This window comes from Rhizobium sp. BK529, from assembly GCF_014194105.1.
Classification (GTDB): domain Bacteria; phylum Pseudomonadota; class Alphaproteobacteria; order Rhizobiales; family Rhizobiaceae; genus Rhizobium.
Genome location: NZ_JACIAU010000002.1, coordinates 345,357 through 460,699, shown reverse-complemented (window position 1 = coordinate 460,699; position 115,343 = coordinate 345,357). Strand labels below are relative to the sequence as shown.

Sequence of the window (115,343 nt, the reverse complement as noted above, 5' to 3'; positions counted from 1 at the left end):
GGCGGTCGTGCCGGCGCTCCGAGCTTGGCTGGAGCGCCGGGAAAGCTCTGCGGGCGCGGGTTATTGTTCCAGTTCGAAAGCGTCCTGTATCATCTGGGCGCCGTCCTTGGAATTCATCTGTCCGGAGACGATTTCCACTGACACGTCGTTGACGACGCGACCGACGGCTGCACCGAGATCCTGGTCGAAGAAGTTCTGATGCCAAGTCGAACCCGCGAGCTGTTTTGCCGAGTCGGCTAGCAGCGGGTTGACGACGCCGTCATCCGCGCCGACCGCGACAGGCAGGAGCATACCGGCTTTAGCCATGGCGCGCTCATTGTCCGCATTCGTCAGGAAAGCAAGGAAATCGATCGCTTCCTTGGAGGCCTTTTTGGTGACGGCCCAGCCGTTCAGGCCGCCGAGCGTGTCTGTCGGCTTGCCGGCGCCACCTTCGACCGCCGGGAAGACGAAACGGCCGATATTGTCAGGTGCCAGCCCCTTACCGTCGCCGGCATTCTTACGCTGGTTCGCCTCAGTATTTTCAAAGCCGAGGATCATCGCGGCCTTGCCGTCACCAAACACGCCAAGCGTTTGCGGCCAGGTCGCGCCGAGATAGCCGGGCTGGAACGGTTCGAGCTTGCCGAGTTCGGCGAGGTCGTCGCCAGCCTTGATGATGGCAGGATCGAGGAAACCTTCGCCCTCGCCCTTCTTGGCGGCTTCAAACACCTTCTGACCGCCTTCGCGCATGACGAGGTAGCTCCAATAGAAGTGGATCGGCCATTTCTCGCCGCCGCCGCCCGCAATTGGCACGATTCCGGCCGCCTTGATCTTCTTCACAGCCTCAAGAAAATCGGTCCAGGTCTTGATGTCCTCAGCCTTGACGTTAGCCTTGGCAAACAGTGCCTTATTGTAGAAGAAGCTGACGAGCCCAACCTTGTAAGGGATCGCCCAGGTCTTGCCGTCGAAGGTCAGGCCGTTGACGGAAGCCGGGGTATAGGCGTTGCGCAGCTTGCCGCCATCGGCATCGAGGGCTGCCGTCACATCCTGCAGCGCGCCAGTCTCGGACTGCTGTTTCAAAACGCCGCCGCCCCAGCTGTAAAAGAAGTCCGGCACATCGTCCGATTGCAGCAATGTCGGCAGCTTAGCTTTGAAGGCTTCGTTTTCGAGGAACTGCATCTGGATATCGACATCGGGATGCTGGGCTTCGTATTTTTTGACGATATCCTCCCAGACCGCGACGAATTTCGGGTCGAGTTCGAGATGCAACCATTTGACCACGGTGGCCGCAGAAGCCGCACTTGCTCCTGCCAACAACATGCCGGCAGCAACAGCCATAGACGCGATGCGCCTGCCGCCAAAAACGGCGCTCTTGGACATAAAATTCATGATTTTCCTCCCAGGGGACCTATCCTCACAATTTTTCCCCTATGCGGATTAATTCAACGGAGCTTTTGTCGGATGTCAAGCCAACCGCTGTATTTTTCATCAAATTCGCTTGACAGCTCCGTGTGTTTACCTGCTATTTATTTCGTAACCCGTTAAAAATATTAGGCGGCTTGCCCCAACAGGCCGATTGCCTGGCTGATTTTCATGAAGACTGCAGATCCCGAATTGATGCGTGCGATCAACCGCTTGAACGTGCTCGATACGATCCGGCGCCATGGTCCGATCTCTCGTATCCAGATCAGCGAGCGCACGGAGCTTTCGACCACGACGGTTTCCGCCATCACCGCCTCGCTGCTCGACGACGGACTGATCCTGCCGCGTCATGAGGGCGATATCCGTAATGAGGCCGTGCGAGGAAGGCCTCGCGTGATGCTGGAACTCAACCCCGATGCCGCCCGCGTAGTCGGCGCCAAGATTGCCGCCAGCCGCATGGTTTTCGTCGTCACGAATTTCCGGGGAGACGTGCTCTCCAGGCTGACGCTGCCGATCCGCATCGATCGTCAGCCGATCGCCGTCATCGCCGATCTCGTCGAAGACGGCGTTCGACGTTGTGTCGTCGATATCGGCCTGTCGCTCGATGATATAGACAGCATCTGCCTGGCGCTTCCCGGCGTCATCGAGCACCGCACGGGCTATATCCGCTCAAGCCCGATATTCCGCGAAATCAACGTTGATTTTGCTAAAGAAATGTCTGCCCGCCTGTCCACACCAACGATCATTGAGAGCGATGCACATGCCATCACGCTCGGCCATCACTGGTTCGGCAAGGCCCGCGATCTGGAAGACATGGTGCTGATCTCACTGGAACAGACGCTGGGTCTCGGCGTGCTGCATGACAACCAGCTTTTCCGCGGCGCCGGCGGCCTCAGCCACAATCTCGGCGATCTCGTCCTCGGCATGGGACAACAGGGCGTGGTCCGGCTTTCCAGCCGTGCTGGGGAAAGCGCTATTCTCGGCGAGCGGCAAGCTGATGGACGTTTTGCCGAAGCGGTACGCCTCGGCCGCGGGATGACGCATGTGCAGGCAATGATCCAGGCCGATGACGACCAACTGATCGGTGCAGCAGCACGGGCCGGCGAGGCAGTGGGGCTGACCATCGCCAATATCGTTACCCTCTTTGCACCGCCGCGCGTCATTCTCGTCGGTTCCTCGCTTGCGCTTGGCGAGCCCTTCCTCAACAGTCTGCGAGATGCCTACGCCCTGGCCATCCCGCCATCCCTGCAAGGCGTCAGCGAGCTCGTCTTCGACGATTCCACCGACGACTTCTGGGCACAGGGCGCGGCCGCCGTTGCCCTCTACGAACTCTATGAATCGCCATGGAGCACCACGGGACCGGCGCTCTGAGGCGCAAAACCAGTATTATTGGAGGATATGATGGAAAAAGTCGGTATCGGCATCATTGGATGCGGCAATATTTCGGGCGCCTATCTCAAGGCGATGACATCGGCCTTCCCGATCCTAGATATCCGCGGGCTCGCTGACCTCAACCGCGAACTCGCCGAGGCAAAGGCCGCCGAATTCAACCTTCAGGCTAGGACTGTCGATGAACTTCTCGCCGATTCGAAGGTCGAGATCATCGTCAACCTGACCATTCCGAAGGCCCACGTCGCCGTTGGCCTGCAGGCGCTGGAGGCCGGCAAGCACACCTATTCGGAAAAACCGCTCGGGATTAATTTCGCGGAAGGGAAAAAACTGGCTGATGCCGCCAGGGCCAAGGGCTTGCGCATCGGTGCAGCCCCTGACACGTTCCTCGGCGGCGGTCATCAGACTGCCCGCGCCTTGATCGACGAGGGCGTCATCGGCATTCCAGTCGGCGGTACTGCGACCTTCATGTGCCCGGGGCACGAGCGCTGGCACCCCAACCCGGCTTTCTATTATGAAGTTGGCGGCGGCCCGATGCTCGATATGGGTCCCTACTACATCACCGACCTCGTCAATCTACTCGGGCCGGTCGCCAAGGTTGCAGGCTTCGCGGTCACGCCGCGCAATGAGCGCGTCATCACCAGCGAGCCGCGCAACGGCGAACGCATTCCCGTACATGTTCCGACCCACGTTGCCGGCGTCATGGCGTTTGCCAATGGCGCTGTCGTGCAGATCGGCATGAGCTTCGATGTCGCCGGCCACAAACATGTGCCGCTCGAAGTCTACGGCACCGAAGGCACGTTGATCGTGCCGGATCCCAACCGCTTTGCCGGCCCTGTCGAATACCTGAAGAAGGGCGGCCAGTTCGAGGACCAGCCCGTGACCCTGCCTTACGCCGACGGCAACTACCGCTCTCTTGGCGTCGCCGATCTCGCTCACGCCATCCGGTCGAACCGGCCGCACCGTGCGAACGGCGACTTGGCACTGCATGTGCTCGAAGTGATGGAAGCCTTCCAGAAGGCTTCCGACACCGGCACCACTGTGACACTGACCACAACAACGGAGCGCCCCGCTCCGCTCTCTCAATCCCTCGTCGACGGACTGCTCGGCAAGTAACATTCAGGAGGAATACAGGATGCGTGAAGCACTGATCGTCTGGGGCGGCTGGGCAGGCCATGAACCGGAACAATGCGCCGCAATCATCAAGGGCATACTCGAGGAAGACGGCTTCAAAGTCTATGTCGAACATAGCACGGAAGCCTTTGCCGACCCGTCGATCCACGATCTGAGCCTGATCGTCCCCGTGATCACCATGTCGAAGATTGAGAAGGAAGAGGTCAAGAACCTCGCGGCCGCCGTCGAAAGCGGCGTCGGCATTGCCGGCTATCACGGCGGCGCCGGCGACAGCTTCCGCGAATCGACCGACTATCAGTTCATCATCGGCGGCCAGTGGGTTGCCCATCCCGGCAACATCATCAACTATACGGTCAACATCACCCGGCCGGACGATCCGCTGATGGAGGGAATCTCCGATTTTCCCTATAATTCCGAACAGTATTACATGCATGTCGACCCCTCGAACGAGGTGCTGGCGACAACGACCTTCACCGGCGAACATGCTTATTGGATCGACGGTGTGACCATGCCGGTTGTCTGGAAGCGCAAATACGGCAAGGGCCGCGTGTTCTATTCTTCACTCGGCCATGTCGCCAAGGAATTCGACGTGCCGCAGATGCGCACGATTTTCCGCCGCGGCGCCAACTGGGCGGCTCGCTGATCCGGCTTGACCTAAAAGCTGCCGGTGCCCCGCCGGCAGCTTCGAATAAAAGCGCATATTCGCGCTGCATACGGGTGCCAAAACCCATCTTTATGCGTTACTGCTGTGGGAACAACGAACCGAACAGCAAGACAATGAGCGACAACGTTATCAAGTTTCGCAAGCCGAAGCCCCCGCCGAAAGCACCCAATCCCATGCTCCGCAAGCTGATGATCATCGCAGCCGTGATCATCGTCTTTGCCGCCGCCTGGGCCTATTTTCAGGTCACGGGCACGCCGGCGCCCTAACCAGCGAGGGACAGTCCGATGAGCGTTCGTTTACCGCAATCGTTCAGGCAGTCGTTTTCGCCCGAGGGTGGGGTGAATGCGCTCGAATACGAGATGATGTCGGAGCGCGCGAGCTCCCTCGGGCGCAACGGACTGAAAGTCGAATCGGCGCTGGCCGCTCTCAAAGCCTGGAATCCCGATCGCCATAGTGACGAGCAGCGCGAGACGCTGGTTAACGAGGCCTCCGATGCAGTCTGGGCGCTCTTCGTCCAGCGCGAGATCTGCGGGCTTCGCAACAACAAGGACATTGTCCAGCGCTACGCCATCCCGGGCGAAGTACTGGCAAGGGTCGGTATCATCAGGAAATAGCCGCTCGAGGCGACGCCTCCCGCTGCGCGGCTGACGCAGGATGCAAGGCGGCGAATTCGCGCGCTTCCCTCTCCAACCATTCGCAGAAGAGCGAAGATTTTCGATTTCGCCTCGCGCGACGCAGGGCCACATATTCATGGCCTCTGTCGAGAAAACCATGCGGAGCCATGAGCCGCCCGAAGCGGATATCGTCCGTCACATAGGGCCATGGCACCACACAGACACCAAGCCCGGCATTGGCGGCCTCGTCCTGAGCTGCGATCCCAACGATTTGAGCGCTCCTTGCTGTACGACTATGCGCCCGAGATGATTGCCGTCGAAGCAAGTCGCTATCCGTCCATGCAGACCATTGCCGATGATCTCGGTGGCACCGTCGAGATCTTGCCGGTGCCGATCCCGCTCACCTGTATCGACGGCTTCGGCGAGGCCTCTTACGGACGGCCGGAGCTCATGCTCGATCCAGGCGCTCGGCGCGCGAACTCGGCCTGGAGCTTCGTCGACCCGTCGATCGGCGAACGTTTCGCGGCCGAACTCGACCGAGATCTCCGGGACGGCACTTGGCATGCACGCTATCGGCATCTGCACACGCAAGCTTTCTTCGAAGGATCGCTCCGCCTGATCGTTACCCGGCCTAGCGCTCTGGGCTGAAGAAGCGGTTCTCCGGCCGCGGGAGGCCGAGATGGTCGCGCAACGTCGCGCCTTCGTACTCCCTGCGGAACAGACCACGACGCTGCAGTTCCGGAACCAGGCGCGTAGTGACGTCGTCGAGCCCCTGCGGCAGGTAGGGAAAGACGACGTTGAAGCCGTCGGATCCCTCTTCGTCCAGCCAGCGCTCCATCTCGTCGGCAATGCTTGCGGGCGTGCCGACGAAAGCCAGGCCGGAATAACCGCCGTAACGCTGGGCAAGTTGGCGCACAGTCAGGTTTTCCTCCTGCGCCAGCTTGATGACCTGGGCGCGGCCGGTCTTGCTGGCGTTGGTATCAGGAATATCCTCCGGCAGTGGCGCGTCCGGATCGAAGCCCGAGGCATCGTGGCCGAGCGCGATGGACAGCGAGGCGATGGCGCTGTCGTAATGAACAAGGCTGTCGAGCGCGAGGCGCTTGGCACGCGCCTCCTCGATGCTGTCTCCGATGACGACGAAGGCGGCGGGCAGCATTTTCAGATGGTCGCGATTGCGGCCGACGGCCTCCATCCGCCCCTTGATATCGGCGTACAGAACCTTGCCGCCGGCAAGATCACGCGGCGAACAGAAAACCACTTCCGCCGTTTCGGCAGCAAGTTGGCGGCCTGGATCCGATTGACCGGCCTGCACGATGACAGGCCAACCCTGGACCGGACGGGCGATATTCAACGGCCCGCGCACGCTCAGTTCCTCGCCCTTATGGTTCAGCACATGCATTTTGTCGGGATCGAAATAAATTCCGCTCTCGCGATCGCGGATGAAGGCATCGTCGGCAAAACTATCCCAGAGGCCAGTGACGACGTCGTAGAATTCGCGCGCCCGCTTGTAACGCTCGCCATGCTCGACATGCTCGTCGAGACCGAAATTGAGGGCGGCATCGGGATTGGACGTCGTCACGATGTTCCAGGCGGCACGGCCATTGCTGATATGGTCCAGCGACGCGAAGCGTCGGGCGATGTGATAGGGCTCGTCGAAAGTCGTCGAGGCTGTCGCCGCAAGCCCTATCCTCTCGGTGACGGCGGCAAGCGCCGAAAGCAGCGTGAAGGGCTCGAAAGAGGTCACCGTATGGCTGCGCTGCAGCGCCTCAACCGGCATGTTGAGCACCGCCAGATGATCCGCCATGAAGAAGGCGTCGAATTTCGCGGCCTCAAGCTTCTGCGCGAAGGACTTGAGATGGGCGAAATTGAAATTGGCGTCCGGATAGGAACCGGGATAACGCCATGCGCCGGTGTGCAGGCTGACGGGACGCATAAAAGCGCCGAGGCGCAACTGCCGTGAACGGGTCATGTTTTCCTCATGGATCGGGGCGAAGCGGCAGCCCGCCCTCTGCTGAACGCTGATGCCGGAATGACGTATCCGTCTTCGATTACGTAGGTGTTGACGCACGCCAATTCGAGATGGGCTGCGGCAATTCCGCCACGGAGCTGGTCAGGTCTGGGCGGTCCAATGGGCCGTGAGGTTAGCGGCTAGGCTGAGGCTTGGATAAGCAAGCACTTTTTATTTTCTATGGCATCTATAGAATTTATAATCTTACCTCTCGCTTCGATTTCTTTCACCCATAAACTCGTCAGAACCTGGAGAAATCGATGATAACAGTGCTTAGGCAACAAGACCCGATCCGGCCTGTGGCCGCCCGCATCGCCAGCGACGCGGAAGCGCTTGAAACCGCGCGCAGGCTTGCCGCTCAGTTTGCCGCCACAGCAGCCGCACGCGACGCAGAACGCAGATTGCCCTTTGCAGAACTTGATGAACTGGCGCAGTCGGGCCTGCTAGCGATTGCCGTCCCCGCACAATATGGCGGGCTCGATGTTTCGAATGCTATACTGGCCGAAGTAACGGCGATCCTGGCGGAAGCCGACGGCTCAATCGGCCAAATCCCGCAGAACCATTTCAATATTTTGGAAGCGCTGCGCACCGATGGCAGCGAGGAGCAGAAGCGGTATTTCTTCGGCCGGGCGCTCGTCGGAGACCGGTTCGGCAATGCGCTTTCCGAGCGCGGCACCAAGACGGTCGGCCATTACAATACCCGCATCGTCCGAGACGGCCCCGGCTATCGGATTAGCGGCACCAAATATTATTCAACCGGCGTGCTATTTGCCGATTGGGTCACTGTCTTCGCACTCGACGAAGAGGATCGGCTGGTCATGGCCTTTGTGCCGAAGGGTACCGAAGGCGTCGAGATCGTCGATGACTGGGATGGCTTTGGACAGCGAACGACGGGCAGTGGCACGACGATCCTCAACAATGTCTACGTCCATGCCGATTCCGTCGTCCACCATCACAAGGGCTTCGAGCGTCCAACCACGATCGGCTCTGTCGGGCAGATCGTCCATGCCGGCATCGATCTCGGCATTGCACGCGCCGCTTTCGCTGAGACGCTGGAATTCGTGCGCGCCAAGTCCCGTCCCTGGATGGACAGCGGTGTTGAACGCGCCACCGACGATCCGCTGACGATTTCGAAGGTCGGTCAGATTGCCATCCGGCTTCAGGCTGCGGCGGCACTGCTTGAGCGCGCCGGCGGCAAGGTCGACGCAGCACAGATCGAAACGACGGAAGCGACCGTGGTCGAGGCCACGCTTGCGGTCGCCGCCGCCAAGGTGCTGACGACAGAGATTGCGATCGAAGCGACCAATACCCTGTTCGAGCTTGCCGGAACATCCTCGGTCAAGGCCGGACTCAATCTCGACCGGCACTGGCGCAATGCACGCACCCATACGCTGCACGATCCCGTGCGCTGGAAATATCATGTTGTCGGCAACTACCACCTGAATCGGGTGATACCGCCGAAGAACGGCGCGCTCTGAATCCTCTCCTCAGAGCTAAGAACCCCCTTTCCGATGACGGAAATGGGGTTGCCTTTCGGGCAGATCTCAGCTGTAGAGGCTCACTTCAGGGATCGTGTCGTTCAGCACAAACTCCCCGACTTCCTTGGCCTTGTAAAAGACGGGGTCGTGCAGCGTGTGGGTGCGGACGTTGCGCCAGAAACGGTCGAAGCGATATTTCTCCGCCGTGGAGCGCGCGCCGGTCAGTTCGAAGACGCGGGAGGTGATATCGAGCGAGACATGGGTGGCGTGCACCTTGGCAGCATAGGCCTCCGCCGCTGCCTCGCCGCGCTCTCGGGCCGTGACAGCGTGACCTTTTGCAAGCCCGGCCTGAACAGCGGCGGCCGCGACATCTGCCAAGGCAGCGGAGGCTTTCAGCGCGGCGATGAACTCACCCACACGTTCGAGGATATAGGGATCATCGGCGGCGCGCTCGACACCTGATGTAACCCAGGGACGCGTCGTCGTGCGCACATAATCGACTGCGGCCTGGATCGCGCCCTCCGCCGAGCCGAGATAGAAATTGACGAAGACAAGCTGAATGAGCGGTGTATTGAAAGTGGAAAGCACCGGCGGGGCGGCATCTGGGGCAGCCGGGGCGCCGACGAAATCTTCTTCGTAGACAGGAAAATCATGAAACTCGACGCTGCCGCTGTCGGAGAGCCGCTGACCGAAATTATCCCAGTCGTCATTTGCCTGATAGCCCGGCCGATTGGTTGGCACGGCGAAACCGACAATCTTGTCGCCGAGCGTCGCATTGGCATTGATATAGTCGGAGACATGGGCGGCGGTGGAGAAAGACTTGCGTCCATTCAGCACATAGCCGTTACCACGACGGGTGAGAACAAGACCCGGATCGCGCGGATTGACGGCAGCGCCCCAATATAGGTTCCTGGAAACCGTATCTGAACCTAGCGCCTGGGCGCGGGTTTCATCGAGTGCCCAGTAGATGTACTGGCTGTTGACATAGTGATAGCCGAGAAGTTGACCGATAGAGCTTTCGCCGCGTGCCAGTATGCGCACCAGCCGCAAGCCATCGACCCAATCCAGCCCGCCACCGCCGATCTTTTGATCATGCAGGGCATTCAGCAGGCCGGCATTCTTCAGCTTGACGATCTCGGCAAGCGGCGGGCGGCCTTCGCGGTCGAGTTCGGCGGCACGCGTGAAAAGATCGGATGAGATTTCTTCGGCGCGGGCAAAGAGGTCCTCTCGCGTCGTGCTGCGATTGGTCGCGAAGACGACATTGGACTGACTCATGGGTCGAAACTCCGTTTTCCTGGAAAATGGGGCCGGCGGGGGCCGCACAACCCCCGCCGGAAGATCGAGGCAGGCAGCCTAGAAAAGCTTGTCCGGGATCCAGCTCGCGGTTGCCGCGTCGCTTGTGCTGAAGGCTGGGATTTTCTGCGCCAGTTCCTCGATCGTCTTCACGCCGGCAGCGCGCAGGCTTTCCTGCGTTAGCAGCGTCGGCTTGACCGTGATCTGATGGGGGATCTCCTCACCGCCAATCTGGAGAGCTGCAGCACGCACGGAAACCGCGCCGACGACGGCAGGATTGGTCGCGACGGTGGCGACCCAGGGGCTGCCCTCTTCGGTGATCTCCTGAATGTCAGCTGTCGAGACGTCAGCCGAATAGATCTTCAGCTTGCTCGCGATGCCAAGGTCGTTGGCGGCGAGCTTCACGCCGCGGGCAAATTCGTCGTAGGGGGCGAAGACGACGCTGATATCGGGATTGGCGGTCAGCGCGGCCTTGGCCTGATCAGCGGTCGACGTCGCGGTCGTATCGCTGACATTGCCGAAACGGGCCTTCTCGACGACGCCGGAATTCTCCGACTTGAACTTTTCCCAGACCTCGTTGCGGCGATCGAGCGGTGCAAAGCCTGCGACATAGACATAGCCGGAATTGAAGCTGTTGCCGTTATCCTTCACCACCTGCTCCAGCGCGCGCTCGGCAAGCTCGTGATCGCTCTGCTCCACCTGCGGCACTTTGGGATTGTTGAGATTGACGTCGAAAGCGACGACCTTGATGCCCTTGTCCAGTGCCTGTTGGACGACATCGCCGAGAGATTCCGGCAGACCATGATCAACAACGATACCGGCGACCCCGAGATTGATTGCCTGCAGGATCTGCTCGCGCTGTTCGGCGGCATCCTGCCGGCCGGGGAAGACACGCAGGTCGATATCCAGTGCCTTGGCCTGGGCTTCCGCACCGGCCTGATAGGCCTGGAAGAAGTCACCCGCAGAAATATAGCTGATCAGAGCCACTTTGACGCCGCCCTTGTCGAAGGGCGCGGGAGCGCCGTTGAGGCCGGCGGCAAAAGAAGGCTGATGAAGAAGAAAGGAGATTGCGGCTGCGGAGAGCGCCAAGCGTGCGAGGGATTTCATCGTCGCGATCCTCTAGTCAATCGGAAGCGTCGTCTGACAGGTTGGCAGTTCCTCGCGACGCATGACTATTAGATATAAAATCTACCTTTTTAGTAGATTAAATGATCCGATTTTTCTCGTTTGGAGAGATTCTTTATTCCCGACCTGCGTGCCATCGGCAAAGGCTTGCCTCGAAAATCGGCCAATCCGCGAGCCAATATGGCGGCTCCAACGCAGACCCGGATTTGCCTGATGCCGCTCCTTCAAGTCGAAAACATCACCCGCAGCTTCGGGTCGACGCGTGCGCTTTCGGGTGCGCATTTCACTGTGGAACGCGGCGAGATCGTCGCTTTGATGGGCGCCAATGGCGCGGGCAAATCGACGCTGGTGAAGATTCTGTCAGGCGCGCTTGCCGCCGATAGCGGCGCGATCAGGCTGAAAGGCCAGCCTTTCTCGCCGAAGACGCCATCCGAAGCAGCGAAGGCCGGCGTTGTCACTGTGCATCAATCGACCGATCTTGTCGCAGCGGCGGGACTGGCAGTGGCCGATGCGCTTCTTCTGCATCGCTTTGCCGAACGGAGCACACCCTTCTTCCTCTCGCGCGCAAGCGTGCGGCGTAAAGCGCGCGCCGTGCTCGATGCGGCCGGTTTCTCCCTACCACTCGACAGGGACTTCGGCGATCTGTCCGCAGCCGACCGCCAACTTGTGGCGATCGCCCGCGCGCTGGCGAACAAGGCTGAACTGCTGATCCTCGACGAACCGACTGCAAGCCTTTCGGCTGAAGAGAGCCGACGTCTGTTCAACATCCTGCTCGCCCTTCGGGCTCAAGGCCTTGCGATCCTCTATATCTCCCACAGGACTGGCGATCTCGAAGCGATCGCCGACAAGGCGCTTGTCATGCGCGGTGGTCGTGTCGTCGGCAGCTTCACCCGGCCCATCGATTTTTCCAGCGCCATCGAAACGATGATCGGCCGCAGGCTGGAGGCGGCAAGGCCCGACACACGCCCGGTGACCGGCCCTGCCGTTTTCGAGATGCGAGGCATCCGCCTTCGGCCCGCAAGCCCGTCCTTCGATCTGACACTGCACGAGGGCGAAGTCGTCGCCATCACCGGAGTGCTCGGCGCCGGCAAGAGCCGCCTCCTCTCGGCGATCTTCGGCGTCAGGAACCTTGTTGCCGGCGAAATGCTGCTCGACGGCAAGCCGTATCGGCCGAAATCGCCGGCCGAGGCGATTGCCGCCGGTGTCGCCATGGCCGCGGAGGATCGTCACCGCTCTTCCCTGATGCCGCCTGCCTGGCCCGGCAACTCACTGGCCGCCGCCATCAGCCTGCCGCATCTTGCCAAATGGTATCCGCACGGCTTCCTTTTCGGTGACAGAGAGCGACGTGAAGCCGAGGAGGCCATTACCCGCCTGGGCATCAAGGCATCCGGTCCATTCGCCTCCGTCTGGACATTGTCGGGCGGCAACCAGCAGAAGGCGGTGATCGCCCGCTGGGAATCGGAGCCCAGCCGACTGCTACTGCTCGACGAACCCTTCCAGGGCGTCGACGTCGGTGCCCGCCACGATATCATCCGCGCAATCCGCGCTCGTCCTGACCGGGCCGCGCTGATTGCCACCTCCGATCCCGAAGAGGCCTACGAGGTCGCCGACCGTATTCTGACCATCGACCACCACACGCTACGGCCCGACGTCATCGACATCACCTCTTCCTCCGCCCCACAGGGAACTTCCGTATGACGACCATCGATGACGAGGCGCTGCCAAAGCCAGGTGCCGCGCCGGAAAGCCAAGGCCTCGACAATCGCACCCTGGCCATTGGCAGATTCCTGCGCGCTGGTGCAGTCTTCATCCTGCTCGGCCTCATGATCATCGGTTTCACGGTTGCCGAACCGGCCTTCATCAATATCGGCAACCTGATGAGCATTCTGCAGGCTGTCTCTGTCGTCGCCATACTCGGTGCCGGCATCACCGTGACGCTTGCCGTCGGCGGCTTCGACCTGTCGATCGGTGCGGTCGCCGCCTCCAGCGTGATGGCTGCAAGCTATGCCATGATCGTCTGGCACTTCGATGCTTTCGCCACCGTACCACTGGTGCTCGCTTTCGGCGCCGCCATTGGGCTCGTCAATGCCTTCCTGATCGTGCGCCTGCGTGTGCCTGATCTGCTCGCCACGCTCGCCATGATGTTCCTGCTATCAGGCCTGCAGCTCATTCCTACCGCCGGGCGCTCTATTTCGTCGGGCTTGGTGCTGCCCGACGGCTTCAAGGCGACCGGCGCCTATGACCCGGCCTTCCTGCTGATCGGCCGCTACAGCCTGTTCGCCACCCTGCCCGTTTCTGTCGTCCTGATGGCAGTCGTCGCCATCGTCCTCTTCGTTCTGACCGAGCGCACCCGTATCGGTCGGCTGCTCTTTTCGACCGGCGGCAACGAAGTGGCAACGCGGCTTGCCGGCGCGTCTACGACACGGCTGAAGACGCTCGCCTATGTCATCTCGGGGACCCTGGCCGCCCTTGGCGGTATCGTCATCGCCGCCCGCGTCGGACGTGGCGATGTCTCCTCCGGCGGTTCTCTGCTGATGGATTCGGTTGCTGCAGCGCTGATTGGCTTTGCCGTCCTTAACCTACGCCGGCCGAATGTGCTCGGCACGGTGGCCGGCGCCGTCTTCGTCGGTGTCCTGCTCAACGGCCTGACCATGCTGAATGCGCCTTATTACACACAGGATTTCGTCAAGGGCGCCGTGCTCGTCGGAGCGCTGGCGCTAACCTACGGCCTCGGCCGCAACGTCGATCGCTAGTTCTCAAGGAAAACAATATGACCCGTGAAATCAGGCTCAACGCCTTCGACATGAATTGCGTCGGACACCAGTCGCCGGGGCTATGGCGACATCCGCGCGATAAATCCTGGACATATAAGGATCTGGATTACTGGGTGCATTTGGCAAAGACGCTGGAACGCGGCAAGTTCGACGGTCTCTTCATCGCCGACGTGCTTGGTGTCTATGATGTGCTGTACGGCAGTGTCGATGCGGCGCTGCGCCATTCGGCACAAGTGCCAGTCAACGACCCGCTGCAGCTGATCCCGACCATGGCCTATGAGACCGAGCATCTCGGTTTCGGGCTGACGGCCTCGCTCTCCTTCGAGCATCCCTATACGTTTGCACGGCGCATCTCGACGCTCGATCACCTGACCAAGGGCCGCGTCGGCTGGAATATCGTCACCTCCTACCTCAACAGCGGCGCGCTCAATATCGGTCAGGCCGCACAAACCAACCATGACGACCGCTATGATCTCGCCGATGAATATCTCGAGGTCTGCTACAAGCTCTGGGAAGGAAGCTGGGAGGACGATGCCGTCGTCCGCGACCGAGAAACAGGCATCTTCACGCATCCGGAAAAGGTTCATCCGATCAATCATTCCGGCAAATATTTCACGGTTCCCGGCATTCACCTGAGCGAGCCCTCGCCGCAGCGCACCCCGGTGCTCTACCAGGCCGGCGCCTCCAGCCGCGGCAAGGACTTTGCCGGTGCGCATGCCGAATGCATCTTTGTGGCAGCACCTTCCAAGGCTGTATTGAAGCGCTATGTCGCGAATGTTCGCCAGGCCGCCGAACGGCTCGGCCGCAATCCGCGGGAAATCCTCGCCTTCAACCTGCAAACCGTCGTGCTCGGCGAGACCGATACCGAGGCGCAGCGCAAGTTCAACGAATATCGCGAGTACGCGTCCTTCGAAGGTGCGCTGACGCTGATCTCCGGCTGGACGGGCATCGACTTCGGCCAGTTCGGCCCCGACGAAGTCTTGCGCCATCGTTATACGAATGCGGTGCAATCGGCCGTCGAAACCTTCACGACCATCGATCCGGGCAAGGAATGGACGGTGCGCGAAATGGCGGACTGGGTGGGCGTCGGCGGCTTCGGCCCGGTCTTTGTCGGCTCGCCGTCGACGGTCGCCGACCTGATGCAGGAATGGGTCGAGGATACCGATGTCGACGGCTTCAATCTTGCCTATGCGGTGACGCCCGAGAGCTTCGAAGATACCGTCGATTTGCTCGTGCCGGAACTGCAGAAGCGCGGCGTCTATAAGACCGAATACCGGGAAGGCACGCTGCGCGAAAAACTCGGTAGTGCAGGACCGCGACTCGTTGCGCCGCATCCGGGAGCGGCCTATCGCAATCTCGGCGCCGACGTGCCCCGGCTCGCCATCGGCGGCCGCTGAAAAATAATGGCTGGGTGACAAGAAATATCTCGCCCGGCCATCCTGTTCGAATTTAATTCCTGTCACAATTACCGTTTCAACTCGAATATGGGCTATTGAATTTTCAAGGATTGGAGGGGGTATGACTTTCACAGATATCTCTCGGCGCAGCCTGCTGAAGAGCACGGCACTGCTGCTTGGCTCAACCGCACTGTCGCGCATTACTCTGGCCCAGGACGTGCCGGCCGGCGGGCGCCTGATCGTCGCGGCCGACTCCGAGCCGAAGAATCTTAACCCCGCCATTGTTGCCTCGAACGGTGTCTTCTTCGTCTCGAGCAAGGTCATCGAACCGCTCGCCGAAGCCTCCTATGAAGGCGCGGACGGACTGGCACCGCGTCTTGCCACGTCTTGGGAAGGCTCACCCGACGGACTCTCGGTCACCTTCAAACTGCGCGAAAACGCCACCTGGCATGACGGCAAGCCCTTCACCTCCGCCGACGTCGCCTTCTCCGCACTCAACGTCTGGAAGCCGCTTCAGAATCTCGGCCGGCTCGTTTTCGCTAATCTGCAAGCGGTCGATACGCCCGATGACCACACGGCGATCTTCCGCTTTTCGAAGCCGACGCCCTTCCAGCTCATCCGCAATGCGCTTCCCGCCGTCACGAGCGTCGTCGCCAAACATATTTTCGAGGGCACCGACATCGCCAAGAACCCGGCCAATAATACACTCATCGGCACCGGGCCCTTCAAGTTCGCCGAATACAAGCCGGGCGAATACTACCGGCTGACGCGCAACGAAAATTACTGGCACAAGGGTGAGCCGAAGCTTAACGAAATCGTCTACCGTGTGCTGCCGGATCGTGAATCGGCGGGTGCCGCCCTCGAAGCCGAGGAGATCCATCTCGCCGCCTTCTCGGCAGTGCCGCTTGCCGATCTCGACCGGATTTCCAAGGTCAACGGCATCAAGGTGATCTCCAAGGGCTATGAAGCTCTGACCTATCAGCTCATCATTGAGATCAATCATCGCCGCAAGGAACTCTCGGATTTGAGAGTCCGTCAGGCCCTCGCGCATGCCATCGACAAGAAATTCGTCGTCGACACGATCTTCCTCGGTTACGCAACGGAATCGACCGGCCCAATCCCCAAGAATTCCAAGGAATTCTACACGGCGGACGTCGCGAATTATAATTTCGACGTGCAGGCAGCAAACGATCTCCTGGACCAGGGCGGTTATACGAGAGGACCCGACGGCAATCGTTTTCAGCTCAAGCTGCGGCCGGCGCCTTATTTCAACGAAACACGCCAGTTCGGCGATTATCTGCGCCAGGCGCTTGCCGTCGTCGGTATCGATGCCGTCATCGTCAATGCCGATGCGGCTGCGCACCAAAAGGCGGTCTATACCGACCATGATTTCGACATTGCGGTGGGTCCTCCAGTCTTCCGTGGCGATCCGGCGATCTCAACCACCATCTTGGTTCAGTCCGGAACGCCCGACGGCGTGCCTTTCTCAAACCAGGGTGGTTATGTCAGCGCCGAACTCGACAAGATCATAGAGCAGGCTTCTGAAACGGTGGATACGGCTGCGCGCACCGATCTGTATTACAAGTTCCAGGAGCTCGTGGTGGCCGAACTGCCTCTGATCAATGTCGCTGAATGGGGCTTCATCACGGTCGCCCGCGACACCGTGCTGAACGTCTCCGACAATCCGCGCTGGGCGGTCTCGAACTGGGGCGATACTGCGCTGCAATCGTGATAGGCTCGAAGGCGGATTTCCCTCAGAGGCCTTGTCCGGCGTGAAACGTGCACTCATCCTCCTGAGACGCAGGATCATCAGCAGCATTCCGGTGCTGATGATCGTTGTCATCTTCAGCTTCTTCCTGCTGGAATCCGCCTCCGGCGATGCCGTCGACGCCTATATCGGCGCGATCGGCGGCGGCGATGCAGCTCTCATCAAATCGCTACGGGAGAGTTACGGCCTCGATCAATCCGTCTTTGCCCGTCTGTGGCTTTATCTTTCGGCGCTCGTTCATCTCGACCTCGGCTGGTCGGTGGCATTCAACCGGCCAGTGCGGGATCTCATCGCCGAGCGGCTGCCGAACACGCTGCTTCTGATGGGAAGTGCAACGGCGCTCGCCTTCGGGCTCGGCTCGGCGCTCGGCATCCTCGCCGGTGCAAGGCCAGGAAGTCTGCGCGACCGTATTCTCTCGATCGGGTCGCTGATCATCTATGCCGTTCCGAGCTTTTGGCTGGGACTGGTGCTCAGTATCCTTTTCTCGGTCAAGCTGCGCTGGCTGCCGATCGCCGGCATCGAGACCATTGCTTCCGGCAAATCAGGGCTTTCGCGCGTTCTCGACATCGTAGAACATCTTGTCCTACCGGTCGGGGCGCTGGCCTTCATCTATCTGGCCCTGTTTCTGCGTGTCATGCGCTCCGGCATGGCGGAAGCCTGGAAGCTCGATTTCGTGCTGTTTGCTCGGGCGAAGGGCCTGTCGCGCAGCCGCATCGTGCTTCGCCATGTGGCGCGCAATGCGCTCTTACCGCTCGTCACCATGCTGGGCCTGCAGTCCGCAGCCATGCTCGGCGGCAGCGTGGTGATCGAGAGCGTCTTTGCCATTCCTGGTTTCGGCAGGCTGGCGCAAGAGGCCGTTAACGGCCGTGATGCGCCGCTCTTGATGGGCATCATCGTCACGAGCGCCGTTCTCGTCATCTGTGTCAATTTCATCGTCGACCTCGTTTACGCGGCGCTTGATCCGCGCATTGGCGCGTCGGAGGGCCGCGCATGACCTGGCTCAGGCGTCTCCTTTGCACCCCTGAGGGGACGATCGGCCTGGTCATTCTGGCGGTTCTACTTATTGTCGGCCTGCTCGCCCCCATAATATCGCCGGGAGATCCGCTGCGGATTGCCGGCCGGGCGTTGCTTTCGCCCTTCTCCGATCGCAGCCTGCCGCTCGGCACGGACCGGCTTGGTCGCGATGTACTCGCCGGCCTGCTCTATGGCGCGCGGACTTCGCTTGCCGTCGGCATTGCCGCGGCTCTCTCCGCCATGGTGCTTGGCCTCTGTGTCGGCATGGCCGCGGGTTTTGCCGGCGGGGCGGTCGACGAGGCACTGATGCGAGTGGTCGACGCCTTTCAAATCGTTCCGGGCTTTCTGCTGGCGCTCGCCTTCGTCAGCATCATCGGCGTATCGACGCCGGTCGTCGTTTTCGCCATTGCGCTCGGCAGCTGGGCCGATCCGGCACGCCTGACGCGGGCGCAGGTCTTGTCGATCCGCGAGCGGGATTATGTCGCGGCCGCGCGCGTGATCGGCATGCATCCGGCCGAGATCGCCTTTAAGGAAATCCTGCCGAACGCCCTGCCGCCGGTCCTGGCGCTATCGGCCACCATCGTCGCCGGCGCGATCCTCACAGAAGCTGCCCTTTCCTTTCTCGGCCTCGGCAATCCCAACCTTGCCACTTGGGGCTCGATGATTGCCGAGGGCCGTAGCGTGTTGCGTTCCGCCGCCTATCTTTCGGTTCTGCCTGGCCTGGCGCTGGCGGCCACCGTGCTCGGCGTCCACCTCTTCAGCGAAGGCCTGACTAAGTCACTTGGTTCCGAAGGAGGCGCGCGATGAGCCCGCCATTTTGCAGCGTGAGAAACCTTTCGGTCCGCTACGGACGGGAGGCTGCTCTGAAAGCCATCGACCTCGATATTATCAGGGGTGAGAGGCTGGCGATCATAGGCGAGAGCGGTTCGGGCAAAAGCACGCTTGCCCAGGCCCTTGCCAGCCTTTTGCCGGAGCAGGCCCAGGTCGAAGGCGAAATAGCATGGCCGGTACTCGGCCATGCTCCGCTCCCCGGCCGCGATTTCGGCTTTATTTTTCAGGATCCCGGCACCAGCCTCAATCCGGTGCTGACCATTGGTGAACAGGTTGCCGAAGTCGCCAAAAGACATCTCCGCCTCGACTGGCGGCAAGCCTACGCCCATGCCGAAGAACTTCTGGGCCGGGTGCGACTACCACAGCCCGCAAGCGCCATGCGCGCTTTCCCCCATCAACTGTCGGGCGGCCAGCGACAGCGTGTGGCGATTGCAGCTGCTGTTGCGGCAAGGCCCGCTTTCCTGATCGCCGACGAGGCGACTAGTGCACTCGACGTGGTGGTCCAGGCCGAAATCGTCCATTTACTTGATGGGTTGGTGCGTGAAGAAGGCATGACACTGCTCTTCATCACCCATGATATCGCGCTCGCCTCCGGTTTCGTCGATCGCATCGCGGTCTTCCACAATGGAGAACGGATCGAGACGGGTCCCGTCCGGTCGGTTCTGTCGTCACCGGTGGAGAACTATACCGCCGCCCTTATTGCCAGCCATCGCGATCTTTCCACGCCGCCGCTGATCGCGCAGGTGGCCTCATGAGCGAGCTTCTGACTATCGACGGATTGTCGAAAGCCTATTTCACCGCCGGTCGGCAGGTTGCCGCTCTCGACAATGTTTCACTAGGAATTGCAGCAGGCGAGACGTTGGGACTGGTCGGCGCTTCGGGCAGCGGAAAATCGACTTTGTCGCGCGTGCTCCTGCGCTTGATGCAGCCTGATTCCGGTTGCATCCGCTTTGAAGGGGAAGATTGGCTCTCACTTCGCGGCGCCGAACTGCGGCGCCGACGAGCGCGCATGCAGTTGGTGTTTCAGGATACACTCGGCGCTTTCAATCCTCTCGCCACTGTGGCCTCGGGTCTGAGCGACCCGCTACGCATCCACGGCATTGCCGACCGCAAGCAACGGCAAGCAGAAATCATCACGCTGCTCGAACGTGTCGGTCTCCCCGCCGCCTTTGCTTCACGCCCCGTTCACACGCTTTCGGGAGGGCAGCGCCAGCGCGTTGCCATTGCCCGAGCCGTTGCCACAAGGCCATCGCTGCTGGTGCTCGATGAGGCCGTTTCCGCGCTTGACGTCACCATTCGCGGCCGCATTCTCGAACTGCTGGTCGCGCTGCAGCGAGAGCGCGGCCTTGCCTATCTCTTCATATCCCACGACCTCGCCGTGGTGCGGGCGATCTCGCATCGCATCGCCATCATGGATGCCGGCCGCGTTGTCGAGGAAGGACCGGCAGCCGATGTGGTCACGGCACCGCGATCCGATGCGGCCCGCCGGCTCATCGCAGCCGTGCCGCGTCTCGTGACCGAACCCGTTTGAAGGAACCCGCCCATGACCGAGGTCTGGAACCCGCTTTATGGTGCGCCGGTCTATCCGGCCAAACGTTACGCCACCCTCGCCCGCCGTATCGGCGCCGCCCTAAAGACGGACAACGACGTGCTGCTGGTGCAAGCCGAAGCCGTCGTAGCGCTTGAAGCGGTCGCGACTAGCCTTGCCAGGCCCGGCCTTTCGGCGCTGAACATCGTTACCAGCCCCTATGGCGGCTGGTTCGGGCAATGGCTGCGGCGGGGCGGCGCTAACGTCATCGATGTCACCGCCCAACCAGGCCTGCCGATAGAGGCCGAGACGATTGCAGCAGCGCTGGATGCCAATCCCGGTATCCATGTACTGGCGCTCGTTCACGCGGAATCGGCAAGCGGCATCCTCAATCCCCTGCCTGAGATTATCACCCTGGCACGGGGGCGGGGCATTGTAACGGTGGTCGATGCGGTGGCGTCCGTCGGCGGTCATCGACTCGATGTCGATGGATTGGGCATCGATATAGCCGTCATCGGCCCTCAGAAGGCGCTTGGAGGACCCGCCGGTGTCTCCGCCTTGTCGGTCAGCCCGTGCGCCTGGGGGCTGATCCTGCGTGACGACGCCCCGCGCGATTCAATCCTGTCGCTCGCCGACCTGAAAGCCTGGCTGGATGGCGGCCGCGGCGCCCTTCCCGGAACGCCCGCGCCGCTGGAATTCTTCGCACTCGAGGCAGCACTCGACCGGGTCGAGGCGGAGAATATCGAACAGACCATCGCGCGTCACGAGAAGGCCGCTTCCGCGAGCCGGGCCGGTTTGTTGGCGCTGGGAGCAAGCCTTTGGGTACCCGCCGAACAGGCTTCAAACCTGGTGACCACCGTCTCCGTACCGGCAGGCATGGAACCCGCTTTCATCATCCGCTTTGCAGCGGGGCTGGGCGTTGAGTTGACAGCCGGTGTCGGCACCGAGCTGTCGCATCTCATCCGATTGAATCATACGGGCCAACGAGCGACGTTCCAGATCGTCCTCGCAGGTGTCGTGGCCTACGGCGAGGCCTGCGGCAGGCCGGTTTGCCTGCGGATATCGGCGCCGCCTCGGAGGCGGTCGCCAAGGCTTATAACGGCTAAACTCAATACCAGGAGAGTGGCGTCGGCTGCCAGAAGAACAGTTCTTCTTCCCGCAGACTGCGCATTCGGCTTTCGGAATCCTCTGCCATTACGCGGGCAGATGTATCAAACACCGGCTGCTCGTGGCCTCGGAAGAACCTGACAAGGAACGTTTTGAATGCCGCAAACATACGCCGCCTCCTGGAAAACCGCGTGGTCATTTTCGCATGGATCGCGCACCCAGGATATATTGTCTACAAAAATAGTATTCTAAATTACGCGCCTGCACTGCATCAAGATGCCGCCGGAAGAACGACCTGTGAAAAGGCTTCATCTGGGCTTGGACCAGGTTTGCGAACTCCTCTTGAGAATCAAGCATTTTCCAATGCACGAAGGGTCCAACACAAATATGCCGAGGATGACGAAATGTCGGATGCACGCGGACTTCAGATCGTGCTCGAGGGTCATGCAACCCTGCTGAAATGGCACCGGCTGCGCCGACGCATGGCCGATCCGCTGTTTTCGGCGGAGGTAATGGCGGAAGGCTTCAAGGCCGGCGCCTCGATGGAGCTGGACCTCAGGGTGCGCGCCGATGGTGGTTTCGTCGTGCTGCATGACGAGGAGCTGGAAGGCGAGACGACGGGGCATGGCCTCATTGCCGAAAAGAGCCTTGCTGAGCTGCGCGGCCTGCGCATGAAGGACGGCGATCGTCCCCTCCTCTACAGCGAAGATCTGGCCGCCATGCTGCAATCGGCCCATCCGGACGCGTTGCTGCAGTTCGATATGAAGGACGATTACGAAGCAATCGGTCAAAAAGGCATCGCTCATCTGGCCGAACACCTGCAGCGGATTTCCGCTTCCGTCATCGTTAGCGCCGGCAGTCTGGAGCTGATCCTGGCTGTCAAGGAGAAGCTGCCGCATCTGCGCCGCGGCATCGACCCCACCGACAAGCTCGGCAATATCTATAGGGCCGAAGGCTGGAAAGCGGTCGAAAGGGAACTGCTTGCCGATCTGCGCGGCCCGACAGAACCGGAAACCATCTACCTCTACTGGCCGATGCTGCGTGACGCCGCAAAGGCAGGTTTCGACATGATTGCGCTTTGCCACAGCGAAGGCAAACAGGTCGATGCCTGGACCTTCACGTTGAAGGATCCCGACGGCGGTTTCAGCGATGCCGAATGGGCGAATTTCTCGGCGCTTATGGCGTTGAAACCCGATCAGGTCACCACGGACGAAGCCCCTGCAACCGAGCAGGCATGGCTAAAACGCATGGCGGGCTGATCAACCCGCCAATCCCTCGAATTCGATGAGGAAGGCGAATTCCTCGGCCAAGCCTGGCGAATAGGCGATAACGGGACCACCATTCTCCAGCAGCCTTGCGACAGGCGGTATGGCGACCTTGGCACCGGCCTCGGCAGCGATCAGCGCGCCCGCCAGCATATCCCAGGCATTGAGATGCCGTTCGTAGAAAAGATCGGAAACACCTTCCGCCACACGCACGAGATCGATTGCTGCCGCACCCATGCGGCGATAATCCATTCCGCGCTCATAAAGCCGCTTGGACAGCGCCGCATAGTCGTCAAAACTCGTCTTGCGCGAATGGCCAAGCACGACAATCGCATTGGAGGGATCAGTGGTCGGAGCAGCCTGGATCGCCTGGCTCTCCTTGAAGGCGCCCTTGCCGCGGATCGCGGAAAAGACCTGATCGTTGGCCGCGTCATAGACCACGCCAATCTCCACCTTGCCATCAACGACCAATGCGATGGAGACGCCCCAGTGGCGGAAGCCCCTGATATAATTGGTCGTGCCGTCGATGGGATCAACGACCCATGTGCCAGCCGAGCCGGACTGTCCGCCGGTTTCCTCGCCCATGAACGTATCATCGGGAAAGCGCGCCAGCAGTGCTTCACGGATCGCCTGTTCTGCCTGCTTGTCCGCAATAGTAACGAAATCCTGCAACCCCTTGTTTTCGACGCGCAGCGCGCCCGGATTTCCTTCACGTCTGAAACGCGCGGCCTCGCGTCCAACCCTGCGGGCCACGTCGATTGCGACTTCCGCCCGTGCGGTCAAGGCGGAGGCGTCGAATGCGGAATTCATCAAGTAGTCCTTCTTTTTATCAGCGTCACGGGGGTAAATTCGACGCGGGCCGTCATATCCGGTTCGGCCATCCTGCTCATCAGCAGATCGACCGCCTGTTCGGCCTGGAAATCGCACGGCTGACGAATGGTCGTGATGTCGTAAGCGGCCCAGCCTGCCTGAGGGATGTCATCATGGCCGACGATGCGCAGCGGCGGCTGATCCGCGCGACCGAGCCCCTTCATGATGCGGTCGATTACGCCACAGGCCATATAGTCGTTGGCACAGAACAGGCCGTCGATACCGAGGGAGGTAAGCCCGGCGGCTGCGTCGTAGCCGCTCTGATAGTCGTTGATTTTCACCTCGATCATACGTGGTTCGAGCCCGAGCTGCCGACAGGCCGTCATGAATGCCTCGCTTCGTCGCCTTGCCGTGTAGGAAATGGCGGGCGCTGCCATGACCGCCGGCGCCTTGACGCCGCTTTCGATCAGATGCGTGGCGGCGAGGTGACCGGCCATCCGATCGTCGGAGATGATGCGGTCGACGAAGGGAATATCATCGCCCTTGTTGATCAGGACGATCGGTACCCCCTCGGCCGCACATTGCTCGCAGATTTCCGTTGGCGGAGCGTCCGACGTCACGATGACACCGGAGACAGCGTAATGCAGCAACTGGCCAATGACGGTCGAGGTGTCGGCTTCTTTCGAGGTTGGCAGCAGGATCGGACGGAAGTTGCGGGCAATCAGCACGCGCGCCAGATTCTCGATCTGCAGCGTACGGAACGGGTTGTCGAGACCGGCGGCGACAAGGCCGACGAGATCGGAGCGCTTGTTGGTAAGGCTGCGGGCTAGATAGTTCACCCGGTAGCCGAGTTCCTTGGCCGCCTGATAGACCTTTTCGCGCGTCTTTGGCGAAACGCTGGCATCCGGCGTGAAGGCGCGCGAGACCGCTGCACGCGAAACGCCTGCGACACGCGCCACGTCGAAGGACGTAACCTTTCTCGGCCCCTTGTTATCCTTGTCTGCCATGACCTTCATCTCCCGCGGCCGGGCGCATCAGATCGGGCAGGTCCGTACAGATGCCAAGTACCGGAAGTTTCATAATGCCGGAAAGGATAGCCGGCCGCTCCTCGTGCCACAGGACGATCTCGCGGCCCCCGTCGAAAGTGCGCTGCATCAGCTCTTCGCTTACAAGATCCTGCGGCCGTTCGCCGGCTCGTTCCCAGCAGAGATGCAGGATGTCGGCTCCAGCCTCGTCACCCGCCGCATGGGGATCATGTCCGACGCGGATCAGGACCGAGAGCGGATAGTCGCAGCCAGCTTCGCGAAGCTCACGCACCTGTGCAGTATCGAAGGAGCCGAGGCAGGCAAAGCGCTGATTCTTTTCAGCTAAGTGCTGCCAGCACAGCAGCCCGGTACCTGGTGCCTTGAGCTCGATGTAGAGTCCCGTATTGGTCCGCCTCCCGAGCGCCGCGACCGCCTCGAAGGTCGGAACATTGACGCCTTCCAGGACAGCAAGCTCAGCCGCCGTCATCTCCGAAATACGGCAGTCGATGCCGAAGACTCGCTCGAGGTGATCATCGTGCGAGACCACGACCACGCCATCTTTGGTGAGCTGGGTATCAAGCTCCCACATTTCCGTGCCGAGCTCGGCGGCACGCTGGAAGGCTTCGAGCGTGTTTTCCCGCTCATGACCGCTTGCGCCGCGATGGCCGATGCAGAAAGGCAACGTTCCCTTGCCGGAGGGCCAGCCATACCGTTCGAAGAAAGACGAAAAATCACGCATCGTTCAAAGCCTCCGGCCCTCTTCGTCGAAGACGAACACGCCCTTACTGTCGATCGCCCACTGCACCTCGTCCCCAATGGTGATGTCATTGCGGACCGGTTGGATGGAGCGCAGCAGCGAACCACCCGAGAGCTGCACGTCGTAGAGGTTTTCGCGACCCTGCGTTTCGGCGAAGGTGACCTTGCCGGAAACGGCGATATCGCCAGCAGGATTGAAATGCTCGGGGCGCACGCCGAGCGTCAGCTTGGTGCCCTCGGCAGCCGTGACCGATATCGGCACACGGATCTCGCTTTCCGGCATGGCAAAAGCACCGTCCTTCATGACGCCGCGCAGGAACGTGATCGGCGGATTGCCGAGAAAGCCGGCGACAAAGGAGGTTCGCGGGTCGTTGTACATTTCGGCCGGCGTAGCGATCTGCACGATCTCGCCTTCCTTCATGATAGCGATACGGTCGCACATGCTCATTGCTTCCACCTGATCGTGGGTGACGAGGATGGCGGTGATGCCGGTCTCACGCTGGATACGGCGAATTTCCGAACGCATTTCGAGGCGAAGCTTCGCGTCGAGATTGGCGAGCGGCTCGTCGAGCAGCAACACGTCCGGCTTGCGGATGAGCGCGCGAGCAAGGGCCACACGCTGCTGCTGACCGCCTGAAAGCTGCGCTGGCCGGCGCTCCATCAGGTTGCCGATCTGCACGAGACGGGAAATGCGCTCGACCTCCTTGCGGATCTCGGCTGCATTGACACCCTTCACCTTTAGGGGAAAGCCGATATTCTCGGCCACCGTCATATGCGGATAGAGCGCGTAGGACTGGAAGACGACGCCGACATTGCGCATCTGGCTCGGCAGGTCGGTGACATCGCGCTCGCCGAACAGGATGCGACCGCCCGTCGGCCGGTGGATACCGCAGATGGCAAAAAGCGTTGTCGACTTGCCGCAGCCGGAAGGGCCAAGCAGCGCCAGCATCTCGCCGCTGCCGACTTCGAGCTTCATGTTCTCGATGACCTTGGTGGAGCCGAAGCTCTTCGAAAAATTGTCGAGGAGGATGCGCATCAGCCTTTGCTCCCGCCGCCATAGATGTTCATGAGATATTTGTGGAAGAGTGCATAGACGATCAGAACCGGGATGACATAGAACACCCCGACCGCCTTGAACATGTTGAAATCGTAGTTGTTATCGTCGCCGAGGAAGCCGGCGAGATAGACTGATAGCACCTGGACCTGATTGCCGGGAGCGAGAACCTGCGGCAGGATAAATTCACCCCAGCCCGACAGGAACGAGAAGAGTGCAAGCGCCATTATGCCGGGGCCGACCTGTGGCAGCACGAGGCTGCGCCAGACACGAAAGCGAGAAGCGCCATCGACGACACCGGCCATTTCGATTTCCCAGGGTACGGTGTCGTAAAAACCCTTCATCAGCCAGATGCCGAGCGGCAGATCAATCGCCGCTTTCACCAGGATCACGCCGATCAGCGAATTGTAGAGGCCGATCATCTGCAACACGATGAAAATTGAGATGATGAGCGTCACCGACGGAAAGGCATGCAGCACCATGACGCCGGCGAGGAAAAATCCCCGCGCCGGGACGTTGAGCCGCGACAGCACATAGCCTGCCATCGACGAGACGATGACGACGACGCTCGTGGTGCTGGCGGCGAAAAGCAGCGTGTTGAGCGTCACGACCCAGATATTCGGCTTCCCCTCGGTCGTCTGCCAGAGGAAGCGCCACGGCTGGAGGGTGAAGCCTGACGGCAAGAGCGAGCCCACCTGCTTCACCGTTACCGTGTCGACGAAGAAATACGCATACATCAGGAGCAGTGGCAGGCTGAGGACCGCCAGCGTGGCAATGACCGGCCAACTGCTGAAATTCGCGGAAGGTTGCGCTTTCTCGGTCATGGTCAGTCCTCAATCAGCGGCTTGGCGACAAGCGTGCCGTAGTTGAAGATGCGCAGATAGATCAGCGACAACGTCACGCCGATGACGACCAGCACGAGGGCCATGGCCGCACCCAGCCCATATTCGAGGTTGCCGGCATAGTTGTTGAGCGCCGTATGATAGGCCGCGAGTGCCCAGATCTCCGTCGCCCTGCCGGGTCCGCCATTCGTCGAAAGCAGGATTTCGTTGAACGAGGCAAGAAGCGAGAGCGTCTGGTAGCAGGTGACGAAGAGGATCGGCCAGCGCATCTGCGGCAGGACGATGTAGCGGATTTGCTGCCAGCGTGATGCGCCGTCGACTTCGCTTGCGTAGAACTGGCTCTTCGGAATGGCCTTCATCGCCGACGAGAAGACCAGCATGCCCATGGAGGCGCCGATGAAGCCATTGATCATGACAACGAAGACCCAGGCATTGAAGGCGTTGTCGAGCAGGTAATTCTTCGGTGGATAGCCGAATTTGCCCATCAACGTGGAAATGAAGCCGGTATCCCAGGCCAGCCACTTCCAGAGCATCACATAGATGACGACGGGCGTGATGCGCGGCAGCAGCCAGACGCCACGGAAAAAGGACGCGGTTGCGGCCGGCATATAATGGGTCCAGATGGCAAGCAGCAGCGCGTAACCGACGTTGAAGATCATCAGCACCAGCGCGACATAGAGCACGGTGTTGAGAAGAACGCGGGCCATATCCGGTGAGGAGGCCATGCGCGAGAAATTATCCGTCGTCCAAGTCCAGCCGGTATATGTTGCCTTCGCCACGGTATCCTTCTGCTCCGGCGTCAGCTTGAAGCCGAGCGCATCGAGCGCGGAGAAAAGCTGGTCCCTGCTGTCGAAGCGCGCATTGACGACCGAGCGGTTGAACTGGTCAGAGATCTGTTTGACATCACGCGTCGAGGGACGGTCCTTCAGGTCCTTGATCATGCGCTCGATTTCGCGGCGCGACGGGAAGACCTCACCCATATGTTTTTCGCGCAATTCCGAGACGATGCCGGAGGAAAGATTGAGACCCTCGACCGCCTTGAGCCCGCCCTCGTCGATCGTATATCGCGGTTCACCGAGCAAATCGGCAATATCGGGCATGGTGGATCTGAGCGTGATCAGCGAATTCGGCGCGACCTGATAGACGCCGCCGGAAATACTGGTTGCGGTCGTCATGTTCGTCATCGAGAAGACGGCCGTCAGAACGACCGGCAAAAGGAAGAACAGGATGATCATGATCGCCGCAGGCGAAATCATCACCAGCCCGAGCGTTCTGGACGATCTCATGGAAGTCCCCTCTTGGACGACGGACCGGGAGGCAGCGCATGGCCGCCCCCCGGCAGGTACGTCGATCTTAGCGGATGACGATCTTGTCGCCGAGCGTGCTCTTCAGCTCGCTCTCGGCATCGTTTACGGCAGCGTCGACAGCCTTGGCGCCCGTCCAGGACGCTTCAAGGTTCTTCCACATGATGTTCCAGTAGGTGCCGAAGTCGGAATTGTTCGGCATCGCATTGGCGTAGGGCAGCAGGCGTTCGGTTGCTTCGCGAGCCCAGCGGTCGGCGGCGTAGAAATCGACAGCCGCTTCGGACTTGGAGACGCCGAGGTGAGCCGACTTGATCGCATGCAGCGCGTTGATGCGCGGCTCGGAAGCAATCGTGATCAGCTGGGCGGCGATCTGAGTGTCTTCATCGCTGTGGCCAGCCGTCAGCAGGTAGACGAGCGGGTGCGTCAGCGTGTTGGCCTTGCCGCCTTCGCCGGCCGGGATTAGCGTGAAGACGATGTTGCCGAAGAAGTCCTTCAGACCTTCCTGATTGACCATGCGGGCATAGTGCCAGGTGCCGGCGTCCCAGATACCGGCCTTGCCGGAGGAGACTTCCTTCCACCACTGGTCGCCCGGCATGCCGATATGGTTCTTCTTGGTGACGCCCGATGCAACGGCGTCTGCGAAGAACTGATAGGTGCGCTTCATGGAAGCCTTGTCGAAAACGAGCTTGCCGTTTTCTTCCATGACGCCGCCGAAGGAGGTGTAGAACTGCCAGTAATCAGGACCGTTGCTGGTACGCGGATAGAAGCCGTAGCCGGGCTGCACGAGGCCCTTGTCCTGCATCTTCTTGGCGTCTTCGAGCAGGTTCTTCATCGTGTACTTGCCGTCCTTGACGTTCTGCGGCAGCGCGTCAAGGTCAGCATCGCTGTAGCCGATCGCCTTCATATGCGGCTTCCAGAACAGCATCGGGCGGGATTCGGCGTCCTGCGGGATACCGTAGACCGAACCATTGTAGGAGGCGATCTGCATCAGGTTTTCGTAGATGTCGTTCAATGGCCAGGAATCGAGGTCGACATAGTCTTCGACCGGAACGATAAGGCCGGCCTGCGACCAGGGAGCGATATCTTCATGGCCGCTGACGACGATGTTCGGAGCCTTCTTAGCTTCGGCGGCAAGCGTCAGAGCCTGCTTGAAATCGTCCCAGCCGGAATAAGGGGTCTTTTCTACAATGATCTTCAGATCTTCGCCCTTCAGCGCAGCTTCGCGCTGAAGCTGCTGGGCAGCGATCTCAATGGCATCGAGGCGATAAACGTCGTTCGGACCGGTGCCGCCGGCCCAGACGCTGATGTGAACGTCCTTGGCAAGTGCGAATGCGGAGGTCGAGGCCAGAATAGCGGCCGCTATGGTAAGCGATTTCAGTGTCGGCAAAATGGTCATCTTCTTCGTCTCCCCAAAGAGCAGTGTGAGGCCTCTTGACGGGTCATCACTGGTGTTGATGGCCGTTCCGCAAGCCCCACGAAAAACGTGGCGTATCTCGCTCTAGGGGGCGAACGTAACGACCGAATGACAAAATTGAGCACGTGTGCAAAATTATTATGACAATGTTCTCGGCGCGGTCAATTGCCAACGGAAAAGTGCAGGAGATATCTGCGAATGTCCCAAATATTGCAAAACGGCCGAGATCAATAAGGGAATATTTTCCCAATCTAAATCAATGCATCATATAAAGTTAATATTATTTCGCGTTTAACACGAGATTTTATTCATTGAAGAACAACGCATATTTTCGAGCGACAAATATGAGTGTGAAGTCTCTTCATTCGTCTGGAATGCTTGGATTATATTTGAATCATCTTTCTGGTGGCGCCGAAATGCCCATCTTAACTGGAGGCGCCGCACCTGGAAGAAAGCGATCATGATCCTTGGTCGGGTTTCCGACACTGAATTTCTATCAGCGGCGGTGGTAGCTGTCGGGTGTTTTCCGTCGCCGATACTCGGTCGAGCCGTGGATCTCGCTGTCGATGATCGTCGCGAGTTCGTCCAAGGCACCCGGCCGCGCATCCAGGCGTGTGGGCGCGACCGGCGACGTAACGACTTTCTCGATCCAGACATTCCCGATGACCGCGCCGTGCGTCTCGAGCTCGGTGCGAGAAGGTCGGCGTCTCGCCGGATGCGCCATGCGAGTTCGGCGGCCCCGCTTACGGCCAACTAGATGGTCGGCGGACACTACGGAAGAAAGGCGCTCCAATGAGCTTTTGGCCTCGAGGACCACATCGATTGGCGGAGGTCGGACGCTTGCGGCTTGGCAAAACTCAGCCGTGTATGGCGACGGGGAATCCACCGGGAGCGCGGTCGATGGCAATGGTTTCAGCTAAGGAACCGAACACTTTGACGGAGTCCGGCATGACTAGCTCGGCGGTGATTTTGGAAAGCGCATCATGGTTGCCGCGTATTATAAACGCCCTGATACCTGCCTCGTGCAAACGCGCACGCTGCTCGGCTAGGAACCTCGCGCTCTTCATCGACGTCTGATCGCCATCGTAGAGATCGCCGGCGATGACCGACCCGCCCACCTGTTCTTCAAGACACAGATCGATGATGCGTACTACGACTGTCGGGTCGCCGATCCGATCAGCTCGAAAAGATCTTCGTAACGCTTACAAATTGGCGAGCCAGTCCTTATTCTCGTTTTGTTCCAGGAATCCCCAAGAAGTTGGACGGTAATGAATGCAGGCAAGGGCTTCGCGGTCTGGTGCTTTGCCCCTGCTCGATATTATTTGTTCGACAACTCTATGCTGATGGCGCTTGAGCATTCTTGACGAGCTCGGCTTTGAGCCGCGCGGTTTCCAAGCCGAGTTCAATGAACTGGCGTGCATGCCGAGCCAACGCAACATTATCGTCCCAGAGATTTCGCCAGATCGCCGTCTTCAACGACAAGTCTTTGTCAACGATAGCCGTTGAGAAGGATTCGAACGTGACGTAGTCGTCCCATCCGATGGCGATCAAAGCATCGAAGATCGCGGCAAAATCGATGTTGCCGGTCCCAAGAAATCCGCGATGGCTTTCACCGATGTGGACATAGCCGATTTTATCGGCGGCATTGCGTATTGCCAATCCGACGTCAGCTTCCTCAATGTTCATGTGGAAGGTGTCGAGATGCAGAAAGACGTTCGAAGCACCTGTGTCGTTGATGTAGGCCAGACCTTGGGCTGCCGTATTGAGCATATTGCTTTCGAAACGGTTGACGATCTCGAGATTGAGGGTCACGCCTGCTTCCCTTGCGCGATCGGCGACGCGTGAAAGCGTGCTGACGCTGGTATCCCATGCCTTGCGAGATAATGCGCGCTCCTGTTTTCCGTGCGAGGAACTCAAGATGCCGGCGAGTTTTGTGCCACCAAGATCGCGGACGAGCGCAACCGCTCTGTCCAATATGGCCTCACCGTTGGCGACCACCGCCGGATTATTGCTGGAGATGTCGCCATCAGCCGGCAGGCCCATGCTCACTGCGACATCGAGATCCAGTTCCCGGATGCGAGACGAGAGCCACTTCACGTCGACCAGCTTGGGATCGAGATATGAAAACTCCACGAGCTTGAAGCCGAGTTCATGCGATCTCGCAAGCGTGCGCTCAAGCTCGTCGCGAGACGAGCCAGCGCTCCAAACGAAAGAGTGGACGCCGATTTTGGACATGGCTCTAAATCCTATTCCATTGAAGAAAGGGCTCGCCGAGCCTGACAGCACCGGCGAGCTCCCGGGAGGAAACGTTAGCGAGCTGCGGTCCAGCCCTTGTAGTCCTTGACGTTGTCAGCCGTGATGAGCTTCGGGTCGAGAAGCACGGTGTTTTCCGCCGGTTTCTTGCCGTTCAGAACGTCGACAGCCATCTTGAGCGCGTCGCCGGCCATGACGTAGGGGTCTTGGGAAGCTGATGCCTTGATCATCGAATTGCCGCTTGCGAGCGACTTTTCAATGTCCGGAGCACCGTCGACGGCGGTGATGAAGAACTCGTTGCGGTTCAGCTGCTTGGCGGCAAGTTCCGCACCGATGCCAGTCGGGTCGTTGATGGCGAAGACGGCGTCAATCTTGTCGAAGCGCGTCAGCAGGCCCTGCATGACGGCAAGACCGCCATCGCGCGAACCCTGACCGTTCTGGTCGTCGGACAGGATCTTGATGTCCGGGCTCTTCGCCAGCACGTTCTTGCAACCCTGGACGCGGTCGAGGATCGATGAAGAAGCAGGCCCGTTGATGATGACGACGTTACCCTTACCCTTGAGCTGATCGACGATGTACTGGCACGCCTCTTCACCAGCCTTGATGTTGTTCGTCATGACGGTGACGTCAGCGCCAGGGGCCGAAACGTCGAAGGCGGCGACGATAACGCCGGCAGCCTGGGCCTTCTTGACGGCAGGGGCGATTGCCTTGGCATCGACGGCGTTCAACATGATGATGTCAACGCCAGCAGCGATGAAGCTGTCGATCTGCGAAACCTGCTTATTGAGGTCGTAGTCGGCCGAGACCGAGGTGACCTGAACGTTCGGATTGATTTCCTTGGCGCGATCCTCGATGCCCTTGATGGTCGCAACGAAGAACGGGTTGCCAAGCAGACCGACGGAAATGCCGATCTTCTGAAGGTCCTTGGCGGCTGCCGGCATTGCAATTGCTGCGGCCAGAGCAGTCGCTGCGAGCAGTTTCGAAATCATGCGCATATTTTCCTCCTTATGGCGCTTCCTGCGCCTGTTATCCGGCAACCCGGTTCCTCCAGCCACACTTTAGGTGCGGCTAAGTCCTTTCAGCCTGTAGCGGTCGAGCGCCACGGCAACGATGATGACAAGTCCCTTGATGATGTACTGCCAGATGTCCGAAACACCGACGAGGATGAGGCCGTTGGACAGCACCGCGATGATGAGGGCTCCGATGAGGGTGCCCCAGATCGAACCGACACCGCCGACAAAGCTGGTGCCGCCCAGAATAACAGCGGCGATGGCATCAAGTTCGTACGATTGGCCAAGCTGCAGGCCGTTTGCGGCATACAGGCGAGCCGCCGACATCACGCCCCCAAGCCCTGAGAGCAGACCCGACATCGAGTAGACGAAGAGCAGCACCAGCGGAACCTTGATGCCCGTAAGGCGCGCTGCCTCCACGTTTCCGCCGACAGCATAGATCCAAGTCCCCAATACCGTGCGCTTCAGGATGAACCACGAGATCAGGATTGTCGCCAGAGCGATGATCGCGAGCCATGGGACGCCGAAGAAACTGCCATTTCCGATGAAGTCGAACGGCAGGTCGGGATTGAAAACCGTCGTGTCATTGCCAAGCAGTCGGGCGATGCCGCGCATCGCGGTCAGTGAGCCGAGCGTGACGATGAAGGGCGGAAGCTTGAGCGCAGAAATGATTGTTCCGTTGACAACACCGCAAGCGAGACCGACGCCGATCGCAGCCGGAATGCCCAGCATGCCGATGTCCGGCCAGAGAGACACGATCACGCCCACCATAGCCGAGGCAGCAAGGATGGAGCCTACCGAGAGATCGATGCCGCCCGTCAGGATGACGAACGTCATTCCGGCGGCCAGGACAGTGTTGATCGATGCCTGCTGCATGACGATCGACAGGTTGTTGACGCTTAAAAAGCGACCGCTCAACAGGTGAAAGCCGATGGCCAGTATGACGAGCACGGGCAACATACCGAGCGCGGTGAGCGTCGATCTGAATTTTGCCTTGCCCGCGTTCGGCTGGTCGGTTGATGTCGAGGTCATATCTTTAATCCCGTCGTCTTTGTTATCCGGCTTCAGGCGACTTTCGATGCCGATCCGGTGGAGAAGGCCATGATGGCTTCCTGGCTGATTGGCTGATTGGGCGTCGCCAGCACTTCGCCCGCGATCCGGCCTTCGCGCATGACGAGGACGCGATCGGCGATGCCGATGATCTCCGGCAAGTCGCTCGAGATCACCACGATCGCTATGCCTGCCTGAGCGAGTTCGTCGATTATCCGGTAAATCTCGGACTTCGCCCCCACGTCGACGCCGCGTGTCGGTTCGTCGAAAATGATGACCTTGGGCTTCGTTTCGAGGAGACGAGCGATCAGTGCCTTCTGCTGGTTTCCACCCGACAGCGCGCCGACATTGATGCTTGCGCTCAATGTGCGAATGGAAAGTGATTTTATGGCACGGGCCGCACGCTCCCGGGCGGCGGCGAAATTGAGGATACCGCCGGGGCCGGCGTCTTTGCCGATAACGCCGATGTTGATGTTCTCGTTGATCGTCATATCGAGGAAAAGTCCGAGACCTTTCCTGTCTTCGGTGAGATACGCGATCCCGGCTTCCATCGCGTCGCGAGGACCACTGATGGCGAGCTCTTTGCCTTCGAGGGACACAGTGCCGGTCGTTTTATGGTCCGCACCGAAAATAAGACGCGCCAGCTCCGTCCGTCCGGATCCGACCAGACCGGCGATACCAAGGACTTCACCTGCCTTTGCATCGAATGAACACCCGAGAACCCGGCGACCGTCACCGATATCTGTCACGGAGAGGACGGTTTTGGCCCCGTGAAGCGCCGTACGGTGTTCCTTCTTGTAGAAGGTCGAGAGATCGCGACCGACCATCATGGAGACCAGTCGGTCGGCCGATAGCTGTTCACGCTCGAGCGTGCCCACGTAAGCACTGTCCCGCAGGACGCTGACGCGATCTGCGAGCGCGTAGATTTCCTCCATCCTGTGACTGATATAGATGACGGCGATGCCCCGTGCCTTGAGGCCCGCGATGACCTCGAACAGGCGCTCCGTCTCCCTTGAAGTCAGTGAAGTGGTCGGCTCGTCCATGACGATGATCTTCGCATTGGTGGTGAGTGCTCGGGCAATTTCCACCATCTGACGTTCGCCCAGCGAGAGCGTCGCCACGAGCTGCGCCGGACCGAACGTCGTGCCCAGTTGCTTGAGGATTGGCTCGGCACGGGCGCGTGCCGCAGCCTTGTCGACGACGCCATAGCGTGATGGCTCGGCACCCAGGAACATGTTCTGGGCAACCGTCAGGTTTGGGGCGAGCGACAGTTCCTGGTAAATGACCGATATGCCGTTTGCCTTGGCCTTGATCGGATCTCCCGCCACGATGGGCGTTCCCTCAACGAGTACGGCGCCGCCAGGATCCGCGACATAGGCCCCGGACAAAACCTTCATCAGGGTCGATTTGCCAGCCCCGTTCTCTCCCATCAACGCGTGGACTTCTCCCGGATAGACCGTCAGCGAAACATTGGTGAGCGCCTTTGTGCTCGCGAACGTCTTGCTGATATTACGCATCTCCAGAACGGGTACGCGCATTTCGGTGTTTGCCGCGCTCATGCGTGGAACTCCTTCCTTGGCTGCGTCGCTTCCGGTTCGTCAATCTCAGCCATCGCCTTCCACGCGTCGCGGTAGGCCTCGAGGCCAAAGAGCCCAGACGGCGCAACTTGTCTTGTTTCATTCGCGAAGGTTTTTTGACCAAGGGTGTCGAGAACAAGTGCCGCAGCCCCAAATGCACTGCCTTCAGCGGTCGGGCTGGTGAAGACCGGCTGTTCAGGACGCAGCTGTGCAAGTATCTCGGCAAAAAAGCCTGTCTTAACCAGGCCCCCGTCTATGACGATCGCGTTCTCGGATCGAATGAGATCGAGAGACAGACTGGTCATGAGAACCACGTAGAGAAGCGCAACTGCCGCCCTCTCCTCGCCTTCGACCTCCGGTCCCACGAACCGGCCTTCGAAGCCCTGCATCGGCCCGCCCGGCGCGAACGACGGCAATGCGAACACGCCTTTTGCCATCACGCGTGATAGTGCTTCGAGGCTGATCGGCTTGTTCCAGCCGCCGCTTGCAATATCGTACTCTCTGCCGCCCATGAACCGGATTGTCGGCGCTGGCCTGCCGTCGACCGTTACGTTCGCCAGCATGTCCCGATGCTCGTCCAGCGCATCGAAGGGGCACGCCGAATTGAAAATCACCACCCAAGTGCCGGTCGATACAAGGGTGAAATCCTCGAAGCCGACAGAACGATAATAGTAGAGCGCCGAATTGCTGTCGTGCACACCATTGTGGACCACGACCGAGAGTGCAGCCCCCTCGTCCGAAACGCCCTCCCAGCGGCCCAAGGCAGCCCCCGCTTTTTCGAAATCGGGCATCTTCTCACGCCATCCTCGGCTGTCGACAAGACTGCTGAAATCGCCGAGCAGGGGTGCCCACAAGTGAGAGTGGCAGCCGATATAGGAGACTTCCGAGACCTTGCGACCAGAGAATTTCCACGACCAGAACTGCGGATAGGAAAGAACAGCATCGGCGCAGTTTAGCGCCTCGGGCTTGACGGCCTCCAGCCACAGCATGTGCCGCCCGTAGTTGAAACCCAGCGGCAGCTTTGGAGAGTATGTCTCTAAGAAGGGAGGGATAGATAGCTCGATCCGATCTGCCAGCGACGGAGGAGGTTCCTGTTCATAGTCGAGGATCGGATGGACGAGGTGATCCTGCTCGACGAGCGCAAATGTGCAGCCATGACCGGAGAAGATGACGTGTCCGACCGAATGGTTTTCGACCGCACGCGTGAGCGAGGTCTTCATCCATTCGTAGAGAGCCTCGTCGTCGAGTACGCGAAAACCCTCGTACTCGACCCACAACGGCTTTGTTCGCGTTTCCGAGAGTACGGACCCGTCTGTATCGAAGATAAATAGTTTCGAATTGGTCTTGCCGAGATCGAAGACCGCGATCGCGTTTGATGGCGTCATGCCTGACCTCCCACCGTCGCGATCATTATCGTAACACCCGCATCCTCAAGCATCTTTGCTCCGACATCCGAGAGTCCGTCGTCGATGACGATCGTGCCGATACGCGAAAGCGGGAGGACGACATTGCGCGGTTGGATCGAGAGCTTGCGGCTATCTGCCAGAACGACGATTTCGTCTGCACAACTGCTCAACTCCCCAATCGCTTTCGTCAACAACGGGTGCGATTCAAGAAGCCCCTCGCTGCTGATACCCTGGGTCCCTACGAAAAATCGTGAGGCGAAGAAGTCGGGCGCGCCCGCTGACGCGTCGTGGATAATTCCCGGCTCGCGGTACAGCACCCCGCCCGCCAAAGTCAGATGGCAAGTCCCATGCTCGCCGACATATGCGGCCAGGGGCATGGAATTTGTGTAGAGGCGGACGTTGCGGCGAGCCAATTTCAGACCGAGTTGATAGCAGGTCGATCCGGCGTGCACGATAATCGAATCTCCATCCCGCACCAGCCCCGCGGCGGTTTCGGCGATCGCACGCTTGGCATCGACCGCTATGTCGCGGTTCTCGTCATAGGGACGAGCGGAAAGGCGCGCCGTGGTCGACGGCTCGTTCGCGGAAATCCCGCCGTAAACCTTCCGGGCGACCCCAATCTCGTGAAGCTTGTCGATATCCCTCCGTATCGTCGCAGGAGAGACCCCAAGTCGCTCCTGCAAATCGCGAACCGACGCAAAGGGCCGTTCGCGAAGCATCTCGGCGATCAGACGGTGGCGATCGGAATCGTTCAAAGCGGGCCTCCAACGACGCTTCTCCCTCAGCGTCTATGACGAACTATAATCATATCAGCGGAAAGATCGCAACACTAGATGAAGGGAAATCTTCATCATTGACGATCTGCAATCACATTTATAGGATCGCGCAAAAGTTCGCTCACGCCTTCACCCCGGACAAGGAGGCGACCGTCAGGGCAACAGGAGGGAGACGACATGACCAAACCGGACCTCAGGGACACCGAGCTATTCAGAGACTTCCTCCGGCTCTCCAGTCAGATCGGCAGCGATATCCTCAAGACGCAGGGCGCAGGCGGTAATACGTCCATCAAGAGCGACGGCGTCATGTGGGTAAAGGCATCGGGCACGTGGCTTTCCAGGGCGGGTGCTGAAGACATCATGGTCCCGGTTGTGGTTGATCCGCTGATCGCGGCCCTGCGCGAAGGCGATCCGCGGGCCGAGAAATCCACCGATTTCGTCGTTTCCGAATTGAATTCCAGTGGACTTCGGCCATCGATCGAGACCAGCTTTCACGCGGCGCTCAAAAATCGAGTCGTCGCACACTATCATTGCGTCAATGCGATCGCTCTGGCTGTCCTTGAGGACCGCGAGGCAGAGTTGTCTGCGCGCATGAGCGCTGTTTCCGACCTCACCTGGGCGACAATACCGTACAGGCGTCCGGGGACGCCGCTCGCCAGGGAAATCGAGAAAGCGGCCGCATCGATGCCCGATATCCTGATCCTGTTCAATCACGGCATCATCGTGTGCGGCAGCACGGTGGAGGAAGTAGCCGATCGGATCCACCGTGTCACGAAGGCGCTTTCATGTCCCTCGCGGAATAATGGTTCCCCCGACATCGATGCGCTGGAGCGGATCGCGAAGAATTCCGGTTATCACCCGGCCCGCGAATGGGAAAGCCATGCCGTGGCACTTTCGGAGGCCAATCGGAGGATCGCACTCGGCGGATCACTCTATCCGGACCACGTCATTTTCCTTGGAACCGAGATCGGTGTGCTCTCGGAGGGGCAAAGTGCTGCCGACCTCGAAGCTACGTCGCATCGGGAAGGTCGCGAAGCGCCGAAAATGCTAATCGTCCAAGACAAGGGAATACTCTTGTCGAGCACGCTCACTGCGGGTGGCGAGGTTATGGCCCGCTGCCTGGCGGAGGTAGTGAGCCGAATCCCGGAAGAGGCTTCGGTCGTGTATCTCTCGAACGACGACGAATACCAATTGACGCACTGGGAAGCGGAGCAATATCGACAGGCGCTAGACCGAGGCTCGGAAAGGCGGAACGCGTGAGCGCGGAAAAAAGTCAGGCCGCTGCAATCGGAATCGATATCGGAACGTCCGGCGCTCGGGCCTCGGCTATCGACCGTGCGGGCAACCCAGTCGGCTTCGCCTCCGCACCGTTCGCGTCGCCCGACGAGATGCGTCAGCCTGTATGCTGGTGGAACAGGGTAGAAGAGGCAGTCGAGCGTCTCGCCAAAACAACGGAGCTCAGCTCAATCGAAGGCGTCGCCGTCGACGGGACCTCCGGAACAGTTCTCTCGCTTGATCGTGCCGGCGAGCCGACGGGCCAGGCCCTCATGTACAATGATCCCTGCCCGGATGCTGCAATCGTCGACAGCATAGCAAAGGAGGCCCCGGCGGGCAGCGCGGCGGTCGGGGCAAACTCGGGACTGGCCCGGGCAATCTATTTGTCGCGCCTCGACGGCGCTCACTCAGTCGTCCATCAAGCCGACTGGATCTTGATGAAATTGGGCTGTCCAGGGCGCGTCAGCGACGAAAACAACGCGCTTAAGACTGGTTTCGATCTGGAAGTGGAACGCTGGCCGGATTGGATCGAAGTGGCGGGAATGGACGTATCCAGGTTGCCTCTCGTCTATCGCGCAGGCGAGAGGATAACACCGGTAGGAGGATTCCTCCGGAAGGTGGGCCTGCCCAGTTCAGCCTGGTTTCACGCGGGCACGACTGACGGGTGCGCTTCGTTTCTGGCTACGGGAGCGTCGACCATAGGCGACGCTGTGACTGCATTGGGGTCGACGATCGTTCTCAAATTGGCGTCGCACGCTCCTATCAACGCGCCGGAGTACGGCATATATTCGCATCGCGTCGGCCGGTTCTGGCTTGCTGGCGGCGCTTCCAACAGCGGTGGAAACGTCGTGCGCGCCTTGATCGGTGACGACCGGCTGGACGAACTCACAAAGAAGATCGATCCAGGCCGCAAACTGGGTCTCGATTTCTATCCTCTCCTCCGCCCGGGTGAACGTTTCCCGATCAACGATCCGCAATATCCACCCCGGCTTACGCCGCGACCCGCCGACGACAGTGATTTCTTTCAGGCTATCCTCGAGGGCATGACGGAGATTGAACGACTGGGATACCAGCGATTGCGCGAACTGGGGGCGCCAGCGCTCGCGAGCCTTCGAACGGTAGGCGGGGGAGCGCGCAATCAAGTGTGGACCGCAATGAGGGCCCGAGCCATGGGTATCGAGACTCTGGCCGCGAGATCGGTGGAGGCGGCTGTTGGTACGGCCGCTTTGGTTCTCTCTAGGTTGGGCAACGCCAATGCCTAAGGTCATGCCGATCACGCTGTCTCGGTTGATTCAGGGATACGACATCTTCTTCGTCGATCAATTCGGAGTTCTAAGGGATGACGCCGGCCCATACGAGGGCGCTATCGCGGCCTTGGCCGAAGTCGCGTCGGCAGGCAAAAAAATGGTCATCCTGTCGAACTCCGGCCGAAGCGGCGAATACAACGCCGAGCGCCTCGTCAAGCTCGGCTTCTCGCCGGGAAGCTTCGACTTCTTTGTCACATCCGGAGACGTGGCGTTCGACGTTCTGTCGCGGCCCGAAAACGCCCCCAGGAAAAAAGCGAGATGCCTGACGATCTCCAGTGGTGGGGACAGCAATCTTGCCGATCGTCTAGGACTGGTTCCCACGCACACCGCGTTCGACGCCGACATTGTCATTATCTCCGGCAGCGAAGCCGAACGTATACCTATGGACGACTACCGCGAAATATTGCGTCCAGCGGCGGGACGAGGCGTCCCCTGCTACTGCACCAACCCCGACATCCATAAATTGAACAATGGTTCCATTGCTCCGGGAGCAGGAAGTATTGCCAAGCTCTACGAGAGCATGGGTGGGCCGGTAACCTGGCTCGGAAAACCCTATCCAGAAATCTACGAACATGCATTGAGGCTCGTAGGCATCACCGACCGTCGCCGGGTCGTCTGCATCGGCGACAGCATCGATCACGATATTTTGGGTGCAAAGTCAGCTGGCCTGGATTCGGTTCTCGTGCGCACAGGGATTCTTGCCGACGTCAACGAAGAGCAACTTGAAGATCTCTGCGAACGGGCGCGTGCCTACCCAACGCATATCCTGCAACGATTTGGATTGCAGGCTAGCTGCGACATCTAGAGGCAACCGGATACTAACCGATTGACCCGTGTCGGGCGCCTGGATCGGCACACGGCCAATCGGCCGGTTGCATACGCTAAGGAAATGCCGTGCTGCCCGCAACAGCAATCCGTCAAACCGGATTGCACCAAAGGGTGCCCGCTGGCCTTGGTTTGCACGACCTCGATATTCGCATACGCCCCTGACAGCCATGGCTGGTCTTTCGCGAGCTCCTGGCTCTCCCATCGCTACGACCTGATGCCGGCGTCGCAACTGACGTCGGGATTCGTCTTCACCCTTCCGTTGAACTTCGTAAGGGATGATGACCCGCCCGGCGGCCATAACATCGACCTAAAGAAGTCGCGCAACCAAATCCGTTTTGGCAGACGATCTTTTGTTTTTGGAGGAATAGCTCTTAGCGGACATCCGCCAATGTCTGACGGAAACGGACGAGGGCTATCGTGAAGAAAAGCATACCGATCATCCCGAGAACGACAGCCTGTTGCCAGACCGAATCCCAACCGGCGCCGCGATAAAGGATTGCCTGCGACAACGAAACGAAATGCGGTGTGGGTGAGATTATCATCACGTATTGCAGCCAGAGCGGCATGCTGTCCATCGGGGTCGTGCTGCCGGAAAGCAGATTCATCGTGATGAGAATCGGCATCGAAATAAGGCCAAACTGCGCCATGGAACTCGAGGCTGTCGCAATCAGGATGCCGAGCCAGGTGACGGAGAACTGGTAAAGCAGTGCGCAGAAGACGAAGAGGCCGATCGAACCGGCGATCGGCACCGAAAGCAGCCGCTCGACTACGACTGTGAGCGACAACACCGCTGCGAGGACGATGACCAGGCCGTTCGCCCAGACTTTCGACATCATGATCTCCGCCGGTGTGACAGGCATGACGAGTAGGTGTTCGATCGTGCCATGCTCCCGCTCGCGGATCAGCGCCGCACCGGTCAGGATAACCGATAGCATCGTCACATTGTTGATGACCTGCATAACCGCCGTGAACCACGTCGACTGAAGATTGGGATTGAAGCGTGCGCTGACGACGAGGTTGATCGACGCCGCGGCTACTCTGTTCGGCAGCGCCGTTTCCACCTCTCGCAAGATGATATTCTGGATATAGGAGGCGCCGTTGCCGGCCTGGGACATAGCTGTCGCGTCGATATCGAGCTGCAGCGATGGCCGACGGCCGCCAATCGCGTCCTCCTCGAATTTCGGGGGGATTTCGAGGACGAAGACGAAGTGGCCCGCATTCATCGCCGCATCCACCTCATCGGCGCCGATCAGCACTGGCTCCTTGAAAAAGGGCTTCAGCATCGCATCCCGCAGCCGCATAGACAGCATCGAGCGGTCCTCGTCGATGACGGCGACCGAGGCATTCTCGACCTCCAGCTTGGCACCGGTCGAGACCGTGTAGACGGCAATCGTGAACGTGTAGACGATGAGGACCATCATCACGGGATCGGCCTTCAGGCTATAGAGTTCCTTGATACCGAGACGGAAGATCCGGTTGAGCTTGCCCCACATGTCAGGCACTCCTTTTCCTGAGTGCGACAAGCGCCGCGCCGACGTATGCGACACCGAAGCCGGCAAGGGCAACCAGGTTTGGCCAGAGTTCGGCAATGCCGAGCCCCTTAGTGATGATGCCGACGCTCAAAGGTTGATACCAGGCCGAGGGAAAGAGCAGCCCCATGAACCGCCCGCCGCCGGAGAGTGATGAAACCGGCACCATCAACCCGGAAAAATTCACTGCCGGGATGGTGGCAACAATCGCCGTCGCGAAGATCGCCGCCACCTGGCTGCGCACAAAACTCGACACGACGAGGCCGAAAGCCGTGGTTGAAAGGATATAGAGGATCGAACCGGCTGCGAGCAGGCCAACAGAGCCCTTGACGGGCACGCCAAAGACGAACCGCATCATCAGCAGGAGCATCAGGAAGCTGACGAAGGCTATCGCCACATAGGGAAGCTGCTTGCCGAGCAAGAACTCGATGCGGGTGACAGGCGTCGCCTGAAAATTGGCGATCGAGCCGGTCTCCTTCTCCTTGACGATACCGAGCGCCGTCATGATCGCCGGGATCAAGACGAGCATAAGCATGATGACGCTCGGGACGACCGCATTTGCACTCTTGAAATCCTGATTATAGCGGAAGCGGCTTTCGATATCGACGGGATAGGATGAAACGGACCGGCCGGTCCGCCGTGCCGAGGCATCGGCAAGATAGGAAGAGACGAGACCATTGACATAACCTCGCGCCGTCTCGGCACGGAACGGCATGGCCCCGTCGAGCCATACGGAGACTTCCGGCGTCTCCTGCCGCATCAGGTCGCGGCCGAAATCGGGCGGGATCTCGATCGCCACCATCAGCTCGCCGCTTTGCAACCGGTCCTGAAGTTCCCCGGATGAGGTGATCAGCGGCCGCTCCTGGAAGTAGCGCGAGCCCTGCAGGCTCTCTACCAGCTGCCGGCTTTCCGCCGACTGGTCCTGGTCGTAGACGGCAAAAGGCAAATGCTCGACATCGAAGGAAATGCCATATCCAAAAGTGATCATCAGCAGGGCTGGCCCGAGCAGTGCAAAAATGAGCCGCGCCCGGTCGCGCAGGATCTCCAGCGTCTCACGCCGCGCATAGGCCCACAGCCGGCGGAGATCGAAGCGCCGGGCGGGCCGGGCGGTCTCTCCGGCAAGCGCCATATCCCCGGCGCCGGCATCGGTGCCCTCGCCCATTCCAGCTTCGGTCAGTACCTCGATGAAGGTTTCCTCCAACGTCGCCTTGCCGCGCTCGGCGCAGAGTTCTGCCGGGCTGCCGATCGCCAGCACTTTGCCGGCATGCATCAGCGAAATGCGGTCACAGCGCTCGGCCTCATTCATGAAATGCGTCGACAGAAAAATGGTCACACCGTCGAACCGTGACAGCGTGATCAGCGAACGCCAGAAAACATCTCGAGCCACCGGATCGACGCCGGACGTCGGCTCGTCCAGGATCAGAATCTCCGGTTTGTGGATGACGGCCGCTGCGAGCTGCAGGCGCTGGCGCATGCCGAGCGGCAGATCCTCCGGCCGCTGGTCGGCGACGTCTGCAAGATCGTATTCGGCAAGCATCTCGGCAACCCGCGGCCCGATCTCACTGGGAGGCAGGGCGAAAAGACGGGCATGCAGCATCAGGTTCTGGCGTACCGTCAGCTCGCCATAGAGAGAAAAAGCCTGCGACATGTAACCGACGCGCTTGCGGGTGTCGATATCGGCGGCCTTCAGCTGTTGGCCGAACAGCCTCGCCTTGCCCTCGCTTGGCGGCAACAGCCCCGTCAACATCTTCATCGTCGTGCTCTTGCCGCTGCCGTTGGAGCCGAGAAAACCGAAAATCTCGCCTTTTGGAATCCGAAAGCTGACATGATCGACGGCAACGAAATCGCCGAAGCGGCAGGTCAGCCCTTCCGCCTCAATCGCGGGCGGCTCGTCGACGATGACGGGTGGCGTCACGGTTAGCGGGCTCAGGTTCGTCCTGCTGGCATTCGGCATCAGCACTGTGAAAGCTGCTTCGAGGGTCTTTTGACCTGCGTGCCGCATGATCTCCATGGGACTTCCGGTGGCAATCAGCTTGCCTGCGTGCAACGCGGCAAGCCAGTCGAAGCGCTTGGCCTCTTCCATGTAGGCGGTGGCGACGATGACGCTCATCTGCGGCCGCCGCTCGCGGATGCGATCGATAAGTTCCCAGAACTGGCGGCGCGAGAGCGGATCGATGCCGGTCGTCGGCTCGTCGAGGATCAGGAGATCGGGATCGTGCAGCAGCGAGGCGCAGATGCCGAGTTTCTGCTTCATGCCACCTGAGAGTTTGCCGGCCGGTCTGTCGCGGAACGGCAGGAGCCCGGTCATGCGCAGCAGCTCGTCCATGCGCTGCCGGCGCTGCTGCCCGCCCTGCCCGAAGAGGCGACCGAAGAAATCGAGGTTTTCGGCAACGCTGAGCGTCGGGTAGAGGTTGCGCCCAAGGCCCTGCGGCATGAAAGCGATGCGGCCGCAGACGGCGCGGCGATGGCGCGCTGCGGCCATCTCGGCGCCAAGCACCTCGATCTTCCCTTGCTGGATGCGGGTGATGCCCGCTGCAAGGCCGAGCAGGGTTGACTTGCCGACGCCGTCGGGTCCGATCAATCCGGCCATACAGCCGGCGGGGATGGTAAGATCGACGGCATCGAGCGCGACCTGATGACCGTAATGGTGCGTCACCGCCGTAAGGCGAACGGCGGGCTCCTTCATTGCGGCAGCTTCACTTGCAGCTCGGGCGGCCAACCTGCCGCGGAGTCAGTGCGGACATAGCCAATCCCCCTCACACCGGTCTTGACGCGCGATTCATACCCCTTGAGCAGGTCCGGCGAGATCCTGAGCTTCACCCGGAAAACCAGCTTTTCGCGCTCGTCCTGCGTCTCGACCGTCTTCGGCGTGAATTGCGCCTCCGACGCGACGAAGGAAACGGTTGCGGGGACGACATATTGCGGCGCCGGATCGAAGATGATCCGGGCTTCGTCGCCAATCGCCAGACGGCCGGCAGCACTTGCCGGCAGGAAGATTGTCATGGAAACGTCAGAGAGGTCGAGCAGCGTCGCTACCGGCGCACCGGCTGCGACCACCTCCCCGGTCTGCGCCAGCTTGTACTCGACACGGCCGCGGCGTGGTGCCTTTAGCACGGCATCATCGAGCAGCGACTGAATTCGCACGACCTCGGCTCTCGCAGCCTCGGTCGCAGCTTCCGCCTCGTCGCGGCTCGCCACTGCCGCCCGCTCGGCAGCTTCTGCGACATTGAGCTGGCTGCGCCGCAACTCGAACTGTTGCTTGGTGCCGCTGCCCGTATCGCTCATCGACTGCGCGCGCTGGAGCTCCTGGCGAGCAAGCGTCAACTCGCTCTCACGTTGTGCAATCGAGGCCGCGGCTTCGACCTGGCTCGTCTCGCTGCGGCGTACCTGTGCCTTGGCACCTGCAAGCTGGGCATCGAGATCGGCTGTATCGAGCCGGGCGATTGGGGCGCCGGCATCGATAATATCACCCTCATTGACGAGGACCTCGGCGAGGCGGCCGGCGAACTTTGCCGAAATCAGGATCTGCTGGGCTTCGATGCGGCCGTTGGACATGGAAACGTTTGCCGGCAGGCGCTGGCCCGTCATCTTGTTCCACAAGGCCTCAAAGCGGCTGGCAACGGCCGGAGCGCCATCTTGAGCCAGGAGGGGCGGACTGGAGCCGAGAACGATCGCGGCCGAAATCAAAATAGCAAGCTGTTGCCTTCTCAAGACTGGGCCTCCGATCGAATATTGCGGCTCTTGTCCATGCCGCCCTTTTACCGGCAGTTCCCGTGTCCATCCTTGACTTACGTCATGTTCGAGTATCCGCATTAGCCCGTCCCTGCGACCACATCTGCGGTGTTCGGCATTCGACCCGATGCTCGAAATCTCGTTGAACAGCTTGCCGCCAGGCGGCCTCAGGTTCGGACCATCATGGCCGATATCCGGCAACGCATCCTGCGATCCGGCAGCAAGCAGAGTGCTGGGAATTGCGGTTCATTACGATGGGTCAATGCACGCCAATGCACCATGATCAGGATCCCGTCGAACGCCGACGTTTGCGAAGAGGCCGGAGCAATCATGCCGCAGCATATATTGATCATCGACGCTCATCCTGACGGCCATAAGCGCCATTTCTGCGGCGCACTGGCCGATGCCTATGCCAAGAGTGCTGCGGATGCCGGCTATATTCTGCGCCGGCTCGATATCTCGAAACTCGATTTTCCCGTTCTGCGCTCGCGGGAAGCCTTCGAGAGCCCCAGCCCGCCCGAAGGGCTGATCGCTGCGGCGGAGGCGGTGGCATGGGCATAACACATTGTCATCGTCTTTCCGCCCCGGCTCGGCACCATGCCGGCTCTGCTCAAAGCCTTTCTCGAACAGGTCATCCGCCCTGGCATCGCCTTCGAATATCTGGCAAACGGCGGAACGAAGATGCTGCTTTCCGGCTGTTCGGCCCGCATCATCGTAACCATGAGCATGCCGACGCTTGTCTATCGCGTCTGGTTCGGTACCCATGGCGTGAAGTGCCTGAGCCAAAGCATTCTGAATTTTGCCGGCATCCGCCCCGTGCGTTACAGTTTCTCCGGCCTCATCCAGCGGACGGATGACGCGAGGCGCAGGCGCTTTCTCACGGAAGTCGAAACGTTGGGGCGTAAGGGGATTTGAGGGAGGGATGCGAAGCGCGCGCGACAACCGGCGCGTCTTCGCTCCGCTGATCGGGCCCGTTTGACGAAAATCAAGGTGGGCTGAACCGACATGCCGCCCTTATGGGGCATGAATGAGGTGGTCAAATCCACCACGACCCGGCGGGCCTCTCGCAACCCGAGGCGGAGGCGCTGTTGCGCCTGCATGATCGCAACGAATTGCCGAAACCGACGGCGCCCGGCTTCCTCGTCGTCTTCGCTTACCAGTTCCTCAGTCCGCTGATCTAAATCCTCGTCTGCGCTGCAGTCGTATCCGCCTTTGTCAGCGGTGTGAAGGACGCGGTCTTCATCACCGTCGTTCTCGTCCTCAACGGCGTGATGGGCGCTTTCCAGGAATATTCGGCCGGCAAGGCAGCCGCTGTCCTGCGCGACCTCGAACAGCCGGTCGCACAGGTGATCCGCGATGGCGCGTAGCAGGCGGTTGCCGCAGCCGCGCTCGTGCCCGGCGATCTTGTCGTACTGGGGTCCGGTGGACGCGCGCCAGCCGATCTCAAGCTTCTTGCGACTTGCAATGTGGCGAATCCTAGTGACCGGCGAATCCGCACCGGTTCACAAATCGGCAAACGGCAACGGCGCCTCACAAGTCTTTGCCGCAAGCATGATCGTGCGCGGGCGCGGTCGAGGGCTCGTCACGGCGACTGGCTCGGCCACCGAGCTGGGCACCCCGAAAGAGCCGAAGGTGACGAGTTCCGCCGTCCGCCCCGAAAACCCTGCGAGCCGATCCTCGACGCTTTGATGCTGCGGCGCGTGCTGGTTTCGACCCTTGTCATGGGACTTGGCGGCTTTTCCGTCTTCTATTGGCTGCTGCAGAACGGCTATTCCGACGCAGCCGCGCGTAACCCGCTGCTCCTGCTCTTCGTGCTGTTCGAGAACGTCCAGACCTGCAACAGCCGCTCAGAGCGCCAATCGCTGTTCAAGCAGGGGTTCGGCGGCAATCTGCCGCTTCTCATGGCCGTGCTTGCTGCACAGGCGATCCATATTTTGGCCATGCACATGCCGATCCTCAGCGGCATCCTCCTTTTACAACCTGTTTCCTTCAACGAATGGATGGCGCTTCTGACATTGGCATGCATGCTCCTCGTCGTTTCGGAGACCGACAAGTGGTGGAACGCGCGCAGGACGAGATTGCAGGCTTCGCCACCCTAAATTGACGTCGGTCAATGTCGCAGTCTCTCGGCAAAGCAAGCTGTTCTGGCGATCCAGGGAGTATCGACATGGACAATTTCGCTGAATCCGGCACTGCATCCACTAGTCAGGAGGCAAGCACTCGGCGACCTTACTGGGCTCGGTCGCCTGAGGAGCTTTTCGAGGAGCTCAAGTCGCAATCCTCCGGACTGACATCGGCGGAAACGGGAGCACGGCTGCAGGTATACGGGACAAATACCGTCAATGCCGCAAGCGGTGCCGGTGCGTTCCGCACACTGCTCAAACAATTCGTCAGTCCCCTCGTCCTGATCCTGATCTTTGCCGCCGTGGTTGCTGCAGGTGTCGGGGAGATGCATGATGCACTGATCATCAGCTGCATCGTGCTTGCAAGCAGTCTGCTCGGCTTCACCCAGGAGTATGGAGCAAGTCGCGCCGTCGAATCTCTGCGAAAAAGCATATCGCTCTCGGCGAACGTATTGCGAAACGGCGCCGAAGAGGCGGTACCCGCCGAAGCGCTCGTGCCCGGCGACGTCATTCGTCTTTCGGCAGGCAGTCTCGTCCCGGCCGATGCGGTGATTCTGACCTCCCGCGATCTGAATGTCAGCGAGGCGGCGCTGACCGGCGAAACCTTTCCGGTCGCAAAGGCGCCTGGCATCTCGCCGCCGGACGCACCGATCGGCGCCCGTCTGAACTGCGTTTTCACCGGCACGTCCGTGCGCAGCGGCACGACGACGGCTCTTGTAACGGCTACCGGAAGCCGGACCGAATTTGCGGCGATTGCCGATGCGGTCACGCGCCAATTGCCGGAGACAGAATTCTCCCGCGGCATTCGCCGCTTCGGCTATTTGATGACACGGATCATGGTGGTGATCGTCCTCGTCGTTTTCGTTGCCAATCTCCTTCTGCAGCGGCCGCTGGTCGACTCGCTGCTGTTTTCGCTGGCGCTCGCCGTCGGCCTGACGCCGGAGCTGCTGCCGGCAATCATCAGTGTCACGCTGGCGCGAGGTGCCCGGGTGATGGCTAGGCAAGGCGTCATCATTCGCCGCCTGGAGGCGATGGAAAATCTCGGCAGTATGGACCTGCTTTGCACCGACAAGACAGGGACGCTGACGGAAGGAACAATCCAGCTCAGCGGGTGCGTCGACATTGACGGGGAGGCGTCCGGCCGGGTGCGGCTGCTCGCGTCCCTCAATGCCCGCCTGCAGACTGGCCTGAAAAACCCTCTCGACGATGCGATCCTTGCATCGGGTCATGCCACGGACGAGATGGCGCACTATCGCAAGGTAGACGAAATTCCCTACGACTTTGCCCGCAAGCGACTTTCCGTCGTCACTGAAGGGGAAGAAGGGACCGACCTCATCTGCAAGGGCGCCGTCACCAATGTCCTCGCCGCCTGCACATTGGCCAAGGCCGGCGCAATGACACGACCGCTTGACGCGCCGTTGCGCGACGCCATCGACAAACGGTACCAAAAATGGAGCGAGGACGGCATCCGGGTGATCGCCATCGCCACCCGCCGTTTCCCATCAAAAAAAACAGGGTTCGGTAAGAAGGACGAGGTCGGACTTTGCCTGGAGGGTTTCCTGTTGTTCCTCGATCCGCCAAAAGCTGGCGTTGAGGAGATTCTTACAGGCTTGAAGCGCCGCGGCATCCACATCAAGATCGTTTCCGGCGACAATCGTTACGTCGTCCGGCATCTGGCTGAGACCATCGGCCTGAAATCGACCCATCTCCTGACCGGGAGCGAAATCGCCACCATGAGCACTGATGCGCTTTTTGCCCGGGCGCAGAAGACCGATCTTTTCGTCGAGATCGATCCCAATCAGAAGGAGCGCATCATAAAGGCGCTGCGGCGCGCTCGCCATGTGGTCGGCTATCTCGGCGATGGCATCAATGATGCACCGGCGCTGCACGAGGCCGATGTCGGCATATCCGTCGACAGCGCCGTCGATGTCGCCCGCGAGGCGGCCGATATCGTGCTCTTGCGCCGTGACCTGGACGTGTTGGCGCGCGGTATTGACGACGGCAGACGTACTTTCGCCAATACCCTGAAATACATCTCGATCGCCACCAGTGCCAATTTCGGCAACATGACGAGCATGGCGGTCGCCTCTCTTTTCTTGCCCTTCCTGCCGCTGCTCGCCAAACAGATCCTGCTCAACAATCTTCTGGCCGACGTGCCCTCCATGGCAATTGCCACGGACCGCGTCGAACATGCCGACGTGCTGCGCCCGCAGCGATGGAATATTGCCGCTATCGAGCGCTTCATGCTCTGCTTCGGCCCGATCAGCTCGCTCTTCGATTTCCTGACCATCGGTTTTCTGATGCTCCTCATGAGGGCGACGACCGACGAGTTTCGCACCGGCTGGTTCGTGGAATCCTTGATCACGCAACTTGCAACCATGCTGATCGTGCGCACCGCTGCCGCAAGCTGGAAGAGCCGGCCAAGCCGGCTGCTCTTTGGCACGACGATATCCGTCGGCATTGTTGCCATTGCCCTGCCTTACCTGCCATTCGCCGGTGCTTTCGGGTTCGTACCCCTTCCGCCGCTCCTGCTCAGCGGCCTCATCGGCATTTCACTCGCCTTCGCCGTCATCCTCGAAATTGCCAAGCGCTTTTTCTTCCACCGGCGCAGCGACAAACAGGCCTCGGCGCGACGGGCCAGTGGCCATAGGTCACCGACAGCATGAAGCCGATCCCTGCAGGTATCCATTGCAGCCACTCAAAGATCAGCATTTGGATGGCTTGGAGAAGCTGGCTAGGCCCGCCATCCGCAAGGACGGAATCCTGATCTCGTGGCGTTGGGTGCCCGCCGCAATGCGCTGTTGACTGGCCTGTCGAAGACCACATCGTCACTCCTCTTCTGCTCAAGAGAAATCCGGCGGAGCGAATCCTAAAGACTGGTACTGGTATGAACAAGCCTCGAACAACGGCGGCCAAGCCCGAGATCGCCGGCCGCGCAGGACTGACAACGGTGTCATGGAAACCCGTCGCATCGACCGACAATCAAGCCTAGGCAATCCTCGTTCAGGTGGATTGCGCGGCACGCCTGTTCAATTCGCTTGACCGATCCCCTTTCTTGAACGTGATCTCGATCCCGAGCGCTTCATCGTCGAGTGGGCGTTGGAGGCTCCTCGCAGGGCTCCCTTGGAGAGCGCAATTCAAATCTCCGGTTGACGGACCGGGCCATTAAAAAAGCAGGAATTGTGTCAGGCCATTCGGCACGATTCGAGGAGCGCGTCGCTCAATCAGCACGAGTGTTGCGCGAACTGTTGCGGGAAGGCCGACGCCAGTTCCCTGTGGGCGCCCCGGTGCTCGGTCTTAGCATCACCGCAAGCCAAGTGCTCATCAATACACTCGGCCAAATCGGATGCGCTTTGCGCGCAAGTTATCGGAAGACGGTTGCTGGCGCGCGGCCAAGGAAGCGTTAGGCCCGGCCGAGGCCAAGGGCGAGGAGGGAAAGATTGCGGTAATCGGCCCGGCACAAGACCCGCAACTCATGTGCACACGGCGAGCGCTACTATTGCTCAACGGAGCGATCGTCGGAACGGCACTTTCGCAGTTTCATACGCGGTGCAGGCAACAAGTATTGCCAGTTTGCCCACAACGTCGGCCGATTTGTGTCGGCGGCGCAGAGGGTGCTAGGTCAACCCTGCAAAAGAGGGTCTCGCCGCGATAATTAAGCGAATGTGAACGACTTTCTGACCCAGAGACCATTACTTCTTGATTTAGCTCAAGGCGAGGCATTTGCACCGGATCATCATCATGTTTCCGTTTGATGGTGCTTTGGACCGAGCTATGCCTAGAAGAGAGACCAACCGGCTGGGCGGGCCATCCGCCTATGCGATCCCGTCCTTGAATGAAGTTGACGGGAGATTGCTTGTTACTCGCGTTGTGGCAGCCGTGTCGCTTGAGAGGCTTCTCAGGCAATATGACGCACGGCGCCGGGCTCTTTATCTGGCAGCGCTGCGACGAGCAATCGAAAGAAAAGCTAGACACGCAAAGTTCACAGATGCTGAAGCCGCGGCGACATCGAAATACGCTGATTGTCTCCTGGAGGAAACGATTGCGCGGACCAGCAGAAACTCTTCCACCGGCGACAACCGCTAATGGGGTAACAGGGACGTCGGGTTAGATGCAGATCTTCGGTTAGAGCATCAAGGGCGAACATCCAGCTGATCGATTGCCGAGAAATATAAGGTGATTTAGATGAACGTTGAACGAATGTCCTACCAAGAGTGTATCGCCCTCGTAAAACGGCAATGGCTTGCACGTCTCGCCTGTTCGGACGACAACATCCCGTATGTCATCCCCGTCCAGTATTCCTACTTTGACGACAGGCTTTATGTTTTCACTCTGCCGGGTAAGAAGCTGGAGATCATGAGACGTAACCCTAATGTCTGCCTTGAGGTCGATCAACTGAAAAGCAGGCATTCCTGGAGTAGCGTCGTTATCGACTCGCGTTTCACAGATCTCAGCGGGGAGGCGTCAAGTGAAGAAAAGGATCGAGCGTGGGCATTGCTTTCAAAGCGCAGCGATTGGTGGCAGCCGGGCGCCCTGAAACCAGGCGGCAAGTCTGCAGGCGACAACCCGAATACGCACATCTTCTTCGCGCTGGAAATTATTGATCTGAGCGGACGAAAGGCTCAAGGCTAGCGTGTCAACCTGGCGCAAATGGCAAAGCAGTGATCATATGGAGTTCAGCCGTGTCGAAAGCAAAGAGTCCCAGATCTACTCAGCTCACAGAGGTGAAAGAGCCATCAACCGTAGAAATTCTTGGTCAGCTCCTGATCCTTGAGACAGTGGCAGCGAGCGCAACGACCAGACTGCTGCGCTTCCACGACAGCGATGAAAAGCCACAACTGATCCGTCAAATTCTCGACGAAATCGACGACAATTGCCGCAGGAAAGGGCTTCGTCTTCGCGATGTATTGGACGCGCAAGAGTTTGCCAAGAACTTAATTTGCGACGCCCAAGCCGAAGCAGATCGTCTCGACAGTATAAAACACGCGCACCTCAAGCGCAGCCAACATTAGAATTATCAAAAGGTTAAGCCAAAGCGAATAGGTCCCATGACAGAGCCCGCTGTTGTAAAGGAGCGGCGAGACGGTCGGCGTCACCCATAAAGCACGACGAAAGGCGGAGCTCAGCACTTTCGGATTGGCAGTCTCAGAAGGTCGCGTCGAACCGCGCCGCGATTTGAAAGACATCCATCAGAAGCGTTTGCGATCCCCGGATGGACAGCATGCCGCTACGGCTGCAATACGCGATGGTAATCTCACCCACACCGCATTTCGTTTCATTCTCGGAGGCAAAGTTCTATCACGGCGCCGGTTGGGATGCGGTCTGGCAACAGACTGTCGTTCTCGGGATGATCGGCATGCTTTTCTTCATGATAGCTCTTGTTCCGGTTCCGCCGCGCGCTGACTGATGCCCGAAAGGTGCCACTGCGCAGATAAAAGATCGCCGGCCGACACGGATTTGGCGGCCGACTTGCTCTAGGTCAATGTTCTGGCCGCCCGGCGCGTCATCATCCCTACCAAGTTCAACTGAAGGGGTGAAGATCATGACGGGCAAGATGATGAAGGCGGCGGTCGTGCGCGAATTCGGTCGGCCGCTGGCGATCGAGTGCGTGCCGGTGCCGGTTCCCGGTCCAGGCGAAATCCTGGTGAAGGTCGTGGCCTGCGGCGTCTGCCACACGGACCTGCACGCGGCGGACGGTGACTGGCCGGTGAAGCCCAAACCGCCGTTTATTCCCGGACACGAAGCTGCCGGTATCGTCGCAGCGCTTGGTCCCGGCGTCACTGAATTCAAGGAAGGCGATCCCGTCGGCGTCGCATGGCTGCATGACGCCTGCCTTCGGTGTGAATACTGCGAGACCGGATGGGAGACCCTTTGCGAGCATCAGCATAACACCGGTTACAGCTGCAACGGCGGCTTTGCCGAATATGTGATCGCATCCGCGGCCTTCGCTGCCCGACTGCCGAACAGAACTGATTTTGCGGAGATTGCACCAATTCTCTGCGCAGGCGTGACGACCTACAAAGGCTTGAGAGAAACAGAGGCACGTCCAGGCGAATGGGTGGCTGTGTCGGGGGTTGGCGGCCTCGGTCACGTCGCGATCCAGTATGCAAAGGCTATGGGATTTAAGGTTGTCGCCCTCGACATTTCGGCTGCCAAGCTCGATCTTGCTCGCCAGGTCGGCGCCGATCTCGCGCTCAACGCTTTGGCCGAAGAGACGGTCGAAAAGGTTGTGAAGACCACAAGCGGCGGAGCACACGGCGTCCTGGTCACGGCCGTTTCGCCGCCCGCCTTTTCACAAGCGTTGCGCCTGGTTCGGAGAAAGGGCACCATAAGTCTTGTCGGCCTGCCGCCGGGCGATTTTGCAACGCCGATATTCGAGGTCGTGCTGAAGCGGATCACAGTGCGCGGCTCCATCGTCGGAACTCGTCGGGATCTGGACGAGGCGCTTGCCTTCGCAGCCGACGGCAGGGTGCGAGCCGACATCAGGAAAGCACCGCTTGATGACATCAACACCATCTTCGCTGCTCTGAAAGAGGGGGCAATCGAGGGCCGAATGGTTCTCGACATTGGCGGCGCAGCCCCGGCAGAGACGAAGCGACGGGATGAAGGCGCTACCGTTTGACCCAGGCCGCGGGGACTTGCCACATCTTGTCTAAAGGAGACAAGCCGATGAATGTTCGATCCGTCATGACCTCCGCGCCAATCATGGTTGCGCCCTCTACCTCGGTTCTGGACGCCGCGAAGCTCATGCTGGACAACCGCATCAGCGGCCTTCCGGTAGTTGATGAGAAGGGCGGGGTCGTCGGCGTCGTCAGCGACGGGGATTTCCTGCGCCGCGGCGAACTCGAGACTGAGCGCAGCCGCCCCTGGCTGCTCGACTGGCTGACAAGCCCCCGTAAATTGGCCGATGAATATGTTCATGCGCACGGTCGGTGCATTGAAGAGGTCATGTCGTCAACCCCCGTGACGATTCCGCCGGAGGCTACAATTTCCGACGCCGTTTCATTGATGGAAAAGCACGATATCAAAAGGCTCCCTGTGATCTCGGGCGGCCATCTTGTCGGGATCCTGTCCCGTTCGGATTTGTTGCGGGCGCTTTCGCAGTTGCTGCCGAAGACATTCGTCGACTTCGGCGATACGGAACTTCAGGCGGCCGTCGAGGCGGCTCTCTCAAGTCGGAGCTGGACCGCCAATGGCTTCATCCGCTGTCACGTGAAGGACGGGGTTGCGCAATTGTCTGGTACGATTTTCGATGAGCGCGAACGCCTCGCAGCCAAGGTTCTTATCGAGAATATCAAAGGCATCAAATGGTCGACGTTTTGTCGTGGATCGAGCCGCACCTCGGGATGTTATTCCTCCGCCTGGCCGTCGATCCGAAGATACGTGAGGTGATCACGATGACAGGCGCCGAAATGGAGACTGCGTAGCCGGCGGCATCAAAACGGACGCGCGCTTACGAGAGCAACGAGCGATCGCGCGTACCGCCTCTTTTTCTCCGACAGCTTGCAGTGCCGGTCGGAACGAGGAGGCGCAGAAGGTTCGGCACCGCAACCCCGAAGCGGCATTCGTCCTAGCGCAGGCCCATTCTTCCCGGAGGAACTATTGCGACGGCTCCTATTAATCATTCTGTTTTTGATGACGGCCAGTGTGCTCGGTATCCTCTGGGTCAAGAACTTCGTCGACCGAACCCGGCCGCCAGCGCTACACGTGTCGCGCTTGGAAATGGAAGATCGACGAAACCGGGGCTCAATCCATCACTTCGCAACGAATGGCTGCTTGGACAATGCCTCGTAACCTCTTCGGTTTCGTGTTTCTCATCGGCCGCCGACACCAGCTTGCGTTGGCTGGGCTCTCGGCATTGCTGTTTCTTGCTGGAACCGCGCCACTGGAAATCCAGCGGCGTGTCATCAACGCCGCGACAGAGGGAGCCAGGTTCGAAACGATCACGCTTCTTGTCGTCTCCTATCTCGGCATCGTACTGCTTGAAGGAATGACCAAGCTCGGTCTCAACCTTTATCGCGGCTGGATAGGTGAGGTGGCAATTCGATGGCTGCGTATGTCGGTGCTCTTGGCCTCGGAGGGGTCGCGTCAGCTTCGCGCAGACGCGCTCGCCGAAGGGGTGCAGCTTTCGATCGTTCTTGCCGAAGCTGAACCGGTCGGCGGTTTCGTCGGCACAAGCATTTCGGAACCATTGCTGCAGACAGGGATTCTCGCAGCGGTCGGTGGCTACATGATCTTCCTCCAGCCCCCGATGGCGCTTGCCGTGGCCGCCGTCTTCCTGCCGCAGGTTGGCTTTGTGCCTCTCATGCAGTCGGCAATCAACCGGTTGGTCGCAAACAAGATCACAGTCATGCGGCATGTCAGCGAGGGGATGATCGAACATGTTTCAACCCCTGCGATCGAGGATCAAGCCGAGCGCGTGCAGTCGTTGTTTTCCACCAATATGAATATCTACATGTTCAAGTTCGCGATGAACTTTCTGATGAATTTGATGACGCAATTTGGCTATGCGGGGATTTTTGCTCTCGGCAGCTATTACGTGATCACCGGAAAGACCGAGGTGGGCACCATCGTCGCCTTCGTCTCAGGCCTTTCGAAGATAACCGATCCCTGGGGCGCTTTGGTGGACTGGTATCGCGACCTCAAAGTTACACAGGTCAAGTATGCAATGATCCGCGACGCCAGCGACAAGATTGAAGCGTCGCAGGATGCCGCATGAAGCCGGCCGGCTGACTTTAGCCGTCGGCCGGCAACATGCGTCCGTTTACCCGCAGATTGTCCTGCCATGCCAGCGCCTCCTCGATCAGATGCGGAGTATGACCGCCCCGAAGCATCGCGCGTCTGAGGTAGTCCGCCAAGACGTCCCGGTATTTTGGATGAACGCAGTTGTCGATAACGACCCGTGCCCTTTCCCGCGGTGCGAGGCCCCTGATGTCGGCAAGACCGATTTCGGTGACAAGAACATCGACATCGTGCTCGGTGTGATCGACATGACTGACCATCGGCACGACGCGCGATATCGCGCCACCCTTGGCAAGCGACTTCGTTACGAAGATCGACATGTAGGCGTTACGAGCGAAGTCACCCGATCCGCCTATGCCGTTCATTATATGCGTGCCGCCGACGTGGGTTGAGTTCACGTTGCCGTAGATGTCGAACTCCAAAGCAGTATTGATGGCGATGATCCCGAGCCGGCGAATGACTTCCGGATGATTACTGATCTCCTGTGGGCGGAGTATGAGGCGAGATTTGTACTTCTCAATATCGTCGAGAACCCGCCGGTGCTTGTCCGTCGACAGCGTCATGGACGATCCGGAGGCGAAATTCAGCCTGCCGGCGTCCATAAGGTCGAATGTCGAGTCCTGGAGGACCTCGGAATACATGGTGAGATCATGAAACGGCGAGTTCGCGAAACCTTGCAGCACCGCATTTGCGATCGTGCCGATGCCTGCCTGGAGGGGCAAAAGCCTCTCTGTCAGCCGACCCCGCCGCACCTCGTTTGTCAGGAACTCGGTGAGATGTCCGGCGATGGCATTTGTGTCCGCATCAGCCGGTTCCACTGCAGAGGGGCTGTCGCTGTTTTCCGTCGCCACGATCGCAGCAATCTTCTCGGGAGGGATGGGAATGAAAGGCGAGCCGATCCTGCTTTCGGGAGCGACGACCGGAATAGCTTCTCGGGTCGGCCTCTTGGTGGGAATGTATATATCGTGGAGCCCTTCGAGGGCTTCCGGCTGCGACAGGTTGATCTCGACGATCACCTTCGGCGCAAGGATGGCGAAGCTCGCGGAGTTGCCGACCGATGTCGTTGGAACGATGCAGCCGTTTTCCGTAATGGCTGTCGCCTCGACGACCGCGACATCGACGGGCGGTAGCTGACCGCTGCGCAGGAACTCGACGGTTTCCGACAGGTGCTGGTCGATGAACATGACCTCACCGGTATTGATCGCTTTGCGCATGACGGGGTCCGATTGGAATGGCATCCTGCGCGCGACTGCATGTGCCTCGACCAACGTCTTGTCGAGATTGTTGCCGAGCGAGGCGCCGGTAATCAGGGTGATCTTCAACGGATCACGTCGTGCGCGCTCGGCCAATGCCAAGGGGACAGCCTTTGCTTCCCCCGCGCGCGTGAAGCCACTCATCCCCACGGTCATGCCGTCATGAATTAAGGCCGCGGCGTCATCGGCATTCACGATCCGGTCCCAGAGCTCAGGGTTCCGAAGTCGATCTTTGAACATGTATGTACCTTCAGTGCGATAGGAAGACGGGAAGAAGAACGTTCGTCAGCACCGATTTCGTCGCTCCACCGAGCACGAATTCGCGCAGCCGCGAGTGGCCGAACCCACCCATCACGAGGAGATCGGCACGTAGCTCGAACGCCTTTGCCTGCAGTACGTCTCCGACCGGTTGGCCGTCAGCCCGGGCGTGTATTATCTCCGCTTTGACGCCGCTTCTGTGCATGTTTTCAACGAGATGATTTCCGGTCTCGTCGTCAACGGCCTTCTCGTCGGTTACGCAGACAAGATAGACTTTCGAGGCGTACTCGATAAAAGGCTCGGCATCGTGTACCGCGCTGGCAGCAGAGGCGCTGCCGTCCCACGCGACGGCCACGCTGTCCATTCTACCATTGAAACTCTGACGAGGATAAAGCATGAGCGGCCGGCCGGATTCAAACAGGACGGCCTCAACGACTGCACGGTGCAAGCCGGCTGCTTCGAGCAGAACGAGGTCGTAGGCGCGTGCGGCTTCTGCAAGCATGCCGGGGACGAATGGTTCGCCGACCCTCATCTTCCTCGTCCGGATTTCCACGGAGGCGGCCTTTGCTTCGTCGATCGCCTTCTGCACCAGAAACGCGCCTCGCTGCCGGCTCAACGCTTCAGCCTCCTGCGCCAGTTTGACAGGATCCAGGATCAGCGAGCCAAGCGCCGCTGAAACATGCGGGATCACAATCTCAACGACAGAGGTCGTCAAGCTAGCATTCATATGCCGTGCGAGGGACACGGCGTTGGCTATCATGAACTCCAATGTGGGGTCCGGATAGGTGAGAAGTGGCAGGAAGATATGTCTTTGCATCGAGTGTCGCGGCCTTGTCTTACTCGTTCCATTTTCAACGAAGATGTCACTTTCCCATTCTCGTGCATTGACTTGCCGCAAACGAGCGCCAGAGCGCCATGTGTCGTCGGGCACAGGCGCGACAGCGACGTTGCGACTATCCTTACCGGGATTATTGCATGGCTTAGCTTGCAATATCGGGGAAAGACCGAAATTGGCGCATCAATGCGCTCGCGTTTCACCCGCAGACCGCTCGCTGGCCGGAAAGCATTCTATGACTGGCTCGCCAGGACGATCACGATCGACGGCATCCAGAAGATCGAGCGCGATACCGAGTTCGACAATGAAAGTTATCGCCGCAGCGGCATCCGCCTCTACTACCCGAGACAACCGGAACGAAATCGGACCTCAAGGAGGGCGTGTTACCCGAAGCCGGATTCGACACTGTGGCGCCCAATATCAACAAGAATATCAACTCGTGGGCTTTCGATTACGCGTCATCGCGCGTCGAGCTGATCGATAATCGCGCGCTAGCCGTGCCCTGCTACGAGTCCGCTACACACTTGTCGAGAAGCTCCAGGCCATTTCCACCAAATATCGCAAGCAGCAGGAAACTGGACAGTTCCCGGCCAATTTTCTCCGGCATTACTACGACGTCTACTGCCTGCTCGACCAACCGGACGTGCGAGCTTTTATCGGCACGAAGTCGTATATTGCGCACAAGCAGAAGCGCTTCCCGAAGGCTGACAATCAGGACATTAACAGTAATCCCGCGTTCAGTCTTTCCGACCCCGAGACGTTCCGGCTCTACGAACGCTCATATGAGCGGACTTCGGCGCTCTATTTTCATGGCAGGCCCAGCCTGAAGGCGATCCTTGTCCGCATCATTTCCTACGCAGATCGTCTTTGACGACTCCGTTGAAAGACAATGTGCTTCACGATGGTCTTTTGGCGTCGACTGGCAGCGGCGCCACACGGCCGACTCCGGCCAGGCCTTCATGATCCCAACCATTGAGCCTGGACCTGACATCGCGCCTTACCATGATCGTCATCCTCCGACTGGTATCTTTTACTACCCAAGCGCGGATATTTCCAAACCAGTCGGGGAGTTTCAACTATTAGCAATTCCAAATGTTCCTGGACTGCATGCATCAGGGTTAATTTTTCGGTAACTCCCGTCGGCGTGTTTTCGATGCATGGCAGGTAGGCATCAACGAGCCGCACCTGTCTTCCTTCCTGGGCGAGGTGAGCCTGCGGCGCCTGCAAATCACCAATGGTTCGGTCGACGTCGCCATCAGCCGGTCGGGTCGCCATGTTGTGCTCGACGTTATTGATCGGCGAAGCAATGTTCGGATGCTCACGACAGCGTAGGCGAAGCAGCGTGCGAAAGGAAATCCCGGATATGGACGCTCAGGCCTCTGAGCCGATCGCGTCGGCGGTCACGCGAGCTCCGGCTGTCTTGGCGGCAATTGCCAAGGTCAAGCGACGGTAGTGCGCCATCTGCCCGGCCACCCAGGTCGCGAACTGAAGGAGGGTATCGTCGGGCATGAGCGCCAGTTCGCCACCTGCAGAAACGCAGTACCAGCCTTTCTCCGCCGCCTCGTCGAGGATGTTGCTGATATGCTGGCGCGATACGTCGAAGCGCTCGGCAAGCGCCCGATAGGATAGGCCTCCGGAGGCCTTGCGGATTGCGGCCGGCTGGCGCAACGCCTCCACCATGACGGCACAAAGGACGAGATGACCTGCATCTCTTTCGCTGTGTCGCACGATGATCGGAAAAGGACCAAACAGATCGTCCTTTCGCGCATAACGTTCGGCAGAGAGAGCTAGCCAGAACGCAAGCAGATTTTCATCCATGCCCAGGTCTTGCGGCCGGATCGGAACCTGGGGCGCGCATAATTCGGAAGCTGTCAGAATGGCGAGCGGTGAATGGGCGATCTCGCGCATCAATAACAGGCTGGGCTTGAGGATTTGCGTGCGACGGTCCGTTTCGAGCGACGTCGCAATAATAAGGCCGCGGTCACGCAATCCGGTGATGAAGTCGGAAATCTGGCGCGGGCTGCCCGGGGCCGACCGCTGGAGAAGGGCAAGCGCTGGTGCCGGGCCGCGTCCTTCGAGCCATTGCACATAAAGACAAATCAGTACGAAGCAGACGAGATAGCGTTGCTTCCGAGCAAACAGCTTGTTGGCCGGCAATAGTCTTGGCACTCGGGCCGTCACTGCCTCGCAATAGGACACGAGCGCGCTCGCATAGGATGGCTGCTGCATCAAGGCCGCCGCCTCGACCCACAGACTGTCCGCTGCGAACTCATCTACTCCGGCAAAGAGGCCTGTCTCGTTCAAGTTCATTCGTCTGCTCACATAATACATGCAATGTTTTGACTCTGCCGCACAACGGGACGCTTTATACAGCTTTTGCGATCAAATTTTCGGTAAAGCTGATTCTGATGAAAACACACGGCCGTTTTTCATTCCATTCCGTCACTGCCGGTACGGCCGTTGTCACCTTCTTTCTCTCAGCGGTTGCTGCCCGAGCCGATTCCTCGCTCAATTCTTATGTTGAGATCAGCAATGGCTCCGAGCTGGGAACGGATCAGGTCGACATGTCGACAGGGGGATGGATCAGGTCCGTGGCGGCCGGAACCGTCGATCTCGTTCCGGAAATCGATATCTTGAGCGGTGCCACGGTGCGTTTCTCCGCCATCCCCGGAAGCAACCTCAATCTAGACCTGTTTTGGCTCCGCGGGGGCGCGGAAGTTCATTTCGGCGGCGGCGCCGACAGCGGCACCGTCACGCTTGCAGATATATTCTTTTCCGACGGAGACAAAGACGTTTTTGTCGATTCCGGTACATTGGTGGTTCCAGGCCAAGGCCAAGGCGCGATTTTACGGTCCAGCGCGATAACCGTCGCATCCGGCGCAACCATCGATCTGGGGACACACAGCGATTGGATCGCCTCCCTTGCCGGCAACGGCACGATCCGTCTCAGCAACGCTGATCTGGAGATTCGGGACTTCACCTTCAATGGCACGATCGACGGCGCAAACCGCGTGATCTTCAGCCGGGGCGGAGATTGGCAGGGCAGGTTTGTCGATGTCGGCGGCGTCGTGCTATCGGCCAATCGGACGCTCAACATTCTCGATGCGGGTACCGCTGCAAATCTCTCCGCGCTGGATTCGGTTCAGCTCTCATCCGGCTCGGTCCTCGACTTGAGGACCTATGACGCGTCGCTCAACAGCCTCTACGGCGCTGGGTTCATCGGCACTACGGGAACGCTTTCGATCGGATCGGGCGACTATTCCGGCGCGATCGTTGCGAGCGGCGGGCTGACCATTGCCGGCGATTTTCGGTGGTCGGGACAGTCACAGGGAGCTTTGTCAATCAACGTCCTCTCGGGCGCGACCCTGACTGCGGACGGCGGCAACGTGTTCGCAGGCTCGGCCGACATCCGCCTCGACGGCGCGCTCGGCATAAATGCCAGCGAAGCTGTAGACGCGTTGACCGGCAGCGGCACCGTCGAGGTCGCCAGCAATGCCGTTCTGTCAGTCGGCGCCGGTGACAGTTCCGCGACCTTTAACGGCGAAATATCTGGTGATGGCGGTCTGACCAAAGCCGGCACCGGCACCTTCACTCTGGCCAACCGCCAGTCCTACACGGGCGCGACGACCGTATCGGCAGGTGAATTGCAATTGATGGCCGCCAACGCGCTTTCCGCCTCATCTCAGCTTGAGATACGCACCGGCGCGCAAGTGAACATGGCCGGTTTCAATCAGGCTGTCGCCAGCCTCTCGGGTAACGGTAACGTCCTGCTCGGCAGCGCGAGCCTATCGGTCGGCAGTTCCGGCGCAAGCGGATCATTCAGCGGCGTCCTATCCGGGAGCGGGTCGATCACGAAACTGGGTGCGGGCACTGTCGGTCTTTTTGGCAACAACAGTTTCTCGGGCGCAATGAATGTGCTCGGAGGAACGCTTTCCATCTCGTCCTCCGCCTCTCTCGGCGACGGGAGCGCCACCAACATCCTGACCCTCGATGGCGCGACGCTGCAAACATTCGGTACCGTGGCCTCTCCCGCAGCCAGAGGCGTTGTCATCGGAAGCGCCGGTGGAACGATCGATACGAGCGGTAATACGGTGACATTTGCCGGGACAGTCTCCGGGACGGGCCGTCTGACGAAGACCGGGGCAGGCACGCTCACGCTTTCGGGCAACAACACGCGTTCCGGCGACATCGAAATCGCACAGGGGCGGCTGGCGGTGCAGAATGGCAATGCCTTGGCCGACGACGCCCGCGTGAACCTTGCAGATCGTGCCGGCTCCGGGCTCGATGTCGCCGCCTCAGAAACAATAGGCTCTCTTTCCGGCGCCGGGTCTTCCGGAGGAAATGTCAATTTTTCCAATGGCGCGATCTTGACCGTCGGCGGCGACGACAGCTCTTCCATTTTTGGCGGCTCTATCACCGGAGACGGTGGTCTCGTCAAGACCGGGACGGGCCTGTTTCGGCTGAACGGCAGCAGCAGCTACGCCGGGGACACCGACGTGCTCGGCGGAACGCTTTCCGTCAACGGCAGCCTGAGTGGCGCCGTCAACATCGCGTCCGGAGCAAGGCTTCAAGGCACGGGAACTGTCGGGGCCACGTCGCTTGCTGCAGACAGCGTTCTTGCTCCCGGCAATTCGATCGGGACTTTGACCGTCGCAGGCGATCTGACCTTGGATCCGAGCAGCCTCTTCGAAATTGAAATCGGTAGCACTGGTCTCAGCGACAGCGTCGTCGTCAGCGGCACCGCGTTCCTGAAGGGTGCCAGCATGCAGACGATCCTGTGGGATCCGGCAGTCAGCTACGTCAACGGCCAGTCCTACAAGATCCTGTCGGCCGGTACCGTCTCAGGCGCGTTCGGGAATTTGGAGATCGATTCGGCATTTCTGAAGTCTTTCCTCAGCTATTCGGCCACTGACGTCACATTGACTCTTCGCACTGCTCTTAGCCCTGGCTCCCTGTTTCCGAGTGCGGCGCTGACGGAAAATCAGCAGCAATCCGCCTTGGGCCTCGACTTTCTCGATCAGACGAGCGGCTCAAGCAGCCTCGCGCTCTACAACGCCATCCTCTACACCGACAGGGGCGAAGCACGATACGCTTTCGACCAGCTTTCGGGTGAAATCCACGCCTCGCTTCAAAGCAGCCTTTTTGGCGAGGCGGACGACGTTCGCAATGCCGTTTACGACCGGCTGGACGAGGTGTTTGGAAACAGTGCCAGAGTGTGGACAACCGCCTACGGCAATTTTTCCGAGATGGGATCGGATGGAAACGCCTCCAGTACAACGAGCGCGCGGGGCGGGATGCTTTATGGTGCAGATTGGATGATCGACGATATGTCGGCAGGAATCTTTGCCGGTTTCGGACAATCCTCTTTCCGCATATCCGACCTCGGCTCGACCGCGAACATCGACAGCGTCCACCTTGGCGTCTACGCCGTCCATAAAATCGGCAATCTGCAGGTGAAGCTTGGTGCGTCGAACAGCTGGCATGATATCGAAACGCGCCGGAATATTGCCTTTGACGGTTTTTCCGATACGCAAGAGGCGAGCTACCACGGCAACACGGCACAGGTCTTCTCGGAGGCATCCTATGATTTCGCGGTCCCCCATGATCTGACGCTTTCGCCTTTTGGGAGGCTCGATCTTGCGATCGGCCGACGCGACAGCTTCCGGGAAACAGGCGGGGCGGCGTCGCTTTATGGTGACGGCGCACTGGAAGACATCTTTGCAACCACGATCGGCCTGCGGGCTGAGCGACAGGCAATGATCGCTGGCAAGCCCGCGACCGCCGGTCTTGGCGTCGCCTGGAGAACGATCATCGACCAGGACGTGCCGCGCTCCGATCTGACATTCGAAAACGGCGGCAGCTTTACGATAAAAGGACTGCGTGACATTGAAAACACGGTCTTGGCGGGCGGGTCAGTGGCGCTTCAGCTAGCAAATCAAGCAACCCTGTCCGTGTCCTACCGCGGAGAATTCGGCGATGGTCTCAACCGCCACAGCGCCAGCGCAGCGCTGAAGCTGCAGTTCTAAACGATCGCAGCATGCTCGATCGCAAGGGCGATCCGAAAGGACGGCCGGTTTCCTGACCGGCGAGGACAATCGCGCTTGGTCATTGGATCAGGCTCGACAAGGGGCCGCGGCGCATGCTCGTGCGCTTGATCTGACCCCTCGTGACGGGCAAATATGCTCGAGTTTCAGAGCATTTGATCGCCTACTTCACGACGGTGGCGCCCGATTACGATCTACCCGGGAGTGACCATCGCACGGACTCAGTATGTCTCGTTCGGCAGTGGTTGCTCGCCGACATTGAGCGGCAACAATATCTCAGCGATCAGGTTTCGAATCCAACGATGGGCGGGGTTGCCAGTCGCGCGCTTGTGCCACGCGCCGACAATGAGTGCCGGCGGAAGCGGCATGGGCGGGATATAAAGGGAGAGCCCGAAAAGATCGGCCAAACGTTCGGCCATTTGACGAGGGACGAGTGCAATATGATCGCTCTCGCTCACAGCTCGGCAGACGCCGAAGAAAACGGGAACCGTCATGACGACCTTCCGGGATCGTCCGATCTTGGCCAGTGCTGCATCACCCATGGCTTTTGTTTTTCCTTCGGGCGAGAAGAGGATGTGTCCGAGGGCGCAAAACAGGTCGATCGGCAAGGCTGCGCCAGCCTCTATTCCGGCTGCTTCGATCGCGGCGTTTCCTCTGCGGGCAATCGTTGTGAAGGACGATCGGAATAGCGGACGTCGGTCGATCCAGTCTGGAAATTCTGCATCAGGGATGAGAACCATGTCGGCTTCATACCGTTCAAGCGAGTCGATATAGCTGTTTGGCACGAGGTCGACCAATTGCACCCGAACACCCGGTGCACGCTGATGAATCTCTCGTGCCAGCCGCGGCATCAGCATCTCCGCAAAGAAATCGCTGCCTGCCAGCTTGAAGGTGAGGTTGGCGCTAACAGGATCGAAAGAGGTGCCGCTCAACAGCGCCTCCACCCTGTCCAGCGTCTCGCGAAGAGGCAGGGCCAAACCTCTTGCGTAATCCGTCGGGCGCAAACCTTGGCCATGACGGACGAACAACTGATCATCGAGCGCATGACGCAGCCTGGAAAGTGCGCCGGAAACCGCTGACTGGGACATTCCCAGTTTCTCACCCGCCTTCACTGTCGAGCCTTCTCGCAACAGTGCGTCGAGCACACGCAGAAGATTGAGATCAAAGGTCACGAAATTCATTTCACCGATAGCTTCTATATCATCAAACGATTTTTTTGAATAATGGACGTGATGGTAGAAACTACAAGACGAAAGCGCTTTCGTTTCATTCTCACAAGGAGGAAACGATGATTGACCTACTTCAATGCCCAGACACGATTGAATGGCTGGGAGTTACCTATCGAACTATTCTCACAGCTGCAGCAACTGGCGGGGCGATGTCGATCGTCGACAGCCTCTCGCCCCTTGGAAGCGGACCGCCACGTCACATCCATGAGCGAGAGGACGAAACCTTCGTTCTTCTTTCGGGCTTGTGCGAATTCTGGTTGGAAGGCGAGACTGTTACCAAAAAGGCGGGCGAAACGGTCTTTGTACCGAGGGGAGTGGAGCACACCTTCAGGGTTATCGGTGACAGGCCCTCGCGGCACCTTGTCATCCTTACGCCGGGTGGCTTCGAAGGCTTTTTCGCTGAAATGGCCGAAGCCCAGTTCCAGATCCCCCGGGATATGGATCGCATCGCAGAATCTGCCGGCAGGCACCGCCTTCGATTCACTGGACCGCCGCTTGGCGTAGCCTAGTCAGTGCGGCTGGGGGCTCGATCGCCCCCTGCCTAATCGAGAAAAAGCGAAGCGAGCCGATATGGTATTGTCCACCGGCCGAATGAAGCTGCCGACGGACCATTTCACTACCTCTCGTTTCAGCTCTGCCTATCCATCGCGGCTAAGGAAAGGCTCAGTAATCATCTCACAGCAAGTCTCTGCAGAAGCTCGGCTACTTCGCCTTGTTCAAAAAGCACGAAGGCTCCGCCGTCTCGCAGATATCGACGCTTTGCACGTCCAAGCCCCGAACCGTCGAGGTTTGTTTCCTCGGCAGCAGCATGGCGGATGAGCGGCGCCGGGCCAAACGGCGAGGTCATCCGCAAGGCAGGCATCACGACGATCGTTTTGAAGGGCGGTGACGTCATCGAGCAGAGACTACCCGCCCCGCCTTTCCTGCCATTGGAACGGGTCTGAAAGGCTCGCACAGGCTTTGCCTGGATCGAGGCTATCGGACATGTCGCCGAACTGGTGCGGCGACCGCCGATCCAGCTGTCATCGTGAGCGCAATGCCGCCTTTCACTTTTTCCCTGTGATAGAGCCGGTAGCGATCCGTCGGCATGCCATTTTCGGAGTAGGCCGGCTCATGAGCGGTGACATGACGCGGTTTTTCAGCGTCAGATGCTTGAGTTGAAACGACTGCAGAAGGGGGTCTTTGGAGGACATGTCCGCACTCGTGCTTGGGTAGGAGTGGCAATCGAACCACATTCTGACCCATGCCGCCTGAAATGACGATCAGATCGGCGTCGCTTTCTAGCCGACGTGCGCCCGTCGGCTACAGCTGAGGTCGACGGCTGTATGCCAGAGAACGGCTGCGAAGATGATGGCGCCGCCGAAGAAGGTGGCGATAGGCGGTTGCTCGGAGAACAGAAGCCAGACCCAAAACGGGGTCAGCACGATCTCCATCGTCCCGATCAGGGCGGCTTCGGCCGGCGGCATTCGCTTGGCTCCGGCCAGGAAAAGCACAAGCGCCAGCGAAAAATTGGTCGCACCGAAAGCAGCCAGCACGATCCAGTTGTGAAGATCAAGCGAGCCGACCGAGCCGAATGGAGCGAAGATGGCGAGCGTCAGGAAGGCACTGACGACTGTCGGCGGCAGGCTCGGCACCTCGGGATCGATGCGCGGGATGATGATGACGAGCGCGAAGGAAACCGTCATCCCAAGCGCCAGCAGGTCGCCGACCCCGGTGCCACCGCCGATCGACGAGGCAACGATAACCACGACACCCAGAAGGGAAATGGCTCCGGCAATCAGCGTGCGCCTTCCGACACCCTCTTTCAAAATGATCCATCCAAACAGGGCGGCGATGAAGGGTGCGGTCGAATAGATCATCGTCACATTCGCGACGCTGGTCATATAGAGCGCCCCGATGAAGCAGCCCTGGCTGACCGTCTGGCAGACAATCATCGCCAGACCGGACGGATGCAGGACCGAACGCCACTGCTTTCGTGATATCCCGCCTTCGAGGAACAGGCAGGGGATCAGCAGGAAAAGCCCCCCGAACAGCGATCGCCAGGCGATCGCCGTCCAGACATCTGTCGTCAGGAGCCGCGAGTAGACCCCGCTGGCACTCCAGGCAAGTGTCGCCCCGATGACGAGAAGGATGCCCTTCTCGCGCTCGCCGGCACCGAGGTGCCTGGCCGGATGGTCAATGGTCACGCAAGTTAGTCTCGAAGGAGGAAAAGTCGAACGCACCTCCTTTCTGCACCCGCTATTGACATCAGACAAACGAATAGTAGAGATGGATGTCATCGATTTTTTCTATGGCTGTCCATGCGCGAGCCCATCGAGAGCGATCTTCTCCGGACCTTCCTCGTCGTCGTCGAGACCACCAATTTCTCGGCGGCTGCACAGCGCGTCGGCAGAACGCAGTCTGCGATCAGCGCGGCGATCAAGAAGCTGGAAGACACGATCGGCGAAACACTGTTCGAACGCGGCGCCCGAGGGGTGGTGCTGACACGTCAGGGCGTCCAGCTCGTCCCCTATGCCCGCCGTGTCATCGATCTTCTGAGCGAGGCGGCCGCAACGATCCGCAGCAAACCGCTCGGCGGACCGGTTCGCATCGGCATTCCCGAGGAATATAGCCAGACCGTGCTGCCCGCAGCGCTTGCGGCCTTCGCCGTGCGTCATCCGGCTGTCGAGGTCACGATCTCCTGCGATTATACTGTCCGCAATATCGCCGCCCTCGAACGCGACGAACTCGATCTCGCCGTCGTCTTCGATTGGAGCGATCAGATGAGTGGTGAAGTGCTCTGCATCGACCCGACCGTCTGGGTGACCTCGATCGTCCACCGGCTGCACGACATCGACCCGTTGCCGATCGCAACCTATCGGGACTCGAGTTGGTGTCGCGACTTCGCATTGAAGTCGCTGCACCAGCTCGGGCGCAATTACCGGGTCGCCTTCATTGCCGATACCAGCTCCGGACTGAAGAACGCCGTGACTGCCGGTCTTGCCGTCACCACGCTATCGCGCAGCAACATCCCACCCGGCTGCCGGGAACTGACGACCGAAGACGGCTTCCCGCCGGTCGATTCCTCAAGAGTCGTGCTTCGTCGCAACACCTTCAGGTCCAGCGAAGCGGTTCGCGAGCTTGCCGAGATGGTGCGCGATGCCTTCCAGCCTATGGCTGGACCTCCGATGGTCTGACCGGACGCCGCAGCCTTCGCCGCGTTTGCGAGGGGCTTTCGGAATAGCTTGCCCGATAGCTTCGCGCGAAGGCGGAAGCTGAATTGAAGCCGGTCGCGGCTGCAATGTCGGCGAAGGACGCCGTCGTCTCTACTACCTTGCGCCGCGCCGCGTTCAATCTAAGGGCGAGATAATGGATATGGGGCGGCGCACCGATCGAGGCCTGGAAGAGATCCTGCAAGTGTCGGGCGCTGATCCCCACCCTCCGGGCAAGGCGCGCCAGCGCGATCGGCTGCTCGATATTGTCCTCCATCAGCCGCACGGCGTGGGCCACCCGCGGATCATTCATGCGCAAGCCTGCCGACAGCGCCTCGTCTGGATGAAAGGATGGCTGCTCGTAGCGGAACAGCCGGCTGACCTCGAGCGCCAGCGAATAGCTCTGGCGCCGCCGGATGACCTCCAACATCAGGTCCACGGTCGGTAGCGAGCCTGACGTCGTCAGCCGTTTGCCGTCGATGACGAACCGATCCTTGACCGCCGACACCTGCGGATACGCGAGCGCGAAATCCTCGTAATCCTCCCAATGCACGGTCGCCGACAGGTCGTCGAGCAGGCAGGCTTCCGCAAGCAGCCAGGTGCCGGATTCGATGCCGGCGATCATCGTCCGGTGGCGCGCCGCTTGCGATAGCTGCATCTTCAGGCCCGCTGTCGCGCTCTGCCGCCAGTTGTAGCTCGCCAGCACGAAGAGCGGCGTGTCCGATGCCGTCGTCTGGAACCTTCCTTGAGCTGGTATGGCAATGTGGCTGGTTGTCGGTATGGCTTCGCCGTCAGGCGTGAAAATGCGCCAACGGTACAGTTCACTGCCGGAGATGCGGTTTGCTGCGCGCAGCGGTTCGATGACGGAGGCAATGAGAATGAGATTGGTGTCCGGCAGGACAAGAAGATCGATATCGAGGCGTTCCGTCGATCGCTCCAGCATAATCCCCTCCCTGGTGTTCCGATAATGTATCGATCGATTCCGAAATTGCAAAGCATCGTCTCTGATCCTGGCGCGTAATGCCCTCAAGACGAGGGAGAACAACAAACATGCCTCTTGCGATGAACCGCGATGTTTTCATCACCTGCGCCGTCACTGGTGCCGGCGATACGGTTTCGAAATCCAGCCACGTTCCCATTACTCCCAAGCAGATCGCGGACTCCGCGATCGATGCCGCCAAGGCTGGGGCGGCAGTCGTTCACTGCCATGTCCGCGATCCTCAAACCGGTGCCGCAAGCCGCCGCAACGACCTCTACAGGGAGGTGACCGACCGCATCCGTTCGGCCGATGTCGATGTGGTGCTGAACCTGACGGCCGGCATGGGTGGAGATCTGATTTTCGGTGATGTCGAAAGCCCGCTTCCCTTGAAGACGGCAGGGACGGACATGGCAGGAGCAACCGAGCGCGTCAGCCATGTCGCCGAATGCCTGCCGGAAATCTGCACGCTCGACTGCGGCACGATGAACTTCAATCTCGGCGATTACGTCATGACCAACACGCCCGCCATGCTGCGGGCGATGGCCAGGAAAATGACCGATCTCGGCGTGCGTCCCGAGATCGAGGCCTTCGACACCGGTCATCTGTGGTTCGCCAAGCAGCTCGCCGAAGAAGGCCTGATAGAAGATCCGGTACTGATTCAGCTCTGCATGGGCATTCCATGGGGCGCCCCTGACGATCTCAACACCTTCATGGCAATGGTCAACAACGTGCCCGATAGCTGGACATTTTCGGCCTTTTCGATCGGCCGCAACGCCATGGCTTATCCGGCTGCCGCGGTTCTGGCGGGCGGCAATGTTCGCGTTGGCCTGGAAGATAACCTCTATATCGGCAAGGGCGCTCTCGCCACGAATGCGCAGCTCGTCGAAAAGGCCGTGCAGGTGGTCGAAGGCATGGGTGCCAGGATCATCGGTCCTGAAGACGTCCGCAAGAAACTGAACCTGACGAAGCGCTGAGGACGACATGACAGGGATCACCAAAGCGGCCTGTATCGGCGGCGGCGTCATCGGCGGCGGATGGATTGCACGTTTTCTGCTTGCCGGCATTGATGTGAGCGTCTTCGATCCGCATCCCGAAGCAAGCCGCATCGTAGGCGAGGTCCTTGCCAATGCGGAAAAAGCCTATGCAATGCTGACCGGCGCACCGCTGCCGCCGCGCGGCCGGCTTACCTTCGAAACGTCGCTGCAGGAGGCTGTCTCCGGTGCGGACTGGATCCAGGAAAGCGTGCCGGAACGGCTCGACCTCAAGCGCCGCGTATTGACGGAGATCGATGCTGCCGCACGACCGGACGCGCTGATCGGCTCGTCCACCTCCGGCCTGCTGCCGAGCGACCTGCAGCGCGACATGAAGCATCCCGAACGCCTCTTCGTCGCCCATCCCTATAATCCCGTCTATCTGCTTCCGCTGGTCGAAATCGTCGGCGGCGAAAAGACCTCGAAAGCGACCGTCGAGGCAGCGATGGCACGCCTTGCCCCGATCGGCATGAAGGGCGTCCATATCGCCAAGGAGATCGAGGCCTTCGTCGGCGACCGGCTGCTCGAAGCGCTCTGGCGCGAGGCGCTCTGGCTTATTCACGACGATATCTGCACGGTCGAGACACTCGACGACGTCATCCGCTATTCCTTCGGACTGCGCTGGGCACAGATGGGTCTGTTCCAGACCTATCGCATAGCCGGCGGCGAGGCCGGGATGCGCCATTTCCTCGCGCAGTTCGGGCCTTGCCTTGCCTGGCCCTGGACGAAGCTGACCGATGTTGTCGATCTCGATGAGGCGCTGATCGAAAAGATCGGAAGACAGTCAGACGAACAGGCGGCAGGTCTTTCGATCCGTGCACTCGAGCGCATCCGCGACGAAAATCTCGTCGGCATCCTGCAGGCGCTGAAGGCCGGAAACGGCGGCAAGGGCTGGGGCGCCGGCGAGTTGCTGAAGGATTTCGAACGGTCCCTGTGGGCCGCAGGCGACGGGAAAACCGCTGCTGCTGATCCTGAAGGCCCCCTCAAGCTCGTCGAGACCAAGGTGAGCCCGGCCTGGGTCGATTATAACGGCCATATGACTGAGCATCGCTACCTGCAAGTCTTCGGCGATACGTCCGACGCGCTTCTGCGCCTGATCGGGGTCGATCTTGCCTATGTCGAGGCCGGGCAGAGCTACTATACGGTCGAGACTCATATCCGCCATCTTGGCGAGGCAAAACTCGGGCAGGCGATCCATTCGACCTGCCAGATCCTCGCACTCGACGACAAGCGGCTGCACCTCTTCCACACGATCTGCGACAGCGAGAGCGGCGGCGTGCTCGCCACTGCCGAGCAAATGCTGCTGCATGTCGATACCGAAGCCGGCAAGGCGACACCGGCGCCAGGCGCAGTCCTTGACAAGGCAAATCTGATCGCAGCTGCCCATGCAAAGCTGCCTCCCCCCGATGGGGTTGGCCGCCATGTCGGCCAGAAACGATAGGAAGATCGACATGGATTTCGGCCTCAGCGAAGAACAGGAAATGATCGTCGAGACGGTCCGCGGCTTCGTCGAAACCGAAATTCATCCGCATGAGAACGAAGTCGAGCGCACGGGTTTCGTTCCGCCGGATCTTGCGGCTGATATCCGGCGCAAATGCATCGATCTCGGCTTCTACGCCTGCAATTTTCCCGAGGAGGCGGGCGGCGCCGGCCTCGACCATGTCACCTTCACGCTGGTCGAGCGGGAACTCGGCCGCGGCTCAATGGCACTGACGGTCTTTTTCGGCCGTCCCTCCGGCATCCTGATGGCCTGCGAAGGCGAGCAACGTGAACGGTATCTGCTTCCTGCCGTCCGCGGAGAAAAGATCGACGCGCTGGCGATCACCGAGCCCGATGCCGGTTCTGACATGCGCGGTATGAAATGCGCCGCTCGCAGCGACGGCAGCGACTTCGTCCTCAATGGCACCAAGCATTTCATCTCGCATGCCGATGTCGCCGATTTCATCATCGTCTTTGCCGCGACCGGCGAAGAGGAAACGCCGAGAGGCCTCAAGAAGAAGATCACTGCATTCCTCGTCGATCGCGGCACGCCAGGCTTCGAAATCCTAAAAGGCTATGATTCCGTCTCCCACCGCGGCTATCACAATTGCACCTTGAGCTTTGCCGATTGCCGGATTCCGGCAACCCAAGTGCTCGGCGAGGTGCATCATGGTTTCGAACTCGCCAATCAATGGCTCTACGGCACGCGACTGACAGTCGCCGCCACCTGCGTTGGCCGGGCGCGGCGCGTCTTCGACATGGCTTTATCCTATGCCGCCGAGCGCAAGCAGTTCGGCAGGCCGATCGGCGCCAATCAGGGCGTCTCCTTCAAGCTTGCTGACATGATCACCGAGATCGACGCGGCCGACTGGTTGACGCTTTCGGCAGCGTGGCGTCTGGATGCAGGCTTGAGTTCCGATCGCGAAATCGCCTCGGCCAAGCTTTACGCCTCAGAAATGCTTGCCCGCGTCACGGATGAGGCGATCCAGATCTACGGCGGCATGGGCCTGATGGACGATCTGCCGCTTGCCCGCTTCTGGCGGGATGCGCGGGTCGAACGTATATGGGACGGCACGTCGGAAATCCAGCGCCACATCATCAGCCGCGATCTGCTGCGGCCTCTGGGAGCGTAGCCGATGACAGCACGCGCGCTCGACCGCCTGTTCAGACCGCAAACGATCGCCGTCTTTGGCGGCCGCGAAGCGCGTCGGGTGATGGAGCAGTGCGACAGGATGGGGTTTGCAGGAGAAATCTGGCCCGTTCACCCGACGCTCGACGAGCTCCTCGGGAGGCAGTGTTACAGAAGCGTTTCCGAACTGCCGTCGCCGCCGGACGCCGCCTTCGTAGGGGTCAACCGGATATCGACCGTCGAAATCGTGCGCAGCCTGTCGGCGGCGGGTGCCGGCGGTGCGGTCTGTTATGCCTCCGGCTTCAGCGAGGCCGTGGCGGAACTTGCCGATGGCTGCCAGCTGCAACAGGCATTGGTTGGCGCTGCAGCTGACATGCCGATCCTTGGACCAAACTGCTACGGCTTCATCAACGGCCTCGACGGCGCGCTGCTCTGGCCCGATCAGCATGGCATGAAGCGCGTCGAAGGTGGTGTGGCGATCCTGACCCAATCGTCGAATATAGCGCTCAACCTGACCATGCAGACACGCGGCCTGCCGATCGCCTATGTCGTGACGTCAGGCAACCAGGCGCAAACCTCGCTATGCGATCTCGCCTGCGGCCTGCTTGCCGACCCACGCGTGACGGCGCTTGGCCTCCATGTCGAGGGCTTTGGCGACAAAGCTGCGCTCGAGCGCCTTGCCGCCACAGCCCGCCTGACGAAAAAGCCCGTCGTTGTTTTGAAAGTCGGCAAGTCCGAACAGGCAAGACAGGCAACGCTCTCCCATACCGCATCCCTTGCCGGCGGCGACGCCGTGGCCGATGCAGTGCTTACCCGCCTCGGCATCGGACGCGTCGAAACGCTGCCGGCGCTGCTTGAAACGCTGAAACTCCTGCATGTGGCAGGCCCGCTGCAAGGTGCCACTATCTCCTCGATGAGTTGTTCGGGCGGCGAAGCCTCGCTGATGGCGGATGCTGCAGTCGGGCGCTCCGTCACGTTCCGAGATCTCGAACCAAAGCAACTGCCGCGCCTGAGAAATATTCTCGGCGACATGGTGACGCTCTCCAATCCGCTCGATTACCACACGTTCGTGTGGGGCGATCTTGCTGGTCAGACGGAGGCTTTCGCGGCCATGTTCGAAGGCAGCTATGACCTCAATCTCATCGTCCTCGATTTTCCGCGCGGTGATCGATGCGAGGCGACAGATTGGATGACGGCGGCTGACGCGGTCACCGTTGCGGCGTCTACGACAGGCGCGCTTACCGGGATTCTGGCGACCCTTTCCGAAAACATGCCGGAAGCTGTCGCCGACCGTCTGATCGCCGAAGGCGTCGTCCCCTTCTGCGGTATTGATGAAACCCTGATCGCCGCGGAAGTCGCAGCCGGAATCGGCCATGCCTGGCGCAAACCCCCTTCCCTGCCGCTTCTCAACGTGGTGTCTGTCGAAGGCGCAATCGAAACGCTGAGCGAGGCCGATGCGAAGACGGAACTCGATATCGCCGGCCTTCGTATCCCCAAAGGCCGGGTTGCAACTTCGCCGCTTCAGGCGGCGGATTGTGCCGAGCGGCTTGGCTTTCCTGTTGTCCTGAAAGCCCTTGGCGTCGCGCACAAGACCGAAGCGGGCGCCGTCGCACTCAACCTGAAGGATGCTAAGGCCGTATTGGATGCCGCATCAAAGATGGCTGCGACAGACGGTTTTCTGATCGAGAAGATGATCGACCGGCCCGTCGCGGAGCTGATCGTCGGCGCTTCCCGCGACCCCGTTTTCGGATTATCGCTAACGCTGGGTGCCGGCGGAATTTTCGTCGAATTGCTGGAGGATTCCGTCATTTTGCCGCTGCCGACGACGAGATTGGAAATTTCGGAGGCAATATCGCGTCTTAAGATCGCAAAATTGATCGAGGGATATCGCGGGCGTCCGAAGGGAGATCTTGAAGCGACCGTGACGGCTGTCGCGCGGGCGGCAGATTATGTCGTAATGAATGCGGCACGGCTGGAGGAACTGGACATTAATCCATTGATGGTTCTTCCCGAGGGGCACGGCGTGGCCGCAGTCGATGCCCTGATCCGGCGGAGGAGGTAGCATAGGTTGAGCGAGCCCATTCGGACCCGACGGGTCGGCGCAGTGCTGGAAGTCATCCTCGAGCGGCCGAAGGCGAACGCCATCGACCTTGCCACCAGCCGCGCCATGGGACTGATATTCCGCGATTTCCGGGACGACACCGCGCTCCGGGTTGCAATCATCTCCGGCGCGGGTGAGAAATTCTTCTGCGCCGGATGGGATCTGAAGGCTGCCGCGGCAGGCGACGCGGTCGACGGGGACTATGGCGTTGGCGGTTTCGGCGGGCTGCAGGAACTGCGCGATCTCAACAAGCCGGTCATCTGTGCCGTCAACGGCATCTGTTGTGGAGGCGGACTGGAGATCGCACTTTCCGCCGATCTGATTCTTGCCGCCGAGCACGCGACCTTCGCCCTTCCGGAAATCCGCTCCGGCACGGTTGCCGATGCCGCCTCGGTGAAGCTGCCGAAGCGCATCCCCTATCATATCGCCATGGACATGCTTTTGACCGGCCGCTGGCTTGACGTCCATGAGGCGCATCGCTGGGGCTTCGTCAATGAGATATTGCCCGCGGACGGGCTGATGGAGCGGGCTTGGGATCTCGCCCGCCTGCTCGAAAGCGGGCCGCCGCTCGTCTACGCCGCAATCAAGGAAATCGTCCGTGAATCGGAGGGTTCGACCTTTCAGACTGCCATGAACAAAATCACCAAACGGCAGTTTGCGACGGTGGACCGGCTTTATTCGAGCGAGGACCAATTGGAAGGCGCACGGGCTTTCGCCGAAAAACGAAGCCCTAACTGGAAAGGACGGTAACAAGGCGGCGGCAACCGCATCATCTTCCCGCAAGCGTGCGGGCACCTGGGACGGAAGAGGAAACCGTTCGGGAATCTGCCCAAAAATCGAAGTCAACGCACCATAAGAAGGAGAAGGGGAATGAACGACTACACTAAATATCTCGCAAGCCGGGTGACCGCCGGTGGCCTCAGCCGCCGCGAATTCCTGGGACGCGCCATGGCGGCCGGCCTGACGCTTACTGTTGCCGACAAGCTCTTTACCGAAAGTGCCGAGGCCGCCGAGCCGAAGCGTGGCGGTCATTTGAAACTTGGGCTGGAGGGCGGGGCTGCAACCGACTCCAAGGACCCGGCGAAATTTCTGTCGCAATTCATGTTCTGCGTCGGTCGCTGCTGGGGCGACATGCTGGTTGAATCCGACCCGCTGACGGGCGCTGCCGTACCGGCGCTTGCCGAATCCTGGGAACCGTCGAAGGATGCGGCAACCTGGACCTTCAAGATCCGCAAGGGCGTCAAGTTCCACAATGGCAAGGAACTGACGATCGACGACGTAGTCGCCACACTCAAGCGCCATACCGACAAGAAATCGGAATCCGGCGCGCTCGGCGTCCTCGGCTCGATCAAGGAAATCAAGGCCGACGGCGGCAACCTCGTCCTGACGCTTTCGGAAGGCAATGCCGACATGCCGCTGCTATTGACCGATTATCATCTGGTCATTCAGCCGAATGGCGGTGTCGACGATCCGCTCGCCTCGATCGGTACTGGCCCGTACAAGCTCATGAGCTTCGAGCCTGGCGTGCGCGCCACTTTCGAAAAGAACAAGGACGACTGGCGCACCGATCGCGGTTATGTCGATTCCATCGAAATCATCGGCATGAACGATGCCACGGCGCGCATCGCCGCGCTTTCGTCCGGCCAGGTGCACTACATCAACCGTGTCGATCCGAAGACCGTCAACCTCTTGAAGCGCGCTCCGAATGTCGAGATCCTTTCGACTGCCGGGCGCGGCCACTATGTCTTCATCATGCATTGCGACAAGGCGCCGTTCGACAATAACGACCTGCGCCTCGCGCTCAAATACGCCATGGACCGCGAAACCATGGTTCAGAAGATCCTCGGCGGCTACGGCAAGGTCGGCAACGACTTCCCGATCAACAGCACCTACGCGCTCTTTCCCGAGGGGATCGAACAGCGTGCCTACGATCCGGACAAGGCGGCCTTCCACTACAAGAAATCCGGCCATAGCGGCTCGGTTCTGCTGCGCACTTCGGAGGTCGCCTTCCCCGGTGCCGTCGATGCGGCCGTCCTTTATCAGGAAAGCTGCAAGAAGGCAGGTATCGAGATAGAGCTCAAGCGCGAGCCCGGCGACGGATATTGGACCAACGTCTGGAATGTCCAACCTTTCTCGACCTCCTATTGGGGCGGCCGCCCGACGCAAGATCAGATGTATTCCACCGCCTATCTCTCGACGGCCGACTGGAACGATACCCGCTTCAAACGTCCGGATTTCGATAGGCTGCTTCTCCAGGCGCGTTCCGAACTCGACGATGCCAAGCGCAAGGAACTTTACCGCGCCATGGCAATGATGGTGCGCGACGAGGGCGGTGTGATCCTTCCGATGTTCAACGACTTCGTGAACGCCTCCACCAAGCAGGTGAAGGGTTATGTCCACGACATCGGCAACGACATGTCGAACGGCTACGTCGCGACCCGCGTCTGGCTGGAGGCCTGAAGCCGGGACATCTAAGTCCGATCTCCAGCGAAGCCGGGACCGCGGGACAAAACCCGCGGTCCTCCTGACGTTTCAGCGCGAGGCCTTCACCATGTCCAGTCCGACCTCAGGCAATATCCTGCCCGGCCTTAGGTTCCGGCAGCGTTTTCCGCTGCTTGCCCTCATTCTCGAGCGCTTCGTGCTCAGCATCATACTGCTCTTTGCCGTCTCCATCCTGATCTTCGGCGGTCTGGAAGCGCTTCCAGGCGATTTCGCCACGACCTATCTCGGTCAATCGGCAACGCCGCAGGCGGTCGCTAATATTCGCAAGGATCTTGGGCTCGACCGGCCAGTGACGACGCGATACGTCGAATGGCTTGGCAATGCCGTTCAAGGAGATTTCGGCACATCATGGGCCAGCAAGAACTCCGTCAGCGAACAGATCGGCAAGCGGCTCGGCAATTCGCTGTTTCTGGCCGGTTTTGCCGCCCTAATCTCCGTGCCGCTGGCCGTCGGACTCGGCATGGTCTCGGCGCATTTCCGGGGCCGCCTGCCGGATAAGATCATCAACATTATTTCGCTTGCGGCGATCTCGCTGCCGGAATTCTTCATTGGCTACCTGCTGATCATGTTTTTCGCGGTGAAGTTCGGCGTCGCGACCTTTCCCGCCACCGTCTATGAGAGCATGAGCGTTGCCGATCGTCTGAAGGCAATCGCCCTACCGACGGCGACCCTCGTGCTGGTCGTGCTTGCCCACATGATGCGCATGACGCGTGCTGCAATCCTGTCCGTGATGTCGTCTGCCTATATGGAGACGGCTGAGTTGAAGGGGCTTTCTGCGTTCCGCTCGATCGTCAAGCACGCCGCGCCGAACGCGCTCGCGCCGATCATTAATGTCGTGGCGCTGAATCTCGCCTATCTGATCGTTGGTGTGGTCGTCGTCGAGGTGGTCTTCGTCTATCCCGGCATGGGCCAGTATATGGTCGACGCCGTGAGCGTGCGCGACATGCCGGTAGTGCAGGCCTGCGGTCTGATCTTCGCTGCCGTCTACATCTTCCTCAACATGCTGGCCGATATTCTTGCGATCATCGCCAATCCCAGGCTGAGGCATCCGAGATGAAATTGAGAGATATCCCCACTACCGCCTGGATCGGCATGATCGGCATTGCGATTGCCTTCGTCTTCGCTCTCTTTGCACCCTTGATCGCGCCCTACGGGGAGACCGAGGTCGTCGGCAGCGTCTGGCAGACGCCTGATGCGCAATATGTCTTCGGCCTCGACAATCTCGGCCGCGACATCCTCTCGCGGTTGATCTACGGCGCACGAACCACGCTCTTCGTGGCGCTTGCCGCGACGGTCATCTCTTTCTCGCTCGGCGTCATCTTAAGCTTCACGGCAGCCGTGTCGCGCGGGCTGGTCGATATGATCTTCTCCCGTTTCAACGACCTGATGATGTCGATTCCGACGCTGATCTTCGCGCTCGTGGTTCTGGCCGTACTGCCACAGAACATCATCGTGCTGATCCTCGTCATGGCGATCCTGGATTCCACCCGCGTCTATCGTCTCGGCCGCGCCGTGGCACTCGATGTCGCTGTCATGGAATTCGTCGAGGCGGCCAAACTTCGCGGCGAAGGAAAACTCTGGATCATCTTCCGGGAGATCCTGCCGAACACGCTGACACCGCTGCTTGCCGAGTTCGGGCTGCGTTTTGCCTTTTCGATCCTGTTCCTCTCGACATTGTCCTTCCTCGGCCTCGGCATCCAGCCGCCATCGGCTGACTGGGGCGGCATGGTCAAAGACAACAAGGACGGCATTATCTTCGGCATTTCGGCAGCCCTCGTCCCGGGGAGCGCGATCGCCGCCCTCGCAGTCTGCGTCAACCTGGTCGTCGACTGGCTTTTGAAACGAACCTCGAGCCTCAAAGGAGGGCGTGGCGATGCCTGATCTTCTTTCCGTCCGTAATCTGAAGATCGAAGCCACCAGCTATCCGCCGGGTGAAGCGCCGAAACGCGTGACCATCGTTGACGGCGTTTCCTTTGATTTGCTGAAAGGCCGGGTGCTAGGGCTGATCGGTGAATCCGGGGCCGGCAAGTCAACGATCGGACTCTCGGCACTTGCCTATGGCCGAGGCGGTGCCGAGATCACCGGCGGGGAAGTGCTGCTCGACGGCGACAATATCCTTGCCCTTGGCAGGAATGGCATCAGACAGATCCGCGGCGCCCGCGTCTGCTATGTGGCTCAGTCGGCCGCAGCCGCCTTCAATCCCGCCCACCGGCTCGGCGACCAGGTGATTGAGGCTTCCGTCAAACACGGGCTCATGAGCAAACAGGAAGCGAAAAAGCGAGCGCTCTACCTCTTCCAAGTGCTTGGCCTTCCCCATCCCGAAAGTTTTGGCGAACGCTTCCCGCATCAGGTCTCGGGCGGCCAGTTACAGCGCGCCATGACGGCTATGGCGCTTTGCTCCAACCCCGAACTGATCGTTTTCGACGAACCGACGACGGCACTTGACGTCACCACCCAGATCGACGTGCTCGCGGCGATCAAGCATGCGATCGAGGCAACGCATACAGCGGCCCTCTATATCACCCATGATCTCGCCGTCGTTGCCCAGATCTCCGATGACATCATGGTGCTGCGCCATGGCAAGACGGTGGAATACGGCAGTGTCCAGCAAATCATCGAAGCGCCACGGGAGGACTATACCCGCGCGCTGGTCAACGTCCGGCAGACACTGAGGGACGAAGCTGTCGATCAGTCCGATGCACTGCTGAAGATCGAAAATGTCAGCGCGGAATATTCTAATGGCTTCAAGGTCCTGAACGATGTCAGCCTGCATGTGCCGAAGGGACAGACATTGGCGATCGTCGGTGAATCGGGCTCGGGAAAATCAACGCTCGCCCGCGCCGTCACCGGGCTGCTTGCGCCAACCGCCGGCACGATATCGTTTGCCGGCAAAGCGTTGACGCCCGACGTCCGACACCGGCCACGCGACGACCTGCGCCGCATCCAGCTCATCTACCAGATGGCCGACACAGCGATGAACCCGCGTCAGACCGTGCGCGACATCATCGGCCGGGCGCTGACCTTCTATTACGGCCTCAGGGGAGTCTCAAAGACGGACCGTGTGAAGGAACTACTCGACCAGATCGAGATGGGTAACGGCTTCCTGAACCGCTACCCGGCAGAGCTCTCGGGCGGCCAGAAGCAGCGTGTGGCGATAGCGCGCGCGCTGGCTGCAAAGCCCGAACTCATCCTGTGCGACGAGCCGACCTCGGCTCTCGATCCGCTGGTGGCTGAAGGCATCCTGAAACTGCTGCTGCGCCTGCAAGAAGAAGAAAAGCTATCCTACATCTTCATCACCCATGACATCGCCATCGTCAGGGCTATTGCCGACAGTGTCGCGGTCATGCATCGCGGCAGGGTCGTGCGGTTCGGCCCGAAATCGAAGGCGCTTTCCCCGCCCTTCGATGACTATACCGATCTGCTCCTGAAATCCGTCCCGGAGATGGAGATTGGCTGGCTCGAAAAGGTGCTGACCACCCGGCGGATGGAAAGTGCCGGCAACTGAACCGTCAACGCAGCCGGTTCCGCCGGCTCAACGATTGCTGCCAGGGAAAACACATGAGCCAACGCTCCTTCACGACGATCGAAAACCAGTGGATCACACTTGGCGATGGAACGCGCCTGGCCGCGCGGATCTGGATGCCTGATGGCGCAGACGCCGACCCGGTGCCGGCCGTCTTCGAGTTCCTGCCCTATCGCAAGCGCGATGGAACGAGCCTGCGCGACGAATCGACCTACCCCGTCTTTGCTGCCGCCGGCATTGCCGGAGTGCGTGTCGATATCCGGGGTTCGGGCGAATCCGAAGGCGTGATCGATGGCGAATATACCGAACTTGAGCTTGCCAACGCCTGTGAACTGATCGATTGGATCGCCAGCCAGCCCTGGTGCAACGGCGCGGTCGGCATGATGGGCATTTCATGGGGCGGCTTCAACAGCCTGCAGGTAGCGGCCCTTCGCCCCCCGGCATTGAAGGCTGTCATCTCGATCGCCTCGACTGTGGATCGTTACAATGACGACATCCATTACAAGAATGGCTGTCACCTGTCCGCCCAGCTTTCCTGGGCCGCGACGATGCTAGGCTACCAGTCCCGCCCGCCGGATCCGGCTGTTGTCGGCGATCGCTGGAGGGAGCTGTGGCTGGAAAGGCTGCAAAACGAGCCCTTCTTCATGGAGGAGTGGCTCGCCCACCAGCGACGAGACGCCTTCTGGAAACACGGTTCGATCTGCGAGAATTTTTCAAGTTTGGAAATCCCGGCGCTGGTAATCGCCGGCTGGGCCGATGGCTATCGCAATACACCGCTGAAGGCAATCGCGGGGCTTGGGACGAGAGCAAAGGCGCTGATCGGTCCCTGGGTTCATAAATATCCGCATTTCGCCTTCCCAAAGCCACGCGCCGATTTCCATGGCGAGGCGATCGCCTGGTGGAACTGTTGGCTGCGCGGAGAGAAGAACCATGCGGAAAACACGCCGCAACTGCGCGCCTATATACTCGATGCCGTGCGCCCTGCCCCGCGCCGGGAAGCTGATCCCGGCTTCTGGGTCGCAATCGACGCGTGGCGAGCACCAGCGGTGCAATATTTCCACGCAGGATCATCGGGCCGGCTCGACGAAGGAGTGGTTAGATTGCAGACGTTGGCGCAAGACGTCCATCTGCGCTCGCCACTTGATACCGGTACGGCATCGGGGGAATATTTCACACTGAAACCGGATGCCGAAATGGCGATCGACCAGCGAGGCGACGATGCCGGCTCTCTTGTCTTTGAAACCCCACCGCTTGCCGAGGATTGCGACTACCTCGGCCAGCCTGTCGTCACTCTGGCGCTACGCTGTGAGGCAGACACTGCAAATCTCTGCGCGCGGCTCGTCGATGTACATGAGGACGGCATGGCGACACGCGTTTCCTTCGGCGTCCTCAATCTTGCTCATCGCGATGGCAGCGCCGAGCCAAGACCCATGAAAAGCGGCGACCGCGTGATTGTACGCCTTGTTCTGGATGCCTGCGGCTATCGTTTCCGCGCCGGCCATCGCATCCGCCTTTCACTTTCTACCGCCTATTGGCCGATGATCCTGCCGCCGCCGACTGATCCCGGCCTTGTCATCGATACGACTTCAATCGAACTTGCCTTGCCGATGCTTGCCAATCATCGCCTAATTGCGGTGAAGGAGCCGGATAATCCCGATCCGCTGCCGAAATATATCGAACATGCGCCGGCTGACACGAAAAGGCAGGTCGTCAAAGAGCTTTGTGCCAATCGAACCGAATACCGTATCCATGAGGATACCGGGCTTTTCGAGCATCCCGATACAGGGCTCAGTACGCGCCAACTGCGCGATGAGACATGGTCGATCGCGCTAGACGACCCGCTCTCCATGACGGGCCAATCCACCTGGACCTGCGACATGCAACGTCCCGGCTGGTCGGTGACGACGGTGGCGACTGCCGCGATCGGCTGCACGGCAACACACTGGGTTATCGCCGCCAACGTCACGGCCTACGAGGGTGGGGTAAAGGTCTTCGAAAAGGATTTCGAAGAAAAGAAGATCGCGCGCGACCTGATGTAGCGATCAGCGCGAAGCAAAGAGTCTGACTGCCTCGCATATCGCCACGAACCCGGCGCGAGCGCCTTCACTCATGTAGCGCGCCCGCAGCCAAGCGTGCACCATCTGCGGTTCCTCTCGGAACCAGACTTCAACGCCGGCCTCCGCGAGCCGGCCTGCGTAGCTGCGCCCGTCGTCTCGCAACGGATCGAAACGTGCGACCGTGATAAAGGCAGGTGCAAGTCCCGCAAGTGAATCCGCGTGGAGCGGCTCGGCCACAGGATGTCCGGACGGAGCCCGCAGGACGGTTCGGTAATAGGCAACGTCGGCCGTTGTCAGGCCCGGCGCATTTGCCATGTCGACGTAGGAACCCTTCTCCAGGTCCCCGCCGAGCGTCGGGTAGATAAGAACCTGGCCAACCAACCCCGGCAGCGCTTCCCGTAACGATCTGACGGCAAGACCTGCCGCAAGATTGGCGCCCGCGCTGTCGCCGACTACCACCACCTTGCTGCGTGGAGACGACAACAGGTGCTGAAGGACGATGAAACAATCCTCGCTTTGCGACGGCCAGCGATGTTCCGGCGCCAGTCGATAATCGACGCTGATGAGTTCGGCGCCAGCGAAATCGGCGATTTCAGCACAGATCGAATGATGGCTTTCGAGCGATCCTGCGACGAAACCGCCGCCATGCAGATAGAGGAGAACGGTCGATGTCGTTATCGTGCGCGGGCGATATCGCCGGATCGGGATACGCGACACCATGCCATCGGCATAGGTCAGCCCCTGCGGCAAGGGGTGGTCAAATCGCGCGCAGAGCCGATCATACCACTGTCGCTGCTGTGAGATCGATGCGTCGACCGCGTCCGGCGGATAGAAGCTCTCGCAAATCTTCAGAAACTCCCGGATGCCTTCTTCCGTGGGTATGGGTCGGGCGATCGACATCAGGATCCTCCGCGCTCTCGCAAGATGCTGTCTGGCGGTGACGAGCCAGCCACCACTGCATCATGCATGGGTTAGGCCACGATGCACGTCTTGGCGCGACCCGTTGTGTCGCCTGCAGATCTGTCCCCGGAAGCGCTTTGAGCGAGCGTGCGGAACAACCAATGTCGGAGAAGCGATAGTGCGCAGTCATTAAGTCGGCTATCGTCAGAGTGCCGATTGCGTCCCACGCCGCCGAGAGGATCACTGATGCGACGACCAGTGCCGCTCCTGAAGATAATAATGGATCTGATCGACGCCTGCCGACGCGGACCGGTGGCCGATGCGAACGGGCAGTTCGGCCAGACAGTCGTCAACTGGTGGCGCATGCATCTCTGAGCCGCTCCCCCCAATAGAACCAACGAATAAGAGTAGCAGCGAGACATCATGGCGCGCCCCAATATTCTCATCATCATGGTCGACCAGCTGAACGGTACTCTGTTTCCGGACGGACCGGCTAATTTTCTTCATGCACCGCACCTGAGAAATCTGGCATCGCGTTCGGTCCGCTTCGCCAACAGCTACACAGCAAGCCCTCTCTGCGCTCCAGCGCGTGCATCGTTCATGTCGGGCCAGTTGCCGAGCCGGACGCGGGTCTATGACAATGCGGCCGAATTTGCCTCCGACATTCCGACCTATGCTCATCATCTGAGGGCAGCTGGCTATCACACCAGCCTGTCGGGCAAAATGCACTTCGTCGGCCCCGACCAGCTGCATGGTTTCGAAGAACGTCTGACGACGGATATCTATCCGGCCGATTTCGGCTGGACTCCCGACTATCGCAAGCCTGGTGAGCGTATCGACTGGTGGTACCATAACCTTGGATCGGTGACCGGCGCCGGTATCGCGGAAATCACCAACCAGCTCGAATATGACGACGAGGTCGCCTATAACGCAACCCGCAAGCTCTACGACCTGTCGCGGCGACTAGACGAGCGCCCTTGGTGCCTGACCGTCAGTTTCACCCACCCTCACGATCCCTATGTCGCCAGGCGCAAATTCTGGGATCTCTACGAGGATTGCCCGGCCCTTGATCCGACCATCGCGGCCCTGCCGTTCGATGAGATGGATCCGCATTCGAGGCGCTTGCTGGAAGCCTGCGACTACAAGGCCTTCGACATCACTACCGAGCAGATCCGCAGGGCAAGGCGCGGCTATTTCGCCAATATCTCCTATATCGACGAGAAGGTCGGGGAGATCCTCGACGTACTGGAGCGCACACGCATGCGGGAAAACACCGTCATCCTGTTCGTGTCGGACCACGGCGATATGCTGGGCGAGCGCGGTCTCTGGTTCAAGATGTGCTTCTTCGACGGTTCTGCGCGCGTGCCATTGATGATATCGGCACCGGGCTGGCAGCCTGGCGTGATCGATCAACCGGTCTCCACTCTCGATGTCACTCCGACGCTTGCCGGGCTTGCCGGGCTTGATATTTCTGCCATTTCCCCCTGGACGGATGGCGAGAACCTGGCCGAGCTCTTGGGCGGCAGCAAGGCCCACGGTCCGGTCCTGATGGAATATGCCGCTGAAGGATCGATTGCACCGCTTGTGGCCATTCGTGCCGATCATTTCAAACTGACGGTCTGCGAAACAGACCCGCCCTTGCTATTTGATCTTCGGGCCGATCCCCATGAGCTCTCCAATCTCGCAGATGATCCCGCCCATGCGAAAACGCTGGACGACCTGCTTTCTCAAGTCCATCTCCGCTGGAACCTCTCGGATTTTGATGCGCAGATCCGAGAAAGCCAGGCCCGTCGGTGGGTCGTGTATCCCGCATTGCGGGAAGGATCCTATTACCCGTGGGACTATCAACCCCTGCAGAAAGCCGCCGAGCGATACATGCGCAATCATATGGATCTCAACGTCTTGGAGGAGAACCAGCGGTTTCCTCGCGGTGAATGATGGGCAGCACGAATAATCACGACACCTGGACACTGGCCCGTTGCTCCGGGCGATTTCGGCGGACCGACTTTGCTGGCTCGACTTTCAGGCTCTCGCAGCGTCCTGCAACTTCCGGTGCGATGTCAGGCCCATGGCGAAAACGCGGCGTTGCTTGTTGGATTCCGTCGACTTTTCCGTTCTCGCTGAAGCGTGCCTTGAAGGCACAAAACAACTTGCGAGAGCGTGAGCTGTGCACCGATCGCCGGCAGGAAAGTGCGTAAGCACTGGTCGTGTTGAAGCTCAACCTCCAGGATCCGACCTCCGATATTGTGGGGCACTGGAAAAATGGCCAGATTCTGAAGAGCTTCCGAAACGTGTCACTTCATGCGGGACCCGGGTTGGCCGACATCATGTCGTCAGCCAATGAACAGCTGTCATGCTCAGCCCGATCAAGTCTGGCGAGCAATCCGCGAAATCTGTCATCGAGATCCTGCGGAATGGAGAAGGCCCCAAGCCGATGCAGCTGGCGCGCCGCCTCGGGATGACGTGAAAAGTGCGGGACCGTTCTTTTGAGGTTGTCCTGTTCCATCGTCCTAGAACTCGATAACCAAACCAATTGTTCCGTCTTAGCCGGCCGTCAAAAAGAGTCAGGATTTGGCTGGTGTTGAAAACGCCGCAGCACGTGGCTGACCAGCCTCCTTGGCGCTTTCGAACAAAAGAACGCCATTTGCGTTAATCGCGCAAAGGAGTTGTCCATGCGCGTGATCATCGAGAGCCGTTTAGGATATATGCCGGGAGAGTATCCTGATGCGGCGAGCCTGGACAGAGCTCAGCAGTGCGTCGATGAATTCCTCCTCTTCGTCAAGGCGAACGATATCGGCAGTGACATTATCGACGAGATCGAACTACCAGTTTCCAAGGCGTTTCTGATCGGTGCGTTCTCCATCGTCATCGCCGCAGAACGGCGGCCCGATGTCAGAAACCTGCTGATCAAAGCTGGGATCTCGCTTGCCCAATACCGGCCAGGCCTTGGCCCTCGCATCCGAATAAGGCCGGGTTCGCCCCGGTGGCGCCTAGAGCCATTCATGACGAAGGGAGCCGCTCTTCGTCTGGAACGCACCTTGGACAGTGTTGCTTGCGAGCGCGTCCAACTCGCCGAAGCCTACCTCGCGGCGATCCGTCGCTCTCTCAACTAGCTCGCATGTCGACAACGCGATATCAGAACCTGCCAAGCCACAGCCATGCGCTTTCGGGAATCAAAGGATCATCACCGACGAGGTCATTTTAATGCCCCTAGTCGCAAAGCAGTGTCCCTCTATCCGCGCCTTGGACTGACGCACTTCGGCGCCCTTGCCTGACCTTTCATGATCGGCTAAAAAGTGCGGCCGGAGCAATTCACCAACGGAGGCGTGCAATGACAGATATTTCTTCGTCCAACGCCTCTTTGGCATAGGCTTTCGAAGCTCCTAACCCTCGGCTTTCATCGAGACCTTTCAAGCTTCACCATCCAGAGATGGCACCCCGTTTCGCACGTAGCGTTTTGGCACGGCAACGCCTGCGCCGTCGCTGCGCATTCTCAGCTTGAAAGAAGGGCGGCCCCGAATTCTGGCCGCGAATACTCATGAACAAGCAAAACACCGGCGAGAACTTGTCGGCATCCGTGACCGAGCTCTGCTCGCGATTCAGCTTTCGAGAAATCCTCGTCGCGACCATTATTGCTCGATGGCGGCGTCGCCGCGTTGTTAACAGCGTCGACGCCTTCCCGTCATGGCTGCGCCACGACCTCGCTTTGTCTGATAAATAGATCGGATCCCTTGCAGATGTGCCCGGGACGACCGTTAGGATGATCTCCAGAGGAGATCATCCCGACAAGTCTGCTGGCATCAGGACGACGGCAATCAAATCGCGGCCCAGAGGTCGCGGAGCATCTGACGCAGTTGCAGGGCCTCCGCCCACCGACCAGTGCTGTCACTGCCGTCACGAGTGCTAATTGCATACGGCTTTGGCCCCAGTTCACAGGTGAAGACGAGCTCGGCATTGGCCGACGCCCGAGCGCGCCAGTCACGCATGCCGTAGTCCCACCACTGACGGAAGAGCCCGACCCACGGCCGATGATGCGGAAAGGAGATTTCGATCTGCACTTGTCCGCACGATGCGACCCTGCCGTGAAAGGCATGGGCATTTCGCAGGACGCGATGGATCATCGCGTGAATTTCGGCATCGACAGGATAGGCGAACTCGCGTGCGACCGTAAAGTGCGAGAGATCGGCAAGCAACGGCAGGTTCGGCCGTTTCTCCAGCAGATCGAGCGTAAAGAACAGGTCCGTCGTCATCCGGTTGCGATGTGTTTCGATAAGCACGGGAATGCCGGCATCGTCGGCAAGCTGCATCCAGCCATCCAATATTGGCAGGCAATCCTCGACGCGGCGCAGGCGGATATCGGGCTGCAGACAGATATGGCTGACCGGAAATTCCGTGGCGAGTTCGAGCGTCAGGCGCAAATCCTCCACTGACTGGGGAAAACAGACACCTTCGATCTTCAATCCGGTGCCGCGGATCGCATCATTCAGCCCAATGACATCGGCACGGTTCGTATAGTGGGCACTGATGCCGTCGAAGCCGGCCTCTAATATCATTGTAATATTCTCGTCGAGGCTACGCTCATACCCGTCAGGATGCCGACGCTCCATGGCCCAGAGCGACTGGAAGATCATGAGCTTCTGCATCAGGCCGCCCGCGCGCTCTTCAGAAGCGCCTTGAGGTTCAGGTTGGCATTGGCTAGCGCGGCGGTATCGGGACGAACGCCCGCAGCGATCAACATCTCGGCAAGCTTGATATCCTTGGCAACCGCGTTACCGATACCGAGGCCGGCTGCGGCGACGAGACGTCCTGCGTCCAGATAGAATTCAAGTTCGCCATCGCCAAGCGGCCGGACCACGCTTTGATGCGCCGGCTGCGGCAGCCCGACCACCTGGAGGCTGAGATCGTATTGATCCGACCAGAACCAGGGGATTGCGGTGAAAGGCTCCAACGAACCGATCATAGTGCGCGCCGCGGTTTCGGCTTGAGCTCTGGCATTCCGCCAGCTTTCGAACCTGATGTGGCCGCCATCAGTCTGGCTTACTGCCGCGCAGTCACCTGCAGCGAAGATATTTGCTGCGCTGGTGCGCAGATGAGTATCGGTCAGAATGCCGTTGCCCGTTGCCAGTCCAGCGTCTTGCGCCAGTGTGATCTCCGGCATGACACCGATGGCGCTGATGACAAGTTGTGCTTGAACCATGCTGCCGTCGGTCAGTATGACGCCATCATCGGTGATTGCCGCGACGCCTCGGCCGAGATGAAAATCGACGCCTTCTTCGATGTGCCTGGCATGCAGCTTTTCGGCAAAGCGCGCCGGGACAGCGCGTCCAAGGGTCTTTGGTGCGGCTTCGATGACGCTCACGGCAATGCCCTCGCCGCGCAGCACCGACGCAAGCTCCATTCCGATCAAGCCGCCGCCAATGACCGCGGTGCTTCGGGCTACCCCGGCACGGGAAAAAATCGCTTCAGCATCGCCATGCGTGCGGAAATCGAGCGCCCGCTCGGCACCGGGGCAAGCAAGCCGCCTCGGGCGCGCGCCAGTTGCCAGCAACAGCTTTTGATAGGCCAGCACGCGCCCATCGCTCAGCGTCACTGTGCCGGCATCGGCGTCCAGCTTCGAAGCCGACACGCCCTTGAGATAGTCGATGCCCGCGTCAGCCAGACCGTCCTTCGCGCAGATCAGCTTCATCCGCACAGCGTCACTCGCCGGCTTCGATAGTGGCGGCCGTTCATAGGGCAGATGCGGCTCGGCTCCGACCAGCACAACGGACCCTGAATATCCGGCTTCGCGCAAGGCGAATGCAGCACGCGTTCCGCACTCCCCCGCGCCGATGATGACAATGCCGCTCATAAAGCTCTCCATGGAAAAAGAGGCCGGCGCTCGTGAGGAGGAGACGCCGGCCAGGGAGGATCATCAGGCGAGAGCCACGCGCACTACCCCGTCGATCACTTCGGCCGGATAGGTTTTCAGGTTCTCGCAGGCGGGAAGCCGGAGAGCCTCGCCGGTGCGGTAGTCGAAGGCGCCGGAATGTTTGGGACATTCCACTTCGAATTCCATGACCAGTCCTTCTGCGAGATGGATCGACTCGTGGGTGCAGAGACCGGCGGTGCAATAGACGCTGTCGTCCGGGCCGCGATAGATGGCATAGGTACGGCTGTCGTGATCGAAACGGATGGCACCTTCCTGTTCGATGTCATCGAGTTTGCAGGCAGTGATCCAGCTCATTCGGCCGCTCCCTTGATTTCCATGCCGGCCTTGCCGGCTGCGAGCTTTTCCTTACGTCGACGATAGCGCTCCTGCATCCGGGCCTCGCCTTCGGGCGAGCCGTCGTGCCAGGTGCCGAACCACCGATCGAGCGGGATCAGCGTATCGCCGTAATTCACCTCGAAATATTTGTGGTGCAGGTAATGGGCATAGGCATGGCTATCGACCAGCTTGCCCTCGCCGATCTCGACCTTGTCGAAACCCACATGGCCGGGAATGGCTCCGTAACCCGCATAGTGGAGTTGATAGAGCATCAGGACCGGGTTGGATGGCAGGATCAGGTGATAGAAGGCCGTTCCGAGATAAAGCAGATGCTCGACCGGATGCATCGACAGCGACGACCAGGGCGATGGGTTGACTGAATTATGATGGACCGAGTGCACCCACTTGTAGAGAAACGGGGTGTGGATGAGCCGGTGGATGCAGAAGAAGTGGAATTCGTGAATGATCGGGACGATCAGCGCGACAATGGCAAGCGTCCAGGGATGTTCGGCAAAGCTCAGCCACGGCACGTAACCATTGGCATAGGCCAATAGCATGCCCGCCTCGATTGCCGTCCAGATCGTCACGCCTGACAGGAAGGTGCGCAACATATTGTCGACGTTCTGGCTTTCGAACCAGAAGGCCTTGCTTTTCTGCTCAGCCGGGAATTTTCCATTGTACTTGAACCGGTTTTCCTGGCGCTTCAGCACATAGAGATGCACCTCGAAGGCGCCGTAGAAGAGCAGAACGCAGATTGCATTCATGGCATAGAGCCAGGCAATCCAGCCGAAGCCGAAGGTTCGCATCGTCTCGACAGGCGGAATGACCCAGGCCCAATAGGCGACGGCGGACGCAGCAAAGATCGCATTCCAGGGAAAGAAATAGTGCGGCAGCCATTTCAGGATGGTCATCAGCCGCGGCGGAAAGGCAAAGAGCGGCGCGGTCTCGACGGGCTTGTTGGGTGCCCAGTCGCCGCGTTTGTTGCGCATGCCGAATTTCAGATCGTCCATTTCACTCTCCTCCAGGCGAAGCCGTCATTTCCGCTTCGCATACGTTCGTTTGAAAGAGAGCGCTGGCGCGCCTAATCCGGTGTCGCTCCTCTCGACGCTCCGGCTCTCCTCCTGGCATTGAAATTAACAGGAGAGCGTCGCGGCGCCGAAGGCATCGTTGATCAAATTAGATCAAAGCCCTTCCTTGGTGATGGTGATGAAACGGATGGGCGCCCGATCCGGCTCGATATCGGTCAGACCGATGCGGCGCAGGACGAGATCGAGCGATCGCCGCGCCTGCGCTTCCGGCGCCTGGTCGAGCACCACATCCATGACATCGTCCTGCAGGGCTTTGCGGGTGTAATCTGTGAGTTCATGGCCGACGAAGAAGATATTGCGCTCGCGCGCATGACGACGCAGCACATCGATCAGTGCGGAATTGGCGCCGCCGGCATTGTAGAGCCCGGCGAGATCCGGATAGGTTTTAAGGGCCGAGAGCAAAAGCTCGGCGCTGAAGTGCTCCTCATCAAGGCCGAAGCCCAGCCATTGAAAGCTGGTGGCACCCGGATGCTCCAGAAAATAATCGGAAAACCCGCGGATGCGATCGCGATGCACCTGATAGATCGGGTGACAGATTGCGACGACTGGCCCTTGCCTGCGGGCCATGCGACTGATGAACAGCGCGGCGGTCCGTCCGGCGGCATAATTGTCGATGCCGACGAATTCACCTGAACGGTCGGACGCGCGGGTGACGACGTGGACGACCGGCAATCCCTTGGCGACGACTTTCTCAACAGCTGCCTGGATCACCGGACTATTCGGCACCGCAAGGATCAGGCCGGCGCGCGGCATGTCGGTTGACAGGATGCGCCGGGCAATTTCCTCCGGCTTCATCTCCTCGGTGAAGCTGCGATGCACGACGACCAACGGATCGAGGGTCGCGGCGGTCCGCTCGAATGCCTTGGAGAGTCGCTGATAAAAGGTCGTCTCGGGGCGGACCATCAGCACCTCGATGCGCAACAGACTGCGATGGGGGTCTGGAAGCGTGCGCGGATAGTCGAGGCTGCGCGCGGCGATGATGACCTTCCCGACCAGTTCGGGACGAACTCCGCCGCGGCCATTCAGGACCCGTTCGACGGTAGCGGTTCCCACACCTGCCTGGCGGGCAATATCCCGATAGTTCGGCTTGCTCACTATATGTCCTCGATGCGCGAAGGCTGGATTTCTAATTTTCCAGCAATATCCATGAGTTAGAAGTCAGGAACAATTCGAATTGCCTTCCAGGATGCATAGAAATGCTCCTCAGAAACTAAACGATTGAATTTTCTGAAATCTAAATATTAAGTTGGACGGCAAATACATGAATCCCATGTCGCATCATCATGCGGCTCCAGATTGGCTGTTCACTCAAAAGTATCCCATCCCATGAGCCTCGATTCCGTACGCGCCTTCTTCGCAATCAATGCTCCCGATATTGCCATCGTCGAAACGGCCGAAAGCTCTTCGACCGTCGCGCTCGCGGCAGAAGCACATGGTGTCGAACCCGCGCAGATCGCCAAGACGATCTGCCTTCGCGTCGGCGACCGCACCATGCTGATCGTAGCAGGCGGCACGGCGCGTCTCGACAACAGGAAATTCAAGGACACTTTCGGCGGCAAGGGCCGCATGCTCGATGCCGAAGAGGTATTGGCGGCAACGAGCCACCCCGTCGGTGGCGTCTGCCCCTTTGGTCTGCCAGCCCCGCTGCCGATCTACTGCGACGTGTCGCTGAAGCAATTCGATGAGGTTGTGCCGGCCGCCGGCTCGACCAATTCTGCGGTACGAATCGCGACTGACCGACTGGCTAAAATCACCGGAGCTGAATGGGTCGACGTCTGCCAGTAGCAACGCGCAACTTCACAGGGCAGAAAGACTACCTATATTAGGCCCGACGTGCCGTTTAGCGCATGATAGGAGATTGCAAGAATGCCCAGTGCCGTTTCGCGTTTTGCTAGGATCGCGGCGATTGCCGTCCTCGCGAGCGCCACCGTCTTTGCCACGATCAGCGATGCCGATGCGCGCCGCGCCGGCGGCTTTGGCGGATTCGGAAGCCGCGGCACGCGGACTTTCAGCGCGCCTCCGGTTACCCGCACCGTTCCTGCCCCTGCTGCGCCCATCGAACGCTCGATGACCCCGCGCCCGCAGACGAACACACCCTATAACACGCCGCAGCCTGGCTATGCGCAGCAGCGCCCCGGCTTCTTCGGCGGTTTCGGCCGTTCGATGATCGGCGGCCTGATTGCCGGTGGCTTACTCGGCATGCTTCTAGGCCACGGTTTCGGCGGCGGTTTCGGCTTCCTGGGCATGCTGTTGCAGATTGCGCTGATCTTTGGCGCGATCACGCTTGCGATGCGCTTCTTCGCCAATCGCCGACAGCCCTCTTATGGTGCAGGCGGCCAGAGCTATGGCGGACAGCAATCCTATAACATGCCGCCGGCCAATGGCGGATCGTCTTTCCATATTCCGGCGATCGGTTCGGGCGCCGGCAACCAGCAGCAGCGTAATGCGCGCCCGAGTGATGAGATCGGCCTCGCCCAGGCGGACCTGGATCAATTCGAGGAATTGCTGACGAAAGTTCAGACCGCTTATGGCGCGGAAGATTACGGCGCGTTGCGCCGCCTGACGACGCCGGAAGCCATGTCCTACCTTGCTGAAGAGCTTGGCGAAAACGCCACCAATGGCGTGCGTAACAAGGTTTCCGACGTCAAGCTGCTGCAGGGCGACATTGCCGAGGCGTGGCGTGAGAACGGTCAGGAATATGCGACGCTTGCAATGCGCTATTCTTCGATCGACGCTATGGTCGAGCGCAATACCGGCCGCGTCGTCTCAGGCGACGACCGCCGCCCGAGCGAAAGCACTGAGGTCTGGACCTTCGTACGCAAGCCCGGCGCCGACTGGAAGCTTGCCGCGATCCAAGGCACGGGCCAGCGCGCCGCTTAATTAACGGACACCGGCTTGGAGCGCATGCGGAACACCGTTTCACGCTCCGCCCGCTTGCAGCGCATCGGCGGCAGGCCGCGATCCATTAGATCCATATCCTCGAGAACCATGTCGCCCATCTTCTTGAAGGCGACATCGAGCGCGCCGGCGCGATGGGCCGAGCGGATGAAGCCCTTGAGATTTCGAACCGGATGATCTGACGCCAGCGGTTCCTGCGGATAGACATCGCTTGCTGCAACGATATGGCCTGATGCGACAGCCGCCATCAGCGCATCGAAATCCACGACATCGGCGCGGCTGAGCAGAATGAAGGCTGCTCCCTTGCGCATGCTGGCAAAGGCATCCGCGCCGAGGAAGCCCCTGTTCTCACTGGTGACGGAAGCGACGACAAAGACGAAATCGCTCTGTGTCAGCACTTCGTTCAGGCTTGCCGGCTCAACTCCGTTTTCCTCCAGGATCGAACGCGGCAGCCAGGGGTCGAATACCCTGATCCTGGCACGGAAGCCGGACAGAACCCGCCGCAGCGCCCTGCCAAGATCGCCGAAACCGACGATGCCGATATCGGAACCCGATATTAGCCGGGCGCTGGCATTGCCCTCGCCACCCCAAAGTTCATGGCCCTCCCGGAAAGCCACATCGGCATCGATGATGCCTCGCGCCAGACTGAGTGCAAAACCGAGGCCAATCTCCGCCACTGGCTCGGCAAAGACCTGTCCTGTCGTCACGACATGAATGCCGCGCTGAAACAGGATATCATAAGGCATGTTGTTAAGGAGGTTGCTCTCGACATTCAGGATCGAGCGAAGCTGCGGCATACGTCCAAGCGTCTCCGCCGACAGCGGCGGCTGACCGATGATGTAGCGCGCCTTGCCGAGGACGTTGTCGCCAAGGCCATCAATGTTTTCGGGGTCGGCCTCGACGATCTCATATTTAGCGTTGAGTTCGGCGCGCGCTTTGTCGCTGAAAATCAGATCGAGCGTACGCGGCTCCGGCGCGCTGATCGCCAGCGGCCTTTCAGAATTCGTCATGGGATCCTCCTCAAGATGCGGTGGCTTCCGCCTCTCAATGTGATTGATAATCCGGTTCAACAGCGCTTGTGAAGCCACCTTTCGAAAACGGTTGTTCATGCTTTAAGCAGCTGAAAATTCTTCCTGTTTATCCGCTTTTCGTTTGACTTCATCGCAGATCGCAGGCGGCCTTGATGCCGACGTGGGCGTACCTGACCGTCTTGATCTGAGGCTCGCGCCTTTTCCGTAGTTCATCCCACATTGAGCACCCGACAGATGAGCGTCCTCTGGGCGCCTTATGTTTGCGGGATTTGACTCAAGTCAATTCCAAGCGCGCGCCGCCGATGTATGAAGAGACAGACGATCGAAGCGTGTATCCAAATTGACGCAGGTCAAGCCAGACAATTGCAGCACGAGCGCGAAAGTCTGTATAATAATTTCAGAAATTTCTGAAATCACAGACACAACGGAAATGACAATGAACCTTCCGCCGCTCGTCCAGTCCTTCGTTCTGCACTTCGGAGAAATGGGCTCCCGCTGGGGCATCAATCGAACAGTCGGCCAGATCTATGCCCTGCTCTACGTCTCGCCTTCGCCGCTCTGCGCCGAGGAGATCGTCGATGCGCTTGGCATATCACGCTCGAATGTCTCCATGAGCCTGCGCGAGTTGCAGGCCTGGAATCTCGTCCTGCTGCGCCACAAGCCCGATGACCGGCGCGACTTCTTCACCACACCCGACGATGTCTGGATCATTCTCAGAACGCTTGCCGAAGAGCGCAAGAAGCGCGAGGTCGATCCGACGCTGTCTGTGCTGCGCGAGATCCTCATGCAGCGCCCGGCAAGCGAGGCCGAACGTCACGCGCAGGAGCGCATGGCCGAGATGCACACGCTCATCGAGCAGCTGACGCACTGGTACGAGGACGTAAAACAACTTGAAACAGAAAGGCTTGCGACGCTACTCTCCTTAGGTGCAAAGGTGACTAAGCTGCTGGAGGCCAAGGACCGGGTCGTTTCGCTTGGCCGCCGCCGTCCTAATCCTGCGAACAAGAGCTAGCGCCATGGGCAGTGCTTTCTTTGACGCGAGAGACCGGCAAGAGCTGAGGGCACTTGTCGAGCGGGCTGCGGCGCGCAAGCCGGCCAAGGCCAGAAGCCGCCTGCGCATCGCTGCGATGCTCCAGGCATTAGCGGCTGCTCTCTGGATCCCACAGGCCGGCCTGCTCGCCTGGTCCATCGGCGGGCTCGCCAATGGCCGAAGCCTTGCAGATATCCTCTGGCCAGCCGTCTTCATCCTGCTACTCGGTATCGTCAAAAGCTGTCTCGATGCGGCCGGCGGCCGCCTTGCCTTCCGCACGGCGCGAGTCGAACTCAGTGAGAAGCGCGCTGCGGCAGCAGAACTGCTTGCCCGCCTCTCGCCTGTTGACGCCAGCCGGCCTGCTTCCGGCGAAGCCGCCAGCGTGCTCGGCGAACAGGCCGAATTGATCGTTCCTTACCTCTCCCGTTTCCAGCCGGCGCGGATGAAGGCGAGCCTGGTGCCGCTCGTCATCCTGGCCTCCATTTTTCCGATCTCCTGGATTGCCGCGCTCGTGCTGCTGTTTTCAGCACCACTCATTCCGATCTTCGTGGCGCTGATTGGCTGGCGTGCGCAGGCTGCGAGCGAAAAGCAGCTTGTCGCAACCGGCGGCCTCAACGCTTTCCTGCTCGACCGACTGCGCGGTCTTGCGACAATCCGCTCGCTCAATGCGGTCGATGCCACAGCGCTGAGACTTCGCGCGGAAGCGGAAGCGCTGCGTACGCGTACCATGGCGGTGCTGAAGATCGCTTTCCTGTCGTCGGCCGTGCTCGAACTCTTCTCAGCGCTCGGCGTGGCGATGACCGCGGTCTATGTCGGCTTCAGCTTGCTCGGAGAAATCCGTTTCGGCGCCTGGTCCGGCGGCCTTGACCTCTCGCAAGGCCTGTTCATTCTGCTCCTCGCACCTGCCTTCTTCGAGCCGCTGCGTGAACTCTCCACCGTCTGGCACGACCGCGCTTCGGGCGAAGCCGCGCTGAAGGCGCTGGAGGGGCTGGCTGCCGGAGGCATGGCACTCCCCAATGATAAACGTGCGCCGGACCCGGCTGCGGCCGCAAACTTCGATATCCGTCTTGAAAATATCGGGTTCCGCTATCGGCCCGACCATCAGCCCGTTCTCGATGGTTTTAGCCTTGCCATCCTCGCCGGCGAACATGTGGCGCTGCTCGGCGCCAGCGGCAGCGGCAAATCGACATTGCTGTCGCTGATCGCCGGGCTGGCGCCCTGTAACGAGGGCCGCGTTCTGATCGGCGGGGCAGCCGCAGATCGCAGCAGGATGGCCTGGATCGGCCAGAAGCCGCATATTTTCGCGGGCACCCTTGCAGGCAATATTAAGCTGGGCCGACCCGGCGTTACGAAGACAGATATCTCCGAGGCGCTCGATCTCGCCAGGCTTGGTGGCGTTGCGAAGGCCTATGGCCATCGCCCGCTCGGGGAAGGCGGCATCGGCCTTTCCGGTGGCGAGGCGCTGCGGCTTGCGATCGCGAGAGCAGCCTGCGACCCCGAGATCCACATCATCCTTGCTGATGAGCCTACTGCTCACCTCGATGCCGAGACGGCAGCCGGAATCACCGAAAGCCTGCTTGCTCTTGCGATCGGGCGCACGCTGATCGTCGCTACGCACGATCCTCTTCTGGCCGCGCGGATGAACCGCACCATCCGCCTCGATGCGGAACATCTTCGGGAGGCCGCCGAATGATCATCTTGTTCAAGGACCTCAAGCCGGTTCTGCGCCTGTTCATTCAAACTCGGCGAAAGGAATTGTTGCTCGGCGGCGCACTATCAGCCGCGACCGTTGCAGCGGGCATTGCCCTGCTTGGCCTTTCGGGATGGTTCATCACGGCGACCGCGCTCGCAGGTCTTTCCGTCACCGTTGCCGCGACTTTTGATGTCTTCGCGCCGTCGGCGGGCATCCGATTCCTTGCGATCCTGCGCACGGCTGCACGCTATGGCGAAAGACTGACGACCCATAATGCGACGCTTGCCGTGCTTGCCGCCTTGCGCGAGCGTCTATTCCGTTGCTGGGCCTCTGCCGGCGCAGCGCGCGCGCTACTCAATCGCCCAGCCCGGCTACTCTTCCGGTTGACCGCCGATATCGATGCGTTGGATTCGCTCTATCTGCGCGTTCTTGTGCCGGCAACTGTGGCAGTCGGCGCAGCGCTCGTCGCCAGTCTCACGCTCGGGCTGATGCATCCGCTATTCGGTCTGCTTTTCGGCCTCAGTCTCATTTTGACAGGGCTTGGCCTGCCACTCGCTGCCGGTCGGCTGGCGGTGAAGCCGGCGCGCCGCCGCGCCTACGGCGTCGAAACCATCCGCTCGCGGACTATCGATCTCGTCGCCGGACAGACCGACCTTCTCATGGCAAACCGGCTTGCGGCGCAGCAGCAGGCAATCGCCGCTGCCGACACTTATACCGCAAAGGCCGACGACTGGCTGAATCGTATCGAGACCGGCGTGAGCTTCGGCTTCGGTCTTTTCTCTACTGTGCTGCTAGTCGCGGCGCTGCTGACCGTTGCCGTACTGATGCAGTTCGGCGCGATCACCGCGCCCGTCGCGGCACTCGGCCTGCTCGTCGTCTTTGCGGCAACGGAACCCTTTGCCGCATTGCGTCGTGGGGCCATGGAATTCGGCAGGACGATACTGGCAGCCAAACGCATCGGGCCACGTCTTTCGGCCGCTGAAGCCGATTTCGCACCGATGGCTCCGGCGCATGAGCTTGCCTTTGCGCTCCAGAATATCACCGTCGCCCATGACGGCGCTGCGCTGCCAGCATTGCGAAATGTATCGCTCGAACTGCGCCGCGGCGAGCATATCGCCATCATTGGCAGGAGCGGCGCAGGTAAATCGACGCTACTGTCGCTGCTGGCTGGCGAATTGCCGTCGGCTGACGGCATTGCGGCAGCGCTCGACGCGACCTTGCTCACGCAACGTACCGAACTTTTCCAGGATACGCTGCGAGGCAACCTGCTGCTTGCCGCTCCCGGTGCCGATGACGATCGGCTGCGCGAGGCGCTCGATGCTGCCGGTCTGCTTGCCGATGTCGATGCGCTACCCTCAGGCCTCGATACGCCACTCGGCGAAGGTGGCATGGGGCTCTCCGGCGGCCAGTCGCGGAGGCTGGCACTCGCCCGTCTCTTTCTGCGCGACACACCACTCTGGCTGCTCGATGAGCCGACCGAGGGGCTTGATGGCCGCACCGCGCGCGACGTGCTGCACCGCCTCGCGTTGAGCGCCGAAGGTCGCGCGCTCGTCATTGCCACGCATATTCGCCGCGAAGCGGCGCTCGCAGACCGCATTGCGATCATCGCGAATGGCCGCATCACAGAATTTTCGCGCCGTGGAGAGGCGGCGTTCGAAAAGGCGCTCGATCAGCTTCGGCCGGATTGAGCGAACAGGCATGCCCGCAGGGCCAGCCGGCCATGCGGAACTCTTGATACCCCGTGGGACCGTGGGAGAAAGACAATGGAACTAGACATCGTAGCGCTATCGCGCTTCCAATTTGCGCTGACCGCGCTTTATCACTTCCTGTTCGTGCCCCTGACACTCGGCCTTTCCGTGCTGCTCGCCATCATGGAGACAACCTATGTCATGACCGGCCGCCAGATCTGGCGGCAAATGACGAAATTCTGGGGCACTCTTTTTGGTATCAACTTCGTGCTCGGTGTCGCAACCGGCATCGTGATGGAATTCCAGTTCGGCATGAACTGGAGCTATTACAGCTACTATGTTGGCGACATCTTTGGCGCGCCGCTTGCGATCGAAGGCCTGATGGCCTTCTTCCTCGAAGCGACTTTCGTCGGTCTCTTCTTCTTCGGCTGGGACAAGCTGTCGAAGGTTGGCCATCTCATCGCTACCTGGGCCGTCGCGATTGGTTCCAATTTCTCGGCACTCTGGATTCTCGTCGCCAATGGCTGGATGCAGAATCCCGTCGGTTCCGCGCTCAACCCGCAGACGATGCGGATGGAGATAACAAGCTTCTTCGACGTCGTCTTCAACCCGGTCGCCCAGGCGAAGTTCGTCCATACGGTTTCAGCCGGTTATGTCTGTGCCTCGATCTTCGTGCTGGGCGTTTCGGCCTGGTACATGCTGAAGGGCCGGCATATTGAACTTGCCAAGCGATCAATGACGGTTGCCGCATCCTTCGGTCTCGCTTCGGCGCTCTCAGTGGTCGTGCTCGGCGACGAAAGCGGTTATCTGGCAACCGAAAACCAGAAGATGAAGCTTGCCGCGATCGAAGCCATGTGGGGAACCGAGCCGGCTCCGGCTCCCTTCACCGCCTTCGGATTCCCGGATCAGCAAGCCCGCGAGACGCATTTCGCCGTGCGTATCCCATGGGTGATGGGGCTCATCGGTACACGCTCGCTGACGACGGAGATACCGGGCATTGACAAGCTGGAACAGCAGGCCGAGACCCGCATCCGCGATGGCATCAAGGCCTACGATGCACTGACGCAGATCCGCTCTGCACCGACCCTGGATCAAGTTGCCCAGGAAGTCCGCACCTCCTTCGAGGACCTTGGTCACGACCTTGGCTATGCTCTGCTCCTGAAGCGCTATGTCGACGATCCGCGTCAGGCAACCGACGAACAGATCACGCAGGCCGCACGCGACACCATTCCGCATGTGCCGACGCTCTTCTGGTCGTTCCGCATCATGGTTGGTCTCGGCATGTTCTTCATCGTGCTCACGGCAGCTTTCTTCTGGCTATCGGCCCGCCGGCATCTGGATAAGTATCCGCTTTTGCTGCGCGTCGCGGTATTCGCCATACCGTTGCCCTGGATCGCCATCGAGGCCGGCTGGGTAGTCGCCGAGATCGGCCGCCAGCCCTGGGTGATCGAAGGCGTTCTGCCGACGGCGGTCGCCGTCTCCAATCACGGGGCCTCGGCGGTTCTGCTGACGATCATCGGCTTTGCCGCGCTCTACACCACACTGATCATCGTCGAGATGAGCCTGATGCTCAAAGCGATCCGCCAGGGGCCGGAGCCGGACCATGAGCCGGAGGCCAAACTCATTTCTGAAACCCTCGTTCACGCCGCGGAGTGACCAGTCATGATCCTTCACGAACTCATAGACTATGAAACCTTGCGTATCATCTGGTGGGTGCTGCTCGGCGTGCTGCTGATCGCCTTCGCCACCACCGACGGCTTCGACCTCGGCGTCGGAACGCTGTTGCCTTTTGTTGCCAAGACCGATGCGGAACGCCGCGTCGCCATCAACGCGATCGGCGCCACCTGGGAGGGCAACCAAGTGTGGCTCATCCTTGCCGGTGGCGCCATATTTGCCGCCTGGCCGCCGCTCTATGCGGTCTCCTTCTCGGGCTTTTATCTGGCGATGTTTGCGATCCTTTTCGCGCTCATCCTTCGCCCGGTCGGCTTCAAGTACCGCTCCAAGCGCGACAGCGCACGTTGGAGGGCCGGCTGGGACTGGGCGCTTTTCATCGGCGGATTCGTGCCGTCGCTGATCTTCGGTGTGGCCGTCGGCAATGTGCTGGAGGGCGTACCCTTCCGCTTCGCCGACGACATGCGGATCTTCTATGAGGGCTCGTTCTTCGCACTTCTGAACCCCTATGCCCTGCTCTGCGGTCTGCTATCCGTTGCAATGCTTATGATGCATGGCAGCGCGTGGCTGGTGCTGAAGACAACGGGACCAGTAGCCGAACGAGCACGTCGCTTTGGCAGCATCGCAGCGCTAGCCGTCGTCCTGCTCTTTGCTCTCGGCGGCCTGTTCCTGTGGATGGGCCTCGATGGCTATCGCATCACCAGCGATATCAGCCCGATCGGCCCATCAAACCCGCTTTTGAAAACAGTGACACTGGAAAGCGGTGCATGGCTTGCCAATTACGGCGCCCACCCCTGGATGCTCATCGCTCCGATCCTTGGACTGCTGGCTGCGGCAGCTGCCTTCCTCACCATGCAGGCGCGCCGGGAGATCATGACCCTGCTCTTCAGCAATATCTCGATAACAGGCATTATCTCGACGGTCGGTCTGTCGATGTTCCCGTTCATCCTGCCTTCTTCACTCGACCCGAGGTCGAGCCTGACGGTCTGGGATTCATCGTCGAGCCACCTGACTCTGTTCATCATGCTGGTGGCCACGGTCATCTTCCTGCCGATCATCTTTGCCTACACCGCCTGGGTCTACAAGGTGCTATGGGGCAAGATCGACGAGAAGAGCGTCACCGACAAGAACAGCCACGCTTATTAAGGGGACGAGACGATGTGGTATTTCGCATGGATGCTCGGGTTTCCGCTAGCGGCCTCATTCGCCGTTCTCAATGCCATGTGGTACGAGCTAGCGGATGACGAAGCGAAGAAAAAGGCTTCAGGGGAACGCCGATAAAAAGTCGAGGGCGCGGTTCAAGCCGCGCCCTTATTCTTTAGATCATCGGCATACGGCCATCAGGAAAGACGGTTTCGGGACCGCTCCGCAAGCTCGACGACAATGCCGTCTGGGTCACGGACAAAGGCAATTCTGTGCAGCATCTCTGAATGGACGGCAAAACGCGGCCGTTCCTTGATCTCGACACCGGCTTCTTCCAGCCGCGCGAAAATCTCTTCAATATTCTCGAAGTGAAAAGTTATGTGCTTTACTCCAGCGGTTCCATCCGGAACGTCTTTGGCTCTTGTAGCCCCGCCGGGCGGCGCAAACACTTCCAGCATGCCACCACCTGCATCGAGGAAGGCGACCTGCATGCCGTCAGGCATCTGCTTGCGCAGATGCAATTTCAGTCCGAGCAGACCGCAATAGAATGCGACCGCGCGGTCCATGTTGCTAACCGTCATTCCGATATGTTCGAATGATTTCAGCATCGCATTCTCTTTAGGTCGCGGCTCCCAAGCGCAGCCCTTCCTCCGGCAGCCAGGAATGGTAGAGCGGATGGTCCGCCGTAATCGGCATCGGCGTCGGCCGGCCAGTTCGCTGCGAATGATAGGCGGCAGTTACCAGTTCCAGCGAATTGCGCGCATCCTGCAGGGTTACCGGCGGATCGCTATCCTCGGTGATCGCCCGATGGAAGAGTTCGAACTGCCGTGTATAGCCATCTTCCTTTACCTGAAAATCCGCCAGTACCGCGTCGATGCGGTTCTGATGTTCCTCCGTTCCGGCGATGAAGCTCCAGGGGTCGCGACCCATCGTATAGGGCTCCAGAATGCTTTCGGCGACGAGATCGCTGAAGCAGAAGCGCAGCCTCGAGATTTCCTTGCGGGAACCGAGCGTCATGGAGAGCGTGGCGAGCGAACCGTTCTTCATCTTCACCGACAGCGCGGCCGTGTCCTCAACCTCGATCGGGTTGACGAGCGTCGCGCCGTAGGAAAATACCTCAGCACAGGGACCATGCACGTAATTCAGCATGTCATGGGCGTGGATCGCATGACCGAGCAGGCCGCCGCCGAGCTCTGTCGCCCATTTGCCGCGCCACGGCACGGCATAGTAATCGGGACCGCGCCACCAATGCGTTTCGATGGTCGTGAGGAACGGCTTGCCGGCAAGGCCGCGCTCGATCAACAGTTTCAGCTTCTGCAGACCACTGCCATAGCGATACTGAAAAATCGGCATCAGCTTACGGCCGTTCGAACGCGCAAGAATCTTTGCCATTTCATCGACTTCGGCAATCGAACCGAAGAGCGGCTTTTCGCAGATCACGTGCTTTCCGCTTTCGATAGCCTTCTTGCAAAGCTCGAAATGTGAACTCGGAGGCGTGGCGATGTCGATGATATCGAGATCGTCACGTGCAAAGAGCGAATCCGCATCCTGCGTATATTCGGGAATCGTGTGCTCCTCGCAAAGCGGCTGGCCGCGATCTGCGTCGAGAGAGCAGAGAACAGGAACCTCGAAGAGATCGTTGTTCCAGCCGAAGCCTGTCAGATGCCGTGCGGCAATGCCCGCACCGAGGACGCCGACGCGCAATTTCCGTGTCATGATGTTTTCCTCAGCGGGTGCCTATACGGGCAGCTTTTGTCTGGGCCTCGAGCGAGAGACGGCAAACTTCGTAGACATGATCCTGCGTCATCGCCGTTTCGCTGCGGTCGCGCACATCCGCAGCGAAAGCATCGAAATAGTCAAGCTTTTCGCTGCTGCAATCGATATGCGTCATCTCCTTGCCGTTGACGAGGAAGAGGTGGTCCTTTCCCGGACGCCCGGCGATATCGATATATTTACGCAGCTCGATGTAGCCCTCAGTACCGAGGATGGTCAGACGACCGTCGCCCCATGTCGGCAGCGCCTCCGGTGTAAACCAGTCGACACGGATATAGCCGGTTCCCTTGTCTGAGCGCAGCAGCACTTCGCCGAAATCCTGGAAGGCTGGCTTTTCCGGCATGCCGAAATTGCCGACCGAGCTTGCGACCACCTCACCCGTCGTCGAGCCCGTGTAGAACAGGAACTGATCGACCTGGTGTGAGGCGATATCGACGATGATGCCGCCAAAAGCTTCCGGGTCGAAGAACCAGTCCGGACGTGTCGGCAGCTGCAGCCGGTGCGGCCCCATCCCAAGTGTCTGGATGACCTTGCCGATCGCTCCTTCTTTCACCAGCTTACCGGCCTTGACGGCGGAGCGCACGCAATGGCGCTCGGAAAAGCAGATGGAGAATATCTTGCCGGTTTCAGCAACAGTGCGCTTAACTTCTTCAAGCTGAGCAAAAGTCGTCACACCCGGTTTGTCGGTCATGACATCCTTGCCCGCCTTCATGGCGCGAACGGCAAGTCCGGCGCGGTCGCGCGGAACGGCGGCAATGCAGATCACGTCGATCGAGGGATCGGCGAAGATCTTTTCCCGGTCAATCTGCGGTGCATCCGGATAGGTCTTCTCGAACATCTCGCGGATCGCAGGTACCGTGGTCTGCGGACAGTAGCCGACGAATTCGGCGTCTGAGGCCAGCAATCCCTTCACATGATCGAACGTGTGCCCATGGTCGATCCCGACGACGGCAAATCTCAGCATCGCAATATTATCCTCCCGGGGAAAATTTCGCAGGTCGGCATCCGCCGACCCTCCTCCATGGTGCAAACCAGATAACGAAAGAGAGGTCCTGTCAAGGCGAGATCGGCGGCAAAATAGTTTTCCCCCATAGGTAAGTATATGAAACAGAAGAGTTATTTTGTATCTAAATAGTTATAAGTTATGACGAAATGCCGCTATGGCACGCAGTTGCTTCACCGGAGCATAAAGCCGGCGCAAACTTCTTTCTGCCTGATGAGCCTTGCTCTTGCCCGACGAATGTGCTCGATTTTCAGGCGCCGTCGGGTAGGAGGACGGCAGCTATCCATATCTGCAGGAGCGCTCCCCGCTCCATCTGTGACGGAAGATCACCATGTCCCATTCTCCCCTCGATGCTGCCGCTTTGGGCGGCCTGTTTGTCGGCCGTACCTGGAACCCGGAAGTTGCCGGACCGAGCATTGTGACGCTGCGCGACGGCGCCCTCGTCGACATCAGCTCTTCCGCAACCCCGACCCTGAGCGCTCTGCTGGAGCGAGCCGACGCAGCGGAGTTCGTTCGCGGAGCAGCGGGCAAGCCGCTCGGCACTCTGGAGGAGATCGCGGCAAACAGCACCGGCAAGCCGGATGCGCGCAAAGCCTTTCTTCTCGCCCCTGCCGACCTGCAGGCAATCAAGGCCTGCGGCGTGACGTTCGCACAATCGATGATCGAACGCGTCATCGAGGAAAAAGCGGCCGGCAATCCGGACCGGGCCGCCTCCATTCGCGAACGCGTCAGTGCCCTGATCGGCGGCAGCCTGACCAATATCAAGGCCGGTTCCCCGGAAGCCGCCAAGGTCAAGCAGGCGCTGATCGAGGAAGGGATCTGGTCACAATATCTCGAAGTCGGCATCGGCCCGGACGCGGAAGTCTTCACCAAGTCGCCAGTGCTCTCATCAGTCGGCTGGGGCTCGGACGTCGGCCTTCACCCGATCTCGACCTGGAACAATCCGGAGCCGGAAATCGTCTTGGCGGTCAACAGCCGCGGCGAGATCAAGGGCGCCACACTTGGCAACGACGTGAACCTACGCGATGTCGAAGGCCGCTCCGCTCTGCTGCTCGGCAAAGCGAAGGATAACAATGCATCCTGCTCCATCGGCCCCTTCATCCGCCTCTTTGATGAAAGCTACAGCCTCGATGACGTGCGCAAGGCCGAACTCGATCTCAAGGTCACTGGTGAGGACGGCTTCGTCCTGCACGGCAAGAGCTCGATGTCGCAGATCAGCCGCGATCCGACCGATCTCGTCAAGCAGACGGTCGGCGCCCATCATCAGTATCCTGACGGATTCATGCTGTTCCTCGGCACGCTCTTTGCGCCAACACAGGATCGAGATGCGAAGAATCAGGGCTTCACGCACAAGATCGGCGACGTGGTGGAGATTTCGTCGGCAGGCCTCGGGGCACTGGTCAATACCGTCAAGCTTTCGACCGAATGCCCGCCCTGGACTTTCGGCATTTCGGCGCTGATGGGTAATCTCGCAAAGCGTGGACTGCTTTAGGTTATTGGTTCCGCCTGATGCCCTGCAGGAGGTCGAGAACGGAGTTCGCGGCCTCCAGCACATTCGTGCCCGGACCGAAAACGGCGGCAACACCGTGTTCGTGGAGGAATTCATAGTCCTGGCGTGGAATAACGCCGCCACAGACGACAATGATATCGCCACCGCCCTGCTCCTTCAGCCGATCGATCAACTGCGGCAATAGCGTCCGGTGACCGGCCGCTAGTGACGAGACGCCGATGACATTGACTTTCTCGTCGAGCGCCATGCCAGCCGCCTCTTCAGGAGTTTGGAACAACGGCCCGGCGAGAACGTCAAAGCCGACGTCCCCGAAGGCGGAGGCGATCACCTTGGCGCCGCGATCATGCCCGTCCTGGCCGAGCTTGGCGACCATGATCTTCGGCTTGCGGCCCATGGCTTCGGTTACGTCGGCCATCCTGGCTTTCAGGACTTCGAGTTCAGGCTCGTCGCGATAGGCAGTGCCATAAATGCCGCGGATCACCTTCGGTGTGGCGAAATGATCGCCGAAAACCTCGCGCATCGCATCGGAGATTTCACCGACGGTGGCACGCGCCCTGGCGGCTTCGACGGCAGCGGCCAGCAGGTTGCCGTTACCGGTGCGGGCGACCTCAGACAATTTCGCCAGCGCCTCCTTCGCCTTCGCGCCGTCGCGACGGCGCTTGGTTTCCTCGATACGGCGGATCTGAGCGGCACGCACCGCGCTGTTGTCGATCTCCAGAATGTCGATCGGCTGCTCGGTCTCCAACCGGTATTTGTTGACGCCGACAATGACCTCGTCGCCCTTGTCGACTGCTGCCTGGCGCCGAGCCGCAGCCTCCTCGATCAGCCGCTTCGGCAGGCCCTCGTTGACGGCTTTTGTCATGCCGCCGAGAGCCTCGACTTCCTCGATCAACGCCCAGGCCTTTTCGGCCAGTTCCTTCGTCAGGCTTTCCACATAGTAGGAGCCCGCGAGCGGATCGACGACTTTGGTGACGCCGGTCTCGTGCTGGAGGATGAGTTGGGTATTGCGGGCAATACGAGCGGAAAATTCCGTCGGTAGCGCAATCGCCTCGTCGAAGGAATTGGTGTGAAGCGACTGCGTGCCGCCGAGCACGGCCGACATCGCTTCGAAAGCCGTGCGGATGATGTTGTTATACGGATCCTGCTCCTGCAGTGACACACCCGAGGTCTGGCAATGGGTACGCAACATCAGCGAGGAGGCCTTCTTCGGCTGGAACTCCTCCATGATGCGGGTCCAGAGCAGGCGGGCGGCGCGGAGCTTGGCCGCCTCCATGAAGAAGTTCATGCCGATCGCAAAGAAAAAGGAAAGCCGGCCGGCGAAATCATCGACATTCAATCCCTTGGCGATTGCCGCGCGCACATATTCGCGCCCATCGGCGAGCGTGAAGGCAAGCTCCTGGACCAGCGTCGCACCTGCCTCCTGCATATGATAGCCGGAGATAGAGATCGAATTGAATTTCGGCATCTCCCTTGCCGTGTATTCGATGATATCGGCAACGATGCGCATCGAGGGCTCGGGCGGGTAGATATAGGTGTTACGGACCATGAACTCCTTGAGAATATCGTTCTGGATGGTCCCTGAGAGCTCTGCCTTCGAAACACCCTGCTCCTCGCCGGCGACGATGAAGCTGGCCAGAATTGGAATGACCGCGCCATTCATGGTCATAGAGACGGACATGTCCTGCAGCGGAATGCCATCGAAGAGGATCTTCATGTCTTCGACGCTGTCGATTGCCACGCCCGCCTTGCCGACATCGCCCACGACGCGCGGATGATCGCTGTCATAACCGCGATGGGTGGCGAGATCGAAGGCGACGGAAAGTCCCTTCTGGCCGGCGGCAAGATTGCGTCGATAAAAGGCGTTGGATTCCTCGGCGGTCGAGAAGCCGGCATATTGCCGGATCGTCCAAGGGCGGCCGGCATACATGGTGGCGCGCGGGCCGCGGGTGAATGGCGCAAAGCCGGGAAGGGTGTCCGCATCGGCACCATCGAGATCAGCAGCCGTATAAAGCGGTTTGACGTCGATGCCTTCGGGCGTGTGCCAGGTCAGCGCTTCCGGCGCTGCACGCAGCTCCTTTTCCGCCAGTGCCTCCCAGTCCGAGAGCGTCTTCTTGGTCATTTCATCCTCCGGCATTGTCCGCGCACACGCTATCACCTTGCGGTTACGCAGCGCGATACAGCCTTAGGATAATTTGATCGGCAAAGCGATGATAGACCTTCAGCGATGCGCAGCCCAGGGCACGAGGAGCCGCTCGATCAGCCGCGCCAGTAATTCCAGCAGGAAGGCGATCGCTGCGATGACGATAATGCCGCCGATAACGATATCCGTTACCAGAAACTGCGCCGCCGACTGAATCATGAAGCCGAGGCCTTGGCTTGCCGCCACCAACTCGGCTGCGACCAGCGTCGACCAGCCGGCGCCGAGCGCAATGCGCGTGCCAGTCAGGATCGACGGAATGGCGCCTGGTAGAATGACATGCAGCAGCACCTGCAACCGGCTGGCACCGAAGGAGCGGGCGGCGTTGACGAAATCTGCAGGGGCGGATTTGACACCCGACGCCGTCGACAGGATGATCGGCGGCAGCATCGCAAGCGAGATCACCGTAACTTTCGAGGCCTCGCCGATCCCTACCCAGATGATGATCAGCGGCAGATAGGCAAGCGGCGGCAACGGGCGTAGAAACTCGACGATCGGATCAAGAATGCCCTTGCCAATGCGGCTGGTGGCGATGGCAAGGCCTGCAGGCACGCCGATGAGGAGCGAAACCGCAAGCGCCGCAAAGATACGCAACAGGCTTGCCACAGTATGTTCGGCAAGCGTGGAATCAACGAAGCCGTTGACGGCCACATTGACGAGCGATTTTACAACGGTGAGTGGTGATGGCAGGAAGACCGGCGAGACGGCCCCATAGGCCGAGGCAAGGCTCCAGCCAGCGATGATGACGGCAATTGACGCTAGCGAGATCGTCAAGGTGCCACGACGTTTGGGCTGCGCTTCTACCAGCTGATCGGAAACCGCAGGCGTGAGAGTTTCTGTCTCGACACTCATGCGGCAATCTCCTCTTCATCCCCGTGGATGAGAGCGGTCAGTTCGTCGTGCAGGCTCTTGAATGCTGCGAACATCTTGATCTCCTTGACACTTTTACCGTCCAGAAGCGCCTTGCCAAACTCGGTCCTGACATCGGCGACGATACGACCGGGATTGGGGGCCAGCACGATGACGCGCGTGGCAAGCAGCAGGGCCTCGTCAATACTGTGGGTGATGAGCAAGGCAGAGGTCTTGCTTCCGGCCCAGACCTCAAGCAGGAATTTTTGCATACGGCTGCGCGTCAGGGCATCCAGCGCGCCAAGTGGCTCATCGAGCAGAAGGAAGCGCGGACCGGAGGCAAGGGCGCGCGCGATACCAACACGCTGGCGCATGCCGCCGGAGAGCTCCCAGATATTCTTGTGACCCGCGCCTTCAAGGCCGACTTTCGCGAGCAGCTCCTCTGCGTGGCTCTGTCTTTCGGCCCTGGCAATGCCCTGAAGCTTCAAGGGAAAGGCAACATTCCCGACAGCGCTCAGCCAGGGATAGAGCGCATCATCTTGAAAGACGACAGCCCGGTCAGCGCCTGGGCCGTCAATCTCTTTGCCGTCTACCGAGACGCGTCCCTCACTGGGCTCCGTGAAACCGGCCGCGAGATTGAGAAGGCTGGTCTTGCCCGAGCCCGACCGGCCGATGACGATGACGAACTCATCCGAAGCGATATGCAGGTTGATGCCGTCGAGCACACGTCTCTTCTGACGGGTGCCCGCCTCAGCGTAGTCGAGCGATAGGGATTGCAGTGAAAGTATGCTCATGGGGATCACCTGTTCAAAACCGGCGCAGTCAAGCCGCGCCGGAACCCTCGGGAGGATCAGAGACCCGCTTTTGCGGCTTCCTTGACCCAGCGGTCGGAGACGTAAGGGCCGTAATCCTTCAGCACGCCGGGGATCTTGCCCTGCTCCAGAAGGAAGGACGAGGTTTCGGCGACGGCCTTGGCTGTGCCGCCTCCAAGAAGGTCGGAACTAGCCTGCTCCTGCAGGGTCGGAAAATAGTAGCCTTTGAGCAGAGCCGGCACTTCATCGGTCTTGGCGCCGGTCAGCTTGGCGATCTTTTCGGCTTCCGGCGAGGTCGCGTTCCAGCTATCGGGATTGCCACGATAGGACGCATAGGCGGCTCCCGTGACCTTCACGAAGCTGGTGACGGCTTCGGGGTGGGCCTCGGCAAATTTCTTGCTGACGATCCAGGCATCGAAGGTTGGGCCGCCCCACTTGGTAACATCTGCTGATGTGGCAAGCACGCTGCCGTTCTTCTTCAATTGCGCCAGGACCGGATCCCAGACATAGGCGCCGTCGATATCACCCCGCTCCCAGGCAGCCGCGATTTCCGGCGGGCGCAAGTTGAGGATCTGCACCGATTTCGGATCGACGTTCCAATGCTTAAGCGCCGTCAGCAGGCTGTAATGCGCGGTCGAGACGAAGGGCGTGGCGATCTTCTTGCCCTTCAGGTCTTCCGGCTTGTTGATGTTCTTGACGGCGAGCGCTTCAGCCTCGCTGATCAGTCCCACGATATAAATCGTCTCGATCGGCAGTTCGCGACTCGCAGCAGCGGCGAGCGGCGACGAACCGACATAGCCGATATCGATGGAGCCGGAGGCGATGGCAGTGATGACATCAGCGCCGCTGTCGAATTTCTGCCAGTTGATCTTGGCACCGGTTTCCTTCTCATAGGTGCCGTCGACCTGCGGCACGCGCGACGGCTCGACGATCGGCTGATAGCCGATGTTCAGAGTGACGTCGGCAGCGTGGGTCGCATAGGTGGTGAAGGTGAGGGCAGCAGCGGCGGCCGTGCCCAGCAGGTTGCGTCGGTTGATTTTCATATCCCTCTCCCGCAATGTTCAAAATCATTCCGCCTCGGGAATGTGAATAGATCATCGTAAAATTTATAGATTTTATAGAGATAGAAAATTTCCGGAATTGGGGGTAAGGGACAATTTGCTTCTAATTTGGAAGGAAGAAACGGTGGTTTCCCGACCCGCTCGCGATTCCTCGAAGTGACCGACGAAATTCGCAGGGACAGTATTCGATGAAGAAAATGCAGATCTACGCCTTCGACATGAACTGCGTCGGCCATATCAATCACGGTATGTGGACGCATCCGCGCGATCGCTCCGTCAATTACACCGACCTTGATTACTGGGCGGACTTTGCGCGCACGGCCGAACGCGGCAAGTTGGACGGAATATTTCTTGCTGATATTGTCGGCGTTTACGATGTCTATAAGAACAGCCCGGCCCCTGTCATCGAAACGGGTGCACAGATTCCGGTCAACGATCCGCTAATGCCGATCTCGGCGATGGCTTACGTCACGAAACATCTCGGCTTCGGCGTGACCGTCAATACGACCTATGAGCCCCCCTTCCTTTTGGCACGGCGCATGTCGACGCTTGACCACCTGACCAAAGGCCGCATCGGCTGGAACATCGTTACGGGCTATCTCGACAGTGCGGCCCGCAGCATGGGTTTCGACAAGCTGCCGGAACATGATGCGCGTTATGACGCTGCTGAGGAATATCTCGAAATTCTCTACAAGCTCTGGGAGGGAAGCTGGGATGACGATGCAGTGCTGCGTGATCGGGAGCGCAATATTTTCGCCGACGCTTCCAAGGTCCGCGCCGTCAGCCATCACGGACGATATTACAAGATGGAAGGCATCCATCTTGCCGAGCCTTCCCCGCAGCGTACGCCCCTTCTCTTCCAGGCTGGCGCCTCAGCCCGCGGACAGGATTTTGCCGCCCGCCATGCCGAATGCGTTTTCATCGCGGGACCGAACCCACAATCGGCGCGGCCAACCGTCGATGCGCTTCGCGCCAAGACGCTAGCGAATGGTCGCGGTGCGGATGCGATCAAGATCCTGAGTCTGATCACCGTCGTCGTCGGCACGACCGAAAGCCAGGCACAGGAGAAGCTTGAAGACTATCGCAGGCATGCGAGCGTCGAGGCTTCGCTTGCGCATTATTCCGCCTCTGTTGGCGTTGATCTCTCGAAATATGACCTCGATGACGTGATTGACCAGAGCTGGACCAATGCCAATCAGTCGGCGTTGGCCGCGATCACCAGGCAGGCGGCAAAGCCGGTCACCAAGCGCCAGATCATCGACCAAATGGTGCTCGGCAGTCGCATGAAGCCGATCGTCGGCTCGCCCGTGCAGATCGCCGATACACTGCAGCGCTGGATCGAAGAGGGTGGCATCGACGGCTTCAATCTGGCGCGCACCGTGGCGCCCGAAAGCCTCAACGATTTCGTCGATCTCGTCGTGCCCGTGCTTCAGGAGCGCGGACTGTTCAAGGCAGACCATACAGAAGGACCCCTGCGCCAAAAACTATTCGGTGGAAATGGCCGGCTGCCGGCCAGCCATCCCGCCGCACAGTTCAGACGT

At 59.9% G+C, this 115,343-nt stretch carries 102 protein-coding genes and 4 pseudogenes (1 of these 106 only partly in view); 61 read left to right on the top strand and 45 right to left on the bottom strand.

Features of this window, described 5'->3' with window-relative positions; genetic code table 11:
* Positions 1-60: 60 nt before the first annotated feature.
* Complete coding sequence (locus FHX08_RS19205) at positions 61-1,365, bottom strand: ABC transporter substrate-binding protein (RefSeq protein ID WP_132655111.1); 1,305 nt, start codon at positions 1,363-1,365, stop codon at positions 61-63.
* Positions 1,366-1,569: 204 nt separating this feature from the next.
* On the opposite strand from FHX08_RS19205, the gene FHX08_RS19200 reads away from it, so the two are divergent.
* From FHX08_RS19200 to FHX08_RS19175, 6 genes are all read left to right on the top strand, one after another.
* Positions 1,570-2,769, top strand: coding sequence for an ROK family transcriptional regulator (locus FHX08_RS19200; RefSeq protein WP_132655109.1), 1,200 nt, complete (start codon positions 1,570-1,572; stop codon positions 2,767-2,769).
* 30 nt (positions 2,770-2,799) lie between these two features.
* The gene (locus tag FHX08_RS19195) at positions 2,800-3,903 is read left to right on the top strand and encodes a Gfo/Idh/MocA family protein (RefSeq protein WP_132655445.1); all 1,104 of its coding nucleotides are present in this window, start codon (positions 2,800-2,802) and stop codon (positions 3,901-3,903) included.
* 19 nt (positions 3,904-3,922) lie between these two features.
* A complete protein-coding gene (locus FHX08_RS19190; RefSeq protein WP_132655107.1) occupies positions 3,923-4,564 on the top strand; it encodes a ThuA domain-containing protein in 642 nt (213 codons plus the stop codon).
* A 134-nt stretch (positions 4,565-4,698) separates the two neighbouring features.
* Complete coding sequence (locus FHX08_RS19185; protein WP_165911926.1) at positions 4,699-4,851, top strand: hypothetical protein; 153 nt, start codon at positions 4,699-4,701, stop codon at positions 4,849-4,851.
* 18 nt (positions 4,852-4,869) lie between these two features.
* Positions 4,870-5,199, top strand: a complete 330-nt coding sequence (locus tag FHX08_RS19180) for a DUF6665 family protein (protein WP_132655105.1) — start codon at positions 4,870-4,872, stop codon at positions 5,197-5,199.
* Between the two features lie 282 nt (positions 5,200-5,481).
* The gene (locus FHX08_RS19175) at positions 5,482-5,847 is read left to right on the top strand and encodes a hypothetical protein (protein ID WP_245508309.1); all 366 of its coding nucleotides are present in this window, start codon (positions 5,482-5,484) and stop codon (positions 5,845-5,847) included.
* Here the strand turns inward: FHX08_RS19175 and FHX08_RS19170 are convergent.
* Entirely contained in the window at positions 5,831-7,168 is a 1,338-nt protein-coding gene (locus FHX08_RS19170) for an LLM class flavin-dependent oxidoreductase (protein WP_132655103.1), read from the bottom strand. The genes FHX08_RS19175 and FHX08_RS19170 overlap by 17 nt on opposite strands.
* Positions 7,169-7,467: 299 nt before the next feature.
* Between FHX08_RS19170 and FHX08_RS19165 the strand changes: the two genes are divergently transcribed.
* Positions 7,468-8,685: an SfnB family sulfur acquisition oxidoreductase gene (locus tag FHX08_RS19165; RefSeq protein WP_184327560.1), complete on the top strand. Its 1,218-nt coding sequence runs from the start codon at positions 7,468-7,470 to the stop codon at positions 8,683-8,685.
* Positions 8,686-8,751: 66 nt separating this feature from the next.
* Here FHX08_RS19165 and FHX08_RS19160 read toward each other — a convergent pair whose 3' ends face one another.
* On the bottom strand, positions 8,752-9,960 hold the full coding sequence (locus FHX08_RS19160; protein WP_132655099.1) for an acyl-CoA dehydrogenase family protein: 1,209 nt from the start codon (positions 9,958-9,960) through the stop codon (positions 8,752-8,754).
* A 78-nt stretch (positions 9,961-10,038) separates the two neighbouring features.
* The gene (locus FHX08_RS19155; protein ID WP_132655097.1) at positions 10,039-11,085 is read right to left on the bottom strand and encodes a substrate-binding domain-containing protein; all 1,047 of its coding nucleotides are present in this window, start codon (positions 11,083-11,085) and stop codon (positions 10,039-10,041) included.
* 231 nt (positions 11,086-11,316) lie between these two features.
* On the opposite strand from FHX08_RS19155, the gene FHX08_RS19150 reads away from it, so the two are divergent.
* The 9 genes and pseudogenes from FHX08_RS19150 to FHX08_RS19110 all read left to right on the top strand — a co-directional run bounded on the left by FHX08_RS19150 (position 11,317) and on the right by FHX08_RS19110 (position 21,521).
* Positions 11,317-12,801: a sugar ABC transporter ATP-binding protein gene (locus FHX08_RS19150; RefSeq protein WP_132655095.1), complete on the top strand. Its 1,485-nt coding sequence runs from the start codon at positions 11,317-11,319 to the stop codon at positions 12,799-12,801.
* Positions 12,798-13,856, top strand: coding sequence for an ABC transporter permease (locus FHX08_RS19145; protein WP_132655093.1), 1,059 nt, complete (start codon positions 12,798-12,800; stop codon positions 13,854-13,856). Before FHX08_RS19150 ends, FHX08_RS19145 begins: the two co-directional genes overlap by 4 nt.
* Positions 13,857-13,873: 17 nt before the next feature.
* Complete coding sequence (locus FHX08_RS19140) at positions 13,874-15,274, top strand: LLM class flavin-dependent oxidoreductase (protein WP_132655091.1); 1,401 nt, start codon at positions 13,874-13,876, stop codon at positions 15,272-15,274.
* Positions 15,275-15,395: 121 nt separating this feature from the next.
* On the top strand, positions 15,396-17,006 hold the full coding sequence (locus FHX08_RS19135) for an ABC transporter substrate-binding protein (RefSeq protein WP_132655089.1): 1,611 nt from the start codon (positions 15,396-15,398) through the stop codon (positions 17,004-17,006).
* Between the two features lie 40 nt (positions 17,007-17,046).
* Entirely contained in the window at positions 17,047-18,036 is a 990-nt protein-coding gene (locus FHX08_RS19130; RefSeq protein ID WP_132655087.1) for an ABC transporter permease, read from the top strand.
* On the top strand, positions 18,033-18,863 hold the full coding sequence (locus FHX08_RS19125) for an ABC transporter permease (protein ID WP_132655085.1): 831 nt from the start codon (positions 18,033-18,035) through the stop codon (positions 18,861-18,863). The genes FHX08_RS19130 and FHX08_RS19125 overlap by 4 nt, the downstream gene beginning before the upstream one ends.
* Positions 18,860-19,642 carry an ABC transporter ATP-binding protein gene (locus FHX08_RS19120; RefSeq protein ID WP_132655084.1) on the top strand — a complete coding sequence of 261 codons (783 nt, stop codon included), beginning with the start codon at positions 18,860-18,862 and terminating at the stop codon, positions 19,640-19,642. The genes FHX08_RS19125 and FHX08_RS19120 overlap by 4 nt, the downstream gene beginning before the upstream one ends.
* Positions 19,639-20,418 carry an ABC transporter ATP-binding protein gene (locus FHX08_RS19115; protein WP_132655082.1) on the top strand — a complete coding sequence of 260 codons (780 nt, stop codon included), beginning with the start codon at positions 19,639-19,641 and terminating at the stop codon, positions 20,416-20,418. The genes FHX08_RS19120 and FHX08_RS19115 overlap by 4 nt, the downstream gene beginning before the upstream one ends.
* A gap of 12 nt (positions 20,419-20,430) precedes the next feature.
* Positions 20,431-21,521 (top strand): annotated as a pseudogene (locus FHX08_RS19110) (pyridoxal-phosphate-dependent aminotransferase family protein).
* A 2-nt stretch (positions 21,522-21,523) separates the two neighbouring features.
* Here the strand turns inward: FHX08_RS19110 and FHX08_RS19105 are convergent.
* Positions 21,524-21,691 (bottom strand): hypothetical protein, encoded by a 168-nt coding sequence (locus tag FHX08_RS19105; RefSeq protein WP_165911925.1) that lies wholly within the window; start codon positions 21,689-21,691, stop codon positions 21,524-21,526.
* Positions 21,692-21,926: 235 nt separating this feature from the next.
* Between FHX08_RS19105 and FHX08_RS19100 the strand changes: the two genes are divergently transcribed.
* Positions 21,927-22,781, top strand: a complete 855-nt coding sequence (locus FHX08_RS19100; RefSeq protein ID WP_132655078.1) for a glycerophosphodiester phosphodiesterase — start codon at positions 21,927-21,929, stop codon at positions 22,779-22,781.
* On the opposite strand, the gene FHX08_RS19095 is transcribed toward FHX08_RS19100, so the two are convergent.
* The 15 genes from FHX08_RS19095 to FHX08_RS19030 form a co-directional block, all read right to left on the bottom strand.
* On the bottom strand, positions 22,782-23,597 hold the full coding sequence (locus tag FHX08_RS19095) for an inositol monophosphatase family protein (protein WP_132655076.1): 816 nt from the start codon (positions 23,595-23,597) through the stop codon (positions 22,782-22,784).
* Entirely contained in the window at positions 23,597-24,604 is a 1,008-nt protein-coding gene (locus FHX08_RS19090) for a LacI family DNA-binding transcriptional regulator (protein WP_132655074.1), read from the bottom strand. The genes FHX08_RS19095 and FHX08_RS19090 overlap by 1 nt, the downstream gene beginning before the upstream one ends.
* Positions 24,588-25,361: a glycerophosphodiester phosphodiesterase gene (locus FHX08_RS19085; RefSeq protein ID WP_132655072.1), complete on the bottom strand. Its 774-nt coding sequence runs from the start codon at positions 25,359-25,361 to the stop codon at positions 24,588-24,590. The genes FHX08_RS19090 and FHX08_RS19085 overlap by 17 nt, the downstream gene beginning before the upstream one ends.
* A 3-nt stretch (positions 25,362-25,364) precedes the next feature.
* On the bottom strand, positions 25,365-26,414 hold the full coding sequence (locus FHX08_RS19080; RefSeq protein WP_132655070.1) for an ABC transporter ATP-binding protein: 1,050 nt from the start codon (positions 26,412-26,414) through the stop codon (positions 25,365-25,367).
* The gene (locus FHX08_RS19075) at positions 26,414-27,256 is read right to left on the bottom strand and encodes a carbohydrate ABC transporter permease (RefSeq protein ID WP_132655068.1); all 843 of its coding nucleotides are present in this window, start codon (positions 27,254-27,256) and stop codon (positions 26,414-26,416) included. Before FHX08_RS19075 ends, FHX08_RS19080 begins: the two co-directional genes overlap by 1 nt.
* Positions 27,257-27,258: 2 nt before the next feature.
* Positions 27,259-28,560, bottom strand: a complete 1,302-nt coding sequence (locus tag FHX08_RS19070; RefSeq protein WP_132655066.1) for a carbohydrate ABC transporter permease — start codon at positions 28,558-28,560, stop codon at positions 27,259-27,261.
* Between the two features lie 67 nt (positions 28,561-28,627).
* Positions 28,628-29,974, bottom strand: a complete 1,347-nt coding sequence (locus FHX08_RS19065) for an extracellular solute-binding protein (RefSeq protein ID WP_132655064.1) — start codon at positions 29,972-29,974, stop codon at positions 28,628-28,630.
* A gap of 514 nt (positions 29,975-30,488) precedes the next feature.
* A complete protein-coding gene (locus tag FHX08_RS31540; RefSeq protein WP_245508308.1) occupies positions 30,489-30,716 on the bottom strand; it encodes a hypothetical protein in 228 nt (75 codons plus the stop codon).
* A gap of 133 nt (positions 30,717-30,849) precedes the next feature.
* Positions 30,850-31,110, bottom strand: coding sequence for an exonuclease SbcCD subunit D (locus tag FHX08_RS31535; RefSeq protein ID WP_245508307.1), 261 nt, complete (start codon positions 31,108-31,110; stop codon positions 30,850-30,852).
* Between the two features lie 217 nt (positions 31,111-31,327).
* On the bottom strand, positions 31,328-32,227 hold the full coding sequence (locus FHX08_RS19055) for a sugar phosphate isomerase/epimerase family protein (RefSeq protein ID WP_132655062.1): 900 nt from the start codon (positions 32,225-32,227) through the stop codon (positions 31,328-31,330).
* A gap of 74 nt (positions 32,228-32,301) precedes the next feature.
* Positions 32,302-33,240, bottom strand: coding sequence for an ABC transporter substrate-binding protein (locus FHX08_RS19050; RefSeq protein WP_132655060.1), 939 nt, complete (start codon positions 33,238-33,240; stop codon positions 32,302-32,304).
* A gap of 63 nt (positions 33,241-33,303) precedes the next feature.
* Positions 33,304-34,287, bottom strand: coding sequence for an ABC transporter permease subunit (locus FHX08_RS19045; RefSeq protein WP_132655058.1), 984 nt, complete (start codon positions 34,285-34,287; stop codon positions 33,304-33,306).
* Between the two features lie 32 nt (positions 34,288-34,319).
* Positions 34,320-35,864: a sugar ABC transporter ATP-binding protein gene (locus tag FHX08_RS19040; protein WP_132655056.1), complete on the bottom strand. Its 1,545-nt coding sequence runs from the start codon at positions 35,862-35,864 to the stop codon at positions 34,320-34,322.
* Positions 35,861-37,267 (bottom strand): FGGY-family carbohydrate kinase, encoded by a 1,407-nt coding sequence (locus FHX08_RS19035; protein ID WP_132655054.1) that lies wholly within the window; start codon positions 37,265-37,267, stop codon positions 35,861-35,863. Before FHX08_RS19035 ends, FHX08_RS19040 begins: the two co-directional genes overlap by 4 nt.
* A complete protein-coding gene (locus FHX08_RS19030; protein ID WP_132655052.1) occupies positions 37,264-38,043 on the bottom strand; it encodes a DeoR/GlpR family DNA-binding transcription regulator in 780 nt (259 codons plus the stop codon). Before FHX08_RS19030 ends, FHX08_RS19035 begins: the two co-directional genes overlap by 4 nt.
* 198 nt (positions 38,044-38,241) lie before the next feature.
* Between FHX08_RS19030 and FHX08_RS19025 the strand changes: the two genes are divergently transcribed.
* The 3 genes from FHX08_RS19025 to FHX08_RS19015 are packed head-to-tail and all read left to right on the top strand — an operon-like array spanning position 38,242 to position 41,451.
* Positions 38,242-39,324 (top strand): class II aldolase/adducin family protein, encoded by a 1,083-nt coding sequence (locus tag FHX08_RS19025; protein ID WP_132655050.1) that lies wholly within the window; start codon positions 38,242-38,244, stop codon positions 39,322-39,324.
* On the top strand, positions 39,321-40,601 hold the full coding sequence (locus FHX08_RS19020) for an FGGY-family carbohydrate kinase (RefSeq protein ID WP_132655048.1): 1,281 nt from the start codon (positions 39,321-39,323) through the stop codon (positions 40,599-40,601). The genes FHX08_RS19025 and FHX08_RS19020 overlap by 4 nt, the downstream gene beginning before the upstream one ends.
* Positions 40,594-41,451, top strand: a complete 858-nt coding sequence (locus tag FHX08_RS19015; protein ID WP_132655046.1) for a TIGR01459 family HAD-type hydrolase — start codon at positions 40,594-40,596, stop codon at positions 41,449-41,451. The genes FHX08_RS19020 and FHX08_RS19015 overlap by 8 nt, the downstream gene beginning before the upstream one ends.
* Positions 41,452-41,845: 394 nt before the next feature.
* On the opposite strand, the gene FHX08_RS19010 is transcribed toward FHX08_RS19015, so the two are convergent.
* From FHX08_RS19010 to FHX08_RS19000, 3 genes are read right to left on the bottom strand one after another with little or no spacing between them, the layout of a single operon-like run.
* Positions 41,846-42,967, bottom strand: a complete 1,122-nt coding sequence (locus FHX08_RS19010; protein WP_132655443.1) for an ABC transporter permease — start codon at positions 42,965-42,967, stop codon at positions 41,846-41,848.
* Position 42,968: 1 nt separating this feature from the next.
* On the bottom strand, positions 42,969-45,689 hold the full coding sequence (rbbA, locus tag FHX08_RS19005; protein WP_132655044.1) for a ribosome-associated ATPase/putative transporter RbbA: 2,721 nt from the start codon (positions 45,687-45,689) through the stop codon (positions 42,969-42,971).
* Entirely contained in the window at positions 45,686-46,714 is a 1,029-nt protein-coding gene (locus tag FHX08_RS19000; protein ID WP_245508306.1) for an HlyD family secretion protein, read from the bottom strand. Before FHX08_RS19000 ends, rbbA begins: the two co-directional genes overlap by 4 nt.
* Before the next feature lie 204 nt (positions 46,715-46,918).
* Here FHX08_RS19000 and FHX08_RS18995 point away from each other — a divergent pair.
* The 12 genes and pseudogenes from FHX08_RS18995 (at position 46,919) to FHX08_RS18955 (ending at position 57,577) form a co-directional block, all read left to right on the top strand.
* A pseudogene (locus FHX08_RS18995) lies at positions 46,919-47,650 on the top strand (NAD(P)H-dependent oxidoreductase).
* Positions 47,651-47,823: 173 nt separating this feature from the next.
* Complete coding sequence (locus FHX08_RS31530; protein WP_245508305.1) at positions 47,824-47,916, top strand: hypothetical protein; 93 nt, start codon at positions 47,824-47,826, stop codon at positions 47,914-47,916.
* Positions 47,917-47,958: 42 nt separating this feature from the next.
* Positions 47,959-48,102 carry a hypothetical protein gene (locus FHX08_RS31525; protein WP_245508304.1) on the top strand — a complete coding sequence of 48 codons (144 nt, stop codon included), beginning with the start codon at positions 47,959-47,961 and terminating at the stop codon, positions 48,100-48,102.
* Positions 48,103-48,214: 112 nt separating this feature from the next.
* Positions 48,215-48,424, top strand: a complete 210-nt coding sequence (locus FHX08_RS31520; RefSeq protein ID WP_245508322.1) for a hypothetical protein — start codon at positions 48,215-48,217, stop codon at positions 48,422-48,424.
* Entirely contained in the window at positions 48,409-48,834 is a 426-nt protein-coding gene (locus FHX08_RS31515) for a cation transporting ATPase C-terminal domain-containing protein (RefSeq protein ID WP_245508321.1), read from the top strand. Before FHX08_RS31520 ends, FHX08_RS31515 begins: the two co-directional genes overlap by 16 nt.
* 68 nt (positions 48,835-48,902) lie before the next feature.
* The gene (gene mgtA, locus FHX08_RS18985; protein WP_132655042.1) at positions 48,903-51,524 is read left to right on the top strand and encodes a magnesium-translocating P-type ATPase; all 2,622 of its coding nucleotides are present in this window, start codon (positions 48,903-48,905) and stop codon (positions 51,522-51,524) included.
* Between the two features lie 1,519 nt (positions 51,525-53,043).
* Complete coding sequence (locus FHX08_RS18980; RefSeq protein WP_132655040.1) at positions 53,044-53,490, top strand: pyridoxamine 5'-phosphate oxidase family protein; 447 nt, start codon at positions 53,044-53,046, stop codon at positions 53,488-53,490.
* A gap of 50 nt (positions 53,491-53,540) precedes the next feature.
* The gene (locus FHX08_RS18975) at positions 53,541-53,870 is read left to right on the top strand and encodes a hypothetical protein (RefSeq protein ID WP_132655038.1); all 330 of its coding nucleotides are present in this window, start codon (positions 53,541-53,543) and stop codon (positions 53,868-53,870) included.
* 209 nt (positions 53,871-54,079) lie between these two features.
* Positions 54,080-54,265 carry a hypothetical protein gene (locus FHX08_RS18970; RefSeq protein ID WP_132655036.1) on the top strand — a complete coding sequence of 62 codons (186 nt, stop codon included), beginning with the start codon at positions 54,080-54,082 and terminating at the stop codon, positions 54,263-54,265.
* 135 nt (positions 54,266-54,400) lie between these two features.
* A complete protein-coding gene (gene adhP, locus FHX08_RS18965) occupies positions 54,401-55,480 on the top strand; it encodes an alcohol dehydrogenase AdhP (protein ID WP_184327556.1) in 1,080 nt (359 codons plus the stop codon).
* Positions 55,477-56,250 carry a CBS domain-containing protein gene (locus FHX08_RS18960; protein ID WP_312862157.1) on the top strand — a complete coding sequence of 258 codons (774 nt, stop codon included), beginning with the start codon at positions 55,477-55,479 and terminating at the stop codon, positions 56,248-56,250. Before adhP ends, FHX08_RS18960 begins: the two co-directional genes overlap by 4 nt.
* A gap of 391 nt (positions 56,251-56,641) precedes the next feature.
* The gene (locus FHX08_RS18955; RefSeq protein ID WP_132655032.1) at positions 56,642-57,577 is read left to right on the top strand and encodes an ABC transporter ATP-binding protein; all 936 of its coding nucleotides are present in this window, start codon (positions 56,642-56,644) and stop codon (positions 57,575-57,577) included.
* 16 nt (positions 57,578-57,593) lie between these two features.
* Here the strand turns inward: FHX08_RS18955 and FHX08_RS18950 are convergent, their stop codons facing one another.
* Both FHX08_RS18950 and FHX08_RS31950 read right to left on the bottom strand, forming a co-directional pair.
* Positions 57,594-59,093 (bottom strand): acetyl-CoA hydrolase/transferase family protein, encoded by a 1,500-nt coding sequence (locus FHX08_RS18950; RefSeq protein ID WP_132655030.1) that lies wholly within the window; start codon positions 59,091-59,093, stop codon positions 57,594-57,596.
* A gap of 10 nt (positions 59,094-59,103) precedes the next feature.
* Positions 59,104-59,700 carry a universal stress protein gene (locus FHX08_RS31950; protein ID WP_312862156.1) on the bottom strand — a complete coding sequence of 199 codons (597 nt, stop codon included), beginning with the start codon at positions 59,698-59,700 and terminating at the stop codon, positions 59,104-59,106.
* Positions 59,701-60,448: 748 nt separating this feature from the next.
* Between FHX08_RS31950 and FHX08_RS32080 the strand changes: the two genes are divergently transcribed.
* Complete coding sequence (locus tag FHX08_RS32080; protein ID WP_207896881.1) at positions 60,449-60,817, top strand: nucleotidyl transferase AbiEii/AbiGii toxin family protein; 369 nt, start codon at positions 60,449-60,451, stop codon at positions 60,815-60,817.
* 58 nt (positions 60,818-60,875) lie between these two features.
* A pseudogene (locus FHX08_RS32075) lies at positions 60,876-60,956 on the top strand (SOS response-associated peptidase); the annotation flags it as partial.
* Positions 60,957-61,317: 361 nt separating this feature from the next.
* On the opposite strand, the gene FHX08_RS18930 reads toward FHX08_RS32075, so the two are convergent.
* Positions 61,318-62,256, bottom strand: coding sequence for a MarR family transcriptional regulator (locus FHX08_RS18930; protein WP_165911924.1), 939 nt, complete (start codon positions 62,254-62,256; stop codon positions 61,318-61,320).
* 98 nt (positions 62,257-62,354) lie between these two features.
* Here FHX08_RS18930 and FHX08_RS18925 point away from each other — a divergent pair, with 98 nt between their 5' ends.
* On the top strand, positions 62,355-65,972 hold the full coding sequence (locus FHX08_RS18925; protein WP_165911923.1) for an autotransporter domain-containing protein: 3,618 nt from the start codon (positions 62,355-62,357) through the stop codon (positions 65,970-65,972).
* A gap of 239 nt (positions 65,973-66,211) precedes the next feature.
* Here FHX08_RS18925 and FHX08_RS18920 read toward each other — a convergent pair whose 3' ends face one another.
* Positions 66,212-67,171: a LysR family transcriptional regulator gene (locus tag FHX08_RS18920; RefSeq protein ID WP_132655022.1), complete on the bottom strand. Its 960-nt coding sequence runs from the start codon at positions 67,169-67,171 to the stop codon at positions 66,212-66,214.
* Between the two features lie 107 nt (positions 67,172-67,278).
* On the opposite strand from FHX08_RS18920, the gene FHX08_RS18915 reads away from it, so the two are divergent.
* Together FHX08_RS18915 and FHX08_RS31875 are read left to right on the top strand one after the other, a co-directional pair.
* Complete coding sequence (locus FHX08_RS18915) at positions 67,279-67,728, top strand: cupin domain-containing protein (RefSeq protein WP_132655020.1); 450 nt, start codon at positions 67,279-67,281, stop codon at positions 67,726-67,728.
* A 306-nt stretch (positions 67,729-68,034) separates the two neighbouring features.
* Entirely contained in the window at positions 68,035-68,163 is a 129-nt protein-coding gene (locus FHX08_RS31875; protein WP_281026869.1) for a hypothetical protein, read from the top strand.
* Positions 68,164-68,218: 55 nt separating this feature from the next.
* Here the strand turns inward: FHX08_RS31875 and FHX08_RS32070 are convergent.
* Together FHX08_RS32070 and FHX08_RS18910 are read right to left on the bottom strand one after the other, a co-directional pair.
* A pseudogene (locus FHX08_RS32070) lies at positions 68,219-68,412 on the bottom strand (hypothetical protein); the annotation flags it as partial.
* 87 nt (positions 68,413-68,499) lie between these two features.
* Positions 68,500-69,405 carry a DMT family transporter gene (locus tag FHX08_RS18910; protein WP_132655018.1) on the bottom strand — a complete coding sequence of 302 codons (906 nt, stop codon included), beginning with the start codon at positions 69,403-69,405 and terminating at the stop codon, positions 68,500-68,502.
* Between the two features lie 114 nt (positions 69,406-69,519).
* On the opposite strand from FHX08_RS18910, the gene FHX08_RS18905 reads away from it, so the two are divergent.
* Positions 69,520-70,395 (top strand): LysR family transcriptional regulator, encoded by an 876-nt coding sequence (locus FHX08_RS18905; protein ID WP_132655016.1) that lies wholly within the window; start codon positions 69,520-69,522, stop codon positions 70,393-70,395.
* On the opposite strand, the gene FHX08_RS18900 is transcribed toward FHX08_RS18905, so the two are convergent.
* The gene (locus FHX08_RS18900) at positions 70,370-71,353 is read right to left on the bottom strand and encodes a GlxA family transcriptional regulator (protein WP_132655014.1); all 984 of its coding nucleotides are present in this window, start codon (positions 71,351-71,353) and stop codon (positions 70,370-70,372) included. The genes FHX08_RS18905 and FHX08_RS18900 overlap by 26 nt on opposite strands.
* 107 nt (positions 71,354-71,460) lie before the next feature.
* Here FHX08_RS18900 and FHX08_RS18895 point away from each other — a divergent pair, with 107 nt between their 5' ends.
* From FHX08_RS18895 to FHX08_RS18850, 10 genes are all read left to right on the top strand, one after another.
* Positions 71,461-72,363, top strand: coding sequence for a 3-keto-5-aminohexanoate cleavage protein (locus FHX08_RS18895; protein ID WP_132655012.1), 903 nt, complete (start codon positions 71,461-71,463; stop codon positions 72,361-72,363).
* Between the two features lie 7 nt (positions 72,364-72,370).
* The gene (locus FHX08_RS18890) at positions 72,371-73,861 is read left to right on the top strand and encodes a carnitine 3-dehydrogenase (protein WP_132655010.1); all 1,491 of its coding nucleotides are present in this window, start codon (positions 72,371-72,373) and stop codon (positions 73,859-73,861) included.
* Between the two features lie 10 nt (positions 73,862-73,871).
* Positions 73,872-75,032 carry an acyl-CoA dehydrogenase family protein gene (locus FHX08_RS18885; RefSeq protein WP_132655439.1) on the top strand — a complete coding sequence of 387 codons (1,161 nt, stop codon included), beginning with the start codon at positions 73,872-73,874 and terminating at the stop codon, positions 75,030-75,032.
* Between the two features lie 3 nt (positions 75,033-75,035).
* Complete coding sequence (locus FHX08_RS18880; protein WP_184327553.1) at positions 75,036-77,090, top strand: acetate--CoA ligase family protein; 2,055 nt, start codon at positions 75,036-75,038, stop codon at positions 77,088-77,090.
* A gap of 6 nt (positions 77,091-77,096) precedes the next feature.
* Positions 77,097-77,879, top strand: a complete 783-nt coding sequence (locus FHX08_RS18875; RefSeq protein ID WP_132655006.1) for a carnitinyl-CoA dehydratase — start codon at positions 77,097-77,099, stop codon at positions 77,877-77,879.
* Between the two features lie 120 nt (positions 77,880-77,999).
* On the top strand, positions 78,000-79,589 hold the full coding sequence (locus FHX08_RS18870) for an ABC transporter substrate-binding protein (protein WP_132655004.1): 1,590 nt from the start codon (positions 78,000-78,002) through the stop codon (positions 79,587-79,589).
* A gap of 91 nt (positions 79,590-79,680) precedes the next feature.
* Complete coding sequence (locus FHX08_RS18865) at positions 79,681-80,688, top strand: ABC transporter permease (RefSeq protein ID WP_132655002.1); 1,008 nt, start codon at positions 79,681-79,683, stop codon at positions 80,686-80,688.
* Entirely contained in the window at positions 80,685-81,512 is an 828-nt protein-coding gene (locus tag FHX08_RS18860; protein WP_132655000.1) for an ABC transporter permease, read from the top strand. The genes FHX08_RS18865 and FHX08_RS18860 overlap by 4 nt, the downstream gene beginning before the upstream one ends.
* A complete protein-coding gene (locus tag FHX08_RS18855; protein WP_132654998.1) occupies positions 81,505-83,136 on the top strand; it encodes an ABC transporter ATP-binding protein in 1,632 nt (543 codons plus the stop codon). The genes FHX08_RS18860 and FHX08_RS18855 overlap by 8 nt, the downstream gene beginning before the upstream one ends.
* Positions 83,137-83,189: 53 nt before the next feature.
* Positions 83,190-85,193 carry a CocE/NonD family hydrolase gene (locus FHX08_RS18850; RefSeq protein WP_132654996.1) on the top strand — a complete coding sequence of 668 codons (2,004 nt, stop codon included), beginning with the start codon at positions 83,190-83,192 and terminating at the stop codon, positions 85,191-85,193.
* Positions 85,194-85,196: 3 nt separating this feature from the next.
* On the opposite strand, the gene FHX08_RS18845 is transcribed toward FHX08_RS18850, so the two are convergent.
* Positions 85,197-86,111: an alpha/beta hydrolase gene (locus tag FHX08_RS18845; protein WP_132654994.1), complete on the bottom strand. Its 915-nt coding sequence runs from the start codon at positions 86,109-86,111 to the stop codon at positions 85,197-85,199.
* A gap of 423 nt (positions 86,112-86,534) precedes the next feature.
* Between FHX08_RS18845 and betC the strand changes: the two genes are divergently transcribed.
* On the top strand, positions 86,535-88,049 hold the full coding sequence (gene betC, locus FHX08_RS18840) for a choline-sulfatase (protein ID WP_132654992.1): 1,515 nt from the start codon (positions 86,535-86,537) through the stop codon (positions 88,047-88,049).
* Positions 88,050-88,410: 361 nt separating this feature from the next.
* Here the strand turns inward: betC and FHX08_RS18835 are convergent, their stop codons facing one another.
* A complete protein-coding gene (locus FHX08_RS18835) occupies positions 88,411-88,617 on the bottom strand; it encodes a hypothetical protein (protein ID WP_132654990.1) in 207 nt (68 codons plus the stop codon).
* 166 nt (positions 88,618-88,783) lie between these two features.
* On the opposite strand from FHX08_RS18835, the gene FHX08_RS18830 reads away from it, so the two are divergent.
* Complete coding sequence (locus FHX08_RS18830) at positions 88,784-89,224, top strand: hypothetical protein (RefSeq protein WP_132654988.1); 441 nt, start codon at positions 88,784-88,786, stop codon at positions 89,222-89,224.
* 425 nt (positions 89,225-89,649) lie between these two features.
* Positions 89,650-89,832, top strand: coding sequence for a hypothetical protein (locus FHX08_RS18825; RefSeq protein WP_132654986.1), 183 nt, complete (start codon positions 89,650-89,652; stop codon positions 89,830-89,832).
* A 94-nt stretch (positions 89,833-89,926) separates the two neighbouring features.
* On the opposite strand, the gene FHX08_RS18820 is transcribed toward FHX08_RS18825, so the two are convergent.
* The 5 genes from FHX08_RS18820 to FHX08_RS18800 form a co-directional block, all read right to left on the bottom strand.
* A complete protein-coding gene (locus tag FHX08_RS18820) occupies positions 89,927-90,754 on the bottom strand; it encodes a sugar phosphate isomerase/epimerase family protein (protein WP_132654984.1) in 828 nt (275 codons plus the stop codon).
* Positions 90,754-91,959 (bottom strand): NAD(P)/FAD-dependent oxidoreductase, encoded by a 1,206-nt coding sequence (locus tag FHX08_RS18815; protein ID WP_132654982.1) that lies wholly within the window; start codon positions 91,957-91,959, stop codon positions 90,754-90,756. The genes FHX08_RS18820 and FHX08_RS18815 overlap by 1 nt, the downstream gene beginning before the upstream one ends.
* A gap of 63 nt (positions 91,960-92,022) precedes the next feature.
* The gene (locus FHX08_RS18810; RefSeq protein ID WP_132654980.1) at positions 92,023-92,334 is read right to left on the bottom strand and encodes a MocE family 2Fe-2S type ferredoxin; all 312 of its coding nucleotides are present in this window, start codon (positions 92,332-92,334) and stop codon (positions 92,023-92,025) included.
* Positions 92,331-93,365, bottom strand: coding sequence for a sterol desaturase family protein (locus FHX08_RS18805; protein WP_132654978.1), 1,035 nt, complete (start codon positions 93,363-93,365; stop codon positions 92,331-92,333). Before FHX08_RS18805 ends, FHX08_RS18810 begins: the two co-directional genes overlap by 4 nt.
* 171 nt (positions 93,366-93,536) lie before the next feature.
* The gene (locus FHX08_RS18800; protein ID WP_132654976.1) at positions 93,537-94,538 is read right to left on the bottom strand and encodes a LacI family DNA-binding transcriptional regulator; all 1,002 of its coding nucleotides are present in this window, start codon (positions 94,536-94,538) and stop codon (positions 93,537-93,539) included.
* 231 nt (positions 94,539-94,769) lie between these two features.
* Between FHX08_RS18800 and FHX08_RS18795 the strand changes: the two genes are divergently transcribed.
* Together FHX08_RS18795 and FHX08_RS18790 are read left to right on the top strand one after the other, a co-directional pair.
* Positions 94,770-95,228: a YbaK/EbsC family protein gene (locus FHX08_RS18795; RefSeq protein ID WP_132654974.1), complete on the top strand. Its 459-nt coding sequence runs from the start codon at positions 94,770-94,772 to the stop codon at positions 95,226-95,228.
* Between the two features lie 81 nt (positions 95,229-95,309).
* Positions 95,310-96,323, top strand: a complete 1,014-nt coding sequence (locus tag FHX08_RS18790; protein WP_132654972.1) for a Tim44 domain-containing protein — start codon at positions 95,310-95,312, stop codon at positions 96,321-96,323.
* Here the strand turns inward: FHX08_RS18790 and FHX08_RS18785 are convergent.
* Positions 96,320-97,351, bottom strand: a complete 1,032-nt coding sequence (locus tag FHX08_RS18785) for a hydroxyacid dehydrogenase (protein ID WP_132654970.1) — start codon at positions 97,349-97,351, stop codon at positions 96,320-96,322. The genes FHX08_RS18790 and FHX08_RS18785 overlap by 4 nt on opposite strands.
* A gap of 457 nt (positions 97,352-97,808) precedes the next feature.
* Here FHX08_RS18785 and FHX08_RS18780 point away from each other — a divergent pair, with 457 nt between their 5' ends.
* From FHX08_RS18780 to cydX, 6 genes are all read left to right on the top strand, one after another.
* The gene (locus FHX08_RS18780) at positions 97,809-98,384 is read left to right on the top strand and encodes a GbsR/MarR family transcriptional regulator (protein ID WP_132654968.1); all 576 of its coding nucleotides are present in this window, start codon (positions 97,809-97,811) and stop codon (positions 98,382-98,384) included.
* 4 nt (positions 98,385-98,388) lie between these two features.
* Entirely contained in the window at positions 98,389-100,095 is a 1,707-nt protein-coding gene (gene cydD, locus FHX08_RS18775) for a thiol reductant ABC exporter subunit CydD (protein WP_132654966.1), read from the top strand.
* On the top strand, positions 100,092-101,783 hold the full coding sequence (locus FHX08_RS18770) for an amino acid ABC transporter ATP-binding/permease protein (protein WP_132654964.1): 1,692 nt from the start codon (positions 100,092-100,094) through the stop codon (positions 101,781-101,783). Before cydD ends, FHX08_RS18770 begins: the two co-directional genes overlap by 4 nt.
* Positions 101,784-101,858: 75 nt before the next feature.
* Entirely contained in the window at positions 101,859-103,439 is a 1,581-nt protein-coding gene (locus FHX08_RS18765; protein WP_132654962.1) for a cytochrome ubiquinol oxidase subunit I, read from the top strand.
* Between the two features lie 6 nt (positions 103,440-103,445).
* Positions 103,446-104,600, top strand: coding sequence for a cytochrome d ubiquinol oxidase subunit II (gene cydB, locus FHX08_RS18760; RefSeq protein ID WP_132654960.1), 1,155 nt, complete (start codon positions 103,446-103,448; stop codon positions 104,598-104,600).
* Positions 104,601-104,612: 12 nt separating this feature from the next.
* Positions 104,613-104,735 carry a cytochrome bd-I oxidase subunit CydX gene (gene cydX, locus FHX08_RS18755; protein ID WP_132654958.1) on the top strand — a complete coding sequence of 41 codons (123 nt, stop codon included), beginning with the start codon at positions 104,613-104,615 and terminating at the stop codon, positions 104,733-104,735.
* 59 nt (positions 104,736-104,794) lie between these two features.
* Here cydX and FHX08_RS18750 read toward each other — a convergent pair whose 3' ends face one another.
* From FHX08_RS18750 to FHX08_RS18740, 3 genes are read right to left on the bottom strand one after another with little or no spacing between them, the layout of a single operon-like run.
* Positions 104,795-105,205: a VOC family protein gene (locus FHX08_RS18750; RefSeq protein ID WP_132654956.1), complete on the bottom strand. Its 411-nt coding sequence runs from the start codon at positions 105,203-105,205 to the stop codon at positions 104,795-104,797.
* Between the two features lie 10 nt (positions 105,206-105,215).
* The gene (locus FHX08_RS18745; protein ID WP_132654954.1) at positions 105,216-106,313 is read right to left on the bottom strand and encodes a Gfo/Idh/MocA family protein; all 1,098 of its coding nucleotides are present in this window, start codon (positions 106,311-106,313) and stop codon (positions 105,216-105,218) included.
* A 10-nt stretch (positions 106,314-106,323) separates the two neighbouring features.
* A complete protein-coding gene (locus FHX08_RS18740) occupies positions 106,324-107,334 on the bottom strand; it encodes a Gfo/Idh/MocA family protein (RefSeq protein WP_132654952.1) in 1,011 nt (336 codons plus the stop codon).
* A 370-nt stretch (positions 107,335-107,704) separates the two neighbouring features.
* Here FHX08_RS18740 and FHX08_RS18735 point away from each other — a divergent pair, with 370 nt between their 5' ends.
* On the top strand, positions 107,705-108,865 hold the full coding sequence (locus FHX08_RS18735; RefSeq protein ID WP_184327551.1) for a fumarylacetoacetate hydrolase family protein: 1,161 nt from the start codon (positions 107,705-107,707) through the stop codon (positions 108,863-108,865).
* 1 nt (position 108,866) lies between these two features.
* Here FHX08_RS18735 and scpA read toward each other — a convergent pair whose 3' ends face one another.
* From scpA to tauA, 4 genes are all read right to left on the bottom strand, one after another.
* Positions 108,867-111,002, bottom strand: a complete 2,136-nt coding sequence (scpA, locus tag FHX08_RS18730) for a methylmalonyl-CoA mutase (protein ID WP_184327549.1) — start codon at positions 111,000-111,002, stop codon at positions 108,867-108,869.
* 99 nt (positions 111,003-111,101) lie between these two features.
* Positions 111,102-111,932 (bottom strand): ABC transporter permease subunit, encoded by an 831-nt coding sequence (locus FHX08_RS18725; protein ID WP_132654946.1) that lies wholly within the window; start codon positions 111,930-111,932, stop codon positions 111,102-111,104.
* On the bottom strand, positions 111,929-112,723 hold the full coding sequence (locus FHX08_RS18720) for a taurine ABC transporter ATP-binding protein (RefSeq protein WP_132654944.1): 795 nt from the start codon (positions 112,721-112,723) through the stop codon (positions 111,929-111,931). Before FHX08_RS18720 ends, FHX08_RS18725 begins: the two co-directional genes overlap by 4 nt.
* A gap of 56 nt (positions 112,724-112,779) precedes the next feature.
* Positions 112,780-113,784: a taurine ABC transporter substrate-binding protein gene (tauA, locus tag FHX08_RS18715; RefSeq protein ID WP_132654942.1), complete on the bottom strand. Its 1,005-nt coding sequence runs from the start codon at positions 113,782-113,784 to the stop codon at positions 112,780-112,782.
* Between the two features lie 206 nt (positions 113,785-113,990).
* Between tauA and FHX08_RS18710 the strand changes: the two genes are divergently transcribed.
* A protein-coding gene (locus FHX08_RS18710) for an LLM class flavin-dependent oxidoreductase (protein WP_132654940.1) crosses the window boundary here: on the top strand, positions 113,991-115,343 show its 5' portion. 9 nt of this gene lie beyond the right edge of the window; 1,353 of the gene's 1,362 nt are visible here — the first part of the coding sequence; the start codon lies at positions 113,991-113,993; its stop codon lies beyond the right edge, outside the window.

Coding starts and splice junctions, on each gene's coding strand:
- FHX08_RS19125 (WP_132655085.1), top strand. CDS start 18,033: ATGACCTGGCTCAGGCGTCTCCTTTGCACCCCTGAGGGGACGATCGGC.
- FHX08_RS19115 (WP_132655082.1), top strand. CDS start 19,639: ATGAGCGAGCTTCTGACTATCGACGGATTGTCGAAAGCCTATTTCACC.
- adhP (WP_184327556.1), top strand. CDS start 54,401: ATGACGGGCAAGATGATGAAGGCGGCGGTCGTGCGCGAATTCGGTCGG.
- FHX08_RS19140 (WP_132655091.1), top strand. CDS start 13,874: ATGACCCGTGAAATCAGGCTCAACGCCTTCGACATGAATTGCGTCGGA.
- FHX08_RS18890 (WP_132655010.1), top strand. CDS start 72,371: ATGACAGGGATCACCAAAGCGGCCTGTATCGGCGGCGGCGTCATCGGC.
- FHX08_RS19150 (WP_132655095.1), top strand. CDS start 11,317: ATGCCGCTCCTTCAAGTCGAAAACATCACCCGCAGCTTCGGGTCGACG.
- FHX08_RS19090 (WP_132655074.1), bottom strand. CDS start 24,604: ATGGCAGACAAGGATAACAAGGGGCCGAGAAAGGTTACGTCCTTCGAC.
- FHX08_RS18795 (WP_132654974.1), top strand. CDS start 94,770: ATGAGCCTCGATTCCGTACGCGCCTTCTTCGCAATCAATGCTCCCGAT.
- FHX08_RS18955 (WP_132655032.1), top strand. CDS start 56,642: ATGCCTCGTAACCTCTTCGGTTTCGTGTTTCTCATCGGCCGCCGACAC.
- FHX08_RS19155 (WP_132655097.1), bottom strand. CDS start 11,085: ATGAAATCCCTCGCACGCTTGGCGCTCTCCGCAGCCGCAATCTCCTTT.
- FHX08_RS18785 (WP_132654970.1), bottom strand. CDS start 97,351: ATGACGAATTCTGAAAGGCCGCTGGCGATCAGCGCGCCGGAGCCGCGT.
- scpA (WP_184327549.1), bottom strand. CDS start 111,002: ATGACCAAGAAGACGCTCTCGGACTGGGAGGCACTGGCGGAAAAGGAG.
- FHX08_RS18810 (WP_132654980.1), bottom strand. CDS start 92,334: ATGAGCTGGATCACTGCCTGCAAACTCGATGACATCGAACAGGAAGGT.
- FHX08_RS19100 (WP_132655078.1), top strand. CDS start 21,927: ATGTCGGATGCACGCGGACTTCAGATCGTGCTCGAGGGTCATGCAACC.
- rbbA (WP_132655044.1), bottom strand. CDS start 45,689: ATGAAGGAGCCCGCCGTTCGCCTTACGGCGGTGACGCACCATTACGGT.
- cydB (WP_132654960.1), top strand. CDS start 103,446: ATGATCCTTCACGAACTCATAGACTATGAAACCTTGCGTATCATCTGG.
- FHX08_RS18895 (WP_132655012.1), top strand. CDS start 71,461: ATGCCTCTTGCGATGAACCGCGATGTTTTCATCACCTGCGCCGTCACT.
- FHX08_RS18905 (WP_132655016.1), top strand. CDS start 69,520: ATGCGCGAGCCCATCGAGAGCGATCTTCTCCGGACCTTCCTCGTCGTC.
- FHX08_RS19145 (WP_132655093.1), top strand. CDS start 12,798: ATGACGACCATCGATGACGAGGCGCTGCCAAAGCCAGGTGCCGCGCCG.
- FHX08_RS19015 (WP_132655046.1), top strand. CDS start 40,594: ATGCCTAAGGTCATGCCGATCACGCTGTCTCGGTTGATTCAGGGATAC.
- FHX08_RS19055 (WP_132655062.1), bottom strand. CDS start 32,227: ATGTCCAAAATCGGCGTCCACTCTTTCGTTTGGAGCGCTGGCTCGTCT.
- FHX08_RS18725 (WP_132654946.1), bottom strand. CDS start 111,932: ATGAGTGTCGAGACAGAAACTCTCACGCCTGCGGTTTCCGATCAGCTG.
- betC (WP_132654992.1), top strand. CDS start 86,535: ATGGCGCGCCCCAATATTCTCATCATCATGGTCGACCAGCTGAACGGT.
- FHX08_RS19190 (WP_132655107.1), top strand. CDS start 3,923: ATGCGTGAAGCACTGATCGTCTGGGGCGGCTGGGCAGGCCATGAACCG.
- FHX08_RS31875 (WP_281026869.1), top strand. CDS start 68,035: ATGAGCGGCGCCGGGCCAAACGGCGAGGTCATCCGCAAGGCAGGCATC.
- FHX08_RS19200 (WP_132655109.1), top strand. CDS start 1,570: ATGAAGACTGCAGATCCCGAATTGATGCGTGCGATCAACCGCTTGAAC.
- FHX08_RS18950 (WP_132655030.1), bottom strand. CDS start 59,093: ATGTTCAAAGATCGACTTCGGAACCCTGAGCTCTGGGACCGGATCGTG.
- FHX08_RS19040 (WP_132655056.1), bottom strand. CDS start 35,864: ATGAGCGCGGCAAACACCGAAATGCGCGTACCCGTTCTGGAGATGCGT.
- FHX08_RS18745 (WP_132654954.1), bottom strand. CDS start 106,313: ATGACACGGAAATTGCGCGTCGGCGTCCTCGGTGCGGGCATTGCCGCA.
- FHX08_RS18915 (WP_132655020.1), top strand. CDS start 67,279: ATGATTGACCTACTTCAATGCCCAGACACGATTGAATGGCTGGGAGTT.
- FHX08_RS18970 (WP_132655036.1), top strand. CDS start 54,080: ATGCCGCTACGGCTGCAATACGCGATGGTAATCTCACCCACACCGCAT.
- FHX08_RS18765 (WP_132654962.1), top strand. CDS start 101,859: ATGGAACTAGACATCGTAGCGCTATCGCGCTTCCAATTTGCGCTGACC.
- FHX08_RS19070 (WP_132655066.1), bottom strand. CDS start 28,560: ATGAGATCGTCCAGAACGCTCGGGCTGGTGATGATTTCGCCTGCGGCG.
- FHX08_RS18885 (WP_132655439.1), top strand. CDS start 73,872: ATGGATTTCGGCCTCAGCGAAGAACAGGAAATGATCGTCGAGACGGTC.
- FHX08_RS18815 (WP_132654982.1), bottom strand. CDS start 91,959: ATGAGCGGCATTGTCATCATCGGCGCGGGGGAGTGCGGAACGCGTGCT.
- FHX08_RS18930 (WP_165911924.1), bottom strand. CDS start 62,256: ATGAACTTGAACGAGACAGGCCTCTTTGCCGGAGTAGATGAGTTCGCA.
- FHX08_RS19085 (WP_132655072.1), bottom strand. CDS start 25,361: ATGCGTGATTTTTCGTCTTTCTTCGAACGGTATGGCTGGCCCTCCGGC.
- FHX08_RS19135 (WP_132655089.1), top strand. CDS start 15,396: ATGACTTTCACAGATATCTCTCGGCGCAGCCTGCTGAAGAGCACGGCA.
- FHX08_RS18920 (WP_132655022.1), bottom strand. CDS start 67,171: ATGAATTTCGTGACCTTTGATCTCAATCTTCTGCGTGTGCTCGACGCA.
- mgtA (WP_132655042.1), top strand. CDS start 48,903: ATGGACAATTTCGCTGAATCCGGCACTGCATCCACTAGTCAGGAGGCA.
- FHX08_RS19075 (WP_132655068.1), bottom strand. CDS start 27,256: ATGACCGAGAAAGCGCAACCTTCCGCGAATTTCAGCAGTTGGCCGGTC.
- FHX08_RS19010 (WP_132655443.1), bottom strand. CDS start 42,967: ATGTGGGGCAAGCTCAACCGGATCTTCCGTCTCGGTATCAAGGAACTC.
- FHX08_RS19065 (WP_132655064.1), bottom strand. CDS start 29,974: ATGACCATTTTGCCGACACTGAAATCGCTTACCATAGCGGCCGCTATT.
- FHX08_RS18845 (WP_132654994.1), bottom strand. CDS start 86,111: ATGTCGATCGCCCGACCCATACCCACGGAAGAAGGCATCCGGGAGTTT.
- FHX08_RS19080 (WP_132655070.1), bottom strand. CDS start 26,414: ATGCGCATCCTCCTCGACAATTTTTCGAAGAGCTTCGGCTCCACCAAG.
- FHX08_RS18720 (WP_132654944.1), bottom strand. CDS start 112,723: ATGAGCATACTTTCACTGCAATCCCTATCGCTCGACTACGCTGAGGCG.
- FHX08_RS18880 (WP_184327553.1), top strand. CDS start 75,036: ATGACAGCACGCGCGCTCGACCGCCTGTTCAGACCGCAAACGATCGCC.
- FHX08_RS18835 (WP_132654990.1), bottom strand. CDS start 88,617: ATGGAACAGGACAACCTCAAAAGAACGGTCCCGCACTTTTCACGTCAT.
- FHX08_RS19105 (WP_165911925.1), bottom strand. CDS start 21,691: ATGTTTGCGGCATTCAAAACGTTCCTTGTCAGGTTCTTCCGAGGCCAC.
- FHX08_RS19120 (WP_132655084.1), top strand. CDS start 18,860: ATGAGCCCGCCATTTTGCAGCGTGAGAAACCTTTCGGTCCGCTACGGA.
- FHX08_RS19185 (WP_165911926.1), top strand. CDS start 4,699: ATGAGCGACAACGTTATCAAGTTTCGCAAGCCGAAGCCCCCGCCGAAA.
- FHX08_RS18790 (WP_132654972.1), top strand. CDS start 95,310: ATGCCCAGTGCCGTTTCGCGTTTTGCTAGGATCGCGGCGATTGCCGTC.
- FHX08_RS19035 (WP_132655054.1), bottom strand. CDS start 37,267: ATGACGCCATCAAACGCGATCGCGGTCTTCGATCTCGGCAAGACCAAT.
- FHX08_RS18925 (WP_165911923.1), top strand. CDS start 62,355: ATGAAAACACACGGCCGTTTTTCATTCCATTCCGTCACTGCCGGTACG.
- FHX08_RS19050 (WP_132655060.1), bottom strand. CDS start 33,240: ATGCGCATGATTTCGAAACTGCTCGCAGCGACTGCTCTGGCCGCAGCA.
- FHX08_RS18980 (WP_132655040.1), top strand. CDS start 53,044: ATGAACGTTGAACGAATGTCCTACCAAGAGTGTATCGCCCTCGTAAAA.
- FHX08_RS18750 (WP_132654956.1), bottom strand. CDS start 105,205: ATGCTGAAATCATTCGAACATATCGGAATGACGGTTAGCAACATGGAC.
- FHX08_RS19095 (WP_132655076.1), bottom strand. CDS start 23,597: ATGAATTCCGCATTCGACGCCTCCGCCTTGACCGCACGGGCGGAAGTC.
- FHX08_RS18860 (WP_132655000.1), top strand. CDS start 80,685: ATGAAATTGAGAGATATCCCCACTACCGCCTGGATCGGCATGATCGGC.
- cydX (WP_132654958.1), top strand. CDS start 104,613: ATGTGGTATTTCGCATGGATGCTCGGGTTTCCGCTAGCGGCCTCATTC.
- FHX08_RS19170 (WP_132655103.1), bottom strand. CDS start 7,168: ATGACCCGTTCACGGCAGTTGCGCCTCGGCGCTTTTATGCGTCCCGTC.
- FHX08_RS18850 (WP_132654996.1), top strand. CDS start 83,190: ATGAGCCAACGCTCCTTCACGACGATCGAAAACCAGTGGATCACACTT.
- FHX08_RS18820 (WP_132654984.1), bottom strand. CDS start 90,754: ATGCAGAAGCTCATGATCTTCCAGTCGCTCTGGGCCATGGAGCGTCGG.
- FHX08_RS18805 (WP_132654978.1), bottom strand. CDS start 93,365: ATGGACGATCTGAAATTCGGCATGCGCAACAAACGCGGCGACTGGGCA.
- FHX08_RS31540 (WP_245508308.1), bottom strand. CDS start 30,716: ATGGCGCATCCGGCGAGACGCCGACCTTCTCGCACCGAGCTCGAGACG.
- FHX08_RS18830 (WP_132654988.1), top strand. CDS start 88,784: ATGCGCGTGATCATCGAGAGCCGTTTAGGATATATGCCGGGAGAGTAT.
- FHX08_RS18870 (WP_132655004.1), top strand. CDS start 78,000: ATGAACGACTACACTAAATATCTCGCAAGCCGGGTGACCGCCGGTGGC.
- tauA (WP_132654942.1), bottom strand. CDS start 113,784: ATGAAAATCAACCGACGCAACCTGCTGGGCACGGCCGCCGCTGCTGCC.
- FHX08_RS18865 (WP_132655002.1), top strand. CDS start 79,681: ATGTCCAGTCCGACCTCAGGCAATATCCTGCCCGGCCTTAGGTTCCGG.
- FHX08_RS18780 (WP_132654968.1), top strand. CDS start 97,809: ATGAACCTTCCGCCGCTCGTCCAGTCCTTCGTTCTGCACTTCGGAGAA.
- FHX08_RS18740 (WP_132654952.1), bottom strand. CDS start 107,334: ATGCTGAGATTTGCCGTCGTCGGGATCGACCATGGGCACACGTTCGAT.
- FHX08_RS19180 (WP_132655105.1), top strand. CDS start 4,870: ATGAGCGTTCGTTTACCGCAATCGTTCAGGCAGTCGTTTTCGCCCGAG.
- FHX08_RS19045 (WP_132655058.1), bottom strand. CDS start 34,287: ATGACCTCGACATCAACCGACCAGCCGAACGCGGGCAAGGCAAAATTC.
- FHX08_RS19195 (WP_132655445.1), top strand. CDS start 2,800: ATGGAAAAAGTCGGTATCGGCATCATTGGATGCGGCAATATTTCGGGC.
- FHX08_RS18855 (WP_132654998.1), top strand. CDS start 81,505: ATGCCTGATCTTCTTTCCGTCCGTAATCTGAAGATCGAAGCCACCAGC.
- FHX08_RS18825 (WP_132654986.1), top strand. CDS start 89,650: ATGAACAAGCAAAACACCGGCGAGAACTTGTCGGCATCCGTGACCGAG.
- FHX08_RS18735 (WP_184327551.1), top strand. CDS start 107,705: ATGTCCCATTCTCCCCTCGATGCTGCCGCTTTGGGCGGCCTGTTTGTC.
- FHX08_RS18770 (WP_132654964.1), top strand. CDS start 100,092: ATGATCATCTTGTTCAAGGACCTCAAGCCGGTTCTGCGCCTGTTCATT.
- cydD (WP_132654966.1), top strand. CDS start 98,389: ATGGGCAGTGCTTTCTTTGACGCGAGAGACCGGCAAGAGCTGAGGGCA.
- FHX08_RS19025 (WP_132655050.1), top strand. CDS start 38,242: ATGACCAAACCGGACCTCAGGGACACCGAGCTATTCAGAGACTTCCTC.
- FHX08_RS19165 (WP_184327560.1), top strand. CDS start 7,468: ATGATAACAGTGCTTAGGCAACAAGACCCGATCCGGCCTGTGGCCGCC.
- FHX08_RS19160 (WP_132655099.1), bottom strand. CDS start 9,960: ATGAGTCAGTCCAATGTCGTCTTCGCGACCAATCGCAGCACGACGCGA.
- FHX08_RS19205 (WP_132655111.1), bottom strand. CDS start 1,365: ATGAATTTTATGTCCAAGAGCGCCGTTTTTGGCGGCAGGCGCATCGCG.
- FHX08_RS18900 (WP_132655014.1), bottom strand. CDS start 71,353: ATGCTGGAGCGATCGACGGAACGCCTCGATATCGATCTTCTTGTCCTG.